Genomic DNA, 115,343 nt, shown 5'->3' on the forward strand with positions numbered 1-115,343 from the left:
TCATTTGCGGCCTGCCGCAGTGCCTCAAGCTCCTGCGTGGAGATAAATTTGTAATGGCGCCTCAGGCGGGCCGCCGCGGTATCCACATCGACCGGCACGGAGAACGTTTTATCGACGGACTTCATGGCCTGTTGCCCCGCCGGGCTCATCAGCGGCATCCCACCACTTTCTCCGCTGCTGTTGCCGCCCAACGTTTTTGTCAGGTTTGCGGCTGTGTCACTGACCTGTTTATTAATCGCAGCCCAGTCCGTTGTTGCGCATCCGCTCAGTAAAAAGAAGGAGGTGAGGAGGAACACAGGGCGAATCATATTATTCCTCCTCTGCTATGTTGTTTTTAAGCGGAGGTGAGAACAAAGAACGTTTTTTACCGCTTAACACATCCGGATCAGGTTCGCCATTTCGCTCAATGGCAACAAGCCCTTGCGTGGTTTTTTCTGCAATATCACGGCGAGTCACTGCAAGTGTTCGGTAAGGCTGAATCACGCCATAGACCTGACGAACAGCATGGCCACCATTGTCCAGGATAGTGTCACGTTGCGAACGCGAAATCAGTCCGTAATGAAAAGCCTGGAAAGCTTTCATTGCTAACTGATCATATCCAACCAGAAGCCATACGCACCGGTATCCTAATGGTGAACGGCTGAAAACGCTGACATTTAGCGGATCGGCTGATTCAACTTCCGAGAGCGTTACCCCTTTGGGTACGGCTGACAATATGGCATCCAGTGAACTGACGTTTTCATTAATTTTAAGTGTTGCTCGTTGCAGGGCTTCTTCGAGCCGTACCAGAGCCATATCGGCATAGGGATTATCTGCCGCTGAGTCTCGGGAAGCATTACCAGCTCGCGCAATGGCTTGCGGCATGCTGATTATTTCAGGCCTCTTTTTTTTCACCCCTGTCTCGTCCGGAGCATCACGTTTCCTGCCCTCCCAAAACCTTCATGGGTCAGTAGCTCTGACAACTGACGCAACGAAACCGTCTTTCCCATCTGCTCTTCATATATAGAGCGGGCTTTGTGGATCCCCTGCGCTTTTTCAATAAAACTCAGTTCCCCACGCACTTCATTCTCTGCCAGATGGCCGATAACACACTGCAGCCGTCCCGGCCACGGCTTGAACAACACATGGACGCGGAAAAACCGGTCTTCTCCGGTCTCCTGCCACAGTTCTGACAGGATCTGATAACGTGTATTACCACCGTCGCTGAAGATGTACATATCGGGCTCACCATCCGGGTCACGGGTGACTTTGGGCACGGTGTCCAGCCCGCGCGAACGGATGGAAGCCTTGATATCGTCATAACGCGGGTTGCGTGATGTTCGCGGATTATCAGGATTCGGGCTTAACTGGTCGAGCGTCAGGACCATGGGCATTTCAGCCGCCGGCATGACGCTGATATTGCCGGCCGCCTGCGACTGGCGTCCGGGCTGCAGCATAGCAGCCCCCACATTAGAACTTTTACGACTCATGCCTGTTTCCTCCCGCTGCGGTAACCGAAGTCATAGCTGCCTTCCTGAAACTCCGAAAAGAGGGTGTAACGCCCGTCAAATTTGACTTTTACCGTGCCGGTTGGCCCCTGACGCTGCTTGCCGACAATGATCTCAGCCACCCCGGCATCAGGGGTGCCGGGGTTATAAACCTCGTCCCGGTAAATAAACATGATGAGGTCCGCATCCTGCTCCAGCGCACCGGAGTCACGCAGGTCACCATTATTGGGGCGTTTATCGGCCCGCTGCTCCACCAAACGGTTTAGCTGGGAAAGCGCCAGTACCGGACAGCCCAGCTCTTTACCCAGCGCCTTAAGCGAGCGGGAAATTTCCGCTATTTCCTGCGTGCGGTTTTCCTGCTCGGGGGAGCGGACAAGCTGCAGATAGTCCAGCATGATGAGAGAGGGTCTGCCGTATTTGCGGACATAGCGTCGGGCGCGGGCGCGCAGTGTAGCCGGGGTCTGGTAACTGGTATCATCAATGATCAGGCGGTTTTTCCATTCAATAATTCGACCGGTAGCCGCGGACACGCGAGCCCAGTCTTCATCATCCATGCTGCCGCTGCGAAGCCGGGACAGTTCCACCCGGCCTTCCATCGCCAGCAGGCGCATCATCAGTTGCTCTGAGGGCATTTCAAGACTGAACACAAAGACGTGATCGTCAGGTTTTGCGCTCACAGCCGCTGTGCAGGCGGCCATGGCCAGCGACGTTTTCCCCATGGAAGGACGGGCGGCCAGCAGGGCCAGCTCGCCGGGCTGGAGACCACAGGTCATCGCGTCCAGTTCACTGAACCCTGTCGGTGTCCCGGTGAGGCCGTCACTGGCGGACATGCTTTCCAGCTGCGTCAGCAGTTTATCCAGCGCCTCGTTAACACCGGTCTCACTGTTGAGCTGCATGGCTCCCTGTTCGGCAATGTTAAACAACTTACCTTCGGCCGACTCAAGAATGCCCGCCGAGCTGGCTTTCGGGGCCTGCACATCGGAAAGAAGACTATTACCCACAGTCATCAGCTGCCGCAGGCGGCTTTTCTCCGCCACCACCCCGGCGTAAGCCAGGATATTGGCTGCAGACGGCGTGTTTTTACTCATTTCAGCCAGATAAGCAAAGCCGCCACACTGTTCAAGGTCGCCTCTGTTCTCCAGCCGTTCCGTAATAGTGATGAGATCGAGCGGTAGCCCTTCTCCGGCCAGCTCGGCCATGACGCGGAAGACCATACGGTGCGGCCGGGAAAACAAATCTTCCGGGGAGATTTGCAGTATCACCTCATCCCACCGGTCGTTATCAAGCATCAGTCCGCCCAGTACGGCCTGCTCAGCCTCATAAGAGCAGGGCATCATCATCTCAGACATGACGCACCTCCCGGGTCAGAACGTCACTGAAATGGCTCTGCCACTCAGGGAACAGTTCACACGCGAGGTCGTGCATGGTGACGGCTGCGGCCGGACCTTTGCGGCGTGTTTTGTATTCCAGACGATGCACGGGCTGCTGTTTTACGTGCCCCAGTTTGAAAATATCCAGCGCCTCGATACGGGTATTGAGTAAACGATAAACGTCACGGTTGCCCAGCGCAGAGGCGTCGTAATGTTTTTCGTTAATGATGGCGGCAAGACCGTCCATTGCTTCACGGTCAAGCAGAGTGTTTTCGATACAATTGACGAGAATGGAAATATCAGGAAGGCGGATACCGTAATTTTCATAGGTTTTCAGGCGGGTAAGCATGTGAAGGGAGCCGCGGATAAATTCACGGACATCCGGAAGGATGGGTTTAACAACGCCCATCACATTACCGGTAGAGGACAGGAGGGAAAGCTCAGTCATAACGCCTGTTGCGCCTTTAGAATCCACAATAATGGCGTCATAACGGTTAAAGAAAGGATGCTGAAGTATGTTACGCAGGCGAAGACGGCCATCTGCAGCGTGGAGCATCGCGGTCGGCAACAGTTCGTCCGGGTCGTTAGAGTAGATGACATCGAGATTTTTTATGGCGGTCTGCGAAATGCATTGCGTATGGTCACTGACCATCTGCATCAGCAGTTCATAGAGACCGAAAGGGGATTCATGCTCCAGCGCGAAGATACTGCTGGCTGTGGGCTGGGAATAGTCTGCATCCACAAGAAGGGTATTCAGGCCAGCATCGGCAAGAAAACCGGCAAGGTAAGCAGCAAACGTGGATTTGCCTTCTCCACCTTTGGGAGAGATAACGGGAAGTATTTTCATTTTGCACACTCTTTACAGTATGCAAATACGCCTGTTTACAAACTATTAACTTTGACTCAGGGATTGAAAATCCCCGTGTCCTTGGTTCGATTCCGAGTCCGGGCACCAAATTCATATCAACGGACCTCCACGGAGGTCCGTTTTTGCATTCTAAACCCGCCAAAATCAACACTTCAACAATCCCTTAACTCCACCCAACTCAATCAACTTCAACCCGCATCAAGTCCCTTGCGAGGGTACAACTGAGGGTATAGTCTGATTCGATAAAGTTTATACCCCTTTTACTATCAGGAGATACCGCCAATGGCGCTCACTGACGCAAAAATCCGTGCAGCTAAACCGGATGAAAAGCCTTATAAACTTGCCGACAGCGGCAACATGTTTTTGCTCGTTCACCCTAACGGATCTCGCTACTGGCGACTCCGCTACCGGTTTCTGGGCAAAGAGAAAACACTTGCTCTGGGTGTCTATCCTGAAGTCTCGTTATCAGAAGCAAGGGAAAAACGCGATACGGCGAGGAAGCTGATAGCTGAGGGAACTGACCCGTGCGAACAGAAACGGATCAGAAGGTCGGTACCCGAAACAGCTCAGACATTCGAAGGTATCGCAAGGCAGTGGCATAAGAGCAACAAAAAATGGTCAGCCTCTCATAGTGAGAAGATACTGAAAAGTCTCGAAACTCATGTGTTTCCCTTTATCGGTTCACGTGACATTACCACCCTCAGGACTCCCGATTTACTTGTTCCCGTTAAAGCAGCCGAAGCTAAAGAGATTTATGAGATTGCAGCCCGCCTTCAGCAGCGTATCACTGCAATCATGCGCTATGCTGCTCAGTCAGGGATTATCAGTTATAACCCTGCCGTAGATATGACTGGTGCTTTAACGACGGTGAAACGCCAGCATCGCCCTGCCCTCGCCTTAAATCGTATTTCAGAGCTACTTGAACGGCTGGATACCTACAGAGGACAACCTCTCACCCGACTGGCAACTAAACTTACCCTGCTTATCTTCATCCGTTCCAGTGAGCTTCGCTTTGCCAGGTGGTCTGAGATCGACTTCAGGAAAGCCATGTGGACCATTCCTCCAGAGCGGAAACCGATTGAAGGGGTGAAGTATTCCTATCGTGGCTCAAAAATGCGGACAGAGCATCTGGTGCCACTCTCGACTCAGGCGCTGGAGATTCTGAAAGAGATCCACACCATCAGCGGGGAATATGAGCTGATTTTCACTGGCGATCACAATCCGTGGAAACCCATGAGTGAAAATACGGTGAATAACGCATTACGCCTGATGGGGTACGATACAAAGGTCGATGTCTGTGGCCACGGCTTCCGGGCAATGGCCTGTAGTTCGTTGATTGAGTCAGGGTTATGGTCGAGAGATGCTGTTGAACGCCAGATGAGCCATCAGGAACGTAATGGCGTACGTGCTGCTTATATCCATAAAGCGGAATTTCTGGATGAGCGCAAGCTGATGCTGCAGTGGTGGGGGGATTTTCTGGATGCAAACCATGAAAAGCCGGTCTCACCTTTCGATTACGCCAGACAATAATTATAATCTTTTCTCCCGGCAGAAATGCCGGGAGAATGTTTCCTTATTTTATTTTTTTCCCTGTATACCTTTCTTCACAGAGGTATTGGAGGCTCACTAACACCTGACCCTGAGCTGAAATATTTTACGCAGGGACAGTGGATTACCTATACTACCCAGGTTAAAGCCTGTCACAGCAATTAATGATAAAATAAGACACGAAATAACGGGATGTCACTATGAGCTTTTTAACGGATGAAGAAATTAATGCACTGACAATAAAACGAATGATTTTCCATGTCGTTGGCGGAGAGCTGGAGATCCCCGTGCTGCTCAGTGAAATATCACCGCCTGAACACGTCGATTTTTTTCTCGAGCGGATTAAATCTGCATTAAGCGGTAACATGTTCCGGTTTACGGAATTGTCCAATACAGAGCGTATTCTGCGCCTCATCAGGAACCATGCCGATACCGACACCAGTAGTTTCACCGAACAGTCCACCTTTCTTGCAAATGATTTTCAGTCTCACCACCACACCAAGAATGCCAGTATGGGGGTATTCTTTCTTTTTGAGCTTCACACCCTCAACGATGAAAAACTGTTCGCACTCATTAAATATGATAATGAAGATGTGGTGCGTTACGTGCTGGATGAAGAGGGAAACGAGTTTCAGGTTCCCAGACTCGAACGTTTCCGCGAAAGCTTCGTCAAGAAAGCGGAAGCCATGCAGAAAATTGCTCTGGTCCGCCTGACGGCAGATGCTCAGGGTGGACAGGTTGTCGTACGGGATCGCAGTAAACGAACCAATATCTCCGTTTATTTTGAGCGTTTTTTGCAAGTACAACGAGTCAACAGTACAACCGACCTCAGCAACAAACTGGTTGCCGCGCTCAAGGATGTCTTCAAAAAGCACCGCGACCTGCTGCCGGACGACATCAGACGCAGCGGTGTTAACAAGATTTATGAAACGTTACATCACGGGGCACAGGATTTTAATACCGATGAGCCGCTTTCCCTGCTGAACCAGATTTTTGGACCAATGGAAGAAGATCATCCACTGGTCAAATCCTTCACCCGAAAAATAAAAGACCTGGGCATTTCAGGTGAATCTTTCCGGATCGTCCCTGAGAACATCCCTAAGCCACGGAAAAGAAAACTGGAAACACTGGAAGATGTTATCGTTATCTACGATGAGGATAATGCCCCGGATATCGAAACGATGGAAGACGGGCGAAAACGTATAGTGATTGTGACTGCTGGACTGGTGACAGATGACATCGATACTGGAAAAAATCGGTAAGGCAATTGACTGCTCACGCCGCGCATCTGATCTGGTGATCACGGAAGATCAGCAAACAACCACCCGGAAACTGTTCATTTCCGGAACCATGGATAATGACACCCTTCAGTTATGGGGAGAAGTGATAGATACTGATGCTGAAAACCTTAGAATCACCTTTGTTGATGAAAGTCGGGATGATATCCACCCTGCGCAGGGTGTCCCCGGTCAGAAGCACTTTATCACCATAATCAGCGATGAGATCCCCGGGATCCTGCGACTCTTCACCCTGGAAGGGTGGCGCACGTTTTTACTCCAGGATCCCAGGCTTCGTCAGTATCACCGTATCTACGCCCTGTTTGTCAATGAATCGTTTGAAACACAACAGTGGAAGGTTGTGCCATGGAAACAGATGCAGCCGGAGGAGAGCGAAACCAACGTCCCCGCCCGGACAGTCTCCATCACAAAAAGTATTATCAGGTGTTTTTCAACCGACTTTCTTCCTCCGGATACCATTGCCCCCTGGATCCAAATATCCGGTGATAAAATGACCGACGAACCAATGAAGCTTTGGGCGTCGCTCGCCTGCCGGGAGTTGTTGAAGTGTTTCGTCAATGAGCTTTTTTCCGCCGAAATAAAAAAAGTCGGATTGTCCGGAAAACCACCACGGAAAATCCCTTTCGGGGAAGAACATGCAGCTCTGCCCGCCTTTGATGTCATTCAGGAAACGGCAAAATGGATTTTTCTGGAAGGGAACGAAATTGAGCTTAAACATACCTTTCTGTCCAGCGAACTGGCCAGAGAATGGCCGGAGGGTATCACGTTCTGTGAAGGCATTGTGTACCGGCTCCCCCCTGCGCTGGAGTCAGCCAGGCTGCTCTACAAGGCCCATATCCGGACGGGGGGAAAAGACACCCTGAAATCGCTGGCCGATTTGCGAAAAAGCCTAGCGGAGGAGACCCAGAAAATTCTACAGCAGTCGCGGGATCTGGCCTCCGCGTTGTGGAAAGATATGGCCCTGGTTATCAGCACGCTGGTTCTTCGCTACAGTCTGGAGGCTCTGAAGGCAAGTGGTCCGCAAAAAGTGTATGCTCTGGCATTTTGTGCACTGGCCCTGTATATCGCCATCTCATACGGGGTGTCGGTCTATATCAACAGGCATTCCCTTTTACTGCTGGGAAAAAACAGAACCACCTGGAGAAATAAGCTATATGGTTTTCTGGATGAACAAGATTACCAGGAGCTGGCAGGTCTTCCTGTTAATGCCGCAATGCAGTCATATCACCGGGTTGAGAGAATAGTGTCGGTCATCGTACTCATTCTGGTCATGCTATTATTCACAGCAGCAGCAAGTGAATTCTGGTCGATCAGTATGCTCTTGCAGTCTGGCTACACCTGGGTTCTGAGTGCGCTACAGTTTCTGACTCCTTCGTGGGTCCAATGCGGACCGAACGGGGTTCTTGTGTGTCCTTCAGGGCTGAAATGAAGCAATCAGAGATCATACTCGGCCCTGATAACGGACAACACTCACGATAGTCAGTCCTCATGTGGCTAAACAGAAGTTCATTTTGACCGGGATCTAATCCCATCACCTCAGCAAACAGGAATGCCTGTATGGAAAATAAAATTCAGGACACAGAAATCTGGTCAGTGAATTATCAGATCAGACCGATTCTGGGTAACGATGAGACCAGATGAATAACAACAATCACCGGTGGTATTATTGCGAGTGACGATGATGGAGAAGAAAGACTTGCGGGAGGGTAAAACACTACCGGATTCACGCTAATGATGCGATGGATAATGGCTATAGACCTGAGGATATCCTCGATCTCACCAGCAATACTGCCCATTTTTGGGGACAATTTTCGATAACTGTGGATGTTATTTCAGATGAAAGATTCAGAACCTGTTTGATACTGAAATATTGAACTCAGACCTGCTCCTAGTCGACCGTATCGAGATATTACCACCATTCAGGAGGAAAACGTTTTTTTACAGGTTATTAATGACGGGATACGCTGTGTTGGCGGTGAGGCAAGAAAAATAAATGCGGTCAGCATGATAAATGCCCTGTCAGGCTTTTTAAAGGAAAAAAAGTATAACATCAGTATGGTGGCTTTTGACGACGAAGCGCAACACTACCGGGAATTCCCCGGACAATCACGTTATGAACTGGGGGAGATCTTTTCCCATCCTTACAAGCCTGGCAGTGTAATTTTCAATTTCAACAATGAGTTACCGTCTGACTTAACGATTGAAATCGGTGTTGATCATTGCCGTCTGATTGTAGATCGCTTTGAACCTTACGCCTATGCCATACTGGCTCGTGAAGTACAGCAGGCTTTAAGCGTTGAATAAGACTTTTTACGGGCACGCTTTCCCCAACAGGGATTAACGCCTGGGCAGTCAGATTTCAATAGCGGAAATAATAGCGTCCAGCCAGACTGCGCAGTGTCTGGCTGATTTATCTCCTTCTATCTTCAGAAGGCCAATAATGCCAGCTTTTAGACAGTGTACTCATCTGAGCAACGGTGGATCAGCCACAGTAAACACCGATTAACGGCGTACAGTAAACAGTTTACCTATCCGGCTGTCAGCCCCCAGAAAGACTTTTTAGTTTTCGATCATTCTGCCCCAAGCATTATCAATTTGCTGCAGACACTCATTGCGCAAATTAGTCCAGGTTTCACCAGAGCCCATCCTGTTGATCAGACCGTAACTGTCGATCATAACCAGATCATTGATTCTCTTCGAAGAAGGGCCACCTCGTGCAAGGGCTGTGAGCAATACCCATTGCGATCTCGCCTCGGCTATAAAGTTTTCCAGGCCACTCATCATCGCATCAAATGACTGCTTCCTAGCCGGGGCGGGAATCAGCCAATAGGTCGCCATTTGTTTTTCCAGCCTCCGGATAGCCCGGTGCCTTTTCTCGGCAGCATCAGTCACGGCGCTGAGTTCCGCCAGAACAGCTTCGCCTCTGGTCAATTTTTCCCGGTGTCTCAGGACACTAAATTTCTGTACAGCATTATGCAGTTGTTGTTTTAGCTGATTATCTGAATCAAGTGTCAGCACTTCTTCATTCACCAGCCTGATAGCAAGCTTATAGCCTTCCTGGGTGGTCAACTGGGGCAACCAACTTCGCGCCACGACGAAGGCCGCAATGGCCGTCACAGCCATTACTCCGTCCATCAGCGTGCCCAGCCAGTCTGCGGCGCTGCCGTTAGCTGTCAGCTCATCCAGAAGGATAATCAGCAGAATCATTAGCGCCGTTCCACAAGCCCCCATACCCAGTATAATCAGGCTGTTTCGAGCCTTAATCCAGAAACCATCCTTCAGGTCATTCATCAGATTATCTTCCCTCCTGAGCGTAGCATCTTTTCACTGGTCAACGCGTCGCTGACTTCCTTGCGTATGTACTGTTGGCGCGGGTGGTCCCGTTCTGTCTGCACTTCACGCAGCACAGTTGTGTCGAGAGGCCGGAACTGGCAGCCTCCCTCGATGCGACAGATCTTATAGTTGGAAGGCAGTTTGCTCACGGGACGTCTCCGGATAAGAGTAATGAACATAATGTATCCAGCGGATAAATACATACAGTGCCACAGATTCGATTCATACAGCACACAAAATCCAGACGGACTTTTTTGTTCCCTTATTTCCGGGAAAGAAAGCATCGATACCTGCTGAAGCCAGTGCAGAGAACTTTACTTAGCACCACCTGCACTTACATCCGTCATACTGTGAAAAAACAGGAGGCTGGCGTGAAACTTAAAATGCAGGATCTGAAACTGTTTAATCTCGTTTTTGTAAGCTCCCTGGGCTGGATCCTAGATTTCTCTAACCGCTCGATGTCAGCTTTTTTTACGAAGAACTGAACATTGATACTGATAATGAACGTTAATCGCTCGGATTAAAGTGGACCACGTCACCACCTGGTTTATGGAAAATCAGCTCGACCCGCGTCTGGTCAACAAATCGCCAGTGCAACTGGTGCGAAGCCGGTTGGTGAATTGTACCCTGAAGCGCTCTCACCAAAAGGTGGCCCGGCGGATACGTATACGAAAGCGTTCAGGCACAATGTTGATACTATCGCGGACAGTATGAAGCACGTAATGACGTAATTTGATCCTGTAATGATAGAGTCGTTGACTGTGCATTATTCAGCAATGCGGTTGCTTCCTCCTCCAGAGAGGTGGCTGTACTTTTTGCACCGTCGACGATTTCTCGGGCTTGTTGCTCCGCCTCCTGCATTACTCGAGTTGCTTCTGTTTCTGCATCTGAAATGACGGCATAACGCTCAAGTTGTACTGTTTTACTGGCGTCAGAGCCCTTCAATGCACGTAATTTTGTCAAAAGGATAAAAACGATGACAACAGACAGTATTGCAATGGTTAATGCAGCGACTGAGAGATAAACCATATTCATTCATAGCCTTCCTTGAGAGGATACTCACGCATACAACAGACACGGCTAATCGATGAGCACAAGTTAACCCTGATCTATTAATGGACAATGTTATCAAATAAGGAGCATCAAGGCATACTGTAAGTATCCCGCTTAAGCCGACCAGGCTATTGGGGCGCGAGCCATCGTCTCACGGCTAATCATTGATACTCTTACGCCGTTACCATCCATCTGCATTTTTACTGCTTTTACCAACAAACTGACATCGCTCAAACAATGACGAATTAATCATAAATAGGTGAGTTACCCATCTTGATAATTTCTACTATTTCCCATATACCAACTTTGGGAGATTTTCTCTCAAACATATGAAGGATAACTATCATGGGTCTTAAGCCAGGTCCTAAACCAATCGCCAAATCGACAGGTAAACCGGATCAACGCCGGCGTGATAATAAAGATACCCCCGGTAATACTCCGGGATTAAAGCCAAGTAAATCCACTGGTAAATAAGATGGTTAGGGTATAGATCGGTTATCTATACCCTATATGCAAAACAGCATCAGTGTTATCTTCTCCTTGTTAATTTACCTGCGATTTTGCTAGCATTCCTGTCCTTTTTATCTGACTGCACTAAGAGTCCATGTTTCATGGTATGTCTGCTCCTCGCTTCGGGTTCAAGTGGTCAAAACAACGGCAGCATCAGTCCAAAGGCCTTCAAACTGGCCTAGTCGTGACTACGGTCATGGGATCAGTCCATCCTACTGCTCAAGTTTTTCTAGAATTAAACAAGCTTCACGATTAAGAGTAATGAATTCCTGCCAGCTATGTTGCTGTTGGTAGTTAAGCTGATACTGTTTTTCCACCTGACAAATAAACGGACGTGTTTCATAAATCGCGCACAGCTTTGTCTCCATCTGATAGTGACGACAAATACCGTCACCACGATCGAGAAATTGCGTTTCACTGGCGCGATTCACGTGGCGACAACAAGCGCCGCACTGGTTACAGGGAAACGCGGGCGTTAGCGTCATAGCTTACTTAACCAGCTACGCACAGAGCGGGTATTCCCTGCTTCAAACGGTAGCGCAATATTACGGCGCTCAACCTCTGCACGCAGCAACAAACCGCGCTCAATTTCACTATTCACCGCGTTAAGATGCAGCGAGAAACGCGATAACGCAGACGTATCAATAGCAAACTCTAACGCCGAAAGCTCCAGTAGATAACGATCGAGTTCAGCATTCACATGCTGATAATACTCTAGTGCTTTCTGATACTTATCTTTAAACGTATCCAGAAACGCCCAGACCTTTTTCATCAATGCGCTGTGTTCAAGGAAGTAGTTCATCACCAGCGTCAGAATACCGGTCGCCAGCGCGCCGCAGAAAGCCGCCAGTTCCGGACCAAAAGGAAAGACGAGCATCTTGGCTAAAGCTTCGTTAACCACCACACCAGCAGCCACGGCCACACCCGCAGCCACCAGCTTGCTCACCGCTTTAGCTAGCTGCCCCGGCGCTAACCCCTCAGGGTTAAAGACCATAACTTTAAAGGCCTGTACCAAATTGTTCCATATCTCACGAATCAGTCGCACCATCATCTTCTTAGTCGTAAAGAAGATATTGAAGAGCGTCGTCGTAATGCTGGAGAGCACGCCACCGATGGCACCGTCTTTAAAGGACGTCAGGAAAGTGCTGAATTTACCCTGCACTCGCTGCCAGACTGCGCGTAATGCCTCCGCCGCATCTTGCAGGAAGTCTCCGGCATCGAATGAACGACGATGCTTCTCGAACATCACGGGAATACGCTCGTGGAACTCAAACCAGGTCTCTGCCAGAACCAGCCCCAACATCTGCCGTGTTCCCATGCGAAATGTATTGTTCATTGTGGCAGTGGCGACATTCTTCGCAAACTTGCTGCTGGTATAATATTCCTGATTGATCGTACTGTTGTATTTTTCCCGCGCCTTTTTGTCAGCCTCTTTCATCCGTTCAAAATCGGCGGCTGCTTTATTTTCCAGCTTATTCAGTTGTTTTTGCTCTTGCTCGGAAAGCGTTGGCTGGCTGCGCAAACGGGCAATTTCCTGCGTGGTCACAGCATGCTGTTCTTGTAGCGTTTGCACGAAGGCATCCATCGTTTTCGCCTTCTTCGCCTTATTCAGCGACTCATTCGTGAAGGTCAGATTTGATGAATCATTAGCCAGGTCGGCACCATCGCATTCGGCAAGGATACGCCCTGGATCGTTGTGAATTTCATGGGCGGCAATAATATGGTCGAGATTCTTTTTATCATTAGCCGCAAATTTCTCACCAGTGTAGGTATCGGTCAACGTACCGGCCTCGTGCGCCTTTTTTCCCGCCCGGTTGGTGGCAATGTAGTTTTCGTGGCTATGGTAATGATGAGAATCATACCCTTCGCGTTGCTCGTACCGTTGACGCTCGGCATCGGAGGCATACACTCCCTCGCGAGCGTTATGAATGGTATTCACATCGCCGCCGTGTTTATCCTCCAGCAAGAGAAAATCCAACCCAAAAGAGGTAGTCAGACTCTTGACTACCGTCTGATGTAACTCTTCACCCCAGTCAAACCTGGCTGTGTTCATTGTGCTCGCCCATAGCAATACCGGGCAGATTCGCCCGGCGAGTCGATTAAATACGAGAAGAAAATGCGTCAAACTCAGAAGCAGAAGCCGCCAGTTTTTCGTCCAGAATCTCTTTGTTCAGCAGGTTCATACCGTTGCTGTCGGTCTGCAGTTGGATCACGCCATCTTCGATAACGGCTTCACCGTTTTCCTGCGTCACCGGCTTGAACAACGGCGTGGTGATCACGTCGGTCATTATGGCGGCTAATTCATAACCATGGTCGATAATCGCCATGATCTCTTCCGACTCACTAATCTCGGTAGTGATATTCTTCTCATGACGTTCAACAATGATGGCATGCATCGCTTTCAGCGGCTCAAAGTAGTGCTGAATAAAGACGCTATGCATACGGGTGATTGATTCATAAATGCTATTTACATACTGCTGCACCTTCGTCAGCTGCGCTTCAGCCGCATTCATTTTCTCCACCGCCGCGGTCACTTCACGGGAGCTTTGATAAGCATTGTTAAGCGCCTTTTCGGCATGGCTATCGTAAGCCCAGCCCGCAATAGCAATCAGCGGAGCCACCACTGCACCGCCAAGCACCATCGCGCCGCCCGCCATTCCCCAACCACCTGCGGCCAGGGAACCACCACCAATCGCCGCCATTGTGGCGTTATACGCCGCCGCACCAGACAGGGCGGCGATCGGCGTACCGGTAGAAGCTGCGGCAAACGCCATCACGCCGCTGTACACGGCAAAACCAGCGGCAGCACCAGAAACCCCGGCACCGACGACCGTCGTCAGGTATTCCGTGGCGGAAATCGCCAGGTTCTGAATTTTATTGATGTTATGCTGTGGTACCTTCAGCCAAAGATCTTTATGCCCATCTTTCGCCATACGCGCCAGCAGATCGTCGGCAATCGTTTTAAACTCATTGAAATCTTTACCGATTTCCAGCTCTTTTTCACCCAGTTCGGCCAGTTTTTTCGACGTTGTTTCATTTGCCAGATCAAAGCTCTCTTTATGCTTATCAAAGCGACGCTGCGCGCGATCTAATACATCATCAGCTTCCGATTTTTTCTGGTAGCCATCATAAGCTTTTTTACCGCCAAACGCCGTTGCCGCTGCCGCGACGCCCAGAATAATGAATGGTAATGCCATAGATAATAATCTCCTGTGCAATAAGTCGTTGTTACCCGCTACGCATCACATTCCTGAACAGGAACAGAGTCGCGATCGCCAGTGATGTAGTTATGCAGTAAGTTGATGAACGTTTTTTTCAACCATTCTGGTTCCAGAATTTCTATATTCGGTAACCAGAATAGAATTAGTGGAATAATTTGATTCTGATGTGCTGCCTTGCAAAGCAAAGTCACGCCATCATTCTCTTCGCGAACCAATTCTTGCTGAGGCAGTAAGTCTCGTCTTGCGAAGTAGCCAGCAATACTGTGTTTAATACGCACCCGCACCTCAAACGTCTCTTCACTCACCCAAGGATCGCGATGCTCATCAATTAATGACAGTGTGGGTGTATCTACAGCAAAATGCTCTTTCCGGATATCCAACCACCGAATTTTACTTAACGAAAAAGACTTTAGTTTTCCGTCCTCAGTCGCCTGCAGATACCAAATATTTTTCTGGTTAACTAATTTATAAGGATGAACGGTGCGCGTTTTGTCTTTATATAAAATATGACAGATGCTGTTTTTCTGAATCGCTTTTTCTAATAAGTTAAAATACTTTCGCAAATCATTTCTGACTGAATGTTCAGGGCGACCAAACTGAACTCTAACATGCTGTTCTGCAGCTCTTTTCTCTAAGTTAAGCCAAAAATCCTCATCTCTGTCAGGAAAAACCGCGTCGGCGTCCAGCAACTTAGCCAGTGGGTAATGAAGAGCATCGTAGCGATTATTCTGAGCTCGAATAGGTATCAATCGATACTCTCCACCACCACACCCCTCTATAAATGAGGAAAGCATATTAAGATCACGATAGACCGTTCGTTCAGTAATATTAAATTTCCTCATCAACTGATAGCGATTCACAGCGCCACAAGTTTGTAGTTCTATCAGAATATCGACTAAACGTCCCGCTGAGCAACTCCTTGCTGAATCGGCCATAAGCACCTACTTTTCTGTTTTCCTGACATGGATTATATGTGAAATGCTGACATAGGCTGTCAGTTCATCGGCAGGTTTCCCAACTTTTTTAGGGGTACTGGCAATTTTTTTGATCGTTAACAACATTAGATCGTTTTAGATATACAGGTGGTGTTAAGTGGACTGACTCCATGGCCGTGGACATGTCCTCTCCACAGGACTAACGCCATCAAGATGGCTGTGGCGTCGGGCCCGGTTGTAGAACACTTCAACGTAATCGAAGATACTCCCGGATTAATGCTGTCAGTAAAAGTATGGCACTAATATCTTGGGAAGGAACGTCCATCACTTTGCCACCACACCGGCACTGATATGCGGGAATAAATCACCTGTCAGCCGATAGCCAATTTTTCATACTCCTCCAACAAAGGACTCATGACGGCTTGAAGTGGTTTACTGAATTTGGCCACCTGAACAGAGGTGATATGCTCATCTCAGAACAATACAGGTGTCCTAATGAAAAAAAGAAATTTCAGCGCAGAGTTTAAACGTGAATCCGCTCAACTGGTCCTTGATCAGAACTACACCGTTGCAGCTGCGGCCAGCGCTATGGATATGGGCCTTTCTACAATGACGCGATGGGTAAAGCAGTTGCGTGATGAACGACAGGGCAAAATATCTAAAGCCTCCCCTATAACCCCGGAACAGATTGAAATACTTGAGCTGAAGAAAAAGCTACAACGCATTGAAATGGAAAACGACATATTAAAAAAGGCTACTGCGCTCTTGATGTCAGACTCCCTGAACAGTTCTCGCTAATCGGGAAACTCAGAGCGCAGTATCCTGTGGTCACACTCTGCCACGTGTTCGGGGTTCATCGCAGCAGCTACAAATACTGGGGAAAAAGCCCTGAAAAGCCAGACGGCAAGCGGGCTGTATTACGCAGTCAGGTTCTGGAGCTGTATAACATCAGCCATGGCTCTGCTGGCGCAAGAAGTATCGCGACTATGGCAACTCTGCGAGGCTTCAGAATGGGACGCTGGCTTGCCAGCAGGCTCATGAAAGAACTGGGGCTGGTGAGTTGTCAGCAAACTGCCCACCGGTATAAACGTGGTGGTCATGAACACATCGTTATCCCGAATCGCCTTGAGCGACAATTCGCAGTGACAGAGCCTAATCAGGTGTGGTGCGGCGATGTGACGTATATCTGGACAGGCAAGCGTTGGGCTTACCTCGCTGTTGTTCTCGATCTGTTCGCAAGAAAACCGGTGGGCTGGTCAATGTCATTCTCACCGGACAGCAAGCTGACCATCAAAGCGCTGGAAATGGCATGGGAAACCCGTGGTAAGCCCGTCGGGGTGATGTTCCACAGCGATCAAGGCAGTCATTATACGAGCAGGCAGTTCCGGCAGTTACTGTGGCGATACCGGATCAGGCAGAGTATGAGTCGGCGTGGAAACTGCTGGGATAACAGCCCGATGGAGCGCTTCTTCAGAAATTTGAAAAACAAGTGGGTGCCAGTGACAGGCTATATAAACTTTAGCGAAGCAGCTCATGCGATCACAGACTATATCGTCGGGTATTACAACTCGCTAAGGCCGCATAACTATAACGGTGGGTTATCCCCAAACGAATCGGAAAACCGATACTGGAAAAACTCTAAAGTGGTGGCCAGTTTTAGTTGACCACTTCAGTCACGACAGGCGGCTATTTTCATACAGCCCTGTGCGGCCAGTTTCCCGCCCTGTATAACGACACTGAGTGAGTTATTCTCAACAACAACTCTCTCTGACGTGGATTGTGGTAAAGTTTACGATTTTTCCCTGTGTTTTTCGTGAGTTACAGTCGTTTTTCCTGCTGCACTTCCGGCGGGACAACTTTTTGCCCCGACGAGCTTTTTTCGCCCGAACACGCTACCGCCTCGACGAAGATCACCAGAACAGTAACCTGACACCTGAGCAGGTGGGGTGTTCTCCGCCAATCTCTTACCTGACTCAATAACTGCCGACATACTGATTGTGTGTGGTCTTGCGCTTCAAGCTCCCCGCAGTAAATCCAGTTCCCTACTACCAGGTTCATTCTGGTTGAGTCACAGGGACAGACTCAGCACTACAAGTTAACCTCCAGTCCTTGCTTGCCGAATAGGCACCTGATCGTCAATGCGAGATCGCTGCAACGTTACGCTATAGCGCGAAACCGTAAATTCTTGTTCGGATGCTCCCGCAGGTCCATCTTGTCTGTCTGATTCTAAAAAACGCAGGGAAAAAACCCCGCCAATTATGAGCGGGAGTGTCGTCTGTTAATCATCGTACTTAAAGTCGATATTTATCTTGAGGGTTTCAACATTTACCGTTACTTCACAGCTATGCCAGAATGGCTTTTCTTGTGATTTAAAGTTATCAACAAAGAAATTCCTTAGTTCAATTAAAAGATCTAAAAGTCTTTCACTGGCATCCGCTGTTTCAGTGATCCAATGTTGGTTACCCTGCCTATCAACATAATCATAAGTAAACTCACCACAGTCGTTTTCTGGCTCTAACGCTGCACACAGAATGATTTTTACCGCATCGTCAGGAGTGACCGATAGCAATACTGAACCAATATCATTATATATATCTTGATCAGAACGCATTATTTCCCTCCAGGTGCATTGTTAAATACTTTTTCAATCGGGCGACCACCGTCAATCGAATATACTACTTTAAATTTATCAGGTCTGACACTATCACCGATATACGATGATTGAATGTTAACCTTAACCTCTTTCCCTTCACCTAACGCTTTCGCCCAGATATTTTCCATCTGCTTCCAGGCTCCTTTATTCAGATTTCCATCCATCGGAACAAGGTTAAGTTTTTCTCCCGGACCATTGAATATGCTGGCAATTAAATGGCCGCCTTCATCTCCCTCAAAGCCACACTTTCCTGCTTTACATTGTTGATAGCCATTACGATCCTTTACGTTAGGGCTCAGAGTCGCTTCCACCTGACTTGGCCTCGCTAGATTATCCGTTTTGTAAATCTTATCACCATCAACCGGATAAACAGAGTTTGGCTTGGGGTTATTAAGCTCTTTACTCCAGCTTCCTTTACTGCCTGAAATAGCAGCAATTTCATCGCTGGCTTTATTGAGCAGCTTCGATGCTTCCGCAACATCACCTTTTTTCAGGGCTGCTTCAACCCCGTTGAGTAATGTCTTAGCCCCTTTAGCAGGCGGGAAAACCCCGATTACCGCAATCAGATAATCATACGCTGACTGCGCTTCAGCAAAACTCTTGATGTCACTGTAGACAGGGACAAAATCGCTGCCAAATTCCATAGCCCCGACAAGAAGTTCATCCCGGTGCGCATCCATCTTCTCACCACACGCCTCACTGCTGAGTCCGGCGCAGTTCTTCGCTTTAAACTCATCAACCGCTTCTTTCAGTTGTTGCTGAGCGTCACGGTATCTGTCTTCCGGCTTTTTACCTGTTGCCAGATAATCAGCGGCCTCACTGAGTGAGTTATTCTCAACTTCCACTTTCGCCGTGTTTGATGCGAGAGCGGCCATCGACAGGTCACCATCAGTCACAGCAGCCCCTGCCAGACCACCCGCAATCGTCACCAGGCTGCTCACCAGACGTTTTTCATCGGCGGTGAGTTGGCTGACATCCTTACCGTACAGTGCACTCACCAGGTATTCCGTCATCGCCGATGCGGTGATGGCCCCAATGGCCCCGGCCTTCATACCGTCAGAGCCGCTGCCACCGCTCAGTTGCGTCAGTGCTGCTGCCACAATACCATGCAGCGCCGCTCGGGCCGCGTCGTTCTTCACATCCTTAACCAGTGAGGCCAGCAGCGGTGCCGCTCCGGCTGCCGCGCCTGCCTTCAGATTGCCGCCAAGCGCACCGGCCAGCAGACCCGCCGCCGCGCTGCCCTTCGTCCAGAATTCACTCCCCGGACCGTAGTCAGTCCCCTGATAATCCGGGTGCGCCTTCAGCGTGGCTTCCCGCTCTCCGGCTGTCATGCTGCCGTTCAGTTTACCTTCAGCGGTGAGTTTCGCTTCCAGCGCGGCATTGGATTCCTTCGCCTTCTGCTCTGCATACTTGCCGTACACATCCAGCACAGAGGTTGCAAGCGCCGCACCTTCGCTCTGTACCGCCAGGTTATCCTTCACCTTCTGTACATCACCGTTTACATCCACACCGTGGTGGGCGTTGTCGGTGTCACGGCTCAGGTCTGCAATATCCTGCGTCTGGCTATCCCTGTCGCGGATGATGAGGGTGCCGTTACTGATGGCCGATGACGTGGTGCCGCTGCTGCTCTCTTCTGCATGACCGGTACCGATGGCCGGAGCCACGTTGCGGTTTTCACCACTTCCGCTGCCGCCCATACTGCCCGAAATCGCCACGGTGTGGCTGTCACCGGAGGTTTTGCTCTCGTTGTGAATATCGGTCCAGCCAAGCGTTCCCGTATCCAGTTTGTTTTTGCCGCTGTCTGCCGTGGAGGCAATCACCGCGCCATCAAGCTGGGTATGGTTTCCAACCGTGATATCAAAGCCGCCTTTTCCGGCGAAAATACCGCTCTGGTCAGTGACGCTCTTACCACTCTGGGTGACGTTTTCGCCCGAGGTGCTGACATTGCCGGAAGACGCGCCATAGCACAGCGGAGGAATGCACAGGCTCAGGCCCGCGCCGGAAGAGGACTGTTTGCTGTCGTAAGAAGCGGTATCCTGCACGCTGCTGATGGTCAGGTCGCGCCCGGTGTTCACCACCACGCGGTTGCCTTCCAGTTCAGCTCCTTTCAGGGTGGTGTCGCGTCCGCTGTTCACGGTCAGTTGCTCTTCGGCATGGATAACGCTGTTGGTGTTGCTCTGTGACTGGCTGTTTTCCTTACCCTTCTGCTGTGACGCCCCCAGCTCAATACTGATACCGTTCTGTGAACCGATGAGGCTGACGCCCACGCCGGCGCTGACCTGGTTGCCGCTGTTTTTACTCTGACTGTTGTGTGTGTTCTGTGAGGCGGTCAGCAGAATATCCCGCCCCGCATCCAGTACCACCTGTTTCCCGCCAATCTGTACGCCCTGACCGGCGATATCGTTACGGGCGTTAATAATGACGTTCTCACCGGCATTGATGGTGGTGCCCTGTGTGTCAGTGCTGTGATACCGGCTGTCCTGTGAGGACGAGCCTGCCGTGACAGAAACCTTGCCCTTCACAACAGCCGAGTCTGTCATCATACCCTGTGCGGCGGTGGTGCCCGCCTGACCCGCCTTAATGGCAGTGAGTCGGGCATCGTCGCCGTTTTCCGCGCTGCGGGCAGCCGTTTCAGCCGCCTTAGCCGCATCAACAGCCCAGCCACCGGCGGAGGCGGTCACCCCGTACTGTGAACTGCTGCTGTGGGCTTCCCCGTCACGGGTGTCGCGGCTCACGTCAAACAGCACATTTTCACCGCTGAGTGAAACCGATTTACCGGCGCTGACATCCGTACCGGAAAGGGACAGATCGCCTCCGGCCTGGGCAATAATGTTGCCGTTTGTACTCGTTAACTGACTGCGTTGTCCGCTTTCAGTGGTCGCGTCATCACGGCTGCTGTGTTTCTCACGACTGAAGCCTGCCGTGGCGCTGTAACCATCGCCACCCAGCGTGCCGATGGTTTTGCTGCTGCCGCTGTTTTCATTGTGAGACGTGTCACGTCCGGCGATCACGTTAATGTCGCCTTTTACCGCTGACAGCATCAGGTCTTCTGTGGCCGTCAGCTGGCTGCCACTGATGTTCACGCTGCCTTCCCGGCTGTTGACATAAATATCGGAACCCTGAATCACCGATGCGTTCTGAGAGGTGCGGGTACCGCTGCTGTTGCTTTCAGACTGGCTCATCCCGCCCGGCAGAAGCTGGCTGCCGTGTTTGCCGCCCCCGGTGGAGGCCCGGGTGGCACTGCCTGCGGTCGGCATTTCTGAGCTGATGTTCCAGCCACTGGATTTGCTGCTGTTGCCCCAGGTTTCGGTATCCGTGGAGGTGGTGATGTTCACATCACGCTTCGCATCCAGTATCACCGCTTCACCGGCATTCACCTGACTGCCTGCAATCAGGATATTGCCGCTGTTGCCACCCTGCTTGCCGGTGGCGGTCATCTGAATATTGCCTGCTGCTGCCAGAGAGCTTCCGCTGTTAAATTCGCCCTGGTAGTGTGATTCAGAGGACGACTTGCTGCTGCCTGCGGAGACAGCGACCATCTGTCCCGGACCATCAAGGGCCAGGGCGGCGCCTTCCGCACCCAGTGACTTCACCTTATCAACGGTGCTGTTACCGCTGCCGTCTTTCCCGCGCACGGTGTCGCGCACATTGCGTACCGTGTCCTCAAACGGCGCTTTCACGCTGACGGTGATACCGGAGGATTTTGTCTCCTGTTTCACCGATTCGGTGACCGTGTCCCGTCCGGGGATAATGGCAATGTCACTGCCGGTGATATCGATATGCCCGGTGGCACGGGACGTGTCGTCCTCTGCCCGTCCGGCAATTACGTCGGCGGCGCTTAACGTGACCTGATTTCCTGCGCTGATAATGACGTTACCGCCGGAGGTGCCCACCATGCTTCGTGCATCGCTCTGCGTGGTCTCCGCGCCCTGGCGGGTGGTTTTTGACGACTGCGAACCAATGGTCACACCGAGACCCGAACCACTGGAGAAGATGCCGGATTTCTTCGTCTTCTTCATGTCGTAATACGTGTCGGTGTTGGTGGCAGCTTCCACCGTCACGTTGTTTCCGGCCTTCAGTGCCACGTCGCGTTCAGCGGCAACGGATGAGCCCTGAATCGTCAGGTTATTATCTGCGCTGAGCACCACGTTTTCCCCTGAAAGCTGAGTCCCTTTCTCACGGGTGTGGTTTTCCTCGTGGATGGTGTGGGTGGTCTTTTTACTGAACATGCCACCGGAGGTTTTCTTCTTCTCCCGGTATTCATAGTCACTTTCAGTGGCAGTGGTGAGGGTGATATCCCGTCCGGCCACCACGGCTGCGTTTCCGTTGGCATATACATCAGCGGCCTGTGCGGTCACATCCCGTCCGGCCACGATGGTGGTGTCGCCACCGGACGTGATTTCCGTTCCCTGCTGGCGAACGGACTCGTTAATCGCTTTCTTTTTCTTCGACGTATAGCTGTCGCCGGCACTGGCCGACTCCGCCATCAGGTTCACGTCACGTCCGGCCTGGATGGCGACGTTGTTTTCGGCTGCAATACCGGCGGCCTGGCTTGTAATATCCCGACCAGCAGCAAGCGTCAGATTATTACCTGCTGTTACCGTGGACACCGCTGCATGGCTTTCGTGGCTTTCAGTGTTGCCGTTGCGGTGAGACTCACCTTCACGGGCTGCGTTCAGGTTCAGGTCGTTACCCGCAGAAAGCAGGGCGCTGTTACCGGCGGAGACGGACGATGCGGTGACATTCAGATTTTTGTCCGCCGTCATCAGCAGGTTTCCGCCCGCACTGACCGTGCTGCCCTGCTGCGTGGTGCGACTGTTGCTGGCTTCGTACCGCCACCCGTGGCGGCTGTCGCTTTCGCTTAACGGGTTTGCGGCAATATTAATATCATTACCCGCAAACATACCGAGTGAACCACCGGCGGTGACCTCAGCCCCGGTAATGTTAATATCCCTGCCTGCTTCCATTGTGAGCGAATCACTGGCTTTAATGGTGGCAGTGGTACCGATATCTGTACCACTGAGTTGGGTACGATCGGTGCCGACATTCCACTGTTGTGAGCGGGTCACATTATTGATACTGCCGCCGATACTCTCCAGCGCTACCGTCTTACCACTGATGGCTGAGCCAATGTTGTTGATATCCCCGATGGCGCTCAGGTCCAGACTGCCGCCCGCGCTTATCAGCCCCGCATTCAGGTTGTCGATACTGCCGGCACTGTCGAGTGAGAGACCGTTCTGTGCGGTGATGCTGCCTGCGCTGTTGGTGATATTGCCACCCGCAAGCTGCACGTTGTTTCCGCTGATAACGCTGCCGTTATGAAGGGTGATATCCTGCGGGGAAAGGTACAGCTTTGGCACCATCACGGTCTGACCATTGATGGTCGCGGATTCCCACCACAGAATACTGCCCGTGAGTTGTGCCACCTGTTCAGCGGTCAGCGCCACGCCGAACTGCAGCCCGAGATTCTTCTGCTGGCTGGCGGCGCTGTCCATCAGGTACTGTATCTGTTCGAGATCAGAACCCATTCCATTGATATAACGTGAACCGGTCAGGTTCAGCATCGCATTTGACACATACCGCGTATCAAAGGCCGCATCCCCGAGGAAGCGGTAATCCTTCTCCGGTTTCAGACCGAGGCGATCAAGGAAATACGATGAGCCGAGGAACTGTTTTTCATCACTCCAGCGCGTATCCGCCTGCGGTGCCTGAACGGGTTTCATCCCGAGAAGTCCGTACAGCCCGTCAAACAAGCTGTTGTCCACATTTCCGAGACCGTCCAGCTTTGGGTTCACCGTAATCAGGTACGGGCTGTCGGGGTCGGAGGAGGGCACGAAATAACCGTTGTTGCCTGAGGGCAAGGGATAGCTGCCGCCGCTGCCGTTCTGACCGGAAAGTGACGAACCTCCGGCAATTTCTTTCAGTCCGTCCGTGATACTGTCCAGCCAGCCGGGGGCGCTGACATTCACGTTGCCGGCACCAGTCAGTGATTCACTGTTCAGGCCACCGCTGACCGTCGCCGGTGTGAGCGTGTTCAGCACCGGCGCAGTAATGGTGTTACTGACACCCCCTGCGTTTGCGGTGGTTGTAGCGTTGCTGATGTCATTTGTGAAGTTTGCAGAAACATTACCACCTGCGCTGATGACAGAGCGAAAAAGTTCTCCGGCAGCCGTTTCGGTTTCTCTTCCCTGATAAACAAATCTGATAGTGGAAGACAGAGGGGATCGCACTGAACTCCCGCTGCCATCCCATGGCCAGGGGGCGGACAATTCCAGTAGAGGATTGGCATAGCCCGGACTTTTTACTGTCCAGTCTGAATACGGAACATACTGATACAACCAGTACACGGTATCGGTCCCTGCCTGCCAGGACTGGTTATTCAGCTTATTACCGGAAAGCGTCACATTACGTCCGGCCATCAGCAGACTGGCGAGGTTATCCAGACTGGATGCGCTGACTGACAGGTTCCGTCCGGCTGCAATACGTGAAGCGCCCCCCTGACTTATCACATCAATACGATGCTGCTTCTGAATAAAGCGTTGTTCAGCCGCCGACTCCGCCATGGTGTAATAGTACTGGTCCCATTCGGTTATCACACAATGATCATTGCCATTGGCACCTCCGATACATTGTTCATGATAATCCCGGTATTTATTCAGTCCGTAACTGCCGTCTTTAAGCTGACTGATATCGACATAAAGGAGAGCATCACCCATACCCGGGATCAGCGAACTGTTGTCTGTACTGGTTTCCGTCACCGTCAGTCCGTCACGCTCATTCAGCAGATGCCCTGTCTTTATGGTGATATCACCGCGTGTGGTCTCTATGGTGCCCGAACGGTTGATGATTTCGGTATTCGCAGTGCCGGAGGCATTCTTCTGCATCCACAGGCTGTTACCCGCCAGGATATCACCGTGAAGATTGTGCAGCCTGTCGGCAAACAGCTTCAGGTTATTCCCCGTGTAAATCAGCGCGGTATTGAGCAGGGTGCCTGCGGCTGTCATCGTCAGACTACCAGCAGTACCAGTAAAACCGTTTACGGTGATATTGCCACGCGAAGCCAGCTGTACATCTCCACCCGCCTGGAGTGAACCGGAGGCATTCAGCAGGATGTTCTGCGCACTGAGGGTACTGCTGCCGTTGCCGGTGGTGAGCGTTTTGTTATTGGTAAATGCGTCACCGGCACTGAGCGTAATCGCATTCCCCTGCATCACACCGTTATTCGTGACGGCGTTCTGTGAGGTGACGGAAAGCGTTCTTCCTGCCGCCAGCGTGCCGGTGTTAGCGAGCGCTGTAATCAGTTTCAGCGTCGTATCACCGAGCGCCACCACCTGACCACGTCCGCTGAAGTCCCGTTCGTCGAGCAACAGATTACCTGCGCTGTACAGACGACCGGCGTCGGCTTGCGTCAGCGCATCACCCTTAACGGTCAGGGCAGTTGTCCCGAGCGTGGTACCGCTGTTGCCGAACGTCCGGTAGTTCACCAGCAGGTCCGCGCTCTGAAGCGTGCCGCTGTTATTAAGCGATGTGCCTTTCAGTTCAGCACTGCCGGTCGCAAGTACGCGTCCGCCATTCACGGCGTTCACCACATCCAGCAACAGCGTGACGGCCTGTACCAGTCCGCTGCTGTTGTTCGTCAGTTCCGGTGCAGTGAGCGTGAGTTTACTGCCGGAAAGAATTTTACCGTCGTTCTGCAGGCGGGTAGTGGCCTTCCCGGAAGACTCGCCACCGCCCTGTATCGTGCCCTGGTTGTTCAGTGTCGCTGCGGTGACATTCAGTGCATTCTGGCTCAGTAACACGCCACCAGAACTGTTGCTCAGTCCTCCGGAGACTGCCAGCGTCAGCGCTTCACCCTGAAGCCGTCCGCTGTTGGTCAGTTGCCCCGTGGTGACAGAGGTCGTCTGGCCCTGGAGTTGCCCGCCGTTTGTGATATCGCCCGCGTTGAGCGTAAGATTACCTGCACTCAGCAGTTTACCGCTGGCCTGGTTGTTCAAAGTCTGGTTCAGGGTGAGCGCAAGCGCATCCACGCCGGTTATCTCACCGCTGTTCGCCAGCGAATCCGCATCCAGCGTCAGGTTTTGCGCTATCCACTGTCCACTGTTACTCAGCGTCAGTGCCGATAACGCCAGCTCTCCATTTGAGGTGACTTTGCTGCCGGACAGGCCGGTGAGGCTGTTGCTGATTTGCGCATCCAGCCGCTCTGACGCCTGAATTGCACCGCTGTTAGTCAGTGTTCCGGCGTTAATCAGTATCCGCTGTCCCTGCCACTGGCCCGCGTTACTGGTGCTGCCTGCGGTGATATTTAGATCACCGGTCGTGAGTAACGTTCCACCACTGTTATTTGTCAGCGTCAGCAGTGGTGCCGCCATCTCCAGTCGTGACGCCAGCATGAGTGCGGCTACGCCGGTTAGCGTTCCGCTGTTGGTGATACTGTCCTGGCGAACTGTCACATGGTTACCCTGGACGGTACCGCGGTTATCCAGCGAATTTCCGCTAAGGGAAAGGTCGCCTGCCGACAGCAGGCTGCCCCGGTTGTCTGTGGTGGCTGCATTCAGCGTGATGTCGCCCTGACTCATCAGATCGCCAGTGTTGCTGAGCATCCGGGTTGCCGAAGCGGTAAGGTTGCCGGTTGCAAGCCAGCTGCCACTGTTCTGCCAGTCACGGACATTAACGCTGACGTTCTGCCCCTGAGTCTGCCCTGCGGTGGTCAGCGTGGTACCTGAAAGTGTGAGATCCCCGCCCGTGAGCGTGCGGGAGCCTGCCAGTAAATCCAGTATTCCACCAGTCAGCGACAGGGTGGTATCACCCTGTAACAGGCCAGAACTGGTGAGACGGTCTGCACTCAGCGTCAGCGTGTCACCGGCGATGCTGCCGGCATTCGACAGTGACTGTGCCGTGATGTGGTTTGCCCCCTGTGCCAGCAGCAGGCCACCCGCGAGGTTACTCAGTGTGCCGTAATCAACATCGAGTGAAGCACCACTTACCTCTCCGCTGTTGGTCAGTTGAGAGCCTGACAGGGACAGCGCGACATCGCTGGTGATAATCCCGGCGTTTTTCAACTCAGGTATTGAAAGGGAGAGCGCGGCCGGGCTGTACACCACACCATTCTCCCGGTTGTCCAGCAGACGGGAGACCAGTGCGAGCGTCCGTTCACCGTGGATCAGGCCGCTGTTGACAACCGCGGTGCTGTTGATCGCAAGCGCGGAGGCGGTCAGTGTACCGCTGTTGCTGAGGCTGGCGATTTCTGTGTTCAGCGTGGAGGCTGAGGATTTTCCGCCGTGAGTCAGACTGTCGCTGGCCTTCAGCGTGAAGCCATCTCTGGCGGCCTGTATCCCGTCAAGCTGCGCGTTCTGTACATCCACGCTGATGCTGTTGCCCTGGGTCAGTGCGGTGGCGGTGGTTGTCAGACGGTTGCTTTTCACGGTCACGGTGCCATCCGCAACGGTCTCTCCGGACAGCGTAATGTCACGGGCGTTGATATTCAGCGCTGAGGCACTTTTGAGATTGCCAGTGCTGGTCAGCCCGGCGGCGGTGACCTTCAGACTGTTACCCTGGACTGTGCCGGTATTGTTGAATGTCCCGGTGTTAACTGTGGCGTCCGTCCCGGCGGCCAGTGTGCCGCTGTTGTTCAGGCTGCCAGTGCTGACGGTAAGCAATTTCCCGGCAACGGTACGACCTTTCAGCGTGGCATCACCCGTGGTGGTGAGGGTGACATTTCCGGCGGCATTCACTGCCCCCGAGGTCTGGTTCAGACGCTGTGCGCTGAGCGTGGCGTTCTGTCCGGCGGTCAGTTCCCCGCCGTTCCAGGTAATCAGCCCGGACGAGGACAACGCCAGATTTTTATCCGCCACCAGGCGGGACTGATTCAGCGTCAGTGCGGTTGTCCCGGTAACGTTAAGATTGCCACCGGCTTTGTTATCACCGGAAAGTGTGACATCCGTCCCGCTGACCGTTGTGTTGCCGCTGGCAAGGCTGTCTTTCAGGACAAGCTTACCGGCGCTGTTCAGCGTAATATCGCCGCTGCGGGCATTAAGGTTACCGAGGTTCACCCCGACACCACTTTCGGTGGAGGTCAGACGGATACGGTTGGCGTACATCCCGCCGAGTGCGCCGGTGTCAATGGCGACTTTCGGCACCTCACCTTCACCTTTCAGCGCTGCGACGCGGCCGTCCGCTGTGACGCGGTTAGCCCCGGTGGTGACGGTTAAATCCTTCGCGTGCAGCGCGGCGTTCACTTCCGTTGCGCGGGCAATGATGGACACGGCATCCGACTGGCTGCCGTCCAGACCTGCGCCATTGATGGTGATGGAGCCTTTCGAGACCTCCAGCGCCTGCAGACTGCCGTCGGCGTTCATCACCGGTTTCCCGGTGGTCAGCGTCACGTTCGGGGTATTGATAAAACCGCAGCCGTTACAGGTAATGCCGTAAGGGTTAGCAACCATCACGTTCGCCGCTTTGCCCGCCACTTCGGTATAACCCTGAAGCTGTGAACGGTTAGCGCCGGTGACTTCGTTGATAATGCCTTTCGCTTCCTGTCCGGCTTTCAGGTTCGGGTTACTCTGAATGAGCCCACCCAGTTGCGTCTGGTTCAGCTTACCGGTGGCGTTGTTAAGGATTAAACCTTCTTTCCCGACGTTATACTCACCGTATTTGTTATGGGATATCCCCGCTCCGTTGGGCGTGGCGATATTCACCACCGGCACGCCGTTTCCGGCCTTGTCCATCGTCGTATTACCGGTGGGGGTGACGGTGGCTGCGACCGCGGGCAGCAGCGGTTGCGTTGCCAGCAGGGTACTTAACAGCCAGCTCAGGATACGCTGAGAAAAACGGGTCTGATTGTTATCCATCGTTTTTGTCCCTTAAAACGCCACCGCCACGCGGTAATATATAATGAGATGATCCGGTGCCAGCCAGTCCGGGTATTTCACAGGCGTTCCCACTGTAAACTGTGTCGAAAACCAGCGGTTCGCGCTGGTCAGCCCGACTGCCGCGCCCCACAGCGTGCCGCTGGCGTACGGGTCCTGGTCGTCCTGTTTCAGCCAGCCGCCATCCAGCGCTGCCATCACGCTGATTTGCCCCATCCACGGCAGGGTAAACAGCGAGTAATTCAGCTCATTTCGCAGATAACCGCCATTGTTGCCGGAAAGGTACTGTTCTTTAAAACCGCGGACAGAGCTTTCTCCACCCAGTGTGAGCTGTTCAGATCCGTAAAGCCGGTCCGGTGACCACTGAAAGTAAATGCTGCTGAGCCACCAGAGATCGGCTGCGACGGGTCGCTGGAAGCTGCCGTTGAGGCTCCATTTGCGAAACTCCGCTTTCGGCACATCGCCGTATTTATCGTGATCGTCTTCCGCGCCCAGCCACGGTACGCCGTGGGTAAAAGACGGGTTGAGGGTCGCCACACCGCCGAACATTTTTTGCGTGTGATTGATGCCGAACATCACACTGGAGAGCTTACGGCTGCTGGATTCCAGCAGCACGTCATCCAGATAATTGCGACTGATGCGGTGGATGATGCCGGTGGTAAGACCGGTTTTGATATCGCCGTTGCGAAACACCACCCACGAGCCGATAAGCCGGTGCGTTTCGCTGTCGCCGGTTGAGCGCCACGGCCAGCCGTTGTTATCAATGGTGTTGAGGTAATTGCTCCAGCTGTAGCTGTAATCAAGCAGACCGTAGCCATACGGCACACTGACACCCGCGGCAAAATTCTGCGCATCATGCGAAGCCGAAAAATCGCTGCTGCGCCCGCCGCTGACGAACCATTTATCCGCCAGCCCAAGCAGGTTATTGCCGGTCAGGGCACCGCTGAACTGGCCGGTCCCTGTGCTTTTCTGCCCGCTGTTGTCGAAACTTACCGAACCGATAAGCGGAAATTCCGGGGCGGCAGTGAGATTGGCAATTGACCAGCCCTGTTTGTCTCCAGGCTGAATTTCAATTTCCACCGGAGCCTGCCGCACGCGGTTTAATTGCTCCATACCCTGTTCAATATCGCGCAGGTTGAGGATTTTTCCTTCCAGCCCGGGAAACGTCATGGCGAGCGTCCGCTGCGGTACACCTTCCAGACGGATTTGCTGTAACCGGCCTTCCAGCACCGTGAGGGTCAGCACGCCGGAGGAGAGGTCCTGTTCGGTCAGAAAAGCGCGACTGGTGATGTATCCCTGGCTGATATACCAGTCGGAGACGGCGTTAGTGACCTGCGTCAGGCGGGTCATATCCAGGCACTGATTCAGCCAGGGGGCGGTAATTGTGTCGGCGTCGCGTGGAGAGAGCAGAGTGGCACCGCGCACTTCAATACGGGAGATGGTAAAGCACGGGCCTTCTGTGATCGGCGGCACGACAGGCGCAGATGAGCGGGGTAGCGGTGTGCTGCGCTCCAGTTCATCACGCTGACGCTGGTTCTGCTCAAGCAACTGTTGTTGCTGCTGTTGAATGGTATCGCGGTCAGCCGGAGAGAGCGGTGCCGCTGTGGCACGCACGCACGCTACCGCCAGAATGGAGATACAGAAGAGGCGCGTGACGACGGAAAATCCGCGTACTGGCTTCCTGCCCATTGCTTATCCTTAAGGGAAGTTTGTATGAAAATTGAACGAGAAAATAAGGGATTAGTAAGATTTTGTAAATAACATTATTAATTTTATGCATATGGTAACTAAGGCTAATATGTTTTTTCGTCCCCCTTCATGGCTTTTCATGGTTATCAGGTTTATTGTTATCAAAACATTGCTGTTGTGCCGGATGCTTGCGACGGGAGTTATCCGGCCACTTTTTAAGCTCATTTCGCTGTCAACTGTGCGTCGAAAAATAAGAGCGACCAGAAGGGAAGAAGCAGATGATTCAACTTCTGAACAGGGTTAACCGACAACCATACCTCTGACTCTCAGCGATGAAGTTCAGGAGCTGTAATCAACCGCTCTAAACACTACCCTGCAGAAACATCAGCGCAGAGATAATCTGAGTATAGCGGTTTAATAATTTTGGTAACTTGATCAGAAGTGCTATGCACACCTCAGGACAACACATTATCCTCAATGAAAAAAAATTATCATCGCTGAGTTTAAATGCGAATCCGCTTGACCTGCTCTTAGCTGATTGAGACACCGAGATTTAAGTGATGCCTTAATCAATTGTAAAAACAACTGTGATCTTTCGCTTCTTGCTCATAACCGACCTGACAGGTCGCTTGGTCTGTCCGCTCCGTGCCACAAGCGGAAGTTGGCGGCCTAGAGACTCTTAAAAAATTAATGGTTCGTTTTGCGGGGATACTTACAGACGAATGAAATATTGCCGTTGAGATTTCGGGACGACGTGTTGAGCTTGACCGGTTCAACACCGATATCAGGACCACATGACGACAGAAAAAAAGAAAACTGTTTTGACCTGAACAGCACAGCTCACTTAAGCCCGACCAGTGCCGGTTGTTGATGTCTGTTGTCTGAGATCATGTCTATACTGCATGAAATCGCATGAGTCTCATGCAGTATTTCTCACGCAAAAAAACCATATGTGGTGGCTTCTGTATCGAACTACGATATGCATGAAAACTATTGCATTAAGTGAAGCGGGCAGGCGAGCGAGGTTGCCCGCGCTGGAGGGGATTATGAGTAATTGTATTCGTTGACCTTGCTACGGCGGATGTACGTTGTAAAAAATCAATATATTCCTAAACAATCGATAGACACAAGTATCGACCATCAATAGTATAAATTTCATGATAAACGCATGTTTAAAAAGGATGTTATAGAATGAGCGGTTATTCGGTGACTTATGAAGAGAGATTTCTTTTTAAAGAAATCGGTTCAATAGCTACGAAACCTGATGTTGCTATTACTGAACTTGTAGCTAACTCACATGATGCTGGCGCAACGGTAGTAAAAATAAATATATCTGAAACCAATCCGCAAGTCCTCACTATTGAAGATAATGGAGTAGGACTTACGAAAGAACAATTCGAAAGCAGGTGGCTTAGATTACGATACGATAGGCACAAGCATCAGGGGGCTTATGTCGAATTTCCTAGCGATGTTGATGTCCAAACTAAACGTCTTGCGTTTGGATGCAATGGTGTAGGGAGACATGCAGGACTATGTTTCGATGATAATTATATAGTTGAAACATGGAGGGACTCCATCCGCAATTATTATCATTTAGCTGTATCCTCCGGTCAAAGTCCAATAAAAGTTATTGAACACCGTAGCGAGAAATCAACAGGTCATGGTTCTAAGATTACAGTAAATATTACTCGTAACTATGTCGACTCTGAACAAATATCAGATATTATATCTGCAAGGTTTCTTTTTAATCCGGAATTTCATGTTTATGTTAACGGCCGCAAAATCACCTTGCTAGAGCATCCTGGGGTGGTAAAAACGGAAGAAATAAATCCAATCGGAAACATAAAAATAAAACTGACTTTAGTAGATTCTTCTGCTGCGGCTAGAACTTCAAATCAGCATGGTGTCGCTTTTTGGCTGGGTGGGAGATTATTAGGAAAACCTTCTTGGTACATTGCTAAAAATCAAATAATAGATGGGCGAAAGTCATTTGCCAAAAGATATACTTTAATTGCTGAGTCGAATGATCTATTCAGCTATGTTGAACCTGATTGGTCCAGCTTCAAGTCAGACTTTACAACTATAGACCTTATATCTAATGAGATCGGTAGGATTCTTCGAGGCTGGTATATTGAGTTATCTCAAATAGACATGCAACAAGCAAAATCCACGGTAATTCAAAACCATGTTGAGGATATAAAGAGTCTAAACATTCTTGCTAGAAAGGAACTGAATGATTTTCTAGACAATATTTTGGAGGAAAGTCCAGATGTTAAATTGGAATATTTGGAGTTAGCATTTAAAGCAGCTATAAATTTAGAGAAATCCAGATCTGGGATTTCACTTTTGAGAAAGTTAATTAGCATTTCACCTGATGATGTAGAAGCGCTGAATGTTTTTTTGGATGAATGGAATGTAACAGATGCAATGACAATTCTTGCTGAAATTGACTCTCGCATAAAGTTAGTTGAGATGATTTCCAAGATTAGTGGTGACCATAGTGTGGATGAATTACATACTTTACATCCACTAATCGAGAAAGCCCGTTGGATTTTCGGTCCAGAATTCGATAGTGCCGAATATTCAAGTAACAGAGGGCTTATCAAAACAATGGAGACCATATTTAAAAAAAGTTATAGGAAAGAATGTTTTTTAAATTCATCAAAACGTCCTGATATAGTCGTAGGTAGTAATTCATCTTTAAGCATGCTTGGGCTTGAAGAGTTTGATGGTGAAATAAAGAAGACTAAGACTGTACTTTTAATTGAGCTTAAGAAAGGCGGTTTCACTATTGGTCGTGATGAGATGAATCAGGCAAGATCTTATGTGGAAGATATTTGGCATACTGGCGTAGGATCTTCACGTCCTTTTATTAAAGCATTTGTTGTTGGTGATACTATAGATAGATTTGCCAGCAAGTATCAAGCAGTTGGAAATAATGAAAATGATCAGTTTGGCGAAGTTAAAGCTATTACTTTCGATGAAATGGTTAGGACTGCGCAAGCTAGGCTTTTTAATTTACGGGACAAAGTATTCCTTAGGTACGACAGCTTAGACAATGAAGCTACGATGAGCAACGTTATCAATATTCCTACACAAGATAAATTTAGCATTTAAATTTCACGCCTGAGTCAGGTAATAATAGTTATCACCTGACTCACAATTTTATGACGTAATAGTACAATTTATTTTGTTACGGCTGATTATCTTTTGGTACTCAAATTTAGTTGGGAAGTAGGTTATTGTTACTTTCTTTGGTTGTAACTGGTCCGTCCATGAAGAAATGACTATGCTTATTCCACTAAAGATTCTTCCTGAATTGTCGATAATTGATCCGAAAAGCTAAATTCTTTACGGAATCATCGTAATTAAGGAAAGTACATGTTACTGAGTTTAATAAATAAAAAGTTAAGGTGTTTACTAATTATCATAAGTATGATGGGTTCAGGCTGTGTAACACAATCCCCATATCATTCCTCCGACCCCGTAGATCAGGCATTAAAAGTTTGTGGATTAGGATACTCATCGGAAGCGGCAACGCTTTATCGAGGTGCTTACCAGATGACTAATAAACAAGTATCTGCTGAATTTGAAACAAAGTTTAGCCAAAACCTTGAAACTCAGATGACCAGTATGTTTAAGAACTTTAAGCCTTCGGACGGAAGTTCCATGAAGATCGTGAGCGAACAGATAAATGAAAGTCGAGATTGTGTATTAAGTCTGATAAACAGTTATAGAGAACCCTCTCGAAGTGATTTAGTTTCACAATGCATTACCGACTTTAAGAAACGTGTAGGTGATACTGGTAATGGTTATCCTTATGTCCGGGACTGGACAGTTCTTGAAAGCGATCCACGCAACTCCAAAAATAAGTTAGTTGTTGGCTTTATATTTAGCCAAGGAGGACCAAACATCCCTGGAAAAATAATTTGCAAAATAAAGAATAATAAATACGACGATCTTATTTCATCCGAATAGATAATATTATTTAGATGTAGTTATTAAGTATGCAACGGCTTACCCTCCGAAGCTCCGTTTCTCTGGGTTGGCCCTGACCTGCTCCCTATGACTCAAGACACCTGATGTAAGTATGCATTCCGAACTTCCGCTGTTCCCTCATAGCTGCCATTCAAAGCATTAATAATTTTTGTAGATTTTCTATTCCACATAAACGCCTGCATGAGTAATCCTGATATGGCTCATCTTAAAGAACTGGCACCACGTGTGGAGCAATACAGCATCGATGAGATGTTCCTGACATTTATGGCATCGATGGTTGTATAAATTATGAGGATTTTGGCCGCCAATTGCGCGGGCACGTCCTGAACGGAACCGGTCTGACAATCGGTGTAGGAATGGGCCCAACAAAAACTCTGGCAAAATCCACACAGTGGGCATCAAAGGAGTGACCTCAGTTCGGAGGGGTGCTGGCCCTGACTTCCGTAAACCCGAAACGAACGGAAAAGCTGCTTTCGATGCAGCCCGTCGAGGAAATCTGGGGGGTTGGCAGACGCATCAGCAAAAAACTGAATACTTACGGGATCACAACTGCCCTGCAGCTGGCCCGCATGCACCCAGCCTTTGTGCGCAAGAATTTCGCGGTAGTGCTGGCACTGTGCGCGAACTAAACGGAGAGGCATGTATATCGCTTGAAGAGGCACCTCCGGCAAAACAGCAAATTGTCTGCAGTCGTTCGGAGAAAGGATCACAACTTACGATTCGCTGCGCCAGGCTGTTTGCCTATACGCCGAACGGGCAGCTGAGAAGCGGCGGGGAGAACGACAATATTGCCGACACATGCGGTATTAATCAAAACATCACCATTTGCAGTCAAAGAGACTTACTATGGTAACGTGGCAAGCGAAAAGTTGCTTCTTCCCACCAGAGATACATGTGACATCATTAACGCCACTGTAAAGGCTCTGGATCGTATCTTTCTTGAGGGGCATCGTTACGCAAAGGCAGGCGTGATACTGAATGACTTTACCCCTTCTGGCGTTTCTCAGCTTAACCTGTTTGACGAGGATCAGCCTCACCTGAACAGCGATAAGCTGATGAACGTGATGGACGGGATAAATCATTCCGGTCTGCGAAAAGTGTGGTTTGCCGGACGAGGGATAACGCCTGAATGGCAGATGAAGCGTGAAATGCTCTCACCGTCTTATACAACAAAATGGTCAGATCTTCCCCGCGCTTCCATTCGCTAATACTGGCCACGCGGTATGGTATGTACGCAGGTTAACCTACAGGCGGAATGTTCTGCCTCAGCAAATTTACAGCATCCTTTTCAGACATATGAAACTGTACCCGGTGGCGAGCAGCGACATCGAGCGCGAATACTTTCGTGTACACTTCCGTCGAACTCACCGACTTATGTCCCATCAGGCTCTGCAACACCTTTAGCGGAATACCGGCATACAGCATATGCATCGCGTACGAATGGCGGAACGTATGTGGAGTGACCGGAACAGAGAACGTGACGCCGTCGGCCGCTGCGGCCTCTACAGCTTCATTCAGCCAGGTGCGTACTGTGCGGTCGGTAATTTCCCAGATGCGCGCCTTCTCCGTTCGGCCGGTACGTTTGTTGCGTCGCTCCAGCGGAATTTTTAGTGTGGCCACCATCATACCCAACTGGCTGACGTACTGGTGATCGGAGAGTGGAACCTGGCGGTGAGTCTGACTTCCTGCCGGAACGCGTCCTGCCGTTCTAGCCGCTTTTTCCGTTCGCTGCTTGAGGGTGGCCAGTTGCACGAACGGCCAGGTCAAAAGTAGATACCGGTTTATCCCGGGCATGCTCTGGTACGCACAATGCGTTAGCCTGCATTCGTCAGCGTCTTCCAGCTCATGTTCGAAATAACCGCCGCTGTCATGCGTTCAGTGCAGACGTAGAGGATTATTACAGGAACGGCAGAATCAGAGCCCCTTGAATGCAGAGTCAGATACCGGATGAGGGTTACTCCCGTTACTTTATTCGAACCCCTTATACTAGGGGTGTTAGCCAGCCAGACCCGGCATGATTACTGCCCCCAGTCGTCCATGATCCGGGGGGTGATGTCACCGGGTCTGGTGGGGCGCTGGTAACCGCTAATAGGGGCTAGGTCAGGCACTTTATGCCGGGACCGTCTGTAACGTGGATGCCGGTACCTGCTCCCCGAGGTTATCTGGTTAACCCGTATAAACAGGGAGACAGAATGACCGAATCCAGCGATTACGAATCAGTCCAGGTCTTTATTGGCGTTGATGTCGGTAAAGATACCCATCACGCCGTTGCCGTTAATCGTTCAGGTAAACGCCTGTTCGACAAAGCATTACCCAACGACGAAAACAAACTCAGAGCGCTGGTATCTGACCTGAAACAACATGGTCAGATACTGCTGGTTGTTGACCAGCCTGCCACCATCGGTGCGTTACCCGTCGCCGTTGCCCGTTCTGAAGGTGTCCTTGTCGGATACCTCCCCGGGCTGGCAATGCGCCGTATCGCCGACTTACATGCCGGTGAAGCCAAAACCGATGCTCGTGATGCAGCCATCATCGCCGAAGCTGCCCGTACTCTGCCTCACGCGCTACGCACTCTGAAGCTGGCTGACGAGCAAATCGCCGAGCTCTCCATGCTCTGTGGCTTCGATGATGATCTTGCTGCACAGACAACGCAGGCCAGCAACCGTATCCGCGGTCTCCTGACACAGATACATCCGGCACTGGAGCGCGTTATCGGTCCGCGACTGGATCACCCGGCAGTACTCGATCTTCTCCAGAGATATCCCTCACCCGATAAACTTGCTTCGCTGGGTGAGAAGAAACTGGCAACCCAGCTCTGCAAACTCGCGCCCCGTCTGGGAAAGCGCCTTGCTACAGATATCACCCAGGCACTAACACAGCAAACCGTCGTCGTTCCCGGCACGAATGCCGCTGTCGTCGTTCTGCCACGCCTGGCACTCCAGCTCATCACGCTGCGTAAGCAAAGAGACGAGGTGGCCCTTGAGGTGGAACAGCGGGTTCTTGCTCACCCTCTTTACCCGGTCCTGACCAGCATGCCCGGAGTCGGTGTCAGGACCGCAGCCAGACTCCTCACAGAGGTCGCCTGCCGCGCCTTCGCCTCTGCCGCACATCTCGCTGCTTATGCTGGCCTTGCGCCGGTAACCCGGCGCTCCGGTTCGTCAATACGTGGCGAACACCCATCAAGGCGAGGCAATAAAACCCTCAAACGGGCGCTGTTCCTGTCGGCCTTCGCGGCGCTAAGAGATCCGCTCTCCAGGGCTTACTACACACGCAAAATGAGGCAGGGAAAGCGACACAATCAGGCACTTATCGCCCTGGCAAGACGACGCTGTGACGTTCTGTTCGCCATGATGCGTGACGGTACTTTTTATACCCCTGCGGCATCATAAACATGCTTGACAACTTTATAGGGGCACCCCCCCGTGGTTAAGGGCCGTACGAATGGTGCGAAATTGCATGGTGTAAATATTGTCATGATGTCCCGATGGTAAGTGGCTGACAGCCCAGACTCATTCTGTGCAACGTTCATGGCTGTGGTCACCAGTCCGGCAACTCAGGCAGTAGCGCTCACCGTGATAATCGCTGTCGCAGCCAGAACAGTGCCAGTCAGTTTTACGCACTAGGGGTAAGATATCCGGCACATAGCGACGCAACATGCGTACCCGCCTGGCTTCCTTCGGCTCAGGGCGTACATACGGACAATGGTGGAGTCCGTTTTCTGTCAGGTCTTCCCATGAGTGTTCAAACCACGGGCGGTTGGTGATCCATTCCGGGTGGAATATCAGAGCGCTGCCGCAGAGGTGACAGAAGTAGTGATCGTAAGGATAAATCTGGGCAATGATCGCTCCCGTGAGGCGTCGATTACCATCGAGAGCAATAAACGATTTTGCGTACATAGTATTGGTCCTTTGCTGGATGACGCGCAGGGCTAAACCGTCCCGGGGAGGGCTACACTGTGGGTCATTGGTCTCTGGAGTTAAATCAGGTGGGAGATGTGATTGCGTTTAATCACTCACTGGCGGGACTTTGCAATGCGTTGCTGTAGCCAGGCTTCCACTTCGCTTTCAAGCCAGCGGGAGCTTCTGCCCAGCTTAATGGGCTTTGGGAATTCACCGAGCTGAATGAGCCTGTAAAACCATTTGTCTGTTAAACCGGTGAGCTGGGTGATAAACGCCATATCGACAAACTTATCGTTAAGCAGGCTGGTGGGTGTGGTCATCGTTTTTTCTCCGTTGGTGGTAAGGGAGAAGAAGCCAGGTATTCGAATGATGCAGACTTCTTCAAACTATGACGCACTGGCGTGATTTTTTACCGGGTAGATTCAGCTCCGCTTACGCCTCCTGCCACTGACTGCCGGAGCAGGGACTGCGCTGACTCTGTAAATCCGCCGCTCTGTACGCTGCGACTGTTTACCCAGATAGCTAAGGATGTACTGCATACCCTCCCTTCCTCTGCGATCTGAAAAGTTGATTACTCGTTCACCTCGCACCCTGTAATGTCCCTTAGGCTCACACCGGTGTGCATAACCTTCTCCATCCGTAATGTCCTCCCACAACGCGCTAATGGTCTCCCAGAAGCACCAGGCCTTCCGGTGGCTCTGACCATTGATATAAAACGCCGCATGAATGTGGTAACGGTGGTCTTCCCCATATTCCATTACCCAGGCATATCCCTCCAGACCAGATATCTCTGCGCATTGCTCAGTCAGCCATGTCATCTCAGCCGCCAGTTGATGAATATCACCATACGCGAATGAATCAGAGTTTTTCCTGTATGCAAAATCCACCCGAAGCATGAGTAATTTCGAATGACAGTCAAATAACCGGTCCTGATGGTTAAATAATACTGACTGAAGAGAAAAGTCTGGTTTGTGGTTTGAGTTGATTACGTATTCCATGATAAATATCCCATAACAGTTATTGGTCATGAGATTACTGGAGAGATTAATTTTTTATGCAGTATACCAATTCAGGTTGTCAGCCATGAAAGTATGTTACTTGAGTATCATTTTTCACACGTACTGTATCGTGAAATGGAATAGGTGTTCATCACACAGGAAAGTCTGACAATCATGATGCTTTACGGCAAAGAATAAACAATTATTCCTTGATTTAGTAAACATTGAATGTACCGGGATGTCTGAAAAGAAATCATCATCCAGTAGACGAAGGAATGCTGTACTTACTGAACAGTCATTATTCCTGGATACAAAGGAATAAGTAAGTAAGTAAGTAAGTAAGTAAGTAAGTGGACAAATAATACATCTTTTATAAAATAACACTAATAACCTTAATGTTTCTTTTCACACAGTCAGTAACCTCCAGAGAATACACACACCACGCAGGTTTGAGTTATTCACACCCTGGTGTTCAAATGATATCAGCCACCATTTCTGTCTTCCGGACTTGATACCTGTACAGGCATGTGTTCATGAAAGATTTGTATACGCACACTGTTTGACTCCCGGAACTGGTTCCCCTGCCACTGTAACATTTAATGCAATAGTATTTTGCCGTTATTTATACCGATACGGGGTTTCTTTCCTGATTACGCCCCCGGCATTTTCACGCACAAAAAACACACAGGGAAGAGAGTAATTATTGGTTACTCCGGAAAAATATTCCATGAGCGGCCCGGAAACATGAAAAAAGGTAAATTCATGACGGGCTAGCGTATTTATTTTCGAGGGGAAACCGCATTCTTCCCGGAGATAACCATCAGACCACAGAATGCTCTGCAACTGGATGACAGGATAAGATACTCCCTGACCAGGTAAACGCAGTCGGAAAAACAGTCTCCCTGTAAGACGCTGACCGGCAGTAACGGAACACGCTCAGTCGCCTGAAAAGACAGTCAGAATCGTTTTCACCTTAAAATCATGTCATAACAATCTGAAACAACAGAAAAAAACAAACACACAAAAAATGACAATAAAATTATATATAATTCATCTAATTCAATGAATTAGCATGCAATCACAAGCTCTGAATAATGCTTAAAAGGCTATGTTTTACCATGCCGGACTTGTGATCCAATCGCTCTTAATTCAGAGCTTTATACGATATAATTCTGAGGTATAAAAACAGAACCAGTATTCGGGAGAGCAGAATGAGAAGGGACGGACTGAATGATTTTTATGAAGTGAACTTTCTGAGGTTAAGGGAGATAGATGCCACGTATCCATCGGAACCCATACGTTACGCGGACCTGGCTGACATATACAGCTTCATCAGCTTTAAAGATGCAGAATGTGAAAAAATACCGCCGGATGAAATTTCCACTAAAAAAAGAAAAACGCAGGTAACAGACGGCTACGCATGCAATCTTTTGTCGGACATTCTTAAATATGAGTATTCATTACTCCCTGACTCATCCCGTTCTCTCGCGGGAACGTATAAATATTTTAAACTTCATTACGAAGCCCCCCAAAAATATAAAGGAGAATTGAAGAAAAATCTTATTTATAAAGAAGATGCGTTACTTAAAATCCAGACTGAATATAACAAAATAAAAAATAAAACATCCGGAAAAATCACAATAATCCCAATCAGCTTTCACCTCAACCGCAAGACAAATGGAAAACTTGAACACATCATCGATGACTTAACCATGATTAACATGGCCTTTGCCTCGATGATGAGTAAAATAAAGCATCGCACAATGTACAGCCGGATAGCCGGACATGTAAGGCTGGGCATACTGGATGAAAAATTTGAGCCTTTCGCCCATGTGTTATTTTTTATTCAGGACGGGGCCGTCAGTCATGACTTCATCAGGGAAATTATTGAGGTCTGGTACTCTTTCATCCCTGAAGGCATTGAATGCAGGGCAGGTATTTCAGGCTTCGACTTTGATTTTTTACTCGACTTCCAGCGCGAAGTCATCAATGAACAAAAAAGTTCTCCCACGCCAGGAGGAATAACTTTTTTCATATCCGATATACTGAACCCGTTCCCTGACGTCACAGCTACCGGATATGATAACCGTGAACCCTGTGCATTATTTTCCCGTCTGGTCAGAAGAACAGAAAGGGAAGATAACATCAACAGAACCCACAGACGACGTCTTGCTGACAGGGAGACAGAAATCAGTGCGACTAAAAAAAAGAGTGGTTATGACAAACTGAAAAACACACCTGCAATTCACAGGGAATATTTTTTAAGAATTGCAAAAAAAGTCAACAAAATTCCTTTTATGCGCACCATAAACTGAATAAACATATCTGCGGGGCGCGCGCGCCCCTGCTGATATCTGAATAAAATGCTATATCCGCATTTTTAAATTTTTCTCAGTTATATATCACCTCAGTGAATTCCCTCCCGTTTACTTCAGTCAGGCCATCCCCACCGGATGGCCTTTTATTATGCCGAGGCTTATATGAAACATCCTTCGGGCTATGCCCTTATCCGTCGCCATCTGCGGCGCTATCCCCGCGCCCTGCGTCAGCATCTTCTCCGGGAACTCAACCAACTCGTCACATACGAACCCGTGATTGGCATCATGGGCAAAACCGGCGTCGGAAAATCTTCGCTGTGTAATGCGCTGTTCCGTAGTCAGGTCTGTGCGGTCAATGCCGTGGAGGCCTGTACCCGCCAGCCTCAGCGTGTACGTCTGCGCTTCGGTAACCATTACCTGACGCTGGTGGATTTACCCGGTGTGGGAGAGAGCATCAGCCGTGACAACGAATACCGTGAGCTGTACCGCGAACTCATGCCACAACTCGATATGGTGCTGTGGGTGCTCAAGGCCGATGACAGGGCATTCTCGGTGGAAGAGCATTTTTATCAGGGGGTATTCGCACAATACAGCGGACCGCTGCCACCGGTGTTGTGGGTCCTCAACCAGGTGGATAAAACCGAACCGGCTGAACAGTGGAACTGGCTGTCGGCACAGCCTTCAGTATCACAGAGTGAGCATATTACGCAGAAGCGCCAGGCCGTCGCCCGTCAGATGGGAACCGCAGAGACGAATATTCTTCCGGTGTCAGTCAGGGGACGGTACCACCTTCCCCGTCTGGTGGAGGCGATGATTACCCGTCTCCCAAAGCAGGCCCGCAGCCCGCTGGTGCCTCACCTGCAAAGCGGGTACCACACCCCCGGCATTATCACTACCGCCCGCAACAGCTTTGGCGATGCCGTGGTGGAAGTGATTGACGCGGTCATCGACCTGACCCCGTTGCCACAGGCCGCACGTTACGCACTCAAGACCGTCACACACACCATGGCCCGTGCTGCCCGGACCGTCTGGTCCTTCTTCTTTGGCTGACTTCCGCATCGATAAGCCTGTCTTCCGTTTCGATAAATAATCTGGCTCTGTCACGATCGATTTTGTCGATCGACCCGATCGGTTTTATTCATTATTCATGATGAATTTCCGGTTATAGAATCCCTCAGGGATACTGTATTCAGCCATTTACTGATTAAAAATCAATGCGATGAATTGCAGGAATGCCTTCATCCGGAGAAAAGTAATGAAAAGGTTTTTTATGGCGCTGACCGCCAGTCTGTTGTTCACCTCACTTCCTTCCCTGGCCGGCAGCGATATGCCCGTTAAAGTGGAGGTCAGCCATGCCGGTCATGAGTGCTATGGCTGCGTCTATGTCACCGTGACAGCAAAAACCGACACCGTTCTGATAAAGAAAATCGATGTTAACCGGGGAAAATGCCCGATGCTGACACACCGAAAAATAGCCTACAGGGGCCGGAACGTGGATGGCTGGTGGCCCACAGATAAACCGTTCACACCCCGCAAAATGACCTTCGCTGACAGTGTCTTCTGGAAATTTGGTCACACACTCGACTTTGGTAAAGCCTGCAATTTTGTTGAGGCACGGGTGTTCACCGACCAGGGCACATTCACCGTCAGCCAGTGATATGGTCAGTATCACTTATCCGCCCTCTTTCTTAACGCGTCTCACCGTCTTCAGGAGAGACCCGTATCGTCTTAACCATCACCCTCAGGGAATACCATGAAAAAGAAAATATTGCTTTCCACTCTTCTGATATCTGCCCTGACTCCGGCAGTGTCACAGGCCTCTGGCAATCGTGATGTCTGGGTCAGCGGCTGGGGTCAGGGGGTGTCTGAGTTTGTGATTCAGGGGAAAGGACAGTCGCAGCTTTACCTGACCTGCGAAGACACCGGCTCACGCGCGGCCACGCTGAGTTTCACCGACGAAAAAGGCCATCAGGTCAGGATGGATAACGGCCAGTCGCTGGACATGAAAATTGACGATGAGGAGCCTGTCAGCGTCAGTGACAGCGAGTCACATGTGGGCTCAGACAACGTGGCATGGGCATGGGATAAACTGCGCACCGGTAAGCGGGTCATCGTGTCCGGGGAAGGCGTAAAGGCCGCCGTGTTTACGCTTAACGGTGCGGGGAAGGTCCTTCCCGCGTTCGGGGACAGCGGCTGTCTGCCGAAATATGCCCTGCCGTAATAAAGACAGGTAACGCCTTTTTTCTGAATTCATTCACGCTCACGACAACAGGAACCTCAGTCCATGACGCATATCCCGGTTCAGGCAACACAAATCCGCCAGCCCTGACCACTGCAGCAGTATTTCACACCGCCGACGCCCTGCTCACCTGAGCGGGGCGTTTTCTTTTGTTTCTCATCAGGGATCAGTTATGCAGACCACTGATAATGCGTTGCTGCCACCCGGCCCCTTCACCCGGGCACAGGCGGAAGCCATGGCCGCAAGCTATCTCAACGTCACCGTCGAAGACGACCAGGGCACCCATTTTCGTCTGGTCATCCGCGACTGCAGCGAAATGCTGATATGGCGGGACTGGAATTTTGCCCCGCAGGCCGGAGAGATGCTGAACCGCTGTCTCATCAGCGACGGTATCCCTGTGTCACCACAGTCACTGAGCCACTGAGCAGCGAAGTCCTGCTCACTTTTTCAACAGAATACAGTCCCCCACAGGCCATGCACCTTCCGGAGCATGGCCTTTCTGCTTTTATGCCCTTTAACCTGATATCAGAGGTATTAACCATGCGCTTAGCCAGCCGTTTTGGTGCGGCCAGTCTCGTACGCCGCGACCGCCCACTGACCCGCAACGAACTGTCCCATTACGTTCCCAGCGTATTCAGTGAAGAAAAGCACGAATCACGCTCAGAACGTTATACGTATATCCCGACCATCACACTGCTTGATAATCTGCAGCGGGAAGGCTTCCAGCCGTTCTTTGCCTGCCAGACCCGCGTGCGCGACCTGAATAAACGCGACCACACAAAACACATGCTGCGTCTGCGGCGTGAGGGGCAAATCACCGGCAAACAGGTCCCCGAAATCATTCTGCTTAACAGCCACGACGGCTCCAGTTCATACCAGATGCTGCCGGGCCTGTTTCGCTTTGTCTGCCAGAACGGACTTGTCTGTGGCGAAACCTTTGGTGAGGTTCGCGTACCGCACAAGGGCAACGTGGTGGAGAAAGTCATTGAAGGTGCTTATGAGGTGCTGGGGATATTTGACCGGGTGGAGGAGAAACGTGATGCCATGCAGTCCGCTCTGTTACCGCCACCAGCGCAACAGGCGATGGCGAGGGCCGCTCTCCACTATCGTTTTGGTGAAGACCACCAGCCCGTCACTACCGCTCAGATACTGACGCCACGTCGTTACGAAGACCGCAGTGATGACCTCTGGACGGTGTATCAGCGGATGCAGGAGAACCTGATGAAGGGAGGACTGACGGGGCGCACCGCACAAGGGCGAAGCAACCGTACCCGTGCTGTGAACGGTATCGACGGCGATGTGAAACTTAATCGTGCGCTGTGGGTGATGGCAGAGAATATGCTCGAACTGCTGGAGCAGGCATAACTTCTACGAGGAGAAACATACCCGTGAACACCGAAACCCATCCGCAACTTCCCTCCGGCCCGTTTACCCGTGAGCAGGCCTCAGGCATCGCAGCGCAATATGACAACGTCGCCATTGAAGACGACCAGGGAACGCATTTTCGTCTGGTTATTCGTTGCGAAGGAGTGATGGTCTGGCGGGCATGGAACTTTGAACCTGAAGCCGGAGTGATGCTGAATCGCTACATTGCTCGTTATGGCATCAGCAGGTCCTGACCGGCTTTAACAGACTTCATTCTCATCCTCTCCCGCCAGCCCTGACCGGCTGGCCTTTTTATTTCCGGAGTCATTAATCATGAACAACGCATTAACGGATAACACCATTCCGACAGACACTCTTTGTGCCACACCTGTTAAAGATGAACAGCGCCTTCGTTTCTGGCCTCAGCATTTTGGCTGTATCCCGCAGTGGATAACCCTTGAGCCCAGCATCTTTGCCTGGATGGACCGGTTGTGTGCGGATTACAGCGGTGGCGTCTGGGCTTTTTACACTCTCAGCAACGGTGGTGCTTTCATGGCTCCGGAAGAGAGTGACGGTCCCTGGTCGCTGTTTAATACCCTTAATGGTAACGGCGCTGAAATGAGTGCTGAAGCTGCGGGTATTGCCGTCTGTCTGATGGCTTACAGCCACCATGCCTGCCGCGCGGAGTGCGATGCCATGACGGAACACTATTACCGTCTGCGGGATTACGCGCTGAACCATCCTGAGTGCAACGCCATTATGCACATCATCGACTGAGGCCCCGCACCATGGAAAAACAGTTACCGTTGTTTGCATATGAACTGACAGCCTCCGCACAACAGACCATCCGCGAGGCACTGACCCTGCTGGAGCGCCAGTTACGCGAACCCGGCGCATCGTTTACGTCCAGCAGCTCAGTACGTGACTGGTTACGGCTCCAGCTGACAATGGAGGAAAGAGAGGCATTTGTTCTGCTGTTGCTGGATAACCAGCATCGGCTGATTACGCACGAAACGCTGTTCAGGGGCACCATCAGCCACACCGAAGTCCATCCACGGGAAGTGGTGAAAGCCTCCCTGAAATACAATGCGGCAGCGGTGATTGTTGCTCACTGTCATCCTTCAGGCCATGCCGAACCCAGCCAGGCTGACAGACGAGTAACAGCGCGACTGAAGAATGCTCTGGACCTTGTGGAAGTGCGTCTCCTGGACCACCTCGTTATCGGCGGAATGGATATCGTCTCGTTTGCTGAACGGGGCTGGTTGTAAGGGAGGAGTATTAATGAAAATTATCAGTAAACGCCAGGCCATGACGATTTACCGTCAGCATCCTCATTCCCGGTTGTTCCGCTTCTGTACCGGCAAATACGCGTGGTCCGGCAGCATCTGCCACTATGCCGGTCGCGAGGTGGAAGATATCAGCGGTGTACTGGCCGTATTCGCAGAACGCCGCCAGGACCGCAACGGCCCGTATGTCGTATTACGCAGCGTAAGCCTGAATTAATTCACGATTAAGGAGAACTCCATTTTGTCGAAGAAAACCACGATAACAACACATGATATCAGCGAACCCTGGTGGGGACTCAGGCGCAGTGTTTCCCCGTGTTTTGGTGCCCGCCTGGTCCAGGAGGGAAACCGCCTGCATTACCTGGCTGACCGTGCGAACTTTGATGGTCAGTTCTGCGATGCGGATTTGCGCCATCTTGACCAGGCTTTCCCGGTATTGATGAAACAGCTGGGGTTAATGCTCACCAGCGGTGAACTGAATCCCCGTCATCAGCACTGCGTCACACTGTATGCAAAAGGTCTGACCTGCGAGGCCGATACGCTCGGTTCGCACGGTTATGTTTATATCGCGATTTATCCCACTCCTGCCGCCACGGCATAACACCGTAATACTTCACCCTTCAGCAAACACATCTTCCACTATAGAGATAACATTTATGCAAACTACATTGCCCTTCATGCGGGCGGTATCGTCATGTCCGTCTCCCGTGGGTGTCTGGCAGACCCTGCTGACCAGCCTGCTGGCACACCACTATGGTCTCACGCTTAACGATACGCCGTTCAGTGATGAACAGGTCATTCAGCAGCATATCGAGGCGGGTATCTCGCTGGCCGATGCCCTGAATTTTATTGTAGAAAAGTACGAACTGGTCCGGACTGACCGGCCAGGCTTCAGCATCCTGACGCAGTCTCCGTTTATCACACCCATAGATATCCTCCGGGCCAGGAAAGCAACGGGGCTGATGAACCGTGACACGTATAAAGAGGTGACGGCGATTACCAGAGGGCAACATCCGCAGGTCAGCGCTCCAAGCAAGCGATGAGCTGGACGAAACAAACCGCGTCCCGCAAGTACATCAACACCAGCCCTGACCGGCTGGTATTTTTCTGACTATAAAGGAGAGAAATAATGGCCGGAAATAATGTTAATGAACCCGAAGTGTTAACCGGGCACACTGATGTGATTTGCTCCACCAGCATTGAACGTATTGTTACAGGCCGTAATGCTGCGCTGACACGGATTCAAAGCCTTATCAGTGAACTTGATGATATCTCCATTCTGACCCACGATATCGGCGGTGGTACAGCACAAGAGTGGGGAATGCGAGAGGGCTATCGCTACGATTGCTGGTTCACGGAAAAAACCGATAAAGCAATGAAAGCGATGACCCGCAATATTGATCGCCGCATCTGGCGAGAGCTGATGAATAAATCAGGCATGCTGAGCCTGATGGATGCTGATGCCCGTGACGAGTGGCACAAAAGCCTGGAGAAAGACGATATCCCCGCGATATCTGAAGACAATATCCTCAGTACTTTCCGGCAACTGCACCAGAGTAAAGATGAGGTATTTGAACGGGGAGTTATCAACGTCTTCAAAAATCTGAGCTGGGATTACAAAAGCAACAACCCGTGCAAGTTTGGAAAAAAGATCATCATTAATAGTCTGGTGAAGTACGATAAATGGGGCTACAGCCTGAGCTGGGGCTGGCAGCGCGATCGATTAGCTGACCTGGAGCGTGTACTGATGCTCCTGAATGGAAAGCCCATCCCCGACAACCGCGCCGATGTTACCTGCCGTCTAGGCGATTATATTCATGAGAACAGGAACAGCACCAGCTATGAAGATGAGATGTTTTCTATTAAGTACTTTCAGAAGGGAACAGCGCATATCACATTTAAGCGGGCAGAGTTGGTTGATAAGCTGAATGACATCATCGCCCACCACTACCCTGGCACGCTGGCATCCATGCAGTAGTCAGGATGATTTATCTGTCTGCACAAAGTGGAATTTCATTACCCTTGAAGGGGCTGAACAAACGCCTTGCCATCTCAACTACTTATGGCCAGAATAAAGTTGGCGTACCTGGTGCTTTTCTTCTGGTGGTTTGTTACTGGATCCTTGTGACGCACCAGGTGCGTCGCCAGACAAAAGAACACAATGAAGCATCTACACATCATCCTCAGATGACCATCCCCTTGCCGTCCCCGATTCGGGTTTTAAATTCGTACCAGGCGGGACAGAGGGTACAAATGAGGGCATAAATTTCATCACATCAAAAATTTTATTTATAAATCATAAAAATAAATCAAAACATCGATTCCGAGTCCGGCACCACTTCTTTAAAGAACCCGCCCAAAAGGCGGGTTTTTGCTTTTGGGATTCTGTAATGATAAGCCGAAAGGCTGCATGACAGCTTGATTCGGCTTACAAATCGATATTCTGGTCTTCTCTACCCCTTCAGCACAATCAACGGTTCAATATCGCTCTCTTTTTTGATCACCAGCGATTCATCACCACGCAAACAGGTGCCGCCATAGTTTCCACCGACGGTAAAGGTGCACACCTGAATATATTTACCGGCAACGTTTGGCAGACACCATAATTGCTGATAAATGTTTTTCTGCTCGGCAAATTTACCGCTGGTTTTATCCAGCAGCTCTTCCTGATGACTGACCAGGTCGATATTACTCCCACAGCGACCGGCAATCGGTTTCACCGCATAACCGGTTTGCGCCAGTTCATCATTGACGATGAAATCGGTATCCAGCAGGTAGCGGTGGTGCGGGAAGAGTTGCCACAGGATCGGCAGGATGGCTTTGTTACCCGGGATCACCGTCCACAGCGGCTCAAAAACCAGTACTTCCGGGCGCAGTAGCACGTCGATCAATCGAACGTCCTGATGGGTATGCCCGGTACGAATCGGCACGGCGGCATATTCGGTTTCGCTGACCTCGCGTACCTGTTCAATCGCCGTTTCCCACGCCCAGGTTTTCCAGACGCAGTTCACCAGGCGTCCGTCACCGTCAATGAGTTGTCCGGCATCGTCCCAGCGCAGTTCATCCAGCCCACGCAGGATCTTACTTTCAAACCCGGCCTGATGCAGCGCCTGCTGCATAAACTGGGCATGATAGTTTTCCTCAATATCCTTATCCTGCATGATGTGCACAAAAGGACGCGCGTGGCTGTGTTTCCAGGCTCCCGCCAGTTCGTTAATCAACCCTTCTGCCGGATTGTGCCCCGGCCCTTTATAGCCCTGCTCCGCCCAGCGTTCGAGGATCAGCCCCGCCTCGGTATGACACGACGCGGAATCGGCGTTGTATTCGTACACCTTCAACCCGCGCTCATCCATACAGAAATCCATACGACCAGTGATCATATGGTGGCGACGGCGCTGCCACGAGAGACGCAAACGCGGCCAGAGGATTTTGGGAATGTCAAACAGCGCCAACAGGTTGTCGTCTTTCAGCACCTTATCCGTGGCGTGCAGATACATCAGATGCAGCTCGTTGGTCGCTTTGATCAACTCCTGCTCAGCACTCTCTGTCATCGTGAAATACTGGTATGGATCCTGATTGATCACGTGACCATTCGCGGCCACATAGGCTTTTTGCAGCGGATCCTGTTCGTCCAGCCATTTACCGTCAAACTGGCCTTGTTCTTCCAGTCTTGCAGCGCCAATCTTCAGCGAATCATTGGCAATCTCCGGCTGCGGCAGGCTGTGCTCAGTATCGTCGGTCTGGATCATCCAGCCCAGAATGGTGGTGTCGTCAAAGGTGTCTTTCAGGGTATAGCAGCCATTTTCCACCACCATCTCCAGCTCACGCGTCCACTGCTGTCCGGGAGGAAGCGGAGTGTGAATGACGTTCTGCTCGGCAATGCGGATTTTGTTGTCCAGCAACTGAGTGATAATCGCAACGTGGCCGGTGTCTTTAAATTCACCGCCTTTCTGCCAGATGAGCAACGCCCCGGCGACCGGCGCGCGGGGCGACCCGTTCGGAAACGCCTGCAACGGCAAAATATTGTCGTTCACCACTTCGCGCAGAAAACGCAGTGAGAAGATCTCCCACGCCATGCCGACATCGGTGAACACCGCACCATAATTCAGGAAGAGGAAACGGCGCGCGAATTCGACGCACTGCCATTTGTGGCCCATATATTCATTGTCGATATAGCTGCGGAATGCAGCATCATCGTCATAGTCCCGTGGGTCGAGGGAGCTGTAATCTGAAGAGTATATCGCTACACCACCGGGGGCATAGCCCAATAATGTCCCGAACGGGGCATCCTGACTGGTCGTTCCTTTGCTCATGCACCTTACCTCAAAACTGTACAGCTGGGCAGCTTCTGCTTGCCTGCCCTACACCGCCGACCATCATACACCTCAACGCAGCGGGAGCGTGCGCAACAACAAAAAATAGGCAGGTGTAAATGTGCCGATCTGTTAAAGGTACGGATGGCGACCTGCTACACTGCTTCAACACAACCACTCAGAAGGCAGGTCAACATGTCAGATAACACTTATCAGCCCGCGAAAGTCTGGACGTGGGAAAAATCCAACGGCGGTGCGTTCGCCAACATCAACCGTCCGATCTCTGGTCCGACGCACGACAAAACACTGCCCGTCGGTAAGCATCCGCTTCAGCTCTATTCGCTGGGCACGCCGAACGGTCAGAAAGTCACCATCATGCTGGAAGAACTGCTGTCGCAGGGGGTGAGCGGCGCGGAGTACGATGCCTGGCTGATCCGCATTGGCGAAGGGGATCAGTTCTCCAGCGGCTTTGTGGAGGTTAACCCGAACTCGAAGATCCCGGCATTACGCGATCATTCTCAGAATCCGCCGGTGCGCGTGTTTGAGTCGGGCTCGATCCTGCTGTATCTGGCAGAAAAGTTTGGCTACTTCCTGCCGCAGGATCGGGCAAAACGTACCGAAACCCTGAACTGGTTGTTCTGGCTCCAGGGCGCAGCGCCCTTCCTTGGCGGTGGTTTCGGCCACTTCTATCACTACGCGCCGGTGAAGATTGAGTACGCGATCAACCGCTTTACGATGGAAGCCAAACGCCTGCTGGACGTGCTGGATAAACAGCTGGCGCATAACGCTTACGTAGCGGGCGATGAGTACACCATTGCCGATATGGCTATCTGGCCGTGGTTTGGCAACGTAGTGTTGGGCAATGTGTACGACGCGGCAGAATTCCTTGACGCGGACAGCTATAAAAATGTGCAACGTTGGGCAAAAGAGATCGCTGAACGTCCGGCGGTCAAACGCGGACGGATTGTGAATCGCACCAACGGACCGTTGAATGAGCAGCTTCATGAGCGTCATGACGCCAGTGATTTCGACACGAGCACCGAAGATAAACGCCATCCGGCATAGTAGTGCCTGATGGCGCTACGCTTATCAGGCCTACACTACCCCAACCGTAGGCCGGATAAGACGTTTACGTCGCCATCCGGCTGGATGCCACCCTCTGAGAGTCAGGCGAATCCATGCTGACAGAAAATTAATCCCGCCTGCGGCGACAGTAAAAAATCGGCGAACGGCTTTCCCTTTTCGCTCAGGCAGGCAAATCCATATTCTGCGACCGGATTATAAGGCTCCGGAATATCCACCACCGTCAGCGTCTCAATCAGTCGCAGCCTGGGCGCATAGCTGGCATACCCGATGAAGATATCGGTGTAATCCTTGTTGATTAACCACTCAGCAGCCAGACTTCCTGCCGGAAGCGGTAAGGTATCCCTGCCGCCGACCAGCGCCACCGCCCGTTTCCGGGCGCGTGCACCTGCATCGCCCATTCGTGAAAAGAGCTGCTGAGTGTAATCCCCGGACGGATCGCATCCCGCCGTTGAAGTGCCAATCCGCAGGTCCGGGCGCGTTAACAGCGATAACCAGTCATCACCTTCTCGCACGACATCCGCCCGCGCGGTAAGACACAGGCGATTGCTCGCAAAGGGAGCCACTGACTGTGCACGACCAGCGTCCAGCAGCGCTTGCGGATGCGTCATATTCGCCGAGGCAAAAAAGTCACAGGGTTCACCGGCTTCAATCCGTTCGCGCAGCAATCCCGCCGGACCAAAATCACAGAGAACATCCTTCTCCTGATAACAGGCCATCAGCGACTGCCACACCGCACGCAGACTGCCCGCTGCGAGGATATGCATCAGTCAACGCCCTGATAGTCGGTGCGATAAAAACGCTGATACCAGCCATTCGCTACGCTGCGCATATCAATGTCCGTAAATTTCTGCGGATACAGCTTTTTCGCCATCCACAGCTCGCCAATCCCCATCGCTTCCGGCATTGGATAGCCCCAGGCCTTCGCGTAGTCAGGCATCAGATAGACACGATGATTTTTCACCGCATCAATCACCTGCCACTGCGGGCTTTGCAGGATCTCGTCAACCACTTTCGGATAACGATCCTGCACAAAAATAACCTGCGGGTTCCAGGCAATCACCTGTTCCATCGCCACTGGCTTGAAGCCCTTAACGGTTGAGGCCGCCACGTTCAGCGCCCCGGCATGCGCCATCATCAGGCCGGTATATTTGCCTGAACCGTAGGTAGTCAGATCCGGGTTGGCCATATAGGCGCGAACGCGTTGATCTTCAGGGATCGCCTGCAGACGATCGCTCACCAGCTTGCGTCCCTTATCGGTGGCGTCGATCAGCGCCTTCGCCTCTTGCGGTTTATTCACAATATCGCCGATAAGCGTGATCCCTTCCCGCAACCCCCGATCGTAGGCCTGTTCCTCGTCCGCCATGGTGGGGTTCATTTTGGTCTGTTCCCCTGCCGCGTCGTGACGCAGAGAGATCGCTACCACCGGAATGCCGAGGCTGCTGATTTTGTCGATCATCTCCTGCGGCGCGTAGTTCGTGACAAACACCACCTGTGGGTGCAGCGCCACCAGTTGTTCCGGATCAACGTGGGTTAAATCGCCCAGCGCGGTTTTTTGGGCCAGCTCCGGCGCCAGTCGCGCGTAGCCATCACCCAATTGCTGCTTCCAGTTCGCCATCACGCCGACAATTTTGTCGGTCGCATTCATCTGGACCAACAGGTTGAGCGTCTGATGCTGAAGCACGACAACGCGATCCACCTTGTCCGGCACGGTAACCTGGCGGCCAATCTGGTCGGTAAAGGTACGGTCAGCTTGCGCCATGAAGGGGAGAGAAAAAAGCAACGCCAGCAGGGAGAGCTGGCGTAAGAATTTAAGCATGAGTGTATCCTCGCATTCGATGTATAATTAAGTATACAGCGATGTGAGAACACTTAACAGATTGTCATCTGGAGTTATCAGGCGCTGGTCACGTCGTACTCCATACGGCGTAGCGCATCCAGCGTGGCTTTGGCTTCTTCTTCATCGATGATGCTCATCGCAAACCCCACATGCACTAACACCCACTGCCCGACCAGTTCTGCAGGACTGCCTTCACATATCAGCGCAATATTCACATCACGCTTGATGCCGCACACTTCCACCTGCGCAAGCTGGTGAATATCTTCACCGACGGCCAGAACCTGGCCCGGAACGCCTATACACATATCTGACTCCGCCCCATGTCACATCATGGTTTATTCAACTTCAATACTTTTCACTTTCAGCGAATCGCCGGTATCAACGCGCAGTCGGTCGCCATGACAACGCGGACATTGCGCATCGTGCTGGGTGATTTCAACCGCCTGACTGCAATCCCAGCACCATGCCTGTGCCGGTTTGTAATCGATGTGCAATTCACAGCCTTGCGCCACCGTCCCCTGGCAGACAATGTCAAAACTAAAACGTACCGCGCTCTCTTCGACACAGGACAGCGCGCCAATCTCCAGCCACACGCCGGTGACGCGCTTTACGCCATGCTGCTCAGCCTGCTGTTGAATGATTTCAACCGCACTCTGGCAAAGAGACAGCTCATGCATTCTGCAAACCCCGACGCCCGAACAGCAACGCGCGACGGCTTGTCTGCGGCGCATCCGGATCGCTGACCGGCAGTGACAGCAGCATGCGCGCGCAGTCATCGGCCAGACGCACGCCCTCTTGCGCCGACAGGCTGTGATTGAGCGGCGACATCAGGGAACAAGAGAGGTATTGCGATACACCATCCAGCTCACCCACCGTGAACGTCATTGTGCCATACGGCAGACGCAACCCAAGCTTTTCACTAACTTTACGCACCGGCCAGAGCTGGTCTGGCCCTGGGAAAATCAGCGCGCTCAGCATCCACGGCGTAATCACGCATCCCGTCCACTGCCCTTCAAACAGCGTAAAGTCAGAGATATACACTGGCATATCAGGATGCAGGAAGGACAGATCGTGCATTGAACGCTGCGCAATCGCTTCAAACGCAGCCTGAACCTGTGCTTTCGGAGCAGTCTGGAACCCGGAAATCTCCTCAGACATGCGTCGCCTCCCGTGGGATCGCTTCAACGCCCGACTCACGCAGCGCTGCCAGAACCTGCGCAAGCGCAGGTTCAATCATTGCTTCAACCGTTGGCGTTAAGCCAATGTTCGGCTCCAGCGATTCCGGAATGACGCCAATCAGCGTCAGTTTTTTCGGAAACTCGCCGGTAAAACGAAGGGCCGACAGAACGTCGGCCAGGCCCAGTTGGTGCGGGGAGATTTTGTTGGTAAACAGCGCCGGCACTTCATCATCCCGCAGGATCATCAGCGTACCCGGGGCGTTTTTTCTCGAGACAATGGCGTCCGCGATGATCAGATGATCCCGGTTCGCCATGTCGCCGAGCAACTCCATACCCGCCGTACCGCCATCGAGGATTTCAACGAAATCCGGCAATTCGTATCGCTGCTCTAAGGCTTCAACGATACGAACGCCGATGGCTTCATCGGTCAGCAAAATATTGCCGACCCCTAAGACTAAAATCCGCATTACAGAACCTTCACAGAGACAACTTCGTTCCCGTCAGCGTCAACAACGTGCACCGCACACGCCATACAAGGGTCGAAGGAGTGAATAGTACGTACTACTTCCAGCGGTTTTTCCGGATCGGCAATCGGCGTACCGACCAGCGACTGTTCGTACGGACCGACGTCATCGTTGAAGTTACGCGGACCGGAGTTCCAGGTTGACGGTACTACCGCCTGGTAGTTGCTGATAATGCCGTCTTTAATCACCATCCAGTGAGAGAGCATCCCGCGCGGCGCTTCAAGGAAACCAACACCTTTGAATTCACCCGTTGCCGGAATATTCGGTTTCACGAACGTGGTGTGATCACCTTTGCCGATATTGGCAATCAGCGCACTGTACTGATTCTGCAGGATACCCTGCAGTTCGCAGCAGTGAACGGTACGCCCAATAATGCGACCCAGCGTAGAGTGCAACTGCGCCACTTCCAGCGTTTTGCCCGTCAGCTTCTGATAAATCGCAATGATTTCATTCAGTTTCGCCTTCGTGGCCTCACGTCCGGACGCCAGTTTAACCAGCATGTTCGCCAGCGGACCCACTTCGACGGTTTTACCGTAGAAGGTCGGGGATTTCACCCATGAATATTTGCCATCATCCGACCAGCCGTTATATTCCGGAATGGTCGTCCCTTCCCACGGTGCCTGCGGAGCTTCGTCTTTATACCAGGCGTGCTTGGCGCTCTCCTGGATCCCTTTGATCAGGTACTCGTCAGAGTGAGAAGAGATCAGGCGATAGCTCGACAGATCCGCATTCTCGATATAGCCGCCCGGGAACAGGAAGCTGCCGTTCTTCCCGTCAGTCGGGAATTCCGGCGCAGCCAGATAGTTGACCGCCCCTTTACCATGCTCCAGCCAGTCCGGATAAAACGCCGCGATCACCGCGGTATCCACCTTGTAAACCTGTTCAACAAAGTCGCTCAGTTTGTCGATGAAGGACTTGATGTACATCAGGCGTTCCAGGTTCAACACGCCCAGACCATCGAGGTTGATCGGGTTGGCAACGCCACCCACCGCCAGGTTCTGGATGTGCGGCGTTTTACCGCCCAGCAGCGCCACTACGCGGTTAGCATCACGCTGACATTCCAGCGCCTGCAGATAGTGAGCTACCGCAATCAGGTTCACTTCCGGCGGCAGTTTCATCGCCGGGTGTCCCCAGTAACCGTTGGCGAAAATCCCCAACTGACCGCTGGCAACCAGGTCTTTGATCTTGTTCTGAACCTTCGTGAACTCTTCCGCGCTGTTCAGATGCCAGGTCGACACGCCGTTCAGCATCGCTGACGCTTTTGCCGGATCGGCTTTCAGCGCCGAGGTAATATCCACCCAGTCCAGCGCCGAAAGCTGGTAGAAGTGAACGATATGGTCATGAGTCGTATGCGCCGACAGAATGATGTTACGGATATACTGAGCGTTGACCGGAACGTCGATGTTCAGCGCGCTTTCTGCCGCACGAACGGAGGCGATCGCGTGCGTGGTCGTACAAACGCCACAAATACGCTGCACAATCATCCACGCGTCACGCGGATCGCGATTCTTCACGATCTCTTCCATACCGCGCCACATGGTGCCGGAAGCCCATGCTTTTGAAACAACGCCGTTTTCGATTTCGCAATCGATACGTAAGTGCCCCTCAATACGGGTTACGGGATCAATAGTAATTCTCTGGCTCATGCTTTGCTCGCCTCATGACGATTGTGATCGTTTTGTTTTAAAGGAGGAAGTATCGGCAGTAGACGAATGAGTACGATATAAGCGCAAATCTCAATAGCCACAAAACCAATAGAAATCAACAGTTCTTCCCAGGTCGGGAAGTAGTGGTAGCCACCGCCTGGATTGAATGCCACCAGCGAATAGGACAGACGCCATGCAGCACAACCCAACAGCGCGCTCAGCGCAGACAAGTACAGCATACGGGAGTCAAAACGCCACTTCGCAACGCGCAGCACCACTATCGGGAAGACCATCAGCACGACTTCAAGCCAGAACATTGCTGAGTAGAAATCGCCTGCAAAGGCATACGACAGCTTGTCCCGGTAAATCAGCTCACCAAAGCGCAGCACGACAAAGATCGCCAGCATCACGCTGATGGTGTTCGTCAACTTGATGAACAGATTCTTCTCATCCGGACCGTTTCCTTTCAGACCCGCCTGAACCAGCGAGCCTTCAAAGATGACGATCGAGAAGCCCATAATAAAGGCGGTCAACACCGAGAACAGCGGCAACATTTCATAGCTTTGCCACAGCGGATGCACCTTGTAGCCTGCCGAGATCATCAGCGAGCCCATTGAGGACTGGTGCATAGTTGGCAGCAGCGCACCGAGGGCGATGATGAAGAACATCAGCTTGTTCAGGCGTTTCAGCGACACCTTCCAGCCCAGACGTTCAAACAACGCAGGGGCAAACTCCAGCGCCATCACCCCAATGTAGATGGTCATACAGACCGCCGTCTCGAACAGCACCGAGTTCACGTTGAAGTGACCCGGAATGTAGAAGTACGGCAGGTTCCAGTAACGACCCACATCAATGGTGATTGACAAGCCACCCAGAGAATAACCAAACAGACTCGCCAGCAGCGCCGGACGCACCAGCGGATGGTATTGTCCCCGGTTGAAGACATACACCGCCCACGCCAGCGCCCAACCGCCACAGGCAAAGCCGGTGCCGATTAACAGGTCAAAGGCAATCCAGACGCCCCACGGGAAACCGCCGTTCAGATCGGAGACAGACCCCAATCCAAATACCAGACGCTTCACGATCAGGAGCATACAGAGGATGATTAACGGCCCGAAGATGATGACCGGTTTGCTGATAATTTTGCCGCCCAGCGGTTTAGGATCATGACTCATGATCGTCTCCTCCGTCGTGATGGTCGTTTTTGGTATTACGACGAACCAGCACGGTCAAGCCCGCCAGCACGGCCAGTGGTAGCATCATGCCTTTATACAGGGTGTGTTGAACATGTTCGGAACGCGCGCCGGTTGAAATCTCATCCAGCTTCGGCAGATCCAGATTCTCGTAAGGAACACCTGTCAGTACCATTACCTGCGTACCACCACCCTCTTTCTCGCCGTACAAATGGGGGTAATACTTCGGTACCGTATGCAGATAGGTATCACCAGCTTTCACCGTCTGACGCGGATAGTGGTATTCGCTGCCAGGCTTCAGCGCCAGGCGTTTTTGCGCCTCGGCCATCAACTCTTCACGGGTACCAAAAATGACCGCCCCGGCAGGACAAACCTCAACACAGCCAGGCAAGCCGCCCTTATCGAGACGCTCAACGCCTTTCTGGTTACACAGTTCACATTTGTGAAGCGCACCAAACGGGTTGTTGTAGTCATACTTCGGCACGTTGTACGGACAGGCAACCATGCAGTAACGGCAGCCGGTACAAACGTCTTTGTTGTAATGAACGATGCCGGTTTTCGGATCTTTTTTCAGCGCGGAAACCGGGCAGACAGAAACGCAGTTGGGATCGACGCAGTGCATACACTGTTTCTTGATGTAGGCATAGCCGTTCTCTTCCTGATCTTTATTGACGCCCGTGCCGCTACGCCACACCTGAATGATGTTATTGGTATACGGCGACAGTTTGTCGTTGTTCGACCAGGTCTGCTCCCCTTCCGGGTTACGCATCGGGAAGTTGATATCCTGACACTTGGTCACACAGGCCTGACAGCCCACGCACAGCGTCGAGTCATACAACATACCCAGAGAACCGGGGATGGGCGGGCGATTTTCTGCAGCCGCGTGGCTGATAGACGGCGCAGCGCCTAACAGCAACGCCCCGCCGGAGGCTGCTTTGATAAAGTTACGTCTGTTCACGGTTATTCTCCCCGTGAGTCAGCGTTATCTTTCTTTTGCTGACGCCCCAGTTCACGTACCGCCATCACGCTGACGCCGGCCACCAGACCGACAACGCCGCCAAGCAACCCGATAGCGCCGGCAGAAATGTTGCCGCCCTCTTTCATGTTCACATCAGGTTTTTCGGAGCGGGGGGTCTGATTTTCCACGTGAGCAAGTTGGTGAATGCCCTTATGGAAACCAACGCCTTCTTCGTTGCAGCCGTAGCATGGGTGACCAATCGCCACCGGCCAGACGCCGCCAACGTCGCAGAATTGCAGTGTAGAGCAGTTGCCCCAGGTTTCTGGCCCTTTACAGCCGAGGTGGTAGAGGCACCAGCCTTCGCGGTGGCCTTCATCGCCGAACTCTTTCGCGAAGCGACCAGCATCGAAGTGCGGACGACGTTCGCAGTGTTCGTGAATCAGGCGGCCATAGGCGAAGGTCGGACGGTTTTTCGCATCCAGCTTCGGCGGTTTGCCCCAGGTGATGATATGGGCGACGGTCGCCAGGAAGTTATGCGGGTTCGGCGGGCAGCCCGGAATGTTGATGATGGTTTTACCTGGCAGAACTTCCTGCAGGCCAACCGCACCGGTCGGGTTCACGCCGGCAGCGGCAACACCACCCCATGCGGCACAGGAACCGATAGCGATAATCGCTGCCGCGCCTTCTGCCGCTTTGCGGATATGATCCACAATCGGCTCACCGGCAACCATGCAGTAAATACCGTTATCTTTTAATGGGATGGAACCATCAACGACCAACACATACTGCCCTTTGTACTTCTCGAGCGCATTGTGTTTGTTCTCTTCAACCTGGTGGCCGAAGGCAGCGGAAAGTACCTCATGATATTCCAGAGAGATGGTCTCCAGAACAAGGTTTTCTACCGTGGGGTGGGTCGCGCGAAGGAGGGATTCGGTACAGCCCGTGCATTCCTGAGCACCAATCCAGACAACCGGCGGGCGCTGTGGACGAGATACCGATTCAGCCATTTCGGCGGCGGCTTTGCTACTGAGCCCCATCGTGGCGGCGAGTGCTGCACAAAGCTTCATGAAATCACGACGGTTTACGCCATGGGAATTAATGAGAGTGTTATCTCCAGTCATTTTATAGTTATTCCGTTACGAAGACCTGGCTCTTATTTTGCACCAACCACAAATCCGTAACTGCGATCGGTGCGCCATTTACCACACTTTTGTTATGGTTATGTAGCCTATGATACTGCGATGGAATAATAAAACGAAGGGAGTAGCGGCTAGTGTAATTAATTAAAGCAAGATAATACCCCCTTTGGATCAACCTTCGAGTCGATAACCCGCCATGAAAAAGCGAATTGTGGTGCTGGATTGATTTTCCCGAAAGAAGTCCATCACCATTTCTTTATCCAGCCCATAACGCCGCGTCAGGATCCCTGCCTCCCAGGCGCTGAGTTGTCTGTCGCCGGTTTTTTCAAACATGCGATGCGAGAATCCTAATACAAATCCGCGCTTATAATCCGAGCAAAAATCCACCACATTGCGAGCGCTGTCCGCTTGCGTGGCGCTTAATCCGGCCATCAGGCCCTTGCCAAAATGATTATTCATGACCCCTCCTCAATCGCTATATAATAAATTATATAGCGATCTTTTAAACAAAGGCCAGAGGGTTCAGCGACTTTTTTACTCTCCCTTAGAACGCCACCCACTCATCGCCTGGCGCAGCGGTTTCCGTGCGGCGTTGACCGGCGGGTGCCACACTTTTGGCGGGGAGATTGGGCGTGTCATTTTGCGACAACCGGAACTGTTGTACGGAACGTTGTAAATCTTCCGTCTGTCTCTCCAGCGCGGCGGCGGCGGCGGAAACCTGCTCCACCAGCGCGGCGTTTTGCTGCGTAACGCCATCCATTTGAGTAATCGCGACGCCGACCTGCGAAATCCCTTTGCTCTGTTCCTCAGACGCCGAGGCAATTTGTTTCATGATGGTATCGACTTCCGTCACGCCACGCAGGATCGCCTCCATCGTTGAGCCGGTATCCTTCACCAGCACCGCGCCATGGTCGACGCGACGCACGGATTCGGCAATCAGTGTTTCAATCTCTTTTGCCGCATTCGCACTGCGGCTTGCCAGATTACGCACTTCACCGGCGACGACAGCAAAACCACGCCCTTGCTCACCCGCACGCGCGGCTTCGACCGCAGCGTTCAATGCAAGAATGTTGGTCTGGAAGGCAATGCTATTGATGACGGTCGTTATTTCCGCAATCTGCTTCGAGCTGGCGGAAATCCCGTCCATGGTCTCGACCACTTCGGACACCAGCGAACCGCCTTTCCCTGCCGTGCGTGATGCCGCATCCGCCAGAAGACTTGCCTGACGGGCGTTATCCGCATTCAGTTTCACCGTAGCGGTGAGCTGTTCCATGCTGGCAGCGGTCTCCTCCAGCGCCGCAGCCTGCTCTTCCGTTCGCGACGAAAGATCGTTGTTGCCGCTGGAGATTTCAGTGGCGCCACGCCAGATATTGTCGCTGCCGGAACGGATCGTGTTTACCGCGTCGCGCAGGCTGTCCTGCATCGCCCGTAATAAAGGCACTAGCTGGCCGACGCAGTTGCGGCCAATATCGTCAATCGGCTGACTGAGATCGCCCTGAGCTATCTGGCGAAACTGCTGGCGGATCCGCGCCAGCGGTTTCACCAGCATGGTCACCAGATAGCGATCGGTGAAGAAGAGGATCGCGATACCCAGGATCACCGCACCGATGATCAGCGTACGGATGATCGACGTTTTGCCATCTACCATCACGCGGGTTTGATCCAGCATGACGCCTGCAGTTTTATTAAAACGTTCCGCACTGGCACCAAACGCCCGGCTCAATACCGGCGTCACCTTGTTTGCCTGCTCGCTCCAGGCACTCTGGGTACCCTGTTGTGCCAGCTGCATTTGCGGCGTGACACCCTTATCAAGCAGATCCTGCCAGCTTGCCAGCACGGCGGCAGACACCTCGGGATCCATCGGGCCCGGCGAAAGAGTTTTCATCTCTTGCAGATTTTTGCTCATGTTATCCAGCGCCTGCTGCACGGGAGCGAAATCCGGCGTGCCGCCGCTGGCTTTCAGTTCCATCGCGCGACTGAGACGGGTAACAAAGCGGAAATACTGATCGTTGCCCTGGCTGAGCACCGTCATCTGGCGAACAAGATGGCGATCGACTTCGTTGCCTTCAGCGACACGGGAAAGAGACCAGGTGCTGTACAGACCCACACCCACCCACATTAAACAGAAAATACCCAGGATCGTCAGCATGACGGCCCGAATGGTGAAATTACGCAGTATGTACATATATGTTCCTTGCCGTTAGGGAAAAGTCGCCCAGAGGCGAGTCTTAACCTCGTTATCGGCAGAAACGGGCGAAGTTATAATCTTTCGTAGGTATTTTTATAAAAATTTTCGATCCCTTTCATTTCCCAGGAAACACATGCTCAGAAGATGAAAATCCCTCTGGAAATTACGTGTTTATTTTTTTCAGGGAATGTTGAAATGTAAAACACTGACTCAGCAAATTATTTACCCATCCCGAATGAGGCATGCCATTCTGAATGGTAGCATCTATGAATGTTGTCCAATTTTGGATAAAACACTAATAATTTGTCCGCTAAGTGCACAGTTGCATTGATAGAAAAAATGTAATCATGTGAATTAATTAATTTAAATAGCCATCACGCATGATATTTTTTCAGTCCAATTTTAGACTTTATTACATCAACACAGCTTAAGATGTTTCTTAATCGCGATTATTTCCATTAAAAAGAGATCAAATTCACTCCCTACGTTTAATGGAATAAAAAATGCGCAAATTAATGAACCGCACAGTGTTGTCGCAATGTGTTTTAGTCGCTTTAGCCTCATTTAGTACTCATGCTTTAGCCTCAACCAACTCGACCTGCACTGAGGGAAATACCTCACAAACCTGTGGCTTAAGAGCGGCAACGGCCAGCGGGATTAATGTTTATCAGCAAGACACTGGCGTCACAAACGCCGTGATGGCAGACCCGACGTCCGGTTCAATTTTTATGAATGGCCATAAAAATGCGGGCGAAACCCAGTCATTAACCGTCAACGGAACCAATATGACGGGCAGTTACATTCAGGGCAGCAAAGGCGGTACGGCAAATATCACCGTCATGAACGGCGCAACCGTCGATATGATAGAAGTGGGTGATGTCGGCACCACCACCAATACCACTGTCACCGTCAATCATTCGACGCTAAATGGCGAAAATGATGCGATTTCCTACCCCAACAATAAAAATTACATGTTGGGTGCAGCGATTTATCTCGACCCGGCGGATGACGGTTATCATACTGCCAATATTGCCAATGGCAGCGTTTTGCACGGCAGCATTATGAGTGGTGGCGCGGGCGCACAAACGATATCCATGAGCGACAGCACCCTGGATAAAGGCGGTATTTACGCCGGTAGCGAAAATTCTGATACGACCATTTCACTGACCAATACAACAGTAAACGGCACCGAGAGTCGAGTAGCGTTAAATCCCGACCAGGCTGCGGACTTCCTGAACGATACGATATTTGAAGATACCAACCTTAATACGTATGGTGATATCACTGTTGCGATGTTCGGTACCACCAACACAACGCTGACGATGAGTCACAGTACCGTCACCGGTGATGTGGGGGCAGACAATGAAAATGGCACCACCCGCCTTTCTCTCACCAACAACAGCGTCATCAACGGTAATGTCATTCTGAGTGGCCAATCAAATAATAACGTTCTGGTCGATAACAGCGTCATTAATGGCGATGTAGACGCCAGTACGAACAGCGGCAATACCACCATCACTCTGCAAAATAATGCGAACGTCAACGGCGATATTACGACAGGGACAGGCAATGACACGCTGGTACTGACCAATAACTCCCACGTGAGCGGTAATGTTAACGGCGGCGACGGCAGCGATACCCTGTCTATGGACGCGGGAAGTTCTGTCTCCGGTCAAATCAGTCAGTTCGAAACGGTCAATACGACCAGTAACAACAACATCAACATCGATACAATTAACGATGCGACAACCTGGAATCTGCAAAATGGTTCAAGGCTGATCGCCAGCACCACGGGCAGCAATGCGTCCGTCAATATGAGTACCGACAGCTTTGTTGATTTTGGCACCATTACCGGTACGAACAATGCCGTCGTGGTAAGCTCGATTTCCCCTTCCTCACAGAATCAGTCAAACCTGAAGCTGGGCACTTTCACTACCACGGGCACCTCGACGCCGCAGAGCTATGCCGGCGCCTCGTTTACCAATGGACAGCAGTCCGTTGAAAACCGTAGTGGCGCCTACAACTACGACAATAGTCTGGACATTGTCGCCGCCGACACCGCACCGCAGACGAGGCTGAAAGCGGAGAATAGCCAGACCTGGAATATCCTGTTCAGCAGTTCAAAAGGATCGCTGGCAAGCGACGTTCAGGGGCTGATTGCCGGTCTGGATGCCGCTGAACAGGCGGGCCATCAGGTCGCTGACGATATCAGCAATCATATGAATCAGGTTCATCTCGCCAGCCTGTTTGGCGAACAACAGGACGGAGCGCAGGTGTGGGGCGACTTCCTGTACCAGAATGGTAACTTCAGCAACGATGTCGATTACAAGAGCATCACCCAGGGCGCACAGGGCGGCGTTGACTGGACGGCGCATCTGGATAACGGCGACAGCGTAACGGGTGGTATCGCACTGGCCTGGACCCGCAGTCGCGTGCAGGACACCAGCAACAGCGCGGATAGCTTCAAAGACACGGTTTACGGTAACTATTACAGCCTGTACGGCGGATGGCAGCAGGCGCTGAACGGTAAGGACTGGGGTCTGTTTGCCGATGGCAGCTTTAGCTACGGTGACATGCGTTACTCGCTGTCAGCCAACAATGTGACCGGCGATACCAGCGGTATGACCGAAGCGCTGAGCGGGTCGACCGATGGCAGCCTGTATATGGCGCAAGGCCGCACCGGCGTCAATATCCTGCTGCCAGGCGACACGCTGCTGCAACCCTATGCCACACTGGGTTGGGATCAAACCAAAGCCGATGGTTTCTCCGACCAGCAGATTACGTTCTCTGACAGTCAGGTTTCCTCCTGGAACGGCGGCGCGGGTATTCGTCTGACGACAGCGATTCGCGATCTGAATAAGAACGTGCAGGTCATGCCGTGGATCGACGCACGCTTCCAGAAAGAGTTCAGTGATGATACCGACATCAAGGCAGCGGACTATCACAACACTGCGGGCCATAACAACACAATGGGCATCTTTGGCGCGGGCATCAACGCGACCATCGCACATCACTTCGTGGTGAATACCGGTATCTATGTAGGAACAGGTGACGTGGATAACGATGCCAGTGTGCAGGCAGGGATGAGCTACAGCTTCTAAGCGAGACAGAGTGCCCGGCGGTGCTACGCCTGCCGGGCACTTTTTCAGTTAGTTCAAATATTTATCAAACCATTCCAGTGTCCGCTTCCACGCTAATTCGGCGGCAGCCTCGTCATAACGTGGTGTGGAATCATTATGAAATCCGTGGTTTACCCCGGGATAGACCCAGGCTTCATAGACCTTATTGTTGGCCTTCAACGCGGCTTCATAGGCGGGCCAGCCTTCATTGATATTTTTATCCAGCGCCGCGTAATGCAGCAGTATCGGCGCTTTTATCTTCGGCACATCCGCAGCGGCAGGCTGGCGGCCATAAAACGGCACCGCACACGCCAGTTCCGGATAGGCCACGGCAGCGGCATTTGAGACTCCGCCGCCGTAACAAAATCCGGTGATCCCCACTTTGCCGCTGGCGTCCGGGTGTTGTTTCATAAACTCGACGGCAGCGAAAAAGTCATTCATCAGCTTTGTCGGATCCACTTTCTGCTGCAAGACCTTCCCTTCTTCATCGTTTCCAGGATACCCGCCCACCGAGCTTAAACCGTCGGGCGCCAACGCAATGTAACCTGCTTTTGCTACCCGCCTTGCGACATCTTCAATATAGGGATTCAGCCCCCGGTTCTCATGCACCACCACCACGGCGGGGACCTTGCCCGTTGTGTTGGCCGGTTTCACCAGATAGCCGCGCACGCTGCCATGGCCGTTTGGCGACGGATAGTGAATATATTCAGGCAAAATATCGGGATCGGTAAATTTCACCTGTTCCGCCAGCGCATAGTTGGGCTTGAGCATATTGAACAGCGCCAGCGCCGTCACCCCGCCAACGGCGTACTTTGCCGCGAGATTGAGGAACTCCCGTTTTGAGATTTTCCCGTGTGCGTAGTAGTCATAATAATCGAGTAATTCTTGCGGAAAATCTTTGGCTGTCAGACGCGTCATCGCATATCTCCGGGATTTGTGATTTTATAAGCATAGAATGAAAACGCTGTTTCGAAAATTCATCACAAGAAAGGAGACATCATGTCCTGGAACGCCTCCCCTGACCGCTATGAGAATATGCAGTACCGCTACTGCGGTAAAAGCGGCCTCCGACTGCCTGCGCTATCGCTCGGTCTGTGGCACAGCTTCGGTCACGTCCAAGCCCTCGACTCGCAGCGCGCGCTGCTGCGAAAAGCCTTTGATTTAGGCATCACTCACTTTGACTTAGCCAACAACTACGGGCCGCCTCCGGGCAGCGCGGAAGAAAACTTTGGTCGCCTGCTACGCAAAGACTTTGCTGCCTGGCGCGATGAGCTGATCATTTCGACCAAAGCCGGTTATGACATGTGGCCAGGTCCTTATGGCTCCGGCGGCTCGCGTAAATATCTGCTCGCCAGTCTCGATCAAAGCCTGAAGCGAATGGGTCTGGATTACGTCGATATTTTCTATTCTCATCGCGTGGATGAAAACACGCCGATGGAAGAGACGGCCTCCGCACTGGCGCACGCCGTGCAAAGCGGGAAGGCGCTGTATGTTGGCATTTCGTCATACTCGCCGGAACGGACGCAAAAAATGGCAGAGCTTTTACGCGAGTGGAAGATCCCGCTGCTAATCCATCAGCCTTCTTACAACCTGCTGAACCGCTGGGTGGATAAAAGCGGTTTACTGGATACGTTGAAAGCCAACGGCGTGGGCTGCATCGCCTTTACGCCACTGGCGCAGGGATTGCTCACCGGGAAGTATTTGAACGGTATCCCGGACGGCTCACGTATGCAGCGCGAAGGGAAGAAAGTGCGGGGTCTGACAGAGAATATGCTGACGGAAGCTAACCTCAGCAGTCTGCGTTTACTGAATGAGATGGCGCAGCAGCGCGGTCAGTCAATGGCGCAAATGGCGCTTAGCTGGCTGCTGAAAGACGATCGCGTCACTTCCGTGCTGATTGGCGCGAGCCGTCCGGAGCAACTGGAAGAAAACGTTCAGGCGTTGAAAAATCTGTCGTTCACCGCAGAAGAGCTGACACAGATTGATAAGCATGTCGCTGACGGCCAACTGAACCTCTGGCAGGCATCGTCCGATAAGTAACGTTCAGCGCCGGGTAGCGACAACGGCTGCCCGGCCTGTTCTGTCAATGCTTATGGCGAGTTAACCGGTCAAGATAGCCCATCACAAACGCCGACAAGACGAAAGTGAGATGGATAATGACGTACCACATCAGCTTGTTATCCGGCACGTTTTTCGCATCCATAAATACCCGCAACAGATGAATGGAAGAGATGGCGACAATCGAGGCCGCAACTTTGTTTTTCAGTGAGGTCGCATCCATCTTCCCCAGCCAGTTCAGCTTTTCCCGTCCCTCAGCGATATCGAGCTGCGAGACGAAATTCTCATAGCCGGAAAACATCACCATCACCAGCAGTCCCCCGACCAGCGTCATATCCACCAGCGACAGCAGCACCAGAATCAGGTCAGCTTCTGCCATCGAAAAGATATTGGGCAGAACATGAAAAATTTCCTGAAAGAATTTTAGCGCCAGCGCAACCAGCGCCAGCGACAAACCAAAGTAGACCGGGGCCAGCAGCCAGCGAGACGCATACATAACGTTTTCGAGAAAGCGTTCCATAAATTCCTGTGATGTAGCAAAAACCGGGCGACAGTATATCCCAACAGTGCAACATCAGATCAACATCCCCCTCAAACTTCGTCGGGATTGATCCACGGGCGCTGATACTCGGGCCACACCAGTGCCACCAGCGACGGATACGCCTCGACGCTAAACTCCCGAAAGCACTGGCGTAAGTTCAATACATCGAGATCGGAATGGGGGACTTTTTCGCCGTTGAGACAGCGTTTTTTTATCGTGTCGTAGTATTTATACACCGCTGAATTGAGATCGCTGCAGCGTCGCTGGGCGTCAAACAGTCCTGGCGTGTCATTCAATTGCGCCATCGTCATGCGTTTTATTGTTGCGTGAAGGAAATCAATATATTCGTGATTGACGCGCCAGTACCATACCGGTGTAATAGCATTCATCAGCGCGGAAAAATGGTCCTCCCCCTCTTCTTTAGTCAGCGGTATTGATTGAGTCGCAGAGGCCAGTTCTTCAGCGTTGCGCGGTTTATTAAACTCGCGCATTAATAAAAGCACGCCGCCGGTCAGCAATAGCAAGGTAATGACAGAGTAAAAAATACTGTTCATAGAATGACTCCATTTTTTTTGATTCTAAAATTACCCCATGTTATTGTCAACGCGACCTGCCAAATAAAAATAACTATACATTTGATATTAAAGGATATTGTGACATGCTGCCCGAGCACCTTGTCCCACCGCGTTTTCATCTGTCATCCTCAGGTCAGACGGAAGAAACAGCTGAAAATAATGATAATTTCACTCAGGGAAAAACAACCCTCAGCGATTACGAGGCCGATATCTTAATTAGCACAACCGCCACCGGACAATCTAAAAATATCCTGCTCGAAGAACGTGACCGTCATTTTAAAGAACGTCTTGAGCGAGTGGCAAAAATTGAGACTTTCGCTCGGGTTATTAATGCATTACAGGCTGAAGGCGATATCGATGCCCAGACCTTAAGTAAAATAATCTCTGAAATGACCACGCATATAAATGAAAACGGCAACGAAATTTGGCTTAATTTAATTACCCGGGAGAAAGACTCGCCCCTTTTCTATTCTCTGGACGACGAACAATGATTAAAGATGTTGAAGATAACAATGTCTATTTGACTTTGGATGAGAATAAAAGCGATCAATTTATCTTAAAGCAGAATCTTGCCGCGCTCATTGCCAATAAAAATGCGGTCCTCGAAAGCGTAGCGCAAGAAGTGACTTCTATTCCTGCGGCGCTGGTTCGTCTGAAATGGCAGAACCGGCGTGAAATTTACGCGCTTCAGGTGAAGGAAGAGATTTATGGCGCGACGATCAACGCCATTATCAAACAGAACCCGGCGCTGGGTGATAAAATTATGGCGCGACTGGAGAGCACCTGGCAGCATTTGCTGGCTCGTGAGACCGCTACGCTGCGACTGACGCGTAAACTGGCCGAAGGAAATACCCGCACGATTACCATCACCAGCGTTGCGCTCAATGAACACCAGGTACAAACCCGGCGCGACGGGCAATAAAAAAGCCGGGCAGCGATAACGCCTTACCCGGCTTTTCTTCTCATTGTGCCCGTGGCGACAACGATTATTTCGCTTTCGCGACCTCTTCGCCGACCAGACCGATCTTCAGATAACCCGCCTGATGCAGCGTGTCCATCACCTTCATCAGGGTTTCATAGTCGACGGTTTTATCCGCACGGAAGAAGATCGTGGTGTCTTTCTTCCCTTCGGTCAGCGCGTTCAGTTCTGCCACCATGGTCTCGTCCGTCACCGGATCGTTACCAATAAACATGCTGTTGTCCGCTTTGACCGACAGATACACCGGTTTTTCCGGGCGCGGTTGCGGCGTACTGGAGGACGCAGGCAGATTGACCTTCACATCCACAGTTGCCAGCGGCGCAGCCACCATAAAGATGATCAGCAGTACCAGCATAACGTCGATGAACGGCGTCACGTTGATTTCATGCATTTCACCGTTATCGTCCAGATTTTCATTAAGACGCATTGCCATGAAACATTACCCTACACGTAATTTCTGCGCGGTACGCACCGGATGGGCAGATGCGCTTGCATCCAGATCCAGGTCGCGGCTTTGCAGTAACAGCACCTGTGCTGCCACATCGCCCAGCATCGCTTTAAGACCGCCAATCTGACGGGCAAAGATGTTATAGATAACCACTGCAGGAATGGCCGCAACCAGACCGATAGCTGTCGCCAACAGTGCTTCTGCAATGCCGGGGGCGACGACGGCGAGGTTAGTGGTCTGCGTTTGCGCAATCCCAATGAAGCTGTTCATGATGCCCCAGACCGTACCGAACAGGCCGACAAACGGTGAAATCGCCCCAATGGTCGCCAGGTAGCCATTTCCGCGTCCCATATGACGTCCCGCCGCCGCAACGCGACGCTCCAGACGAAAACCGGTACGCTCTTTAATCCCTTCGTTGTCTTCACTGCCCTGAGACAGTTCCAGTTCGTTCTGCGCTTCATTGAGCAATTGGGTGCTTAAGCTTTTGGCACCAAAGTTTGCTGCAATATCGCTTGCCTGATCCAGAGAGCGGGCTTCCGCCAACAGTTGTTGTTCGCGCTTAAGCCGACGCTTCTGGGAGAAGAACTCCACGCTCTTACTGAAGAAGATAGCCCAGGTGACCACTGACGCCAGAATCAGACCAATCATCACGCACTTAACCACGATATCGGCGTGCTGATACATACCCCAGACGGAAAGATCCGTCTGCATCAAATTATTACCCACTCTGTATCTCCAGGACGCAAATCACAAATTCTGAGCGTAATAATATCAAAACGACGTCGAATTGATAGTCGTTCTCATTACTATTTACATAGTGCCGCACCTTTGGTTTCTTTTCCTTGCGCTTACGCAGTAAAACGTCACGGGAGGCGATTTTGATAAAATATTGTGCTTTATCCCGTTCCTGAGGATGCGCATTTTTCCATTCGTGATAGTTTAGACGTCCAGACGTATAAAAACAGGAAACACAACATGGCAGATAAACAACTGGACACCCGACTGGTCGGCGCAGGGCGCAGTAAAAAATACACGCTGGGCTCGGTGAATAGTGTGATTCAGCGCGCTTCTTCGCTGGTTTTTGAAACGGTCGAAGCCAAAAAGCACGCCACCCGCAACCGCGCCAACGGCGAACTCTTTTACGGACGTCGCGGCACATTAACCCATTTCTCGCTGCAGGAAGCGATGTGCGAACTCGAAGGCGGCGCGGGCTGTGCGCTGTTCCCCTGCGGCGCGGCGGCCGTCGCCAATACGATTCTGGCTTTTGTCGAACAGGGCGATCACGTGCTGATGACCAATACGGCCTATGAGCCGAGCCAGGATTTCTGCACCAAAATCCTCGGCAAACTGGGAGTGACGACTGGCTGGTTCGATCCGCTGATTGGCGCTGACATTGTTAAACATCTTCAGCCCAACACCAAAGTCGTGTTCCTCGAGTCTCCGGGATCCGTGACCATGGAAGTCCACGACGTCCCGGCAATTGTCGCCGCTGTCAGACGCGTTGTGCCGGACGCCATCATTATGATCGATAACACCTGGGCGGCAGGCATATTGTTTAAAGCCCTCGACTTCGGCGTTGATATCTCGATTCAGGCCGGGACTAAGTACCTGATTGGTCACTCGGATGCCATGGTCGGCACTGCCGTTTCGAACGCCCGCTGCTGGGATCAATTGCGTGAGAATGCCTATCTGATGGGACAAATGGTCGATGCCGATACGGCCTATATGACCAGCCGCGGGCTGCGCACCCTGGGCGTGCGTCTGCGCCAGCATCATGAAAGCAGTCTGAAGATTGCCGAATGGCTGGCAGCCCATCCGCAGGTCGCACGGGTCAATCATCCGGCGTTACCAGGCAGTAAAGGACACGAATTCTGGAAACGTGACTTTACGGGGAGCAGCGGCCTGTTCTCATTTGTGCTGAATAAAAAGCTCAATAATGACGAGCTGTCCGCTTATCTGGATCACTTCAGCCTCTTCAGCATGGCCTATTCGTGGGGCGGTTTTGAGTCGCTGATTCTGGCCAATCAGCCTGAACAGATTGCAGAAATTCGCCCGGAAGGGGGTGTGGATTTCAGCGGCACGCTGATTCGTCTCCACATTGGTTTAGAGAATGTTGACGATCTGATGGCAGATTTAGCCGCCGGATTTTCCCGCCTCGTGTAAAATTGACGCCAATGGACATATGTGCAGACACATCGAGCGAAATTGTCTGCATTTGTTGCGCCCGGGATCAAGTCATCCGGGCCTGTTCAGGAGTACAATAGGATCATTAAGGCGTAAACGCTGTTCCACAGGAAAGTCCATGGCTGTCATTCAAGATATTATCGCTGCGCTCTGGCAACATGATTTTGCCGCGCTGGCGGACCCACATGTTGTTAGCGTCGTCTACTTTGTGATGTTCGCCACGCTGTTTTTAGAGAATGGCCTGTTACCGGCCTCATTTTTACCCGGCGACAGCCTGCTGCTCTTAGCGGGCGCATTGGTCGCGCAGGGCGTCATGAGCTTTGTCCCTACCCTGCTGATCCTGACGACGGCGGCCAGTCTCGGCTGTTGGCTCAGTTATATTCAGGGACGCTGGCTGGGCAACACGCGAACGGTAAAAGGCTGGCTGGCGCAACTTCCGGCGAAATACCACCAGCGCGCGACCTGCATGTTTGACCGTCACGGTCTGCTGGCGCTGCTGGCGGGACGTTTTCTGGCGTTCGTGCGCACGCTGCTGCCCACCATGGCGGGGATTTCCGGACTCTCTAACCGCCGCTTTCAGTTTTTCAACTGGCTGAGCGGTCTGCTATGGGTCGGCGTGGTCACCAGCTTTGGCTACGCACTCAGCATGATCCCGTTTGTGAAGCGCCATGAAGATCAGGTCATGACCTTCCTGATGATCCTGCCCATTTTTCTGCTGGCAGCGGGGTTGATCGGCACGGTGGTGGTGGTGATTAAGAAGAAATACTGCAGCGCCTGATCTGCATTCAGCCGGATGACGCGTCGCTCATCCGGCTGACTCGCAATAACGTTAACTCCCCTGCATGGTGCGGATCCGCGCCGCATCTTCTCCCGGCGTCACACCGAAATAGCGTTTAAATTCACGACTGAACTGCGACGCGCTTTCATAACCCACCCGCATTGCCGCCGCACTGGCCTTCATGCCGTCGTGAATCATCATCATCCGCGCTTTATGTAACCGATAGGTTTTCAGGTACTGCAACGGCGATGTGCTGGTCACTGACTTAAAATTATGGTGGAACGCAGAGACGCTCATGTTGGCTTCGGCCGCCAGTTGCTCGACGTTGAGGTTTTCGGTGTACTTATTTTCAATGCGCTTGAGCACGCGACTAATCAGGCTGAAATGGGTCTGACGACTCACCAGCGCCAGCAGCGCGCCACCGCGCGGCCCGGTCAGCACGTGATAGAGGATTTCACGGATAATCTGTTTACCGAGAATCCGCGCGTCCAGCGGTCGCTCCATAACGTCGAGCAGACGTTCTGCCGCGCAGAGGATCTCCTCAGAGAGCGTGGCGGAGTTGATCCCGCTTGCCGCCATCGACGGCTGAAAATGTTCGTCCTCGCCAATATCCATCAGCAGTTCCTGCAATTGCAGGATATCGACATTGATGCGAAATCCGGCGAGCGGTACGTCCGGTGTCGCATAAGTTTCACATTCGAAGGGTAAAGGTACGGTTAGCAGCAGGTATTCATTGGCGTCGTAACGGAAAACCCGCTCATTGATGTAACCGATTTTATGGCCGGAAAAGAGAAATATGATGCCGGGGTCGTACATCACGGGTGTCCGTAAACCCGGTTCTGTACCATACAGCAGACGGATGTCCGGCAGCAGCTCACTGAGCTTATGTTCATTGCTTTTCAACTGCTTAACTTTATCTGTCAGCAGTAAACAGATCTCTTCGCGGTTCATAACGGGTTATTTTCTCAACGGATGACGACGCCTTGATTGTGCGCAAATTTATCGCTTTTCTCCAGCACTCTGGAGAAATGGGCAAGACATTGGCAGAAATGAGCATTGAGAGGATAGCCGCGCACGACCACAATGTTCTCCATCCGGCAGACCCACCTGCCCTCTTTTTTTTACCCACATAAGGGAACGAGCAATGAATAACTTTAATCTGCATACCCCGACCCGCATTCTGTTTGGTAAAGGCGCAATCGCTGAACTGCGCGCACAAATCCCACAGGACGCACGCGTGCTGATCACCTATGGCGGCGGCAGCGTGAAAAAAACTGGCGTACTGGCGCAGGTACAGGATGCGCTGAAAGGGATGGACGTGCGTGAATTTGGCGGCATCGAACCTAACCCGTCGTATGAAACGCTGATGAAGGCAGTCAACATCGCCCGTGAAGAGAACATTACCTTCCTGCTGGCTGTCGGCGGGGGTTCTGTTCTTGATGGTACCAAATTCATCGCCGCTGCTGCCCACTATGCGGATGGCGTTGACCCGTGGCACATCCTGCAGACCAGCGGTAGCGATATCAAAAGCGCCATCCCGATGGGCTCTGTGCTGACGCTACCGGCGACCGGTTCTGAATCCAACAAAGGCGCGGTTATCTCGCGTAAAACCACTGGTGACAAACAGGCCTTCCATTCCGCGCATGTGCAGCCAGTCTTTGCGGTACTGGATCCGGTTTACACCTACACCCTGCCGCCGCGCCAGGTGGCGAACGGCGTGGTTGATGCGTTTGTGCATACCGTTGAACAGTACGTCACGTATCCGGTTGATGCCAAAATTCAGGATCGCTTCGCGGAAGGCATTCTGCTGACGCTGGTGGAAGACGGCCCGAAAGCGCTGAAAGACCCGGAAAACTACAATGTTCGCGCCAACGTCATGTGGGCAGCTACTCAGGCACTGAACGGCCTGATTGGTGCAGGCGTGCCGCAGGACTGGGCGACCCATATGCTGGGTCACGAATTGACGGCGATGCACGGCCTGGATCACGCTCAGACGCTGGCGGTCGTTCTGCCCGCGCTATGGAATGAAAAACGCGATACCAAACGCGAAAAACTGCTGCAATATGCTGAGCGAGTATGGAACATCACCGACGGTTCTGAAGATGAGCGTATCGATGCCGCCATTGCAGCCACCCGCAATTTCTTCGAGCAACTGGGCGTCCCGACTCGCCTGTCAGGCTATGGCCTTGACGGCAGTTCAATCCCGGCCCTGCTGGCGAAACTGGAAGAGCACGGCATGACGCAACTGGGTGAGCATAAAGACATTACCCTGGACGTCAGCCGCCGCATTTACGAGGCAGCCCGCTAAGCTTTTTTCACCTCTGACTTTCGTTTTTGGGCATTTCGTCCAGACTTAAGTCACCTTACATCACCGGAGTCCCCCTCCGGTGATGAGCACATGAAGGAGGAAAAATGGCAAACCAAACCGTAATTAAGCTTCAGGATGGCAACGTAATGCCCCAACTGGGGTTAGGCGTATGGAAAGCCGGTAACGACGAGGTCGTCTCCGCCATTCATAAAGCACTGGAAGTCGGCTATCGGTCCATAGATACCGCCGCCGCATACAAAAATGAAGACGGCGTCGGCAAAGCGTTAGCCAGCGCAGGTCTCCCCCGCGATGAGTTGTTCATCACCACCAAGCTGTGGAATGACGATCAGAAACGCCCCCGCGACGCGTTGATGGAGAGTCTGGAAAAACTCCAGTTGGATTATCTCGACCTGTATCTGATGCATTGGCCGGTTCCGGCAATCGATCACTATGTTTCCGCCTGGCAAGGCATGATCGAGCTGCAAAAAGAGGGGCTGATTAAGAGCATTGGTGTGTGTAATTTCCAGGTCAACCACCTCCAGCGTCTGATTGACGAAACGGGCGTCACGCCGGTGATTAACCAGATCGAACTGCATCCGTTAATGCAACAGCGCCAGCTACATGCGTGGAATGCGACGCATAAAATCCAGACGGAATCCTGGAGCCCGCTGGCACAGGGCGGCGAAGGCGTTTTCGATCAAAAAATCATTCGTGACCTGGCAGATAAGTACGGTAAGACCCCGGCACAGATTGTCATTCGCTGGCATCTGGATAACGGTCTGGTGGTGATCCCAAAATCCGTCACGCCATCGCGTATTGCCGAGAACTTCGACGTCTGGGATTTCCGTCTCGACAAAGACGAACTCGGTGAGATTGCGAAGCTCGATCAGGGCAAACGCCTGGGCCCCGACCCGGATCAGTTCGGCGGCTAATTCCCTTCACTTTTAATAAGCCCGGTGTTGACCACCGGGCAACCCCATTATCGCCCGGCGACTTTGGTACGCTTTTTGTTGGCGGCAGGCGTCTGACGTTGATGCGCTACCGGCGTGTGCTTGGTCAGCGCCGGTCGGGTATGACGATTCTGACGACGTGCTTCACGCATCTCTTCCAGCGTTGGCGCCGGTACCAGGCACTCGCGGCGTCCGCCAATCAGATGCTTTTTACCCATCTCTTCCAGCGCCTGACGGATCATCGGCCAGTTCGCCGGATCGTGGTAACGCAGCAGCGCTTTATGTAGACGACGCTGCTTATCCCCCTTCGGCACCACCACATCTTCACTTTTATAGCCAATCTTACCCAGCGGGTTTTTGCCGGTGTAATACATGGTGGTCGAGTTGGCCAGCGGCGACGGATAGAAGTTCTGCACCTGATCAAGACGGAAGCGATGTTTCTTCAACCACAGCGCCAGATTCACCATATCCTCGTCACGCGTTCCCGGATGCGCGGAGATGAAGTACGGGATCAGATACTGCTCTTTACCGGCCTGTTTCGAGTAGAGATCGAACAGCTCTTTGAAGCGGTCATAGCTGCCCATACCCGGCTTCATCATCTTCGACAGCGGCCCTTCTTCGGTATGTTCCGGCGCAATCTTCAGGTAACCGCCGACATGGTGGCTCGCCAACTCTTTGATATAGCGCGGATCTTCCACTGCGATGTCATAACGCACGCCGGAGGCGATCAGGATCTTCTTGATGCCTTTTAGATCGCGCGCACGGCGATAGAGGTTGATCGTCGGCTCATGGTTGGTATCCATATGCGGACAGATATCCGGATAAACACACGACAGGCGACGACAGGTCTGTTCTGCGCGCGGCGATTTGCAGCGCAGCATATACATGTTGGCCGTCGGACCGCCGAGATCGGAAATCACGCCGGTAAAGCCCGGTACGGTATCGCGGATCGCTTCGATCTCATTGATGATCGAATCTTCTGAACGGCTCTGAATAATGCGCCCTTCGTGTTCGGTGATCGAACAGAACGAGCAGCCACCGAAGCAGCCGCGCATGATGTTGATCGAGAAGCGGATCATCTCATAGGCGGGGATACGGCTGTTGCCGTACGCCGGATGTGGCACACGCTTATACGGCAGGGCAAAAACGCTGTCCATCTCTTCCGTTGACAGCGGGATCGCCGGCGGGTTGATCCAGATGTAGCGATCGCCATGTTTTTGCATCAGCGCGCGTGCGCAGCCTGGGTTAGTTTCATGGTGCAGGATCCGCGAAGCGTGCGCATACAGCACTTTATCGCCCTTCACTTTTTCAAAGGACGGCAGCAAAACGTAGGTTTTTTCCCACGGTTTCGGACGCGCGGGCTGCACGGTAATGGCTTTTGCTTCCTGCTTTTTCGGCGCGACCGGTTTGTTGTCGGCACACGGCAAATCTTCGCCATACGGATGCGGGATCGGGTCGATTTTTCCCGGTGTATCCAGACGCGTAGAATCAACGCCGCTCCAGCCAGGCAGCGCTTCTTTCACCATAATCGCCGTGTTACGCACATCGCGGATCTGGTCGATGGTTTCTCCCATCGCCAGACGGTGTGCCACTTCCACCAGCGGACGCTCGCCGTTGCCAAACATCAGCATGTCGGCTTTGGAATCCACCAGCACGGAACGGCGCACGGTATCAGACCAGTAATCGTAATGCGCGGTGCGGCGCAGGCTCGCTTCTATACCGCCGAGGATCACCGGCACATCTTTCCATGCCTCTTTACAGCGTTGGGTATAGACCAGCGTGGCGCGGTCCGGACGCTTGCCTGCCACGTTATCCGGGGTATAGGCATCATCATGGCGCAGGCGGCGATCGGCGGTGTAGCGGTTGATCATCGAGTCCATGTTGCCGGCGGTTACGCCGAAGAACAGATTCGGTTTGCCCAGACGCATAAAATCGTCTTTGCTGTTCCAGTCCGGCTGCGCAATGATGCCGACACGAAAGCCCTGTGCCTCCAGCATACGGCCACAAATCGCCATACCGAAACTCGGGTGATCGACATAAGCGTCGCCGGTTACCAGAATAATGTCGCAGCTATCCCAGCCAAGTTGATCCATTTCGTCGCGTGACATCGGCAAAAAAGGAGCAGGGCCAAAACAGGCCGCCCAGTACTGAGGCCAGGAGAAGAGATCTCTGTCTGGCTGGATCAGGGATATTGCGCTCATAATGCTTCCAAAAATGGTAAAAAAATAATCAAAGGCCGGCGATTATATGCCGGAACGAAAGAGAAATCGAAGGATAATCTCTCTCGCCTGTCAGCGAGAGAGAGGAGGATTATGCCGCCGGATTCACCAGAATCTGCCCAATAGAACCACGGTCCGCCATTTCCAGCGTCTGGCTGTGGAAGTAGAACGGGAAATGCGCCCAGGACGGCTGTCCGTAGTAAACCAGCAGCTCTACCTGCCCATCCACCCAGACGGTATCTTTCCAGCCACGATCTTCCGGGAACGGCATCGCACCGTTGACGTTACGCACAAGGAACGACACCCCTTCGATATGGAACGACTGCGGCATATCGGCCCGCACCGTCCAGCGCTCCCAGGAGCCCTGCTGCGCGGTGATATCAATGCGGTTGACGTCCCATAACTGGCCGTTGATACCCGGATCGTCGCCCAGACTGATATCACGACTGCGAATTGGCGTCCCGCTCATGATCTCGGTCGGCAGCAGACGCATCGGCAAGCTGTCGGTCACCAGCGGCAGAAGACCAGTTGGGCGCAACGTTAACACCAGCGTGGACACCAGAATGCTCGACGGTTCGAAGAACCCCCGGATTCGGTCGACAATGCTCGCCGCCTCGCCGCAGGTAATCGACACTTCATCACCATTGGTCATATCAACCAGAATTTCGCGGCGCTCACCGGGCGCCAGCGACAACTGTTTTACCGACACCGGCGCAGGCAAAAAGCCCTGGTCGCCGGAGATAACATGCAGCGCGCGACCGTCACTCATCTGCAACTGATAACGACGGGAGTTAGAGGCGTTCAGCAGGCGCAGGCGCACCCAGCCGCGGGACACTTCCACGTAAGGGCTTTGCACCCCGTTGACCAACAGCGTATCGCCGACAAAGCCGCCGCTGCCGGGCTCGCTGTACTCCGGCGTGCCGAAGTTATCCAGCCGCTTGTCCTGAATAATAATCGGGAAGTCATCGACGCCGTAATGGTTGGGGATCGGCAGCGATTTACTGACTTCATCTTCAACCAGCCACATCCCGGCCAGGCCGTTATAAACCTGCTGCGCGGTACGGTTCGGCGTATTGGCGTGATACCACAGCGTGGCGGCGTTCTGACGGATGGGCAGCACCGGCGCCCAGTCCGCGTTTGGCGACATCATGCGCGCCGGACCGCCCATCAGCGGACCCGGAACCTGTAAACCGGCGATAGTCATCGAGACGTTTTCCGCCAGACGGTTACTGTAGATCAGCTTAACATCATCCCCTTTCCAGACGCGGATCGTCGGCCCGAGGTAACGCCCGTTAACCCCCCAGACCGGCGCACGCGTGCCCTGGGTGAAGGACCAGTGCGAACGCTGCAACGTCATAAATAACGGCTGGCCCCGGCGGGACTCCAGTAGCGGCGGAACGGGCAGCGGCTGTTGCTGACCGGCAGCATTGGCCCTCAGCGGAACAGCACCGGCACACAGCGCGATCCCCGATGCCTGAATGAACTGACGCCGACTGAATGACATATAAGCTCCATGTAAAACTGGCTAAATTACGGGCAGGAATTCGTTTCCTGCAAAAAACTCGTCACACTCCAGGCTGCGTAACGTTATGCTCGCAGCGTGAATGAGTAAGCGTTTATCGCTGAATCACACTTTCCCGGCGGCTTCGCGCTCGGCGACTTCTTTATCGAGTTCAGCAATCTTTTGTTCCATCAACGAGCGGCAGTGCGCGGCCAGTTCACGAACCTGATCTTTACCATACTGACTGATATCCACCGGCGGCAGCATTTCCACGATCACCAGACCATTCTTCAGGCGATTCAGGTTAATTTTATTCGAGGTATTGGAAACACACACCGGAATAATCGGGACGCCAGCCGCAATCGCGGCATGAAACGCTCCGGTTTTAAACGGCAGCAGGCCACGCCCCCGGCTGCGGGTACCTTCCGGGAACATCCAGATGGAGATACGACGCTTTTTAAAATGATTCACCACTTCAGCAATCGTGCCGTGCGCTTTTGCGCGGTTATTACGGTCGATCAGCAGGTTTCCTGTCAGCCAGTAAAGCTGACCAAAAAACGGGATCCACAGCAGGCTTTTCTTCCCGACGGTCACGGTGGGCGGCTGCACGATATTCGCAGCGGTCACCATATCGTAGTTATTCTGATGGTTAGCGATATAGATAGCGTTGCCATAGCTTTCCGCATCCGCGGGTTTACGGCACTCTACCTTCAGGCCGAACAGCGGCGCCAGGCGACCAAACATGTGCCCGAAGGTCGCGACGTGTTTTGGGTTACGTGGGCTGAGCAGGCAGTAAAGAGAACCGAAAACACAAACCAGAATGGAATAGATAACGGTAATAATAAGTCGAAAAATAAATAGCATAACAACCTCTGAAGGCCTAAGAGCCCGGGATTCTACGTCACCTGCTATCAGGTTAGGGTATTGTTAATGTGGCTCTCTGGAAAACTGTATTGTTAATCGCGACTCACGAATAAACAACGGTTTTACGGGAAATTTTACTGTCATCCGGCCTGGAGGTATCGTTAAAACCGCAGGCCGGATAGGGTTTAACGCCGCCATCCGGCACGATAGTGTTGCCTGATGGCGGCGCGTTGCCTCTTATCAGGCTACTCATGGCTTCAGGCGTTTAACCACGTTTTACTCTTCGCTGTCGCCACTGCTGGCACGACGCGGCGAATCAATGTCGATGCGATCGATGCGTTGCAAACCACGCATCAATGTCCCGCGACGGCCGCGCTCGCCGGTCACTTTCTGCAATTCCTCAGGACGCAGCTTAATTTTGCGTTTCCCGACGTGAATAGTCAGCGTACTTTGCGACGGCAGAACGTAAAGCAGCGCCAGCGCATCGTCACCACGCGCGGCTTCGGCGGACGGAATGTTGATGATCTTATTCCCTTTGCCTTTCGACAACTGCGGCAGATCGCTGACCGGGAACATCAGCATACGTCCGGCCGTCGTTATCGCCAGCAGCATGTCCGTTTCATCTTCAATCACCACCGGCGGCATCACGCGGGCGTTTTCCGGCAGCGTAATGAGCGTCTTACCGGCGCGGTTGCGCGCCACCAGATCGTTGAACGTACAGACGAAACCGTAACCCGCATCGGATGCCATCAGCAGTTTCTGCTCATCGCCTTCCATCAGCATATGCTCAACGGTTGCGCCTGGCGGCAGCGTCAGTTTACCGGTCAACGGTTCGCCCTGACCGCGCGCCGACGGCAGCGTGATCGGATCAATGGCGTAACTGCGTCCGGTGGTATCGATAAACACCACCGGCTGGTTACTCTTCCCTTTCACGGCGGATTTAAAGCTGTCACCCGCTTTGTAGTTCAGTCCCTGTGCGTCGATGTCATGACCTTTGGCGCTACGCACCCAGCCCATTTGCGACAACACGATCGTCACCGGCTCAGACGGCAGCATGTCGTGTTCGCTCATCGCTTTCGCTTCTTCGCGCTCGCGCAGCGGCGAACGACGATCGTCGCCATAGGCGTCGGCGTCGGCCTGCAGCTCTTTCTTCAGCAGGGTATTCATTTTGCGTTCAGACGCGAGGATCGCCTGCAACTGATCGCGCTCTTTCGCCAGTTCATCCTGTTCACCGCGAATCTTCATCTCTTCCAGCTTGGCGAGATGACGCAATTTCAGTTCGAGGATCGCTTCGGCCTGCGTTTCAGTAATACCAAAACGCGACATCAGGGCGGGTTTAGGCTCATCTTCCGTACGGATGATCTCAATGACTTCGTCAATATTGAGAAACGCCACCAGCAAACCTTCCAGGATATGCAGGCGTTTGAGGACTTTCTCCAGGCGATAGTTCAGGCGGCGGCGCACGGTATCCCGACGGAACGCCAGCCATTCGGTGAGGATCTCCAGCAGGTTTTTCACCGCCGGGCGCCCGTCAAGACCGATCATATTGAGGTTAATGCGATAGCTCTTTTCCAGATCGGTGGTCGCAAACAGGTGGTTCATCACCTGTTCCATGTCCACGCGATTGGAACGAGGTACCACCACCAGACGGGTCGGGTTTTCGTGGTCTGACTCATCGCGTAAATCGTCTACCATCGGCAGCTTTTTATTGCGCATCTGCGCCGCGATTTGCTCCAGCACGCGCGCGCCGGAAACCTGGTGCGGCAGCGCGGTAATCACCACCGCGCCGTCTTCTTTCTTCCACACCGCGCGCATGCGCACGGAGCCGCGCCCGTTTTCATAAATTTTACGGATTTCGGCGCGCGGGGTAATGATTTCCGCTTCGGTCGGGTAGTCCGGGCCGTGGACAATATCCAGCAGCTCGTCCAGCGTCGTTTTCGGTTGCTCAATCAGGGTGATCGCGGCTTTTGCCACTTCACGCAGGTTGTGCGGCGGAATATCGGTCGCCATGCCGACCGCGATGCCGGTCGTGCCGTTAAGCAGGATGTTCGGCAGACGCGCAGGCAGCATTTTCGGTTCCTGCATCGTTCCGTCGAAGTTTGGCACCCAGTCAGCGGTTCCCTGACCGAGCTCGCTCAGCAGCAGTTCGGCGTATTTTGACAGGCGGGATTCGGTATAACGCATCGCCGCGAAGGATTTCGGATCGTCCGGTGCCCCCCAGTTCCCCTGGCCATCAACCAGCGGATAACGGTAAGAGAACGGCTGCGCCATCAGCACCATGGCCTCATAGCAGGCGCTGTCGCCGTGCGGGTGATATTTACCCAACACGTCGCCGACGGTACGGGCGGATTTTTTAAATTTGGCGCTGGCATTCAGCCCCAGCTCTGACATCGCATAGACGATGCGGCGCTGAACGGGTTTCAGACCATCACCAATAAACGGCAACGCCCTGTCCATGATGACGTACATGGAGTAATTCAGATAGGCGTTTTCCGTGAATTCATGCAGCGCAAGGCGCTCTGCCATATCGCTCATTAATCGTGATTCCTCAACTGTAAGCCCGCCAGATACCCGGTATCTTTTCAGGCAATATTGCCGCAGATACTACCTTATCTGACGCGTTGAGTCACAAAGAAAAGGGCCGCGAACGCGGCCCTGACGGGGATTATTTGCTGACTTTACTGATTTGCTTCACGTCAATCTCCACAGAGTTCCAGTCTTTGTCCACTTCACCCTGAATTTCAACGGTATCTTGCGGGGTAACCGTCACGCCGTTCCAGCGTTTGTGGTCGATATCGACATTGATAGTGCCAGTCGCATCTTTAAACAGATAGAGGTCATCGGAAATACGTTCAACGATGTTGCCGCGTAGCGTCACCCAGGTGTCATCACGCAGGGATTTCGCACTTTCTACCGTCGTGCTACTGCCGTTTGGTCCCTGGAAGCCGCCGCTCTGCGTTTGCGTCGCGGACGGGCCAGAAAAACCACCCTGCTGCGCCGCCAGAACCGGTGCGGAGCAGAGCGCCATAATGGCAACCATTGCAGCCAGTTTTTTCATGATCATGTCTCCCTTTGATGTCATTTCACATCCATTAAATACGGTAATCCTTAACGAGTTCTTAAGGCAAAAAAAAGTCTCATTTTTGCTGTACATCGCGTGCGACATCGCGGTTTACTTGCCTTTATTACGGCGAGCGCAGGGATGAAACGATGCGAATTTTACTGATTGAAGATGATGCGTTGATTGGCGACGGCATTAAAACCGGGTTGAGTAAAATGGGCTTTAGCGTCGACTGGTTTACCGAAGGTCGTCAGGGAAAAGAAGCGCTCTACAGCGCGCCTTATGATGCGGTGATCCTCGACCTCACGCTGCCGGGAATGGACGGGCGCGATATTTTGCGCGACTGGCGCGAACAGGGAAAGCGCGAGCCGGTACTGATCCTCACCGCGCGCGATGCGCTGGCCGAGCGCGTCGAAGGACTTCGTCTCGGGGCGGATGATTATCTGTGCAAGCCCTTTGCGCTGATAGAAGTCGCCGCCAGACTGGAGGCGTTGATGCGTCGCGCCAGCGGCCAGGCCAGCAGTGAATTGCGCCACGGGCGGGTGACGTTAAGTCCCGGCGATCGGGTCGCGACGCTGGCGGGCGAGCCGTTGATACTCAAGCCAAAAGAGTTCGCACTTCTGGAGTTGCTGATGCGCAATGCCGGGCGTGTGCTGCCGCGCAAGCTCATCGAAGAGAAGCTGTATAACTGGGACGAAGAGGTCACCAGCAATGCCGTTGAAGTGCACGTACACCATCTGCGGCGCAAACTGGGCAGCGATTTCATTCGCACCGTTCACGGCATCGGCTATACGCTTGGCGAGGCATCATCGTGACCCGGCGACTCAGCCTGCGCGTCAGGCTTACCCTCATCTTTCTGATTCTGGCAGCCATTACCTGGGCGGCATCGAGTTTTGTCGCGTGGAAGCAGACCACCGATAACGTTGATGAACTGTTTGACACCCAGTTGATGCTCTTCGCCAAACGCCTGATTACGCTCGATATCAATGAACTGCACGCCACTGAACGGATGGCGCATACGCCGAAGAAATTCAAGCACGGTCATGTTGATGATGATGTGCTGACCTTTGCCGTCTACACCACGGACGGCAAGATGGTGCTGCACGACGGCGATAATGGTCAGAACATCCCCTACAGCTACCGCCGGGAAGGCTTTGATGACGGCAAGTTAAATGGCGATGACGATAAATGGCGTTTTATCTGGCTGACTTCCGCCGATGGTAAGTACCGCATCGTGGTTGGTCAGGAATGGGAATACCGTGAAGATATGGCGCTGGCAATTGTAACGGCGCAACTGGTCCCCTGGCTTATCGCCCTGCCGCTGATGCTGCTGCTGTTGATTATGCTGCTGCATCGGGAACTCATGCCGCTGAAAAAGCTGGCGCAGGCGTTGCGCCTGCGCGATCCGGAATCCAGCGAGCCACTCAGTTCACACGGCGTCCCGAGTGAAGTGCGCCCGCTGGTCGAATCGCTCAATCAGCTTTTTACCCGTACCCATAAGATGATGGTGCGCGAACGCCGCTTTACCTCAGACGCCGCCCACGAACTGCGTAGTCCGTTAACCGCGCTGAAAGTTCAGACAGAGGTGGCGCAGCTTTCTGATGATGATCCGCAGGCTCGCGAGAAAGCGCTGATGCAACTCCACACGGGCATCGATCGCGCCACCCGTCTGGTTGACCAGCTGCTGACGCTTTCCCGTCTCGACTCGCTGGATAACCTGCAGGACGTCGCCACGCTCTCTCTTGAGGACGTGCTTCAGTCCGCAGTAATGGACATCTGGCAACCCGCGCAGCAGGCGCAGATTGATGTACGTTTGCAGATCAACGCCCACAATGTGACGCGCACCGGGCAACCGCTACTGCTCAGTTTGCTGGTACGCAATTTGCTGGATAACGCCATCCGCTACAGCCCGAAAGGCAGCGTGGTTGATGTCACGCTTGACGCCAGGCAGTTTACGGTCAGAGACAACGGCCCCGGCGTCACGGCAGAAGACCTGTCCCACATTGGCGAACGCTTTTATCGCCCGCCCGGGCAACACGTTACCGGTAGCGGGCTGGGCCTGTCGATTGTCCGTCGCATTGCCGCCCTGCACGGGATGGCAGTGTCGTTTGGCAATGCGCCAGACGGTGGTTTTATCGCGACAGTGAAGTGGTAATCGTCGATTATTGCGCCAGATGCAAAAGACTTTGCACATTTTGCTAATTTCACCCTGGCACCTGTTGACGTAAAATTAGCCTCAAACGCATTTCTGAGAGGATTAACAATGAGCAACATCCTGATTATCAACGGCGCGAAAAAATTCGCACACTCCAACGGCCAATTGAACGACACCCTGACGGAAGTCGCTGACGGCACTCTGCGCGACCTCGGGCATAGCGTCAAAATCGTCCGCGCTGACAGCGATTACGACGTAAAAGAAGAAGTGCAGAACTTCGTCTGGGCTGATGTGGTTGTCTGGCAAATGCCAGGCTGGTGGATGGGTGCGCCGTGGACCGTGAAAAAATACATTGATGACGTGTTCACCGAAGGACATGGCACACTGTATGCCAGCGATGGTCGTACTCGCTCAGATGCCTCGAAAAAATACGGTTCCGGCGGCCTGATTCAGGGGAAAAAATACATGCTTTCTCTGACCTGGAACGCACCGATGGAAGCCTTCACCGATAAAGATCAGTTCTTCCATGGCGTGGGCGTTGATGGCGTTTATCTGCCATTCCATAAGGCGAATCAATTCCTTGGAATGGAAGCGCTGCCGACCTTTATCACCAATGACGTCATTAAAATGCCGGATGTACCACGTTCTGTTGCAGAATATCGCGAGCATCTGCAGGCGATTTTTGGTTAACTAGTAACCTGGAATTAGAAGGAGTTAACCATGCTTACAGTTATTGCTGAAATCCGCACTCGTCCGGGACAACACCACCGTCAGGCCGTCCTCGATCAGTTTGCGAAAATTGTTCCAACCGTATTGAAAGAAGAAGGCTGCCACGGCTACGCGCCGATGGTAGATCATGCGGCAAACGTGAGTTTCCAGACCATGGCGCCTGATTCAATCGTGATGATTGAGCAGTGGGAAAGCATCGCGCACCTTGAAGCGCACCTGCAGACCCCGCATATGAAAGCCTACAGCGAAGCCGTTAAAGGCGATGTGCTGGAGATGAATATTCGTATTCTGGAATCCGGTATCTAAACATATCGTGTTGCGCCGGGTCAGCCATCAGTGTCAGACCCGGCAAAAGCGAGCTCAGGGCAACGCTTTTTTCAATCTTCGTACCGCTTCTTCAAGCTCATCCGCAGTCGGCGTCGCAAAAGACATCCGTAGCGTCCGTTTGTCCGGATTATCACAGAAGAAGAACTCTCCCGGCACGAATACCACTTTTTCCTGCAGTGTGCGGGAAAGCCAGGCCGTGGTATCGAAGTCATAACGGAACGTCCCCCACAGGAACATCCCACCCTGCGGCATATGGAATGAAATATGCTCGCCCAGTTCGCTGCGAATCGCATCCGCCAGCAAATAGCACTTCTCACGGTACGCCTGGCGAATGAGCTGGATTTGATCCTCCAGACGACCTAACGTCATATAACTGGCCGCCATCGCCTGCGAATGCGCGCTGGTATGCAGATCGGTTGCCTGTTTAACGATGGTCGCTTTTTGTCTGATCCATTCCGGCAGTACCACCCAACCCACGCGCAGGCCTGGGGCCAGAATTTTGGAAAAGGTCGAGGTATAAATCACCTGCTCAGGACATCCGCTCTCCCGGGCATGCTGGGACAGCGTTTTATAGGTCTCGTCGGTGAAATTGATTTCACCGTAGGGATCGTCTTCGATGATGGCAAAGTCATGCTGCTTCGCCAGTTGAACCAGCTTCTGACGACGAGAATCACTGAGGACCACACCACCGGGGTTACCGAACGTTGGCACGATATAGACAAACTTGATCGTGTTGTTCTGCAGCAATACTTCCAGATCGTCCACGATCATGCCGTCTTTATCGGTGCCAACAGACAGAATATCCGCCTGAGACAGTTGCAGCACCTGCAAAGCGGCAAGATAGGTCGGGCGTTCGACCACCACTTTGTCGCCCGGATTGATCAGCGTTCTCGCCAGAATATCCAGTGACTGCTGTGACCCATTGGTCACCAGGATGGCGTCAAACGCGGCCTGAATGCCTCGCTTCTGACACAACTGAGCGATCGCTTCCCGCAGAGGCGGAAAACCTTCACTCAGACCGTACTGGAATGCATCCAGAAACTGGTTTTCCATCATGTTGCGCGTGGCCATTTCCAGCCCTGTTTTATCAAACAGTTCCGGGCTGGGAATGCCGCCGCCCAGCGATATCACGCCAGGCATTTTGCTATGTTTGAGTAATTCCCTGATAGCGGAGGGTTTAAGGGCGTCGACGCTCTTAGACAGATGTGTGTTGTTCATCCTGTTTCCTTATTATGTATTCCTGGCGTCCATCCCCGGTCATTGCCATAGCGTAAATCCGCGTTCTCGCCTCGATTGAGCCTAATAGACCTCTCTGGCAAGATCAATCAGATATCATAACGGCAAAAGGGTAAGCTCCCGTGGCTTACCCTTTTGATCAACAGTAAAACTCTCGCTTACCAGTACAGCTTCCAGCACTGGGTAAAACGCATCAGTGCCTCCACGTAGAAGTAATCTCCCCAACTGGCACACTCATCCACCCCTTTGTTGCCTGAAAGGTGATACACCGAGTGTTTCAACAGGCCATTACTCTTTTCCTCTTTCGCCACCAGATAGTGTCTGGTCAGCGACGACATGATCGCCATCGCCCACTGCTGGTAACGTTCGCGATCCGGGTCGGTGACCGGCAGATGTTTAATCAATTCCAGCAGGCCACAGACCGCAATGGCCGCCGAGGAGGAGTCCCGCAACGCATCGGTGCCAACCAGCGCCAGATCCCAATGGCAGACAGCATCTTCCGGCAGACGATTCAGGAAGTAGTTGGCCAGCTTTTTCGACAGCGCCACCATCTCCGGGTCGCCGGTGTAGATATAGCTCAACAGGAAACCATAAATGCCCCACGCCTGACCGCGCGACCAGCACGAATCATCCGCATAGCCTTGCTGCGTATTCCCGTAGCGTGGCGCGCCGCTGTGCACATCCATGTAATAGGTATGGAAGGTGGACGCGTCTTCACGAATTAAATACTTTGCCGCCTGCGCAACGTGCGCTTTCGCCGCGTCCGCAAAGCGCAGATCGCCGGTCTGCTCGCTCGCCCAGTACAACAGGGGCAAATTCATGTTGCAGTCGATGATCATCCGTCCGGCCTGTTCCGGGTCAGTCAAATCGCCCCATGCCTGAATGATCTGCGCTTTCTCATGAAAGCGCTCCAGCAGCGCGTCTGCCGCCAGCAGTGAAAACCCGCGCGCCTCGCGATTTCCCGTCAGTCGCCAGGCTGCCACGCAGGAAAGGGTGTACAGGAAGCCCAGGTCATGGGTATTGGTGTCGTGACGTCCGGCAATCCGTAAGCCAAAAGAGCGGACGTGCTTTTCTGCCATGTCGCGGAATGCCGCTTCGCCGCTCATTTCCCACGCCAGCCACAGTTGTCCGGTCCAGAAACTGGTCGTCCACTCGACATTCTCCGTTAACGGGTAATACCCCTTTACACAGGTTTCGGCGGGAAAGTGTTCACCGAATTCCGTTAAATGACGACGAATCAGTTCGAGGACATGCTCACGGGCGCTGCGCATTTCGTCCTGAAATGCTCCTGCATCGATCGGGCGACCAGGAAAAGCGCGTAAGCGTTCCTCAACGATATGATTTAACATATTTCGGTTCCTTATGACGTAAATTATCTTGCTGCGTTATTTTCAGCGATATCAGGGACAGTATTATTTTTCCGTTTACTCTGGCATGCCGATAAGGTAAATGCCGAAATAAACGTAAAGACCAGCGCAATAATCCCCATGATGATGTAGGTTTTCTCAAAACCAATACGGTCATACATTAATCCGGCTGGTGAAGAGACCACCACATTGCCGACATACAGCATTGCCTGATATCCCAGTAAATACATGGTTGCATTGACGCGTTTATCAAAATGTTCCGCGATATATTTAAAGACCGAGACCAACAGTAAACAAATCTCCAGGCCATATAACGGCTTGAGCACAGAAATTAACAGGTGAGAATCACAGAGACCGGAAATCACCAGTCGCGCGCCTACCAACGCACCGACAATCAGCAGTCCACGTTTGGCGCCGATCGCATTAACAAATAAGGGGATCACCATGTACATAACAAATTCCATGCCGGACTGCACGGTGCCCAGATAACCAAAGACCGCATTGCCTTCATGAATGTCAGAGAAAAAGGTCACAAAATAGCGAGAGAACTGTTGCTCGGCGATAAACATCATCCACGCGACGCCCGCCACATACAGGCAGAACGCCCAGAACTTACGGTTTCGCAGCAGCGCGTAAACATCCGCGGGGACGATTTTCTCTTTGGTCAGCACCTCGGCGGCATTGGCGGCATTGACGTTTACCTTCAGGCTCAGCAGAACCACCAGCATCACCACCGACGCCACGCTGCCCATGATGAAGTTATAAGCCGGAGAAAGGTTAAACAACAGCCCCGAGAACGATGACGCAACCGCCCACCCGAGCGAACCCCACATCCGAATCTGACCAAACTCCATGCCGTTCAGGCGGCTGTAGCGATCGGAATAGGATTCACAGGCCGCTACGCCGGCGTACCAGGCAAAACTCAGGTAAATCGCGCCAACGATAATTCCCAATAGGGTATGAGAAAGTAATAATGGCTGGTAAACATAAATAAAGAAAGGGGCCATTAATGCCGACATCCCCACGACAAAATAGAGCAGATATTTACTCATGCCGATTTTATCGAGAATATAACCGTAAATGGGTTTCAGGATAACCGAGAAAATACCATTCACAGCAAAAACCGTTCCTATTACCGTACCGCTAAGCTGCGCTTTCTGTCCCAGCCAGATCGCTAATAAACCAATGCTGGCCGACCAGGTAAAGAAATAGAGAAAGATAAAACTACTGATTTTATAGTATTCCGTTCGGTGACTCGGTGAACGTATATTCATACCACCCTCGCTATAAAAAGAACGACAACTGGCGTGCAGATTCAGGTTCGCGGATAACGACCTGGTGAGTCTTGATTTGTAACTGGGGAATGGCGGTGTAGTCCTTGTGTTGCCCGCAAGCGCGGACCGCGCAACAAAGCCAGCTTTCCCCAGACGCAATCTCTGTTGAAAGCACGGGGATCGCGGCACATTCGGCAAACATAATGCTGCTGTTTGGCGGAGTGATAATGCTGTCCGGAATGCGTGACATCACCGGAGACAGATCCACAATCGTGCTACTGCCGTTGCTGGCGGCAATCACGCACCCGCGCCCGTGCAACTGATGCTCTGCCTTCATCACCGCAAAGCCCCCTTCCACCGTTTGCAGTACCCGCGCGCTGTTGATGCGGTGTAAACGGATATGCCATTCACCGAACGGCACCAGCCAGGTCTCAATGGTGACGTCATGCCACGGCAGCCAGCGGGAGAAAATCGCATTCTCATCCACGCGAACCTGTTCGCAGTCGCGCCGTCCGCGAAAATAGTTATCGCCGTCCGCTAACAGCAGCATGGAATCACACGCCGCATGCTTGAGGCCATAACGCCCGCGTTCAATGGTGAAACCAAAGCGGCTGGAATAGGCAAACTTCGTGTATTTTGCCTCGGTGTTAACGTAGTTATTCAGCTCCAACTGACCGGAGGTCAGCATCGTGACATGAGCAGAATGCTCGCTGTGCTGAAGAATTTGTCCGGCATGCGGGATTGCACGCGTCTGTGCCAGGGAGGGCAGCGGTTGCTCTTCAGCCAGCCAGAACGGGTGAGTTTCCGGCAGCGCGAGGATCAGAAAAACCTTCAGCGCCCAGTAAGGAGAACCCGGGGAATTGTAGTCCTCGCACATCGCCAGATTCGGGTAAGCGAAGCCTAACGTCAGGATCCCATCACGATCGAAAATGGGTTGCTGTTGCCACCAGCGCAAATGTCGCAGGATCACCCCTTTAATGATGCCCGGCGTGAACACATCCAGCTCAGCAAACGCCGCCGCACTCCAGAACGCGACCATCGCAAATCGATAGGTCAGGCTGCGACCGAACGGCACCGAGGCCCCATCGGCAGCCGACATATAGATAAAATCTTCCGCAAATTGTCTGGCGCGTTCGCGCAACGTTGCGGCGCGAGCGGTATCTTCCGGATTCAGTGTGGCATACAGCAGGCCATAAAAATGAAAGGCCATTGAGATGTAGTAATCCTGAGGTCGCCCGGGGCCGTCGGAATACCAGCCGTCCCCCAGATAATAGGCTTCCATCAGCGCAAACCGACGATCGATAGCCGACTGGTCGTATGGCAGTCCGGCGCGTTTAAAACCGAGCTGAACGATGATGGCGAAGTAGTTCCAGTTGCTGTCCGGCATCTGCGCGTCGGTTATCTGATTCAGCCAGCGATGCAGATTTTCTTGTTCCGACGGGCTGAACGCCGCCGTTAACCGCGTCGGCAGAAGCGTCAGACCCAGACCATACGCCGCCATCTCTACCAGACGCTGATCGTATGGCCCGGTATCGCCCCAGTAATGCGGACTCTGCGGATCGGTACCCAACTTGATCGCCTGAATGTACTTGTCAGAAAACGGGACCTCAGCGCCTCCCGCCATTAGCGGAAACAGCCCCCACAGCGCTCTCGAAAGCCCTTCCATACAGGCAATGTCCACACTGTAATGCGCACAGGTATCGCCCAGCGAAAACTGGGCCTGCCCTGCGGGAAACTGCTTATCCAGCGCCTCCAGTATCGAATTAACAGCCCGCGTTACGTCTTCGCGGGATGACAATGGATTTGATTTTTCTTCAGTTGCCGACCACATACTCTGCCCCTCTGAATAAAGTGGCTAAAGCATAGTGAATCGCTCATCAGCAGAAATGTTACCTCAATCACACCCGACACATTCTTTTAAAACAGGGATTGAGAAAATTTAAAAATAGAGTTTATAAACGTAATCCGGCGGGTAAAAATTTAAATCTGTTGCACTATGAACACAGCCCTTAATGCAGAACGTCTCGAACTGATTACCTTAAACGATGCTATTGCGTCGTTTAGTCGACTGTTCGCCAATACGGTACGCTACCACCACTGGCATCAATGTCTGGAAGTACTGTATGTGGAAGAAGGTTTCGGTGTCGTCACGGTCGATCATAAGCAATACACCATGCGGCCGGGGCGGATGTTCTTTTTCCCGCCCTTCACCCTGCACAAAATCATGGTCGATGAGCAGGCGCAGAATCGCTATCGTCGTACCATTATTCATCTCGATCAACATGCGGTGCTGAAGGTGCTGCGTGATTTCCCGCTCAATCAGCAACGCCTGCAAAACCTGACAATTCGCGGTGGTGAAGCCTGGGTGATCGACGCCCATGAGATCCATACACATATCGATTTCCTCTTTAGCCGTTACGAGAAAATGGCGACGCAAAAGCCGCTCAACGCCGAGCACGTTGCCTGCCTGTTATTAAATTTATTCAGCCTGTTACCCGAAGATAAGAGCGGTATGCAGGAAATTGCCACCGGTATCGCCAGCCAGGTGATGTTCTGGCTCGACGAAAATTACACGCGAAAATTCAGCCTGAGCGCGCTGGCAGATGAACTTGGGAAATCAAAAAGTTACGTGTCGCGCCGCTTTCATATTGAGACAGGAGAAAGCATTCTCGACTATCTCAATACATTACGTCTGAGAAAAGCGTGCGAAGCGCTACTTCACAGCGAAGCAAGCGTGCGGGAGATTGCGAACAAGGTAGGATTTTCAGAGGTGACGTACTTTATCAGCGCGTTTGGCAAGGGAATCGGCGAAACACCGTTGCAGTACCGTAAGCGGCATAAATGATCGTGCCGGAAGGCGCGTTAATGACGCCGCCCGGCACAACAACACGATTACCCGTCGATATCCGCGAGGTCGCCTTTTTCCTGCAACCAGTTGCGGCGATCTTCAGAGCGCTTCTTCGCCAGCAGCATATCCATCATGGCGTTAGTGCGCTGATCGTCCTCATCATCAATGATGAGCTGGACCAGACGACGAGTGTTGGGATCCAGCGTGGTTTCGCGCAACTGCATCGGGTTCATTTCACCCAGCCCTTTAAAGCGTTGTACGTTTGGCTTGCCTTTCTTGCGCTTCAACTGTTCCAGTACGCCCGCCTTCTCTTCTTCCGTCAGCGCGTAATAGACCTCTTTGCCGAGATCGATACGGTACAACGGCGGCAGCGCGACATAGACATGTCCGTGTTTCACCAGCGTGCGGAAATGTCGCACAAACAGCGCGCAGAGCAGCGTGGCGATGTGCAGACCATCGGAGTCCGCATCCGCCAGGATACAGATCTTGCCGTAACGTAACTGGCTCAGATCGTCGCTGTCCGGATCGATACCGATCGCAACAGAAATATCGTGGACTTCCTGCGAGGCCAGTACTTCATCAGAAGAGACTTCCCAGGTGTTCAGGATCTTACCCTTAAGCGGCATGATCGCCTGATATTCACGATCGCGCGCCTGCTTGGCGGAGCCGCCCGCCGAGTCCCCTTCCACCAGGAACAGTTCGGTACGATTCAGATCCTGCGCGGTGCAGTCCGCCAGTTTCCCCGGCAGCGCCGGACCGCTGGTCAGTTTTTTACGCACTACTTTTTTCGCCGCGCGCAGTCGACGCTGGGCGCTGGAGATCACCATCTCCGCCAGCAGTTCGGCTGACTGAACGTTTTGGTTCAGCCACAGGCTGAAGGCATCTTTCACCACGCCGGAGACAAATGCCGCGCACTGACGTGACGACAGACGTTCTTTGGTCTGTCCGGCAAACTGCGGATCCTGCATTTTCACCGACAGCACGTAGGCGCAGCGATCCCAGATATCTTCCGCCGAGAGCTTCACGCCACGTGGCAGAATGTTGCGGTATTCGCAGAACTCACGCATCGCGTCAAGCAGCCCCTGACGCAGACCGTTCACGTGTGTCCCGCCCTGCATGGTCGGGATCAGGTTCACGTAGCTTTCGGTCAGCAGTTCGCCGCCTTCCGGGAGCCACAGCAGCGCCCAGTCGACCGTTTCCGTATCCCCGGAAAAATTGCCGATGAACGGTTTTTCTGGCAGCGTCGGCAGGCCGTTTACCGCTTCGCCCAGATAGTCGTTAAGACCATCCTGATAGCACCAGCGCTGTTCGCTGTTATTGACTTCATCTTTAAAGGTGATTTCAACGCCAGGGCACAGCACGGCTTTGGCTTTCAGCACATGCGTTAAGCGCGAGACAGAAAAACGCGGGCTGTCGAAAAAGGTTTCGTCAGGCCAGAAATGGACGCTGGTGCCGGTATTGCGCTTGCCGCAGGTGCCAACAACCTGCAAATCCTGAACCTTGTCGCCGTTCTCAAACGCAATGTTATACACCTGACCATCACGACGCACGTTCACTTCCACACGCTTCGACAGGGCGTTCACCACGGAGATCCCTACGCCGTGCAGGCCGCCGGAGAACTGATAGTTCTTGTTCGAGAACTTGCCGCCCGCGTGCAGCCGACAGAGGATCAGTTCAACCGCCGGAACGCCCTCTTCCGGGTGAATGTCCACGGGCATGCCGCGACCGTCGTCGATAACTTCCAGAGATTGATCGGCATGTAAAATCACATCCACGCGTTTCGCGTGGCCCGCCAGTGCTTCATCGACACTGTTATCAATCACTTCCTGCCCAAGATGGTTGGGCCGGGTCGTATCGGTATACATCCCTGGGCGACGGCGTACCGGCTCAAGCCCAGTGAGTACCTCAATGGCATCAGCGTTATAAGTTTGCGTCATGGTTTTAATAGCAATTCGAAATGATTGTCAGCAACTGTGCAGTCCAAGGAAATTGACAATCGGGTTGAAATAATCTTCGAAGCCCGTGAATGCATGGTTTCCACCTTCAATAACAGTCTGGCGGCATGAGGCGTAATACGCCACTGCCTGGCGGTAGTCCAGCACTTCATCTCCCGTCTGTTGCAGCAGCCAGATTAAATCCGACGCTTCCAGCGGGTCGATCTGCATGACTTTAAGATCGTAAATATGGCGTGACTCTAGCACATATTGCTGCCCCGTGTAGGGGTTCTCGTTCTGACCGAGGTAGTCGATCAACAGTTCATATGGCCGGACAGCCGGGTTGACAACAACCGCGGGCAGCATAAAGCACTGTGACAGCCAGGTGGCGTAATAACCGCCTAATGATGATCCCACCACGCCCAGCGCCTCGCCGCCGTGCTCAAGGACGATAGACTCCAGCATCTCTGCGGCATCGGCCGGATACGGCGGCAGCTGCGGCACAATCATTTCGACATGAGGATACTGTTCGCGCAGCCAGTTTTTCAGCAGGCAGGCCTTCGCCGAACGCGGTGAGCTATTGAAGCCGTGCAGGTAAAGAAGCGTAGACATCAGTAGCCTTCAGAAGCGGTATCAGGTCGGAACTCCGTCCCTTGCAAACGACAGACGTCCGTTTTCAACGTACCGTCGGCAAACAGCTCCAGCGTACGCCAGCCTGGACCGATGCTATCAAGGGTAAAGTTCGCGCAATGGGGTTTGAACTGAACGCAGGTGGAGGGCGTCGCCAGCAGACGGCGGCCATTCCAGTCGAGATCCAGTTCCTGATGAATATGCCCGCAAAGCAGATATTTCACGCGCGGATAATTTACCAGTACGTTGTCCAGTTCCGCCGCGTTACGCAGGCTGTGTTGATCCAGCCAACTGCATCCCGCAGGCATGGGGTGATGATGCAGAAGCAGCAGAGTGTGGCGCTCAGGGGCCGCAGCAAGTTTACGCTCCAGCCACTCGAGCTGAAATTCGCTCAGTTCACCGTGAGGTACACCGAAGACCTGACTGTCCAGCAGCAGAATTTGCCACTGCTCGCCAACCATGACGCATTTTGCAGGAGAGATACCCGCCTCTTGTAACGCGCTGTACATCGCTGGCTGGAAATCATGGTTGCCGGGCAACCAAACGCAAGGCGCACGAAAGCTTGCGATACCTTCAGCAAAATGCTGATAGGCCGCAGCGGTTTGATCCTGAGCTAAATCACCTGTCGCCACGATCAGATCGTATTCCTGCCCTTCGGCATGAATGGCATCCAACACGGCCTGGTAGCTTTCCCAGGTGTTTACGCCCAATAGCGTTTCGTGCTTTTCGGCAAACAGGTGAGTATCAGTAATTTGTAAGATCCTGACCCTGGCCTCACCAGCCAGAGAAAGGTTTAACAGGCTTTCCAAATGGTGTCCTTAGGTTTCACGACGCTAGTAAACCGGAATCGCCATCGCTCCATGTGCTAAGCAGTATCGCAGCCAATCGGCCAGAAACTGATTAATTTGATGCTTTTCGTCGCGTTGATGCAACTTTTTATTTGGATAATCATACCGTGCTTTGAAGCGAAAGATCTGCTGACTTGAACACACTTCGGCGACCATCGCGTCATGGTAGAGCCGTACAGTCAGTGACGGCAGGCTCCAGTAGGTGATGGTCGGCGCCGTCTGCTCGATGGTCACCAGCGTTGTGTATCGGGTCGATTCAACGATCGTAATCCGATATTGTGCGTTGCCCACCTGGTAACTCACCGTTTCGCCAGGCGCATCATTGCGCGGCAACAGGCGTCGCAGTTGCGAAAAGTTCGTTTCGCAAAGACGCATCATTTCAGGGAAGTCAGGTGTATAGCGCTTCATTTTTTCCACTCGTTTATTAGCTCTTTATAGTGCAGTTGCAGCCATTGCAGAGCGATGACCGCAGACGCGTTATCAATTTTCCCCTCTTCAACCCAACGGTATGCCTGTTCCCGGCTTACCACATGAACCCGAATGTCTTCGTTTTCATCAGCCAGACCGTGAATCCCGTTTGCGGTCGTGGCGTCCACTTCACCCACCATAATTGACGAGCGCTCACTGGTGCCGCCAGGGCTTGCCAGAAAACTGAGCACCGGTTTCGTCCGTTTTACCTCGATGCCGGCCTCTTCCATCGCTTCACGGCGGGCCACATCCTCAACGCTTTCACCCTCTTCGATCATCCCGGCCACCATTTCCAGTAGCCATGGCGTTTCACTGGTGTCATAGGCCGCGATGCGCACCTGCTCGACTAACACCACTTCATCCCGCTCAGGGTCAAAGGGTAGCAAGACTGCCGCATGACCGCGCTCAAAAATTTCTCTACGCACTTCCTGACTCATTTCACCGTTAAACAAACGGTGGCGAAAGCGATAAAGATCCAGCGAAAAAAAACCGCGATATAGCGTTTCTCGTGCAATAATTTCTACATCGTTTTTGGCGAAAGTTACTGGCGAGTTGCCTGATTTGCGCATTGTGCCGTCCTGTACCAATAGTGATTTAAATGTGAATTTCAAGGGCGTTTGACTGCCGTTTCATCGACCTTGTGGTAAATTGGTGCAAATTAACGCCTGATGGCACAGAACGCCAACTTTTTGCGGTGGCGGATTCTGCTAGAATCAGCAATTATTTTTAAAATTTGATCAGCGCTAAATACTGCTTCACAACAAGGAATGCAAATGAAGAAATTGCTCCCCATCCTTATCGGCCTGAGCCTGTCGGGGTTCAGCACACTGAGCCAGGCAGAGAACCTGATGCAAGTTTATCAGCAAGCACGCCTGAGCAACCCGGAATTGCGTAAATCCGCCGCCGATCGCGATGCTGCATTCGAAAAAATCAACGAAGCACGTAGTCCTTTACTGCCTCAACTGGGCTTAGGTGCCGATTACACCTACAGCAACGGCTACCGCGATGCTAACGGCGTGAACTCAAACGCCACCAGCGCGTCCCTGCAATTAACGCAGACCCTTTTCGATATGTCGAAATGGCGTGCGCTGACCCTGCAGGAAAAATCTGCGGGTATTCAGGACGTGACCTTCCAGACGGACCAGCAAACGCTGATCCTCAACACCGCGAGCGCCTATTTTAAAGTACTGAACGCCATTGACGTTCTCTCTTACACGCAGGCGCAGAAAGAGGCGATTTATCGTCAGTTGGATCAAACCACCCAGCGTTTCAACGTGGGCCTGGTCGCCATCACTGACGTACAAAACGCCCGTTCGCAATACGATACCGTGCTGGCGAACGAAGTGACCGCCCGTAACGATCTCGACAACGCGGTTGAAGAACTGCGTCAGGTCACTGGCAACTACTACCCGGAACTGGCGTCGCTGAACGTTGACAGCTTCAAAACCGACAAACCGCAGGCGGTGAACGCCCTGCTGAAAGAAGCCGAAAACCGTAACCTGACGCTGTTGCAGGCGCGTCTGAGCCAGGATCTGGCACGTGAGCAGATTCGCCAGGCGCAGGATGGTCACCTGCCAACGCTGGACTTAACCGCCTCTACCGGCGTATCGGATACCTCGTACAGCGGCTCTAAAACGCGTGGCGCGACAGGCTCTCAGTATGACGACAGCAACATGGGCCAGAACAAAATCGGCCTGAGTTTCTCGCTGCCGATTTATCAGGGCGGGATGGTGAACTCGCAGGTGAAACAGGCGCAATACAACTTTGTTGGTGCCAGTGAGCAACTGGAAAGCGCCCACCGTAGCGTGGTGCAGACCGTACGTTCTTCCTTCAACAATATCAATGCGTCAATCAGCAGCATTAACGCGTACAAACAAGCGGTTGTTTCCGCCCAGAGCTCATTAGACGCGATGGAAGCGGGCTATTCCGTGGGTACACGTACTATCGTTGATGTGTTGGATGCGACCACCACGCTGTACAACGCCAAGCAGCAACTGGCGAATGCGCGTTATAACTACCTGATCAACCAGCTGAATATCAAGTCAGCGCTGGGTACGTTGAACGAGCAGGATCTGGTGGCGCTGAACAACACGCTGGGCAAACCGATCTCCACCTCGCCGGAACACGTCGCGCCGGAAACCCCGCAGATGGACGCGAACGCTGACGGCTATGCCGCCAACGCAGCAGCGCCCGCCGCGCAACCGGCATCAGCACGTTCTTCCAGCAGCAACGGTAACAATCCGTTCCGCAATTAAACGCGATGACGGGGCTTCGGCCCCGTCTGAACGTAAGGCAACGTAAAGATCCCGCCATTGTGCCGCATTCCCGCCTCTTCTCGCTTCATTTTCAACCACTCATCCTCTATCCTGAGCAGTAATAACCACTGGGTCCAGGAAAGACAAAAATGAAACGGACAAAATCCATCCATCACGCCTCGTTCCGCAAAAGCTGGAGCGCGCGTCATCTGACACCTGTCGCATTCGCCGTTACCGCTGTGTTTATGCTGGCGGGTTGTGAGAAAAGCGATGAAACCGTGTCGCTGTATCAAAATGCGGATGACTGCTCGGCAGCCAATCCGGGCAAAAGCGCGGAATGCACCACGGCGTTCAATAACGCGCTGAAAGAAGCGGAACGTACCGCGCCGAAATATGCCACTCGTGAAGATTGCGTCGCCGAGTTCGGTGAAGGCCAGTGCCAGCAAGCCCCTGCTCAGGCAGGCATGGCGCCAGAAGCTCAGGCACAGCAGTCCAGCGGTAGCTTCTGGATGCCGCTGATGGCGGGTTACATGATGGGCCGCATGATGGGCGGCGGCGCGGGCTTTGCGCAGCAACCGCTGTTCAGCTCGAAAAACCCGGCCAGCCCGGCTTACGGTAAATACACCGATGCGGGTGGTAAAAACTACGGCGCAGCACAGCCTGGTCGCACAATGACGGTTCCTAAAACCGCCATGGCGCCGAAACCGGCAACCACCTCTACCGTAACGCGCGGCGGCTTCGGTGAATCTGTTGCCAAACAGAGCACCATGCAGCGTAGCGCAAGCGGCACCTCCACGCGTTCAATGGGTGGCTGATACGCATGGAAAGAGTCAGTATTATCGAGCGCCCGGACTGGCGCGATAAAGCCACGGAATACGGTTTTAATTTTCACACCATGTACGGCGAACCGTACTGGTGTGAAGACGCCTATTACAAGCTAACGCTGGCCCAGGTTGAAAAGCTGGAAGATGTGACTGCAGAGCTGCACCAGATGTGTCTCAAGGTGGTTGAGAAAGTGATCGCCAGCGACGAGCTGATGGCAAAATTCCGTATTCCTAAGCACACCTGGGGCTTTGTTCGTCAATCCTGGCAGACGAGCCAGCCGTCGCTCTATTCACGTCTTGATCTGGCGTGGGATGGCACCGGTGAACCGAAGCTGCTGGAGAACAACGCCGATACTCCGACCTCGCTGTACGAAGCGGCGTTTTTCCAGTGGATCTGGTTGGAAGATCAGATCAATGCGGGCAATCTGCCGGAAGGCAGCGACCAGTTTAACAGCCTGCAGGAAAAGCTTATCGAGCGCTTCGCCGAGCTACGTGAGCAGTACGGCTTCCAGCTTCTGCATCTGACCTGCTGTCGCGATACTGTTGAAGATCGCGGCACTATTCAGTATCTGCAGGATTGTGCGGCAGAAGCGGAGATCGCTACCGAATTCCTCTATATCGAAGATATTGGGCTGGGTGAAAAAGGTCAGTTCACAGATCTACAGGATCAGGTGATTGCCAACCTGTTCAAGCTCTATCCGTGGGAGTTTATGCTGCGCGAGATGTTCTCCACCAAGCTGGAAGACGCTGGCGTGCGCTGGCTGGAGCCGGCCTGGAAGAGCATTATCTCCAACAAGGCGCTGCTGCCGCTGCTGTGGGAAATGTTCCCGAACCATCCGAACCTGCTTCCCGCCTATTTCGCCGAAGACGACTATCCTCAGATGGATAAATTCGTCGTGAAACCGATCTTCTCGCGTGAAGGCGCGAACGTCTCCATTATCGAGAACGGTAAAACGATCGAAGCGGTGGAAGGACCGTACGGTGAAGAAGGCATGATCGTGCAGCAGTTCCATCAGCTGCCGAAATTTGGCGACAGCTATATGCTGATTGGTAGCTGGTTGATCAACGATCAACCTGCCGGGATCGGCATTCGCGAAGACAGAGCGCTGATCACTCAGGATCTGTCCCGCTTCTACCCGCATATTTTTGTCGAGTAATATGGCGCTCCTGTGTAGGCCTGATAAGACACTTTGTGTCACTATCAGGCAATAGAGCCTTGCCGGGTGGCGGCTTCGCCTTACCCGGCCTACCCCAACTGTACCGACAACATACTCAGGCTGCCCATCTCGATACCATCAACCGGAATCGTCACCGGCTCTTTGCCATCCCACGCGCCCAGCACGTACAATAGCGGCAGATAGTGATCCGGTGTCGGGTTCGACAGTGAGCCACCTTCGTGATCGAGATAATTGACCAGCGGATGCTGCTCAACCGCTCCCTGCCAGCTCAGGTTCTCTTTGACAAAATCATTGAACGATGTCGCCCATGGATACGGGTTATTATCGCCGTGCCAGCGCGCCGTGCGCAGGTTATGCACCACGTTACCACTGGCCACCAGCATGATGCCTTCATCACGCAGCGCCGCCAGTTTACGCCCGATCTCAAAATGCCAGGCTGCCGGCTTGGTGCTATCGATGCTCAACTGCACCATCGGGATATCAGCATTCGGGTACATCTTGATCAGCACACCCCAGGAGCCGTGGTCAAAGCCCCAGGCTTCTTTATCGAGCGCGACTGGCACCGGCGCAAGCAAATCAACCAGGTGCTGCGCCAGTTCAGGAGAGCCGGGCGCCGGGTAATGCGTGTCGTACAACGCCTGCGGGAAACCGCCAAAATCATGAATGGTCTTTGGCGCTTCCATCGCGGTGACGCCGGTACCTCGGGTGAACCAGTGGGCAGACACCACCACAATCGCTTTTGGACGCGGTAATGTCTCCCCAAGCTGCTGCCAGGCACGGGTATACAGGTTATCTTCCAGAACGTTCATCGGGCTACCGTGTCCCAAAAACAATGCTGGCATACGAATTGAAGACATGATGATATCCTTACTCAGGGAGTCATTTTGATGGTCTTACAATACCCTCTTTCGATGAATGAAGAACTCTGATAACCATGATGATGATCATCAGTTATTTTGAAGGTCAGCGAGATGTATAAGGAGTCATTGATGTCAGTACCTTTAATTCTGACCTTACTGGCGGGCGCCGCCACGTTTATTGGCGCGTTTCTTGGCGTACTGGGGCAAAAGCCCTCCAATCGCCTGCTGGCGTTTTCGCTCGGGTTTGCCGCCGGGATCATGCTGCTGATCTCCTTGATGGAGATGCTGCCCGCCGCGCTGGGTACGAAGGGAATGCCGCCAGTTCTGGGCTACGGCATGTTTATCATCGGCTTGCTGGGTTACTTTGGTCTGGATCGTCTGCTTCCGCACGCCCATCCGCAGGATCTGGTGCAAAAAAGAACGCAGCCGATTCCCGGCTCGATTAAACGTACCGCCATCCTGCTCACGCTGGGGATCAGTCTGCACAACTTCCCGGAAGGGATTGCCACCTACGTCACCGCCAGCAGTAACCTGGAGCTGGGATTCGGCATCGCGCTGGCAGTTGCCCTGCATAATATTCCGGAAGGTCTGGCGGTCGCCGGGCCGGTCTATGCGGCCACCGGTTCTAAACGTACCGCGATTTTCTGGGCGGGCATTTCCGGGATGGCGGAAATATTGGGTGGCGTGCTGGCGTGGCTGATTCTTGGCAGCCTGGTGTCACCTGTCGTCATGGCCGCGATTATGGCCGCTGTCGCCGGCATTATGGTGGCGTTGTCAGTGGATGAGCTGATGCCGCTGGCAAAAGAGATCGATCCCAATAACAACCCCAGCTATGGCGTTCTGTGCGGAATGTCGGTGATGGGGCTGAGTCTGGTCATACTACAGGCGATGGGGATCGGGTAACAGAGAGGGCAGGAAGCGGTTATTCCTGCTCTTTAGTCATGACGCGTTCTTCATCATCACGACGAAGTAATTTATTGCGAATTTCCAGTAGCGCATCGCGATCCTGCCGAAACGCCTTACAATAACGTTTCATATGGCAAATATACCCCACGACCACCAGAACAATTAAAACAATCCAGTACCAGGCAATAAACATCCTTTTACCCTTAAAATTTAACATTGCTAAACATTTAACGTTAAAATTTCACATATCAATCAATCGATACATTCATATACTCGCACAGAACGCCAATAATTATATGATTTTGATCATATAAAAGAGCAGATCGTGTAGATATTCATTTTTCTCTTACAAGAATAAACATTGTCGATACGATCACAAAGCTACCGATAATATATTTACCTCGTGAAAGCACACTCCTACTATCAAAAAAAGATATTGAACAATTAATACCTCTCAACAGCACATGCTATCCATAATGATAACCTCGTTCTCCACAGGAAAAATGGAGGGATATTAAGCACATTACCCATCAGCTAAGTAAATATATTTAATATTTTATATACACAGCATTATGTTTATATAAGGAGATATATCAATGCTTAATAAATATCAGAAAACCATTCTCTCGGCGGTAATCGCACTTTCATTAGGGCTATCCGTAACAAGCTCTATTGCTGCAGGATTTCAACCCGCGCCACCAGCGGGAAATTTAGGTGCCGTGGTTGTCGATCCTTATGGTAATGCGCCATTGACGGCACTCGTAGAGCTGGATAGTCATAATATTTCAAATGTGAGAGTCATCGTTCATGGTAAGGGTGAACAAGGTGTTCCTGTTACCTATTCCGTTGGAGAGCAATCACTAAAAACCTATGACGGCATCCCCATTTTTGGTCTCTATCAGAAATATGCGAATAACGTAACCGTTGAATATACTGAAAACGGAAAAGCGATGAAGGATGATTATGTCGTACAGACTTCCGCCATCGTAAATCACTACATGGATAACCGCTCCATTTCTGACCTGCAACAAACCAAAGTCATTAAAGTCGCCTCCGGTTTTGAAGATCGTCTCTATCTGGTCAATACCCATACCTTCACGCCACAGGGCGCAGAATTCCACTGGCATGGCGAAAAAGATAAAAATGCCGGGATTCTGGATGCAGGGCCTGCGGGTGGCGCGCTGCCATTCGATATCGCGCCATTTACCTTTGTCGTGGATACGCAAGGTGAATACCGCTGGTGGTTGGATCAGGACACGTTCTATGACGGCCATGACATGGATATCAACAGACGTGGCTATCTGATGGGGATCCGGGAAACGCCTCGCGGTACGTTCACCGCAGTTCAGGGGCAACACTGGTATGAATTCGATATGCTGGGGCAGATTCTGGAAGATCATAAACTCCCGCGCGGGTACCTTGATGCGTCTCACGAATCCATCGAAACGGTTAATGGCACGGTATTGTTACGTGTAGGGAAACGGGATTATCGTAGAGAAGACGGCCTGCATGTCCATACGATTCGCGATCAGATTATTGAGGTCGATAAATCAGGCCGTGTCGTCGATGTCTGGGATCTGACTAAAATCCTCGATCCCATGCGCGATGCACTTTTAGGTGCATTAGATGCAGGGGCAGTCTGCGTTAATGTTGATTTAGCCCATGCAGGACAACAGGCCAAGCTGGAGTCAGATACGCCGTTTGGCGACGCGCTGGGCGTTGGCGCGGGGCGTAACTGGGCGCACGTCAACTCTATTGCCTATGACGCCAAAGATGACTCAATCATTATCTCTTCCCGTCACCAGGGCGTTGTCAAAATTGGTCGTGATAAACAGGTGAAATGGATTCTTGCGCCATCAAAAGGCTGGAATAAACAACTGGCCAGTAAACTCTTAAAACCGGTAGATAAACAAGGGAAGGCGCTCACCTGCGACGAAAACGGAAAATGTGACAATACCGATTTCGATTTTACCTATACCCAACATAGCGCCTGGATTTCAAGTAAAGGCACATTAACCGTCTTTGATAATGGGGATGGGCGTGGGCTGGAACAACCCGCACTACCTTCCATGAAATATTCACGCTTTGTCGAATATAAAATTGACGAGAAAAAAGGAACCGTTCAACAACTTTGGGAATATGGCAAAGAACGTGGATACGATTTTTATAGTCCTATCACCTCGGTCATTGAGTACCAAAAAGATCGCGATACCGTATTTGGTTTTAGTGGATCCATTCATTTATTTGACGTAGGCCAACCGACCATCGGTAAACTCAATGAAATTGACTACAAAACGAAAGAAGTCAAAGTCGAAATTGATGTTATTTCCGATAAGCCTAACCAGACTCACTATCGAGCGCTTCTGATTCACCCACAACAGATGTTCAAATAACCCTGTTATTTATATTAAGGACTTATTATGTCTGCTAAATGGATTACTTCAATATGTAAAAGCGCGATATTAACCGCGGCACTGGCGCTTCCTTTTACGGCATGTGCATTTACGGAGGGTACAGACTACAAGGTTCTGGAAAAACCGATACCTGATGCGGATAACACGCTGATCAAAGTATTCAGCTACGCCTGCCCATTTTGCTACAAATACGATAAAGCAGTTACGGGGCCGGTTTCAGAAAAAGTCGCAGACGTCGTTACCTTTACCCCTTTCCATCTGGAGACCAAAGGGGAATACGGTAAACAGGCCAGCGAAGTCTTTGCGGTCATGATTGCGAAAGATAAAGCGGCAGGCATTTCGCTTTTCGATGCAAAGTCCCAGTTCAAAAAAGCTAAATTTGCCTACTACACTGCTTATCACGACAAAAAAGAGCGCTGGTCAGATGGCAAAGATCCCGCCGCTTTCATCAAAACGGGCCTTGATGCCGCAGGTATGAGCCAGGCAGATTTTGAAACGGCGCTGAAAGACCCGGCTGTTCAACAAACTCTGGAAAAGTGGAAAGCGGCTTATGATGTTGCGAAGATTCAGGGTGTTCCAGCTTATGTCGTAAACGGTAAGTACTTAATTTACACCAAAAATATCAAATCAATCGATTCGATGGCTGAACTGGTCAGAGAGCTGGCAACCAAATAAACAGGGAAAGGCTTATGGCTGACATTAAGGGATTATGGCAAGACCTGCGCGCGACACCCGTGGATACACTGGTCCGCTGGCAGGAACGACGCTTTTTGTGGCTAGTGATGTCCATCGCGATGGGTGCGCTCATCATTCTGGCGCACTCATTCTTCCAGATTTACCTCTACATGGCGCCCTGCGAGCAATGCGTTTATATTCGCTATGCCATGCTCGTGATGGTCGCTGGTGGATTGATTGCAGCGATAAACCCCAAAAATGTCGTCCTGAAACTGATTGGTTGTATTGCAGCGTTCTACGGCAGCATTATGGGTATCAGGTTCTCTTTGAAGCTGAACAGCATCCATTTCGCTGTCCACAATCCCGATCCTGACGCACTTTTTGGCGTTCAGGGCTGTTCCACTGATCCCACTTTTCCCTTCGGGTTACCCCTGGCGGAATGGGCACCGGAATGGTTCAAACCGACCGGAGACTGTGGCTATGATGCACCCGTCGTGCCAGACGGCGTCACGCTAAGCAAAATTCAGCAATGGTTTGTGGATTTATACCAGCACTCCGAAGGCTGGTATTTACTTCCGCCGTGGCATTTTATGAACATGGCTCAGGCGTGTCTGTTGGCATTTGGCCTGTGCCTCATATTGCTGGTGATCATGAGTGGAGCGTGGGTCATCAAACTCGCCAGGACATAATATCCGCCCTTCATAGCAAAAAACCGAAGCCAGCAACTGGCTTCGGTTTTTATTTTCATCATCGCGTCATTGCGATTAGCTGGCTTTACGCTCGTGCGCCTGACGGTAAGCCACCAGGTCTTCGATCGTCACTACAGCCATATTGTGTTTGCCTGCAAAGTCGATGCACTCCGGCGCGCGCGCCATGCTGCCATCATCATTGGTCAGTTCACACAGGACACCTGCTGGTTTGAAACCCGCCAGCGTCACCAGATCGATGGTCGCTTCGGTGTGGCCACCGCGGGTCAATACGCCGCCTGGCTGAGCACGCAGCGGGAAAACGTGTCCCGGACGGTTCAGATCGGAAGGTTTTGCGCCATCGGCGATCGCCGCACGAACGGTGGTCACGCGATCGGCAGCTGAAACGCCGGTCGTGACACCTGTCGCCGCTTCAATGGTCACGGTAAAACCGGTGCCATAAGCGCTGGTGTTATTTTCCACCATCATCGGCAGATCGAGTTGTTTACGACGATCTTCGGTGATGCACAGGCACACAATACCGCTACCGTGACGGATGGTCAGCGCCATCTGCTCAACGGTCATGGTTTCTGCCGGGAAAATCATATCGCCTTCGTTTTCACGATCTTCGTCGTCCAGCACCATCACACCGCGGCCTTCACGCAGCGCAGACAGAGCGTGTTCGACACGTTCAAAAGGCGTACCAAAAGAGGAAAGTAGCGTCTGATTCATGGTAAAAAAACCTCACTAAAATTATGGTTACCAGAATCAGGGCAGTCTTAGGAGTACCGACAAGCGGCAAAAAAATAACGTGAGCGGGTCCATGCCCGACTGGATCGTTACTCTCTCCCATCCGGACTCTAACCGTCGGCCCCGGAATTACACCGGATCTGCTGACCTTTGGGTTTGCACCCAAAGCGCTCGCGGGCTTTCAACCTGAGTTGATTTACCGCCGGTGGGGAATTTCGCCCCGCCCTGAGAATAAGCGGATTAACTATAACGCTATTGATTACCTTCATCAACGCCTTTACCCGCATTAACATCACACAATTCTGGTTTATGCCTTACGCAGATCGCACTACAATGGGCGTTAACACTTACCAGTTCAGGGAAACCACTATGATTGACCCGAAAAAAATTGAGCAGATCGCTCGCCAGGTTCACGAGTCGATGCCGAAAGGGATCCGGGAGTTCGGGGAAGATGTCGAGAAGAAAATCCGTCAAACGCTGCAATCTCAGCTGACGCGTCTCGATCTGGTGAGCCGCGAAGAGTTTGATGTTCAGACCCAGGTGCTGCTGCGCACCCGTGAAAAGCTGGCGCTGCTGGAGCAACGTTTGAGCGAACTGGAAGCGCGTCAGGCCACTGAAGAAGTCAAACCTGCGCCCGCCATCCCGCCAGTAGAACCGCAAGCGTAAAAACAGCAACGGGCCGCAAGGCCCGTTGACACATCAATGTTCCACTTCTAACTTTCTGGCGTTCATTGCCTGCTGGCAGTAGTGCGCGTAGCGTTTGCAAAACCAGCTGCGGTGCTCCTCATCCATATTGCCGGTAACAGCCTGGATATCAACAGGGCGACCTTCAGCCTGCATTCTGGCAAAACTCCGCGCCAGGAAATCGAAATTGTTCATCGAATAAACACTGTTGTTCATTAGCATATCCTCCAGTCGGTGAATCTCTGTTAAGGTCATATGCTTTTTTCTGATACCAGTATTTACCGGGAGGCGTAGCAGGTTTGTACATATTGTGCGCAAATCAGTTGCCTGAGTTCACACTTTGGGAATACGGGTGATGCCCGATTTCCAGGCATCACCGCCAGCGGTTATTTATCGCTGTCTTTCTGGATTTTCTTGATGATATTGGTGGTGGAGCAACCGTCTTCAAAGTTGAGCACCAGCACTTCGCCGCCGTTGGCCCATACCTCTTCACTACCGGCAATCTCTTCCGGCTTATAGTCACCGCCTTTCACCAGCAGATCCGGTAATACGCCTGCAATCAGGCGCTGCGGCGTGTCCTCTTCAAAAGAGACCACCCAGTCAACGGATTCTAGCGCACCCAACACGATCATCCGCTGTTCGAGCGGATTCACCGGGCGCGTTTCCCCTTTCAGGCGTTTCGTCGAGGCATCACTGTTGACCGCGACAATTAAGCGATCGCCCAGCTTACGTGCGTTTGCGAGATAGGAGACGTGGCCGGCGTGCAGAATGTCAAACACCCCGTTGGTCATCACGACTTTCTCACCACGCTTACGGGCGCTGGCAACAGCCTGCTTCAGCTCGTCTTCGGTCATCACGCCAAAGCCGGTTTCCGCACGGCCGCGTACCGCGTTTTCCAGTTCGATAGGCGACACAGTGGAGGTCCCCAGCTTACCGACCACCACACCCGCCGCCGCATTGGCAAAGAAGCAGGCTTCTTCCAGCGAATTACCGGCTGCCAGCGTCGCCGCCAGCACGCCAATGACCGTGTCGCCCGCACCGGTTACGTCATACACTTCCTGCGCCTGCGTAGGCATATGCAGCGGAGCTTTGCCCGGTTGCAGCAGCGTCATCCCCTGCTCGGAGCGGGTGACCAGCAGCGCGGAAAGCTCAAAATCGGCGATCAGCTTCATGCCGCGTTCAACAATCTCTTCTTCGCTTTTGCATTTTCCTGCCACTGCTTCGAACTCAGAGAGGTTCGGCGTCAGCAGCGTCGCGCCGCGATAGCGGGCAAAATCAGTCCCTTTCGGGTCGATCAGCACCGGCACTCCGGCTTTACGCGCCAGCGCGATCATCTGCTGAACGCTGGCCAGCGCGCCTTTCGCATAGTCAGACAGCACCAGCGCCCCAATCGAGCTCAGCGCCTGGTTGATACGCTCATGCAGCGGCTGCGGATCCACGCCTTCAAAGCCTTCTTCGAAGTCGAGACGAATCAGTTGCTGGTTGCGTGAAAGCACGCGCAGTTTGGTGATAGTAGGATGGGTCGGGACAGAAACGAAGTCGCATTTCACGTTCACGTCCGCCAGCGTTTTACTGAGCGCGCGCGCGGCATCGTCGATACCGGTCAGTCCGACCAGGCGCGAATTTGCTCCCAGAGAGGCAATATTCATCGCCACGTTCGCCGCACCGCCTGGACGTTCTTCGATGGTATCGACTTTCACCACCGGTACCGGCGCTTCAGGTGAAATACGGCTGGTGGGCCCGTACCAGTAGCGATCCAGCATCACATCACCGACAACCAAGACTCCTGCACGTTCAAACTCTGGCAGCGTTACTTTCATTCCTGTCTCCTGAGAGATTCAAAATTTGCGCGCGATAATAGCACACTTCATCAGGCAACCAGCCACTTCTGCCAGCTCGCCCTCACCAGCGTACGTTCCGCCTCAAAACACGTTTGCGCCACATGGCCCGGCTGTTCCTGTAACGCCAGGTGATGCAGCTCATCGCGCAGCGTGGTATAGGCATGGGTCAATGCCATCGCCTCCTGCTCGTCCATAATGTCGTTTTGCGCTAACAGTTCCAGAATGCGCACATTATCCGACCAGCGGGTCAGTTTGGGTTTGTCATGGGCATACCGTAGCACCAGATATTGCGTGATAAACTCGATATCCGTAATACCGCCTTCATCGGCTTTAATATCAAAGCGATCGCGATGTTTATTGCCCAGATGCGCGCGCATTTTTTCGCGCATTTCACGCACCTCGTTCTGCAACGTTTTGCCATCGCGAGGCAGCGTCATAACATCGCGGCGTACCGTATCAAACTGCGAGGTCAGTTGCGGGTCGCCGTAAACCACTCGTGCGCGCACCAGCGCCTGATGCTCCCACGTCCAGGCCTCATTTTTCTGATAATCCGCAAAGGACTCAGTGGAGGTCACCAGCATCCCCGCCGCCCCTGACGGACGCAACCGGGCATCCACTTCATACAGAATGCCTGAGGAGGTACGGGTACTGAACAGATGCATAATGCGCTGCGCCAGTCGCAGGTAGAACTGCCGCCCGTCAATTTCCCGCTCGCCGTCGGTCATCACGTCAACGGGGCAGTCATGGAGGAAGATCAAATCGAGATCGGAGCTGTAGCCCAATTCCCAACCGCCCAGCTTGCCGTAGCCCACCACCGCAAAACCGCGCCCTTCTCGCTCGGCAAGATGCGTCGGCTGGCCGTAGCGCGCCACCATTTGCAGCCACGCCTGTTGCACAACGGCATCAATCATCGCCTCCGCCAGCCAGGTCAGGTGGTCACTGACTTTCATCACTGGCAACGTACCGGCGATATCCGCGGCGGCAATGCGCAGCAGCTGCGTTTGTTTGAACTGGCGCAGGGCTTCCAGCTGTTGTTCTTCATCGTCTTCCGGGACGCGCAGCAGATACTGGCGCAGCTCATCACGATACGCGTCGGTCGCCGTCGGCTGATAGAGCGTATTCGGATCGAGCAGTTCATCGAGCAGCAGCGGATAGCGCGCCAACTGACTGGCGACCATCGGCGACGCCGCGCAAAGCGAAATCAGATGCTTCAGCGCGCCGGGGAATTCACTCAACAGCTCCAGATAGGTGGTGCGGGTGACAATCCCCACCAGCAGCGGCGTAATGCGCGACAGCGGGAGAGAAGCGTCCTGCCGCGTGCAGACATCACTCAGCAGGTGCGGCATCAGATGGTCGAGCACCTGGCGCCCACGCGGGCCTATCGTGCGTTTATCCAGCTCTTTACGGAAATCGGCAATCAACGCCAGCACGCGCAGGCGATCGTCATCCGCGAGATGCGACAGCACCGGCGGCGTGTCATCTTCCTGCAAGGCGTCCTGCCACAGCTCGCGCCACTGTTCCGAGAGCGCATCTTCCTGCGTATCGGTTTCGTCATCGCCGATCAGCTCGTTAAACACGCGCCGGACGTTCGCCATGTGCCCCTCAAGCGTTTCCGTCAGTTGCGACCAGTTATCTGCATTCATTCCCCAGGCCAACCGCGCCCGGTTAAGTTCATCGCCCGGCAACGTCTGGGTTTGTTCATCATTAATGCTTTGCAGCAGGTTTTCCAGACGGCGCAGGAAGAGGTAGGCCTGTCGCAACTGTTCGGCATCGTTTTCCGGCAGCAAATGCAGTGCGGCGATCGCGCTTAACGTCGGCAGCAGAGAACGAGATTGCAGCGACGGCTCACGCCCGCCGCGAATCAACTGAAATACCTGCACAATAAATTCGATTTCGCGAATGCCGCCCGCGCCGAGCTTGATGTTATCTTTCAGCCCCCGGCGACGAACTTCACGCGCAATCATCCCCTTCATATTGCGCAGCGACTGGATCACACTGAAGTCGATGTAACGGCGGAAAACGAACGGGCGCAGCATGGCGCGCAGTTCATCGACATAACGACCGTCGGTATCGCCCATGATCCGCGCCTTGACCATTGCGTAGCGCTCCCAGTCGCGCCCTTGCTCCTGGTAATAGTCTTCCAGCGCTGCAAAACTCAGCACCAGCGGGCCGCTGTCGCCAAACGGACGCAGCCGCATGTCCACCCGATAGACAAAGCCATCCTGGGTAGGCTGATCCAGAACCTTGATCAGCCGCTGTCCCATGCGAGTAAAAAACTGCGCGTTGTCGAGTTCGCGGCGTCCCCCCTGGGTAGAGCCGTGCTCAGGCCAGGCAAAGATCAGATCGATATCCGAGGAAAAATTCAGCTCGCCGCCGCCCAGTTTGCCCATGCCTAAAATCAGTAGCGGCTGTGGGATACCTTCCTGACTGCACGGCGTTCCCCATTCACGACAGCAGGCGTCGTACAGCCAGTCGCGCGCGCTGACAATCAGCGTTTCGGCCAGATGGCTTAACTGTTGCAGAATGTCGGTATCGTCCACCAGCGACAGCGCCTGCGCCCAGGCAATGCGCACCATCACGCGGCGGCGAAACAGACGCAGTTCATGCATCAACGCCGCTTCATCGTTCACCGTTGCCAGCGCTGTCTGTAACCACTCACCGTACTGTTGCCATTCATCAGCCTGCGGCGGCGCGCTTTCCAGCTCCGCCAGCCAGTGCGGATGCGCAATCACGCTGTCCTGCACAAAGTCGCTGAATGTAAGTACTGACTTCGCTTGTACACCCGAAGCGAATTCAGGCAACTGCTCTGCTATGGTTTGCCAGTACTGCTGTAACAGTGAAGAGAGCGGCTTCATTAAAAGGTTCCTTGTAACGTTGCCGGATAGCGGCATTCCGCCTTATCCGGCCTACAAAACATGTCGATCCGTAGGCCTGATAAGCGCAGCGCCATCAGGCACTCCAGTTATCGTTTCCCGCTGTGCAACCAGAACGGGTCCTGGTTGTTCGCCTCATTGCGGAAATGTTCAATTTCAATATGTTGACCGGTGGTAATGGCGTGAAGCAGCCCTTGCCAGTTCTCCAGCCAGGCCTGAACCACCGTCGCATCGTAATACCCTGCCAGCAGCAAAACGGTGTCGATATCACGGCGTAAGCGCGGCAACTGATCGCGATACTGGTCCCCCAGCGGGTGCCCAAAGACGCTTTTCAGCTCAGCGGCGGTACGCGAAAGATGGATATCGGCGAAGCGCTTGAAAGAGTCCGTCATTTTGGCCTGCGCCTTTGCGTCCAGAAACGGCTGCCAGGCTTTGGTCACCAGCCACTCGGTCAACGCCAGTTTTGCCATTGCCGTTTGAGTGGTGTAAACCGCCGTCTCCGCAGAAACCGCGGAAGCAATGGTTGCTTCCGACTGGGTTAACAGATCGCGTAAGTGAGCGCTCGCTTTACGCGGAACAATACCGCCAAACAACATCAGGGCGTGACGCACCAGACCCATCGCGGCCAGCACATCCGCCTTCGCGGCCTTATTGCCGCGAATCCAGAGTTCTTCGTGGTACTGCCATTGTGCCAGCGCCAGCTCCAGAGCGGCTTCCAGCCCGTGTTCCACGCTGGCTTTCGCGGGCGCTTTCAGCACCGCTGTCGGTTTGATCTCGCGTGGAGGATTCCCCTGCGCCAGATGATATCCACGCGCCGCTTTACTCAGGCTGCCCTGGCGCAGCCCCGCCTGGTTCACCAGCTGATTTGCCAGCTTCAGGACCGCCCGGGTGTCGCCGCTCAGCAGTTCAAGCTCCAGCTCACAAATCGGCTCCGCCAGTTCACCCGCTTTCACTTCGCCTAAATCGAGGGCGATCTCAATCTGGCTGCCATCCACCGTCA

General features: G+C 52.6%; 98 protein-coding genes, 8 pseudogenes and 1 riboswitch (2 of these 107 running past the window's edge). Of the genes and pseudogenes, 46 read left to right on the plus strand and 60 right to left on the minus strand.

The genetic code is table 11. The features are described from left to right. The 5 genes and pseudogenes from WM46_RS15675 to WM46_RS15695 all read right to left on the minus strand — a co-directional run. Positions 1-308, minus strand: partial view of a hypothetical protein gene (locus tag WM46_RS15675; RefSeq protein ID WP_102602760.1) — the 5' portion only. The gene continues 247 nt to the left of window position 1, outside the view; the window shows 308 of its 555 coding nt (coding positions 1-308); it begins with the start codon at positions 306-308; the stop codon falls past the left edge of the window. A 1-nt stretch (position 309) separates the two neighbouring features. Beyond that, positions 310-939: pseudogene (locus tag WM46_RS15680) on the minus strand (PFL_4669 family integrating conjugative element protein); the annotation flags it as partial. Continuing rightward, positions 936-1,469, minus strand: a pseudogene (locus WM46_RS15685) (ParB family protein); the annotation flags it as partial. The pseudogenes WM46_RS15680 and WM46_RS15685, both read right to left, overlap by 4 nt. Next, entirely contained in the window at positions 1,466-2,836 is a 1,371-nt protein-coding gene (gene dnaB-PI / locus WM46_RS15690) for an SPI-7-type island replicative DNA helicase (RefSeq protein ID WP_102602761.1), read from the minus strand. The gene dnaB-PI and the pseudogene WM46_RS15685, both read right to left, overlap by 4 nt. Then, a complete protein-coding gene (locus WM46_RS15695; protein WP_102602762.1) occupies positions 2,829-3,704 on the minus strand; it encodes a ParA family protein in 876 nt (291 codons plus the stop codon). Before WM46_RS15695 ends, dnaB-PI begins: the two co-directional genes overlap by 8 nt. Before the next feature lie 303 nt (positions 3,705-4,007). On the opposite strand from WM46_RS15695, the gene WM46_RS15700 reads away from it, so the two are divergent. The 4 genes from WM46_RS15700 (at position 4,008) to WM46_RS15715 (ending at position 8,875) form a co-directional block, all read left to right on the plus strand. Continuing rightward, positions 4,008-5,255 (plus strand): tyrosine-type recombinase/integrase, encoded by a 1,248-nt coding sequence (locus WM46_RS15700; RefSeq protein WP_102602763.1) that lies wholly within the window; start codon positions 4,008-4,010, stop codon positions 5,253-5,255. A 218-nt stretch (positions 5,256-5,473) separates the two neighbouring features. Continuing rightward, complete coding sequence (locus WM46_RS15705) at positions 5,474-6,535, plus strand: nucleoid-associated protein (protein ID WP_102602764.1); 1,062 nt, start codon at positions 5,474-5,476, stop codon at positions 6,533-6,535. Then, complete coding sequence (locus WM46_RS15710) at positions 6,507-8,000, plus strand: hypothetical protein (protein ID WP_102602765.1); 1,494 nt, start codon at positions 6,507-6,509, stop codon at positions 7,998-8,000. The genes WM46_RS15705 and WM46_RS15710 overlap by 29 nt, the downstream gene beginning before the upstream one ends. A 575-nt stretch (positions 8,001-8,575) precedes the next feature. Then, entirely contained in the window at positions 8,576-8,875 is a 300-nt protein-coding gene (locus tag WM46_RS15715; RefSeq protein ID WP_102602766.1) for a hypothetical protein, read from the plus strand. 255 nt (positions 8,876-9,130) lie between these two features. Here the strand turns inward: WM46_RS15715 and WM46_RS15720 are convergent, their stop codons facing one another. Continuing rightward, positions 9,131-9,862: a hypothetical protein gene (locus WM46_RS15720; protein ID WP_102602767.1), complete on the minus strand. Its 732-nt coding sequence runs from the start codon at positions 9,860-9,862 to the stop codon at positions 9,131-9,133. A gap of 413 nt (positions 9,863-10,275) precedes the next feature. On the opposite strand from WM46_RS15720, the pseudogene WM46_RS26775 reads away from it, so the two are divergent. Next, positions 10,276-10,412: pseudogene (locus WM46_RS26775) on the plus strand (DUF3644 domain-containing protein); the annotation flags it as partial. Then, a pseudogene (locus WM46_RS15735) lies at positions 10,412-10,635 on the plus strand (metal ABC transporter solute-binding protein, Zn/Mn family); the annotation flags it as partial. The pseudogenes WM46_RS26775 and WM46_RS15735, both read left to right, overlap by 1 nt. Here the strand turns inward: WM46_RS15735 and WM46_RS15740 are convergent. From WM46_RS15740 to WM46_RS26865, 6 genes and pseudogenes are all read right to left on the minus strand, one after another. Then, positions 10,601-10,939, minus strand: a complete 339-nt coding sequence (locus WM46_RS15740; protein WP_187394390.1) for a hypothetical protein — start codon at positions 10,937-10,939, stop codon at positions 10,601-10,603. The pseudogene WM46_RS15735 and the gene WM46_RS15740 overlap by 35 nt on opposite strands. Positions 10,940-11,679: 740 nt before the next feature. Continuing rightward, positions 11,680-11,952: a YkgJ family cysteine cluster protein gene (locus WM46_RS15745; protein ID WP_102602769.1), complete on the minus strand. Its 273-nt coding sequence runs from the start codon at positions 11,950-11,952 to the stop codon at positions 11,680-11,682. Next, complete coding sequence (locus WM46_RS15750; RefSeq protein WP_102602770.1) at positions 11,949-13,520, minus strand: cobalamin adenosyltransferase; 1,572 nt, start codon at positions 13,518-13,520, stop codon at positions 11,949-11,951. The genes WM46_RS15745 and WM46_RS15750 overlap by 4 nt, the downstream gene beginning before the upstream one ends. Positions 13,521-13,566: 46 nt before the next feature. Next, positions 13,567-14,664 carry a chemotaxis protein gene (locus tag WM46_RS15755; protein WP_102602771.1) on the minus strand — a complete coding sequence of 366 codons (1,098 nt, stop codon included), beginning with the start codon at positions 14,662-14,664 and terminating at the stop codon, positions 13,567-13,569. A 38-nt stretch (positions 14,665-14,702) separates the two neighbouring features. Next, positions 14,703-15,623 carry a helix-turn-helix transcriptional regulator gene (locus WM46_RS15760; protein WP_102602772.1) on the minus strand — a complete coding sequence of 307 codons (921 nt, stop codon included), beginning with the start codon at positions 15,621-15,623 and terminating at the stop codon, positions 14,703-14,705. 153 nt (positions 15,624-15,776) lie between these two features. Next, positions 15,777-15,887, minus strand: a pseudogene (locus WM46_RS26865) (IS3 family transposase); the annotation flags it as partial. Positions 15,888-16,118: 231 nt separating this feature from the next. On the opposite strand from WM46_RS26865, the gene WM46_RS15765 reads away from it, so the two are divergent. Beyond that, a protein-coding gene (locus tag WM46_RS15765; protein WP_102602773.1) for an IS3 family transposase occupies positions 16,119-17,287 on the plus strand; the annotation gives its coding sequence in 2 pieces (ribosomal slippage) (positions 16,119-16,368 and positions 16,368-17,287; 1,170 coding nt in all). A 614-nt stretch (positions 17,288-17,901) separates the two neighbouring features. On the opposite strand, the gene WM46_RS15770 is transcribed toward WM46_RS15765, so the two are convergent. From WM46_RS15770 to WM46_RS15780, 4 genes and pseudogenes are all read right to left on the minus strand, one after another. After that, on the minus strand, positions 17,902-18,234 hold the full coding sequence (locus WM46_RS15770) for an immunity protein YezG family protein (RefSeq protein WP_102602774.1): 333 nt from the start codon (positions 18,232-18,234) through the stop codon (positions 17,902-17,904). Continuing rightward, positions 18,234-26,876, minus strand: coding sequence for a hemagglutinin repeat-containing protein (locus WM46_RS15775; RefSeq protein ID WP_410374631.1), 8,643 nt, complete (start codon positions 26,874-26,876; stop codon positions 18,234-18,236). Before WM46_RS15775 ends, WM46_RS15770 begins: the two co-directional genes overlap by 1 nt. A 411-nt stretch (positions 26,877-27,287) precedes the next feature. After that, positions 27,288-29,123 (minus strand): annotated as a pseudogene (locus WM46_RS26870) (filamentous hemagglutinin N-terminal domain-containing protein); the annotation flags it as partial. 12 nt (positions 29,124-29,135) lie between these two features. Next, positions 29,136-30,830 (minus strand): ShlB/FhaC/HecB family hemolysin secretion/activation protein, encoded by a 1,695-nt coding sequence (locus tag WM46_RS15780; protein WP_102602776.1) that lies wholly within the window; start codon positions 30,828-30,830, stop codon positions 29,136-29,138. A 1,191-nt stretch (positions 30,831-32,021) separates the two neighbouring features. Here WM46_RS15780 and WM46_RS15785 point away from each other — a divergent pair. From WM46_RS15785 to umuC, 3 genes and pseudogenes are all read left to right on the plus strand, one after another. Further along, the gene (locus tag WM46_RS15785; RefSeq protein ID WP_102602777.1) at positions 32,022-33,947 is read left to right on the plus strand and encodes an ATP-binding protein; all 1,926 of its coding nucleotides are present in this window, start codon (positions 32,022-32,024) and stop codon (positions 33,945-33,947) included. 264 nt (positions 33,948-34,211) lie between these two features. Then, entirely contained in the window at positions 34,212-34,808 is a 597-nt protein-coding gene (locus WM46_RS15790; RefSeq protein ID WP_187394391.1) for a hypothetical protein, read from the plus strand. Between the two features lie 195 nt (positions 34,809-35,003). Continuing rightward, positions 35,004-36,037 (plus strand): annotated as a pseudogene (umuC, locus tag WM46_RS15795) (translesion error-prone DNA polymerase V subunit UmuC); the annotation flags it as partial. A 31-nt stretch (positions 36,038-36,068) separates the two neighbouring features. Here umuC and WM46_RS15800 read toward each other — a convergent pair. Further along, positions 36,069-36,614, minus strand: a pseudogene (locus WM46_RS15800) (tyrosine-type recombinase/integrase); the annotation flags it as partial. A 407-nt stretch (positions 36,615-37,021) separates the two neighbouring features. Between WM46_RS15800 and WM46_RS15805 the strand changes: the two are divergent. Further along, the gene (locus WM46_RS15805) at positions 37,022-38,218 is read left to right on the plus strand and encodes an IS110 family transposase (protein WP_102601400.1); all 1,197 of its coding nucleotides are present in this window, start codon (positions 37,022-37,024) and stop codon (positions 38,216-38,218) included. A 120-nt stretch (positions 38,219-38,338) separates the two neighbouring features. Here WM46_RS15805 and WM46_RS15810 read toward each other — a convergent pair whose 3' ends face one another. The 3 genes from WM46_RS15810 to WM46_RS26875 all read right to left on the minus strand — a co-directional run bounded on the left by WM46_RS15810 (position 38,339) and on the right by WM46_RS26875 (position 39,726). Then, positions 38,339-38,725 (minus strand): putative zinc ribbon protein, encoded by a 387-nt coding sequence (locus WM46_RS15810; RefSeq protein WP_102602779.1) that lies wholly within the window; start codon positions 38,723-38,725, stop codon positions 38,339-38,341. A gap of 116 nt (positions 38,726-38,841) precedes the next feature. After that, positions 38,842-39,048 (minus strand): helix-turn-helix transcriptional regulator, encoded by a 207-nt coding sequence (locus WM46_RS15815; protein ID WP_102602780.1) that lies wholly within the window; start codon positions 39,046-39,048, stop codon positions 38,842-38,844. Positions 39,049-39,150: 102 nt separating this feature from the next. Beyond that, a complete protein-coding gene (locus WM46_RS26875; protein WP_102602781.1) occupies positions 39,151-39,726 on the minus strand; it encodes an inovirus-type Gp2 protein in 576 nt (191 codons plus the stop codon). A 1,211-nt stretch (positions 39,727-40,937) separates the two neighbouring features. On the opposite strand from WM46_RS26875, the gene WM46_RS15825 reads away from it, so the two are divergent. The 13 genes from WM46_RS15825 to WM46_RS15885 all read left to right on the plus strand — a co-directional run bounded on the left by WM46_RS15825 (position 40,938) and on the right by WM46_RS15885 (position 48,912). After that, positions 40,938-42,041 carry a hypothetical protein gene (locus tag WM46_RS15825; RefSeq protein ID WP_102602782.1) on the plus strand — a complete coding sequence of 368 codons (1,104 nt, stop codon included), beginning with the start codon at positions 40,938-40,940 and terminating at the stop codon, positions 42,039-42,041. A gap of 165 nt (positions 42,042-42,206) precedes the next feature. Continuing rightward, positions 42,207-43,094, plus strand: coding sequence for a GTPase family protein (locus WM46_RS15830; protein WP_187394392.1), 888 nt, complete (start codon positions 42,207-42,209; stop codon positions 43,092-43,094). A gap of 205 nt (positions 43,095-43,299) precedes the next feature. Next, positions 43,300-43,701 carry a hypothetical protein gene (locus WM46_RS15835; protein WP_048242038.1) on the plus strand — a complete coding sequence of 134 codons (402 nt, stop codon included), beginning with the start codon at positions 43,300-43,302 and terminating at the stop codon, positions 43,699-43,701. Positions 43,702-43,797: 96 nt separating this feature from the next. After that, positions 43,798-44,265 carry a hypothetical protein gene (locus WM46_RS15840; RefSeq protein ID WP_102602784.1) on the plus strand — a complete coding sequence of 156 codons (468 nt, stop codon included), beginning with the start codon at positions 43,798-43,800 and terminating at the stop codon, positions 44,263-44,265. Positions 44,266-44,455: 190 nt separating this feature from the next. Further along, complete coding sequence (locus tag WM46_RS15845) at positions 44,456-44,707, plus strand: DUF905 family protein (protein WP_102602785.1); 252 nt, start codon at positions 44,456-44,458, stop codon at positions 44,705-44,707. A 116-nt stretch (positions 44,708-44,823) separates the two neighbouring features. Continuing rightward, a complete protein-coding gene (locus WM46_RS15850) occupies positions 44,824-45,648 on the plus strand; it encodes a DUF932 domain-containing protein (RefSeq protein WP_102602786.1) in 825 nt (274 codons plus the stop codon). 23 nt (positions 45,649-45,671) lie between these two features. Continuing rightward, the gene (locus WM46_RS15855; protein ID WP_102602787.1) at positions 45,672-45,902 is read left to right on the plus strand and encodes a DUF905 domain-containing protein; all 231 of its coding nucleotides are present in this window, start codon (positions 45,672-45,674) and stop codon (positions 45,900-45,902) included. Positions 45,903-45,981: 79 nt separating this feature from the next. After that, the gene (locus WM46_RS15860) at positions 45,982-46,425 is read left to right on the plus strand and encodes an antirestriction protein (protein ID WP_044349771.1); all 444 of its coding nucleotides are present in this window, start codon (positions 45,982-45,984) and stop codon (positions 46,423-46,425) included. An 11-nt stretch (positions 46,426-46,436) separates the two neighbouring features. Continuing rightward, complete coding sequence (radC, locus tag WM46_RS15865; protein WP_102602788.1) at positions 46,437-46,916, plus strand: RadC family protein; 480 nt, start codon at positions 46,437-46,439, stop codon at positions 46,914-46,916. Between the two features lie 13 nt (positions 46,917-46,929). Next, positions 46,930-47,151 (plus strand): DUF987 domain-containing protein, encoded by a 222-nt coding sequence (locus tag WM46_RS15870; RefSeq protein WP_102602789.1) that lies wholly within the window; start codon positions 46,930-46,932, stop codon positions 47,149-47,151. Between the two features lie 24 nt (positions 47,152-47,175). After that, a complete protein-coding gene (locus tag WM46_RS15875; protein ID WP_102602790.1) occupies positions 47,176-47,535 on the plus strand; it encodes a type IV toxin-antitoxin system YeeU family antitoxin in 360 nt (119 codons plus the stop codon). A 55-nt stretch (positions 47,536-47,590) separates the two neighbouring features. Beyond that, positions 47,591-47,977 (plus strand): TA system toxin CbtA family protein, encoded by a 387-nt coding sequence (locus WM46_RS15880; RefSeq protein WP_102602791.1) that lies wholly within the window; start codon positions 47,591-47,593, stop codon positions 47,975-47,977. An 86-nt stretch (positions 47,978-48,063) separates the two neighbouring features. Beyond that, positions 48,064-48,912 carry a DUF4942 domain-containing protein gene (locus WM46_RS15885; protein ID WP_102602792.1) on the plus strand — a complete coding sequence of 283 codons (849 nt, stop codon included), beginning with the start codon at positions 48,064-48,066 and terminating at the stop codon, positions 48,910-48,912. Positions 48,913-49,387: 475 nt separating this feature from the next. On the opposite strand, the gene gss is transcribed toward WM46_RS15885, so the two are convergent. Next, complete coding sequence (gene gss, locus WM46_RS15890; RefSeq protein ID WP_102602793.1) at positions 49,388-51,247, minus strand: bifunctional glutathionylspermidine amidase/synthase; 1,860 nt, start codon at positions 51,245-51,247, stop codon at positions 49,388-49,390. 195 nt (positions 51,248-51,442) lie between these two features. On the opposite strand from gss, the gene yghU reads away from it, so the two are divergent. After that, the gene (yghU, locus tag WM46_RS15895; protein ID WP_102602794.1) at positions 51,443-52,312 is read left to right on the plus strand and encodes a glutathione-dependent disulfide-bond oxidoreductase; all 870 of its coding nucleotides are present in this window, start codon (positions 51,443-51,445) and stop codon (positions 52,310-52,312) included. Between the two features lie 101 nt (positions 52,313-52,413). On the opposite strand, the gene WM46_RS15900 is transcribed toward yghU, so the two are convergent. From WM46_RS15900 to WM46_RS15955, 12 genes are all read right to left on the minus strand, one after another. Further along, the gene (locus WM46_RS15900; protein ID WP_102602795.1) at positions 52,414-53,097 is read right to left on the minus strand and encodes a molybdate ABC transporter substrate-binding protein; all 684 of its coding nucleotides are present in this window, start codon (positions 53,095-53,097) and stop codon (positions 52,414-52,416) included. Further along, a complete protein-coding gene (locus WM46_RS15905) occupies positions 53,097-54,149 on the minus strand; it encodes an ABC transporter substrate-binding protein (RefSeq protein WP_102602796.1) in 1,053 nt (350 codons plus the stop codon). Before WM46_RS15905 ends, WM46_RS15900 begins: the two co-directional genes overlap by 1 nt. A 77-nt stretch (positions 54,150-54,226) precedes the next feature. Continuing rightward, positions 54,227-54,475: a hydrogenase maturation factor HybG gene (gene hybG / locus WM46_RS15910; RefSeq protein ID WP_042998137.1), complete on the minus strand. Its 249-nt coding sequence runs from the start codon at positions 54,473-54,475 to the stop codon at positions 54,227-54,229. 30 nt (positions 54,476-54,505) lie between these two features. Further along, a complete protein-coding gene (gene hypA, locus WM46_RS15915) occupies positions 54,506-54,847 on the minus strand; it encodes a hydrogenase maturation nickel metallochaperone HypA (RefSeq protein ID WP_042324177.1) in 342 nt (113 codons plus the stop codon). Beyond that, the gene (gene hybE, locus WM46_RS15920) at positions 54,840-55,328 is read right to left on the minus strand and encodes a hydrogenase-2 assembly chaperone (protein WP_102602797.1); all 489 of its coding nucleotides are present in this window, start codon (positions 55,326-55,328) and stop codon (positions 54,840-54,842) included. The genes hypA and hybE overlap by 8 nt, the downstream gene beginning before the upstream one ends. Beyond that, positions 55,321-55,815: a HyaD/HybD family hydrogenase maturation endopeptidase gene (locus tag WM46_RS15925; RefSeq protein WP_102602798.1), complete on the minus strand. Its 495-nt coding sequence runs from the start codon at positions 55,813-55,815 to the stop codon at positions 55,321-55,323. Before WM46_RS15925 ends, hybE begins: the two co-directional genes overlap by 8 nt. Next, on the minus strand, positions 55,815-57,518 hold the full coding sequence (hybC, locus tag WM46_RS15930) for a hydrogenase 2 large subunit (protein ID WP_102602799.1): 1,704 nt from the start codon (positions 57,516-57,518) through the stop codon (positions 55,815-55,817). Before hybC ends, WM46_RS15925 begins: the two co-directional genes overlap by 1 nt. Further along, positions 57,515-58,693 (minus strand): Ni/Fe-hydrogenase cytochrome b subunit, encoded by a 1,179-nt coding sequence (gene hybB, locus WM46_RS15935; RefSeq protein WP_061076302.1) that lies wholly within the window; start codon positions 58,691-58,693, stop codon positions 57,515-57,517. Before hybB ends, hybC begins: the two co-directional genes overlap by 4 nt. Next, entirely contained in the window at positions 58,683-59,669 is a 987-nt protein-coding gene (hybA, locus tag WM46_RS15940) for a hydrogenase 2 operon protein HybA (RefSeq protein WP_102602800.1), read from the minus strand. The genes hybB and hybA overlap by 11 nt, the downstream gene beginning before the upstream one ends. Before the next feature lie 2 nt (positions 59,670-59,671). Then, complete coding sequence (hybO, locus tag WM46_RS15945) at positions 59,672-60,790, minus strand: hydrogenase 2 small subunit (RefSeq protein ID WP_042998143.1); 1,119 nt, start codon at positions 60,788-60,790, stop codon at positions 59,672-59,674. A gap of 189 nt (positions 60,791-60,979) precedes the next feature. After that, entirely contained in the window at positions 60,980-61,267 is a 288-nt protein-coding gene (locus WM46_RS15950) for a DUF2623 family protein (RefSeq protein ID WP_061076300.1), read from the minus strand. An 85-nt stretch (positions 61,268-61,352) separates the two neighbouring features. Continuing rightward, entirely contained in the window at positions 61,353-62,993 is a 1,641-nt protein-coding gene (locus WM46_RS15955; RefSeq protein ID WP_061076299.1) for a methyl-accepting chemotaxis protein, read from the minus strand. A 731-nt stretch (positions 62,994-63,724) separates the two neighbouring features. On the opposite strand from WM46_RS15955, the gene WM46_RS15960 reads away from it, so the two are divergent. After that, positions 63,725-66,097 (plus strand): autotransporter domain-containing protein, encoded by a 2,373-nt coding sequence (locus WM46_RS15960; protein WP_262360400.1) that lies wholly within the window; start codon positions 63,725-63,727, stop codon positions 66,095-66,097. 48 nt (positions 66,098-66,145) lie between these two features. Here WM46_RS15960 and yghX read toward each other — a convergent pair whose 3' ends face one another. Then, a complete protein-coding gene (gene yghX, locus WM46_RS15965) occupies positions 66,146-67,033 on the minus strand; it encodes a YghX family hydrolase (protein WP_061076297.1) in 888 nt (295 codons plus the stop codon). Positions 67,034-67,114: 81 nt separating this feature from the next. On the opposite strand from yghX, the gene WM46_RS15970 reads away from it, so the two are divergent. After that, a complete protein-coding gene (locus WM46_RS15970) occupies positions 67,115-68,155 on the plus strand; it encodes an aldo/keto reductase (protein ID WP_061076296.1) in 1,041 nt (346 codons plus the stop codon). 43 nt (positions 68,156-68,198) lie between these two features. On the opposite strand, the gene WM46_RS15975 is transcribed toward WM46_RS15970, so the two are convergent. Both WM46_RS15975 and WM46_RS15980 read right to left on the minus strand, forming a co-directional pair. Further along, entirely contained in the window at positions 68,199-68,693 is a 495-nt protein-coding gene (locus WM46_RS15975; protein WP_061076295.1) for a TIGR00645 family protein, read from the minus strand. Positions 68,694-68,764: 71 nt separating this feature from the next. Next, on the minus strand, positions 68,765-69,268 hold the full coding sequence (locus WM46_RS15980) for an ESA_00282 family adhesion-associated protein (protein WP_061076294.1): 504 nt from the start codon (positions 69,266-69,268) through the stop codon (positions 68,765-68,767). A 104-nt stretch (positions 69,269-69,372) separates the two neighbouring features. Between WM46_RS15980 and WM46_RS15985 the strand changes: the two genes are divergently transcribed. After that, a complete protein-coding gene (locus WM46_RS15985) occupies positions 69,373-69,780 on the plus strand; it encodes a hypothetical protein (protein WP_102602802.1) in 408 nt (135 codons plus the stop codon). Further along, entirely contained in the window at positions 69,780-70,211 is a 432-nt protein-coding gene (locus WM46_RS15990; protein ID WP_102603842.1) for a cytoplasmic protein, read from the plus strand. The genes WM46_RS15985 and WM46_RS15990 overlap by 1 nt, the downstream gene beginning before the upstream one ends. Positions 70,212-70,275: 64 nt before the next feature. Here WM46_RS15990 and exbD read toward each other — a convergent pair whose 3' ends face one another. After that, positions 70,276-70,701 (minus strand): TonB system transport protein ExbD, encoded by a 426-nt coding sequence (gene exbD, locus WM46_RS15995; protein WP_042324207.1) that lies wholly within the window; start codon positions 70,699-70,701, stop codon positions 70,276-70,278. A 6-nt stretch (positions 70,702-70,707) separates the two neighbouring features. Continuing rightward, positions 70,708-71,442, minus strand: coding sequence for a tol-pal system-associated acyl-CoA thioesterase (exbB, locus tag WM46_RS16000; RefSeq protein WP_042324209.1), 735 nt, complete (start codon positions 71,440-71,442; stop codon positions 70,708-70,710). Positions 71,443-71,691: 249 nt separating this feature from the next. Here exbB and metC point away from each other — a divergent pair, with 249 nt between their 5' ends. Together metC and yghB are read left to right on the plus strand one after the other, a co-directional pair. Continuing rightward, entirely contained in the window at positions 71,692-72,879 is a 1,188-nt protein-coding gene (gene metC, locus WM46_RS16010; RefSeq protein WP_061076292.1) for a cystathionine beta-lyase, read from the plus strand. Positions 72,880-73,018: 139 nt separating this feature from the next. Further along, entirely contained in the window at positions 73,019-73,678 is a 660-nt protein-coding gene (gene yghB, locus WM46_RS16015; RefSeq protein ID WP_042998153.1) for a DedA family general envelope maintenance protein YghB, read from the plus strand. A gap of 51 nt (positions 73,679-73,729) precedes the next feature. Here yghB and WM46_RS16020 read toward each other — a convergent pair whose 3' ends face one another. After that, on the minus strand, positions 73,730-74,629 hold the full coding sequence (locus WM46_RS16020; protein WP_102602803.1) for an AraC family transcriptional regulator: 900 nt from the start codon (positions 74,627-74,629) through the stop codon (positions 73,730-73,732). Positions 74,630-74,822: 193 nt separating this feature from the next. Here WM46_RS16020 and yqhD point away from each other — a divergent pair, with 193 nt between their 5' ends. Beyond that, entirely contained in the window at positions 74,823-75,986 is a 1,164-nt protein-coding gene (gene yqhD, locus WM46_RS16025; protein WP_102602804.1) for an alcohol dehydrogenase, read from the plus strand. Between the two features lie 104 nt (positions 75,987-76,090). Continuing rightward, complete coding sequence (gene dkgA, locus WM46_RS16030) at positions 76,091-76,918, plus strand: 2,5-didehydrogluconate reductase DkgA (protein WP_061076289.1); 828 nt, start codon at positions 76,091-76,093, stop codon at positions 76,916-76,918. 47 nt (positions 76,919-76,965) lie between these two features. On the opposite strand, the gene WM46_RS16035 is transcribed toward dkgA, so the two are convergent. The 5 genes from WM46_RS16035 to WM46_RS16055 form a co-directional block, all read right to left on the minus strand. Further along, complete coding sequence (locus WM46_RS16035; RefSeq protein WP_102602805.1) at positions 76,966-79,137, minus strand: YgiQ family radical SAM protein; 2,172 nt, start codon at positions 79,135-79,137, stop codon at positions 76,966-76,968. Between the two features lie 109 nt (positions 79,138-79,246). Further along, a complete protein-coding gene (gene ftsP, locus WM46_RS16040; RefSeq protein ID WP_061076286.1) occupies positions 79,247-80,659 on the minus strand; it encodes a cell division protein FtsP in 1,413 nt (470 codons plus the stop codon). Between the two features lie 123 nt (positions 80,660-80,782). Then, complete coding sequence (gene plsC, locus WM46_RS16045) at positions 80,783-81,520, minus strand: 1-acylglycerol-3-phosphate O-acyltransferase (RefSeq protein ID WP_042998159.1); 738 nt, start codon at positions 81,518-81,520, stop codon at positions 80,783-80,785. 276 nt (positions 81,521-81,796) lie between these two features. Beyond that, positions 81,797-84,055, minus strand: coding sequence for a DNA topoisomerase IV subunit A (parC, locus tag WM46_RS16050; RefSeq protein ID WP_102602806.1), 2,259 nt, complete (start codon positions 84,053-84,055; stop codon positions 81,797-81,799). A gap of 130 nt (positions 84,056-84,185) precedes the next feature. Then, positions 84,186-84,578 carry a YgiW/YdeI family stress tolerance OB fold protein gene (locus WM46_RS16055; RefSeq protein WP_061077973.1) on the minus strand — a complete coding sequence of 131 codons (393 nt, stop codon included), beginning with the start codon at positions 84,576-84,578 and terminating at the stop codon, positions 84,186-84,188. A 152-nt stretch (positions 84,579-84,730) separates the two neighbouring features. Here WM46_RS16055 and qseB point away from each other — a divergent pair, with 152 nt between their 5' ends. From qseB to WM46_RS16075, 4 genes are all read left to right on the plus strand, one after another. Next, complete coding sequence (gene qseB / locus WM46_RS16060; RefSeq protein ID WP_061076284.1) at positions 84,731-85,396, plus strand: quorum sensing response regulator transcription factor QseB; 666 nt, start codon at positions 84,731-84,733, stop codon at positions 85,394-85,396. Beyond that, complete coding sequence (gene qseC, locus WM46_RS16065) at positions 85,387-86,736, plus strand: quorum sensing histidine kinase QseC (RefSeq protein ID WP_102602807.1); 1,350 nt, start codon at positions 85,387-85,389, stop codon at positions 86,734-86,736. Before qseB ends, qseC begins: the two co-directional genes overlap by 10 nt. Before the next feature lie 108 nt (positions 86,737-86,844). Beyond that, positions 86,845-87,426: an NAD(P)H-dependent oxidoreductase gene (locus tag WM46_RS16070; protein ID WP_061076282.1), complete on the plus strand. Its 582-nt coding sequence runs from the start codon at positions 86,845-86,847 to the stop codon at positions 87,424-87,426. A gap of 30 nt (positions 87,427-87,456) precedes the next feature. Then, positions 87,457-87,771 (plus strand): putative quinol monooxygenase, encoded by a 315-nt coding sequence (locus WM46_RS16075; RefSeq protein WP_042998164.1) that lies wholly within the window; start codon positions 87,457-87,459, stop codon positions 87,769-87,771. Positions 87,772-87,825: 54 nt separating this feature from the next. Here WM46_RS16075 and WM46_RS16080 read toward each other — a convergent pair whose 3' ends face one another. From WM46_RS16080 to WM46_RS16095, 4 genes are all read right to left on the minus strand, one after another. Beyond that, positions 87,826-89,010 (minus strand): PLP-dependent aminotransferase family protein, encoded by a 1,185-nt coding sequence (locus WM46_RS16080; RefSeq protein ID WP_102602808.1) that lies wholly within the window; start codon positions 89,008-89,010, stop codon positions 87,826-87,828. A gap of 176 nt (positions 89,011-89,186) precedes the next feature. Beyond that, positions 89,187-90,377, minus strand: coding sequence for a glycoside hydrolase family 88 protein (locus tag WM46_RS16085; RefSeq protein ID WP_061076280.1), 1,191 nt, complete (start codon positions 90,375-90,377; stop codon positions 89,187-89,189). Positions 90,378-90,400: 23 nt separating this feature from the next. Further along, on the minus strand, positions 90,401-91,669 hold the full coding sequence (locus WM46_RS16090; RefSeq protein ID WP_061076279.1) for an oligosaccharide MFS transporter: 1,269 nt from the start codon (positions 91,667-91,669) through the stop codon (positions 90,401-90,403). A 10-nt stretch (positions 91,670-91,679) separates the two neighbouring features. Continuing rightward, positions 91,680-93,500, minus strand: a complete 1,821-nt coding sequence (locus tag WM46_RS16095) for a DUF2264 domain-containing protein (RefSeq protein WP_102602809.1) — start codon at positions 93,498-93,500, stop codon at positions 91,680-91,682. Between the two features lie 165 nt (positions 93,501-93,665). Here WM46_RS16095 and WM46_RS16100 point away from each other — a divergent pair, with 165 nt between their 5' ends. Next, positions 93,666-94,514, plus strand: coding sequence for a helix-turn-helix transcriptional regulator (locus WM46_RS16100; protein ID WP_061076278.1), 849 nt, complete (start codon positions 93,666-93,668; stop codon positions 94,512-94,514). Between the two features lie 47 nt (positions 94,515-94,561). On the opposite strand, the gene parE is transcribed toward WM46_RS16100, so the two are convergent. From parE to nudF, 5 genes are read right to left on the minus strand one after another with little or no spacing between them, the layout of a single operon-like run. Beyond that, positions 94,562-96,454, minus strand: coding sequence for a DNA topoisomerase IV subunit B (parE, locus tag WM46_RS16105; RefSeq protein ID WP_042324253.1), 1,893 nt, complete (start codon positions 96,452-96,454; stop codon positions 94,562-94,564). Positions 96,455-96,481: 27 nt separating this feature from the next. Continuing rightward, entirely contained in the window at positions 96,482-97,063 is a 582-nt protein-coding gene (gene yqiA, locus WM46_RS16110) for an esterase YqiA (protein WP_102602810.1), read from the minus strand. Next, positions 97,063-97,890: a 3',5'-cyclic-AMP phosphodiesterase gene (cpdA, locus tag WM46_RS16115; protein ID WP_042998168.1), complete on the minus strand. Its 828-nt coding sequence runs from the start codon at positions 97,888-97,890 to the stop codon at positions 97,063-97,065. The genes yqiA and cpdA overlap by 1 nt, the downstream gene beginning before the upstream one ends. 24 nt (positions 97,891-97,914) lie before the next feature. Beyond that, a complete protein-coding gene (locus tag WM46_RS16120; RefSeq protein WP_042998169.1) occupies positions 97,915-98,337 on the minus strand; it encodes a DUF1249 family protein in 423 nt (140 codons plus the stop codon). Further along, a complete protein-coding gene (nudF, locus tag WM46_RS16125; RefSeq protein ID WP_102602811.1) occupies positions 98,334-98,966 on the minus strand; it encodes an ADP-ribose diphosphatase in 633 nt (210 codons plus the stop codon). Before nudF ends, WM46_RS16120 begins: the two co-directional genes overlap by 4 nt. 204 nt (positions 98,967-99,170) lie before the next feature. On the opposite strand from nudF, the gene tolC reads away from it, so the two are divergent. From tolC to WM46_RS16145, 3 genes are all read left to right on the plus strand, one after another. Beyond that, positions 99,171-100,652, plus strand: coding sequence for an outer membrane channel protein TolC (gene tolC / locus WM46_RS16130; RefSeq protein ID WP_042324263.1), 1,482 nt, complete (start codon positions 99,171-99,173; stop codon positions 100,650-100,652). A gap of 149 nt (positions 100,653-100,801) precedes the next feature. Next, the gene (locus tag WM46_RS16140) at positions 100,802-101,467 is read left to right on the plus strand and encodes a DUF1190 family protein (protein WP_061076273.1); all 666 of its coding nucleotides are present in this window, start codon (positions 100,802-100,804) and stop codon (positions 101,465-101,467) included. 5 nt (positions 101,468-101,472) lie between these two features. Beyond that, positions 101,473-102,633 (plus strand): glutathionylspermidine synthase family protein, encoded by a 1,161-nt coding sequence (locus WM46_RS16145; RefSeq protein WP_102602812.1) that lies wholly within the window; start codon positions 101,473-101,475, stop codon positions 102,631-102,633. Positions 102,634-102,722: 89 nt separating this feature from the next. Here the strand turns inward: WM46_RS16145 and ygiD are convergent, their stop codons facing one another. Further along, positions 102,723-103,511, minus strand: coding sequence for a 4,5-DOPA dioxygenase extradiol (ygiD, locus tag WM46_RS16150; RefSeq protein ID WP_102602813.1), 789 nt, complete (start codon positions 103,509-103,511; stop codon positions 102,723-102,725). A gap of 132 nt (positions 103,512-103,643) precedes the next feature. Between ygiD and zupT the strand changes: the two genes are divergently transcribed. Next, on the plus strand, positions 103,644-104,417 hold the full coding sequence (zupT, locus tag WM46_RS16155) for a zinc transporter ZupT (RefSeq protein ID WP_061076270.1): 774 nt from the start codon (positions 103,644-103,646) through the stop codon (positions 104,415-104,417). A gap of 19 nt (positions 104,418-104,436) precedes the next feature. Here the strand turns inward: zupT and WM46_RS16160 are convergent, their stop codons facing one another. Continuing rightward, positions 104,437-104,613 (minus strand): hypothetical protein, encoded by a 177-nt coding sequence (locus WM46_RS16160; RefSeq protein ID WP_102602814.1) that lies wholly within the window; start codon positions 104,611-104,613, stop codon positions 104,437-104,439. 403 nt (positions 104,614-105,016) lie between these two features. On the opposite strand from WM46_RS16160, the gene WM46_RS16165 reads away from it, so the two are divergent. From WM46_RS16165 to dsbI, 3 genes are read left to right on the plus strand one after another with little or no spacing between them, the layout of a single operon-like run. Beyond that, positions 105,017-106,813 (plus strand): aryl-sulfate sulfotransferase, encoded by a 1,797-nt coding sequence (locus WM46_RS16165; protein ID WP_102602815.1) that lies wholly within the window; start codon positions 105,017-105,019, stop codon positions 106,811-106,813. A 27-nt stretch (positions 106,814-106,840) separates the two neighbouring features. After that, positions 106,841-107,509, plus strand: a complete 669-nt coding sequence (locus WM46_RS16170; RefSeq protein ID WP_102602816.1) for a thiol:disulfide interchange protein DsbA/DsbL — start codon at positions 106,841-106,843, stop codon at positions 107,507-107,509. A gap of 14 nt (positions 107,510-107,523) precedes the next feature. Next, on the plus strand, positions 107,524-108,198 hold the full coding sequence (gene dsbI / locus WM46_RS16175; protein WP_102602817.1) for a protein-disulfide oxidoreductase DsbI: 675 nt from the start codon (positions 107,524-107,526) through the stop codon (positions 108,196-108,198). Positions 108,199-108,273: 75 nt separating this feature from the next. Here the strand turns inward: dsbI and ribB are convergent, their stop codons facing one another. Further along, positions 108,274-108,927: a 3,4-dihydroxy-2-butanone-4-phosphate synthase gene (gene ribB / locus WM46_RS16180; RefSeq protein ID WP_061076268.1), complete on the minus strand. Its 654-nt coding sequence runs from the start codon at positions 108,925-108,927 to the stop codon at positions 108,274-108,276. 105 nt (positions 108,928-109,032) lie between these two features. Next, positions 109,033-109,182: riboswitch (FMN riboswitch) on the minus strand. Positions 109,183-109,314: 132 nt separating this feature from the next. Between ribB and ubiK the strand changes: the two genes are divergently transcribed. Next, a complete protein-coding gene (gene ubiK / locus WM46_RS16185) occupies positions 109,315-109,611 on the plus strand; it encodes a ubiquinone biosynthesis accessory factor UbiK (protein ID WP_042324283.1) in 297 nt (98 codons plus the stop codon). A 33-nt stretch (positions 109,612-109,644) separates the two neighbouring features. Here the strand turns inward: ubiK and glgS are convergent, their stop codons facing one another. The 4 genes from glgS to WM46_RS16205 all read right to left on the minus strand — a co-directional run. Then, positions 109,645-109,851 (minus strand): cell surface composition regulator GlgS, encoded by a 207-nt coding sequence (glgS, locus tag WM46_RS16190; protein ID WP_080343280.1) that lies wholly within the window; start codon positions 109,849-109,851, stop codon positions 109,645-109,647. 164 nt (positions 109,852-110,015) lie between these two features. Next, entirely contained in the window at positions 110,016-111,449 is a 1,434-nt protein-coding gene (gene hldE / locus WM46_RS16195; protein WP_061076266.1) for a bifunctional D-glycero-beta-D-manno-heptose-7-phosphate kinase/D-glycero-beta-D-manno-heptose 1-phosphate adenylyltransferase HldE, read from the minus strand. 50 nt (positions 111,450-111,499) lie between these two features. Then, positions 111,500-114,325: a bifunctional [glutamate--ammonia ligase]-adenylyl-L-tyrosine phosphorylase/[glutamate--ammonia-ligase] adenylyltransferase gene (gene glnE, locus WM46_RS16200; protein ID WP_102602818.1), complete on the minus strand. Its 2,826-nt coding sequence runs from the start codon at positions 114,323-114,325 to the stop codon at positions 111,500-111,502. Positions 114,326-114,432: 107 nt separating this feature from the next. After that, positions 114,433-115,343, minus strand: partial view of an inorganic triphosphatase gene (locus WM46_RS16205; protein WP_102602819.1) — the 3' portion only. The gene runs 391 nt beyond the window's last position; the window shows 911 of its 1,302 coding nt (coding positions 392-1,302); its start codon lies beyond the right edge, outside the window; the stop codon is at positions 114,433-114,435.

Origin of the sequence: Citrobacter freundii complex sp. CFNIH2 (assembly GCF_002880615.1) — a bacterium.
Taxonomy (GTDB): Bacteria; Pseudomonadota; Gammaproteobacteria; order Enterobacterales; family Enterobacteriaceae; genus Citrobacter_A; species Citrobacter_A amalonaticus_F.

Excerpts from the sequence above, each read along its gene's own strand:
- plsC (WP_042998159.1), bottom strand. The coding sequence starts at position 81,520 with ATGCTATTTATTTTTCGACTTATTATTACCGTTATCTATTCCATTCTG.
- WM46_RS15950 (WP_061076300.1), bottom strand. The coding sequence starts at position 61,267 with ATGAATAATCATTTTGGCAAGGGCCTGATGGCCGGATTAAGCGCCACG.
- WM46_RS15770 (WP_102602774.1), bottom strand. The coding sequence starts at position 18,234 with ATGCGTTCTGATCAAGATATATATAATGATATTGGTTCAGTATTGCTA.
- WM46_RS16095 (WP_102602809.1), bottom strand. The coding sequence starts at position 93,500 with ATGTGGTCGGCAACTGAAGAAAAATCAAATCCATTGTCATCCCGCGAA.
- WM46_RS16035 (WP_102602805.1), bottom strand. The coding sequence starts at position 79,137 with ATGAGCGCAATATCCCTGATCCAGCCAGACAGAGATCTCTTCTCCTGG.
- WM46_RS16085 (WP_061076280.1), bottom strand. The coding sequence starts at position 90,377 with ATGTTAAATCATATCGTTGAGGAACGCTTACGCGCTTTTCCTGGTCGC.
- WM46_RS15785 (WP_102602777.1), top strand. The coding sequence starts at position 32,022 with ATGAGCGGTTATTCGGTGACTTATGAAGAGAGATTTCTTTTTAAAGAA.
- zupT (WP_061076270.1), top strand. The coding sequence starts at position 103,644 with ATGTCAGTACCTTTAATTCTGACCTTACTGGCGGGCGCCGCCACGTTT.
- WM46_RS15840 (WP_102602784.1), top strand. The coding sequence starts at position 43,798 with ATGAAAAAGAAAATATTGCTTTCCACTCTTCTGATATCTGCCCTGACT.
- WM46_RS15885 (WP_102602792.1), top strand. The coding sequence starts at position 48,064 with ATGGCCGGAAATAATGTTAATGAACCCGAAGTGTTAACCGGGCACACT.
- WM46_RS15775 (WP_410374631.1), bottom strand. The coding sequence starts at position 26,876 with ATGCTCAGCAACACTGGCGATCTGATGAGTCAGGGCGACATCACGCTG.
- WM46_RS15850 (WP_102602786.1), top strand. The coding sequence starts at position 44,824 with ATGCGCTTAGCCAGCCGTTTTGGTGCGGCCAGTCTCGTACGCCGCGAC.
- WM46_RS15810 (WP_102602779.1), bottom strand. The coding sequence starts at position 38,725 with ATGTACGCAAAATCGTTTATTGCTCTCGATGGTAATCGACGCCTCACG.
- hybC (WP_102602799.1), bottom strand. The coding sequence starts at position 57,518 with ATGAGCCAGAGAATTACTATTGATCCCGTAACCCGTATTGAGGGGCAC.
- dkgA (WP_061076289.1), top strand. The coding sequence starts at position 76,091 with ATGGCAAACCAAACCGTAATTAAGCTTCAGGATGGCAACGTAATGCCC.
- WM46_RS15780 (WP_102602776.1), bottom strand. The coding sequence starts at position 30,830 with ATGGGCAGGAAGCCAGTACGCGGATTTTCCGTCGTCACGCGCCTCTTC.
- glnE (WP_102602818.1), bottom strand. The coding sequence starts at position 114,325 with ATGAAGCCGCTCTCTTCACTGTTACAGCAGTACTGGCAAACCATAGCA.
- WM46_RS15845 (WP_102602785.1), top strand. The coding sequence starts at position 44,456 with ATGCAGACCACTGATAATGCGTTGCTGCCACCCGGCCCCTTCACCCGG.
- WM46_RS15805 (WP_102601400.1), top strand. The coding sequence starts at position 37,022 with ATGACCGAATCCAGCGATTACGAATCAGTCCAGGTCTTTATTGGCGTT.
- WM46_RS15815 (WP_102602780.1), bottom strand. The coding sequence starts at position 39,048 with ATGACCACACCCACCAGCCTGCTTAACGATAAGTTTGTCGATATGGCG.
- nudF (WP_102602811.1), bottom strand. The coding sequence starts at position 98,966 with ATGCGCAAATCAGGCAACTCGCCAGTAACTTTCGCCAAAAACGATGTA.
- WM46_RS15755 (WP_102602771.1), bottom strand. The coding sequence starts at position 14,664 with ATGGCATTACCATTCATTATTCTGGGCGTCGCGGCAGCGGCAACGGCG.
- parE (WP_042324253.1), bottom strand. The coding sequence starts at position 96,454 with ATGACGCAAACTTATAACGCTGATGCCATTGAGGTACTCACTGGGCTT.
- WM46_RS15750 (WP_102602770.1), bottom strand. The coding sequence starts at position 13,520 with ATGAACACAGCCAGGTTTGACTGGGGTGAAGAGTTACATCAGACGGTA.
- radC (WP_102602788.1), top strand. The coding sequence starts at position 46,437 with ATGGAAAAACAGTTACCGTTGTTTGCATATGAACTGACAGCCTCCGCA.
- WM46_RS15880 (WP_102602791.1), top strand. The coding sequence starts at position 47,591 with ATGCAAACTACATTGCCCTTCATGCGGGCGGTATCGTCATGTCCGTCT.
- WM46_RS15925 (WP_102602798.1), bottom strand. The coding sequence starts at position 55,815 with ATGCGGATTTTAGTCTTAGGGGTCGGCAATATTTTGCTGACCGATGAA.
- ftsP (WP_061076286.1), bottom strand. The coding sequence starts at position 80,659 with ATGTCATTCAGTCGGCGTCAGTTCATTCAGGCATCGGGGATCGCGCTG.
- qseB (WP_061076284.1), top strand. The coding sequence starts at position 84,731 with ATGCGAATTTTACTGATTGAAGATGATGCGTTGATTGGCGACGGCATT.
- tolC (WP_042324263.1), top strand. The coding sequence starts at position 99,171 with ATGAAGAAATTGCTCCCCATCCTTATCGGCCTGAGCCTGTCGGGGTTC.
- glgS (WP_080343280.1), bottom strand. The coding sequence starts at position 109,851 with ATGCTAATGAACAACAGTGTTTATTCGATGAACAATTTCGATTTCCTG.
- hybO (WP_042998143.1), bottom strand. The coding sequence starts at position 60,790 with ATGACTGGAGATAACACTCTCATTAATTCCCATGGCGTAAACCGTCGT.
- WM46_RS15705 (WP_102602764.1), top strand. The coding sequence starts at position 5,474 with ATGAGCTTTTTAACGGATGAAGAAATTAATGCACTGACAATAAAACGA.
- WM46_RS15715 (WP_102602766.1), top strand. The coding sequence starts at position 8,576 with ATGATAAATGCCCTGTCAGGCTTTTTAAAGGAAAAAAAGTATAACATC.
- WM46_RS16055 (WP_061077973.1), bottom strand. The coding sequence starts at position 84,578 with ATGAAAAAACTGGCTGCAATGGTTGCCATTATGGCGCTCTGCTCCGCA.
- WM46_RS15700 (WP_102602763.1), top strand. The coding sequence starts at position 4,008 with ATGGCGCTCACTGACGCAAAAATCCGTGCAGCTAAACCGGATGAAAAG.
- parC (WP_102602806.1), bottom strand. The coding sequence starts at position 84,055 with ATGAGCGATATGGCAGAGCGCCTTGCGCTGCATGAATTCACGGAAAAC.
- exbD (WP_042324207.1), bottom strand. The coding sequence starts at position 70,701 with ATGGCAATGCGTCTTAATGAAAATCTGGACGATAACGGTGAAATGCAT.
- WM46_RS16080 (WP_102602808.1), bottom strand. The coding sequence starts at position 89,010 with ATGAACAACACACATCTGTCTAAGAGCGTCGACGCCCTTAAACCCTCC.
- WM46_RS15870 (WP_102602789.1), top strand. The coding sequence starts at position 46,930 with ATGAAAATTATCAGTAAACGCCAGGCCATGACGATTTACCGTCAGCAT.
- WM46_RS16075 (WP_042998164.1), top strand. The coding sequence starts at position 87,457 with ATGCTTACAGTTATTGCTGAAATCCGCACTCGTCCGGGACAACACCAC.
- WM46_RS15825 (WP_102602782.1), top strand. The coding sequence starts at position 40,938 with ATGAGAAGGGACGGACTGAATGATTTTTATGAAGTGAACTTTCTGAGG.
- WM46_RS16070 (WP_061076282.1), top strand. The coding sequence starts at position 86,845 with ATGAGCAACATCCTGATTATCAACGGCGCGAAAAAATTCGCACACTCC.
- WM46_RS15740 (WP_187394390.1), bottom strand. The coding sequence starts at position 10,939 with ATGAATATGGTTTATCTCTCAGTCGCTGCATTAACCATTGCAATACTG.
- yghX (WP_061076297.1), bottom strand. The coding sequence starts at position 67,033 with ATGACGCGTCTGACAGCCAAAGATTTTCCGCAAGAATTACTCGATTAT.
- WM46_RS26875 (WP_102602781.1), bottom strand. The coding sequence starts at position 39,726 with ATGGAATACGTAATCAACTCAAACCACAAACCAGACTTTTCTCTTCAG.
- WM46_RS16100 (WP_061076278.1), top strand. The coding sequence starts at position 93,666 with ATGAACACAGCCCTTAATGCAGAACGTCTCGAACTGATTACCTTAAAC.
- WM46_RS15710 (WP_102602765.1), top strand. The coding sequence starts at position 6,507 with ATGACATCGATACTGGAAAAAATCGGTAAGGCAATTGACTGCTCACGC.
- hybE (WP_102602797.1), bottom strand. The coding sequence starts at position 55,328 with ATGTCTGAGGAGATTTCCGGGTTCCAGACTGCTCCGAAAGCACAGGTT.
- dsbI (WP_102602817.1), top strand. The coding sequence starts at position 107,524 with ATGGCTGACATTAAGGGATTATGGCAAGACCTGCGCGCGACACCCGTG.
- WM46_RS15905 (WP_102602796.1), bottom strand. The coding sequence starts at position 54,149 with ATGCTTAAATTCTTACGCCAGCTCTCCCTGCTGGCGTTGCTTTTTTCT.
- WM46_RS16170 (WP_102602816.1), top strand. The coding sequence starts at position 106,841 with ATGTCTGCTAAATGGATTACTTCAATATGTAAAAGCGCGATATTAACC.
- yqiA (WP_102602810.1), bottom strand. The coding sequence starts at position 97,063 with ATGTCTACGCTTCTTTACCTGCACGGCTTCAATAGCTCACCGCGTTCG.
- WM46_RS15745 (WP_102602769.1), bottom strand. The coding sequence starts at position 11,952 with ATGACGCTAACGCCCGCGTTTCCCTGTAACCAGTGCGGCGCTTGTTGT.
- metC (WP_061076292.1), top strand. The coding sequence starts at position 71,692 with ATGGCAGATAAACAACTGGACACCCGACTGGTCGGCGCAGGGCGCAGT.
- WM46_RS15980 (WP_061076294.1), bottom strand. The coding sequence starts at position 69,268 with ATGAACAGTATTTTTTACTCTGTCATTACCTTGCTATTGCTGACCGGC.
- WM46_RS15955 (WP_061076299.1), bottom strand. The coding sequence starts at position 62,993 with ATGTACATACTGCGTAATTTCACCATTCGGGCCGTCATGCTGACGATC.
- WM46_RS15830 (WP_187394392.1), top strand. The coding sequence starts at position 42,207 with ATGAAACATCCTTCGGGCTATGCCCTTATCCGTCGCCATCTGCGGCGC.
- hypA (WP_042324177.1), bottom strand. The coding sequence starts at position 54,847 with ATGCATGAGCTGTCTCTTTGCCAGAGTGCGGTTGAAATCATTCAACAG.
- WM46_RS16165 (WP_102602815.1), top strand. The coding sequence starts at position 105,017 with ATGCTTAATAAATATCAGAAAACCATTCTCTCGGCGGTAATCGCACTT.
- yghU (WP_102602794.1), top strand. The coding sequence starts at position 51,443 with ATGTCAGATAACACTTATCAGCCCGCGAAAGTCTGGACGTGGGAAAAA.
- WM46_RS15900 (WP_102602795.1), bottom strand. The coding sequence starts at position 53,097 with ATGCATATCCTCGCAGCGGGCAGTCTGCGTGCGGTGTGGCAGTCGCTG.
- yghB (WP_042998153.1), top strand. The coding sequence starts at position 73,019 with ATGGCTGTCATTCAAGATATTATCGCTGCGCTCTGGCAACATGATTTT.
- WM46_RS15860 (WP_044349771.1), top strand. The coding sequence starts at position 45,982 with ATGAACAACGCATTAACGGATAACACCATTCCGACAGACACTCTTTGT.
- dnaB-PI (WP_102602761.1), bottom strand. The coding sequence starts at position 2,836 with ATGTCTGAGATGATGATGCCCTGCTCTTATGAGGCTGAGCAGGCCGTA.
- WM46_RS15790 (WP_187394391.1), top strand. The coding sequence starts at position 34,212 with ATGTTACTGAGTTTAATAAATAAAAAGTTAAGGTGTTTACTAATTATC.
- WM46_RS15760 (WP_102602772.1), bottom strand. The coding sequence starts at position 15,623 with ATGGCCGATTCAGCAAGGAGTTGCTCAGCGGGACGTTTAGTCGATATT.
- hybG (WP_042998137.1), bottom strand. The coding sequence starts at position 54,475 with ATGTGTATAGGCGTTCCGGGCCAGGTTCTGGCCGTCGGTGAAGATATT.
- WM46_RS16160 (WP_102602814.1), bottom strand. The coding sequence starts at position 104,613 with ATGTTTATTGCCTGGTACTGGATTGTTTTAATTGTTCTGGTGGTCGTG.
- WM46_RS15975 (WP_061076295.1), bottom strand. The coding sequence starts at position 68,693 with ATGGAACGCTTTCTCGAAAACGTTATGTATGCGTCTCGCTGGCTGCTG.
- WM46_RS15985 (WP_102602802.1), top strand. The coding sequence starts at position 69,373 with ATGCTGCCCGAGCACCTTGTCCCACCGCGTTTTCATCTGTCATCCTCA.
- WM46_RS15970 (WP_061076296.1), top strand. The coding sequence starts at position 67,115 with ATGTCCTGGAACGCCTCCCCTGACCGCTATGAGAATATGCAGTACCGC.
- ubiK (WP_042324283.1), top strand. The coding sequence starts at position 109,315 with ATGATTGACCCGAAAAAAATTGAGCAGATCGCTCGCCAGGTTCACGAG.
- WM46_RS16020 (WP_102602803.1), bottom strand. The coding sequence starts at position 74,629 with ATGAACCGCGAAGAGATCTGTTTACTGCTGACAGATAAAGTTAAGCAG.
- WM46_RS16090 (WP_061076279.1), bottom strand. The coding sequence starts at position 91,669 with ATGAATATACGTTCACCGAGTCACCGAACGGAATACTATAAAATCAGT.
- WM46_RS15720 (WP_102602767.1), bottom strand. The coding sequence starts at position 9,862 with ATGAATGACCTGAAGGATGGTTTCTGGATTAAGGCTCGAAACAGCCTG.
- hldE (WP_061076266.1), bottom strand. The coding sequence starts at position 111,449 with ATGAAAGTAACGCTGCCAGAGTTTGAACGTGCAGGAGTCTTGGTTGTC.
- WM46_RS15695 (WP_102602762.1), bottom strand. The coding sequence starts at position 3,704 with ATGAAAATACTTCCCGTTATCTCTCCCAAAGGTGGAGAAGGCAAATCC.
- hybB (WP_061076302.1), bottom strand. The coding sequence starts at position 58,693 with ATGAGTCATGATCCTAAACCGCTGGGCGGCAAAATTATCAGCAAACCG.
- WM46_RS15835 (WP_048242038.1), top strand. The coding sequence starts at position 43,300 with ATGAAAAGGTTTTTTATGGCGCTGACCGCCAGTCTGTTGTTCACCTCA.
- yqhD (WP_102602804.1), top strand. The coding sequence starts at position 74,823 with ATGAATAACTTTAATCTGCATACCCCGACCCGCATTCTGTTTGGTAAA.
- WM46_RS16145 (WP_102602812.1), top strand. The coding sequence starts at position 101,473 with ATGGAAAGAGTCAGTATTATCGAGCGCCCGGACTGGCGCGATAAAGCC.
- WM46_RS16120 (WP_042998169.1), bottom strand. The coding sequence starts at position 98,337 with ATGAAGCGCTATACACCTGACTTCCCTGAAATGATGCGTCTTTGCGAA.
- WM46_RS16140 (WP_061076273.1), top strand. The coding sequence starts at position 100,802 with ATGAAACGGACAAAATCCATCCATCACGCCTCGTTCCGCAAAAGCTGG.
- WM46_RS15960 (WP_262360400.1), top strand. The coding sequence starts at position 63,725 with ATGAATGGCCATAAAAATGCGGGCGAAACCCAGTCATTAACCGTCAAC.
- ribB (WP_061076268.1), bottom strand. The coding sequence starts at position 108,927 with ATGAATCAGACGCTACTTTCCTCTTTTGGTACGCCTTTTGAACGTGTC.
- ygiD (WP_102602813.1), bottom strand. The coding sequence starts at position 103,511 with ATGTCTTCAATTCGTATGCCAGCATTGTTTTTGGGACACGGTAGCCCG.
- gss (WP_102602793.1), bottom strand. The coding sequence starts at position 51,247 with ATGAGCAAAGGAACGACCAGTCAGGATGCCCCGTTCGGGACATTATTG.